At 61.2% G+C, this 110,568-nt stretch carries 102 protein-coding genes, 2 tRNA genes, 2 pseudogenes and 1 riboswitch (1 of these 107 running past the window's edge); of the genes and pseudogenes, 54 read left to right on the top strand and 52 right to left on the bottom strand.

Going from position 1 to position 110,568, the window contains the following annotated elements:
- Positions 1–93 precede the first annotated feature (93 nt).
- Genes ACLEJQ_RS01930 through ACLEJQ_RS01920 form a run of 3 tightly spaced genes read left to right on the top strand, consistent with a single transcriptional unit; the run spans position 94 to position 3,659 of the window.
- Positions 94–753, top strand: a complete 660-nt coding sequence (locus ACLEJQ_RS01930) for a paraquat-inducible protein A (RefSeq protein WP_440791625.1) — start codon at positions 94–96, stop codon at positions 751–753.
- Positions 740–1,363 (top strand): paraquat-inducible protein A, encoded by a 624-nt coding sequence (locus tag ACLEJQ_RS01925; RefSeq protein WP_440791623.1) that lies wholly within the window; start codon positions 740–742, stop codon positions 1,361–1,363. Before ACLEJQ_RS01930 ends, ACLEJQ_RS01925 begins: the two co-directional genes overlap by 14 nt.
- Positions 1,356–3,659, top strand: a complete 2,304-nt coding sequence (locus tag ACLEJQ_RS01920; RefSeq protein WP_440791621.1) for an MlaD family protein — start codon at positions 1,356–1,358, stop codon at positions 3,657–3,659. The genes ACLEJQ_RS01925 and ACLEJQ_RS01920 overlap by 8 nt, the downstream gene beginning before the upstream one ends.
- A gap of 164 nt (positions 3,660–3,823) precedes the next feature.
- On the opposite strand, the gene mksF is transcribed toward ACLEJQ_RS01920, so the two are convergent.
- From mksF to mksB, 3 genes are read right to left on the bottom strand one after another with little or no spacing between them, the layout of a single operon-like run.
- Positions 3,824–6,664 (bottom strand): Mks condensin complex protein MksF, encoded by a 2,841-nt coding sequence (gene mksF, locus ACLEJQ_RS01915; protein ID WP_440791619.1) that lies wholly within the window; start codon positions 6,662–6,664, stop codon positions 3,824–3,826.
- Positions 6,661–7,362 carry an Mks condensin complex protein MksE gene (gene mksE / locus ACLEJQ_RS01910; RefSeq protein ID WP_024778194.1) on the bottom strand — a complete coding sequence of 234 codons (702 nt, stop codon included), beginning with the start codon at positions 7,360–7,362 and terminating at the stop codon, positions 6,661–6,663. The genes mksF and mksE overlap by 4 nt, the downstream gene beginning before the upstream one ends.
- Positions 7,352–8,632, bottom strand: coding sequence for an Mks condensin complex protein MksB (gene mksB, locus ACLEJQ_RS01905; protein WP_440791617.1), 1,281 nt, complete (start codon positions 8,630–8,632; stop codon positions 7,352–7,354). The genes mksE and mksB overlap by 11 nt, the downstream gene beginning before the upstream one ends.
- Before the next feature lie 180 nt (positions 8,633–8,812).
- On the opposite strand from mksB, the gene ACLEJQ_RS01900 reads away from it, so the two are divergent.
- Together ACLEJQ_RS01900 and rimI are read left to right on the top strand one after the other, a co-directional pair.
- Positions 8,813–9,598, top strand: coding sequence for an energy transducer TonB (locus ACLEJQ_RS01900; RefSeq protein ID WP_440791615.1), 786 nt, complete (start codon positions 8,813–8,815; stop codon positions 9,596–9,598).
- Positions 9,591–10,043, top strand: a complete 453-nt coding sequence (gene rimI / locus ACLEJQ_RS01895; protein WP_440791613.1) for a ribosomal protein S18-alanine N-acetyltransferase — start codon at positions 9,591–9,593, stop codon at positions 10,041–10,043. The genes ACLEJQ_RS01900 and rimI overlap by 8 nt, the downstream gene beginning before the upstream one ends.
- A gap of 213 nt (positions 10,044–10,256) precedes the next feature.
- Here the strand turns inward: rimI and ACLEJQ_RS01890 are convergent, their stop codons facing one another.
- On the bottom strand, positions 10,257–10,661 hold the full coding sequence (locus tag ACLEJQ_RS01890; RefSeq protein WP_440791611.1) for a serine kinase/phosphatase: 405 nt from the start codon (positions 10,659–10,661) through the stop codon (positions 10,257–10,259).
- 132 nt (positions 10,662–10,793) lie between these two features.
- Between ACLEJQ_RS01890 and can the strand changes: the two genes are divergently transcribed.
- Positions 10,794–11,438, top strand: coding sequence for a carbonate dehydratase (gene can / locus ACLEJQ_RS01885; protein WP_042729252.1), 645 nt, complete (start codon positions 10,794–10,796; stop codon positions 11,436–11,438).
- A gap of 10 nt (positions 11,439–11,448) precedes the next feature.
- Here the strand turns inward: can and ACLEJQ_RS01880 are convergent, their stop codons facing one another.
- The 3 genes from ACLEJQ_RS01880 to ACLEJQ_RS01870 form a co-directional block, all read right to left on the bottom strand.
- Entirely contained in the window at positions 11,449–11,976 is a 528-nt protein-coding gene (locus tag ACLEJQ_RS01880; RefSeq protein ID WP_440791608.1) for an SET domain-containing protein-lysine N-methyltransferase, read from the bottom strand.
- A 175-nt stretch (positions 11,977–12,151) separates the two neighbouring features.
- Positions 12,152–13,312, bottom strand: a complete 1,161-nt coding sequence (locus ACLEJQ_RS01875) for a hypothetical protein (protein ID WP_440791606.1) — start codon at positions 13,310–13,312, stop codon at positions 12,152–12,154.
- A 113-nt stretch (positions 13,313–13,425) separates the two neighbouring features.
- A complete protein-coding gene (locus ACLEJQ_RS01870; RefSeq protein ID WP_440791604.1) occupies positions 13,426–14,844 on the bottom strand; it encodes a short-chain fatty acid transporter in 1,419 nt (472 codons plus the stop codon).
- A 213-nt stretch (positions 14,845–15,057) separates the two neighbouring features.
- On the opposite strand from ACLEJQ_RS01870, the pseudogene ACLEJQ_RS01865 reads away from it, so the two are divergent.
- From ACLEJQ_RS01865 to ACLEJQ_RS01850, 4 genes and pseudogenes are all read left to right on the top strand, one after another.
- A pseudogene (locus ACLEJQ_RS01865) lies at positions 15,058–15,840 on the top strand (PAS domain-containing protein); the annotation flags it as partial.
- Between the two features lie 108 nt (positions 15,841–15,948).
- The gene (locus ACLEJQ_RS01860) at positions 15,949–16,380 is read left to right on the top strand and encodes a methyl-accepting chemotaxis protein (protein WP_373685103.1); all 432 of its coding nucleotides are present in this window, start codon (positions 15,949–15,951) and stop codon (positions 16,378–16,380) included.
- A 92-nt stretch (positions 16,381–16,472) separates the two neighbouring features.
- The gene (locus tag ACLEJQ_RS01855) at positions 16,473–17,027 is read left to right on the top strand and encodes a DUF2975 domain-containing protein (protein ID WP_440791602.1); all 555 of its coding nucleotides are present in this window, start codon (positions 16,473–16,475) and stop codon (positions 17,025–17,027) included.
- Between the two features lie 7 nt (positions 17,028–17,034).
- A complete protein-coding gene (locus ACLEJQ_RS01850) occupies positions 17,035–17,268 on the top strand; it encodes a helix-turn-helix domain-containing protein (protein ID WP_245140415.1) in 234 nt (77 codons plus the stop codon).
- On the opposite strand, the gene ggt is transcribed toward ACLEJQ_RS01850, so the two are convergent.
- The 3 genes from ggt to ACLEJQ_RS01835 all read right to left on the bottom strand — a co-directional run bounded on the left by ggt (position 17,250) and on the right by ACLEJQ_RS01835 (position 22,908).
- On the bottom strand, positions 17,250–19,106 hold the full coding sequence (ggt, locus tag ACLEJQ_RS01845; RefSeq protein WP_440791648.1) for a gamma-glutamyltransferase: 1,857 nt from the start codon (positions 19,104–19,106) through the stop codon (positions 17,250–17,252). The genes ACLEJQ_RS01850 and ggt overlap by 19 nt on opposite strands.
- 140 nt (positions 19,107–19,246) lie before the next feature.
- Positions 19,247–21,682 (bottom strand): penicillin acylase family protein, encoded by a 2,436-nt coding sequence (locus tag ACLEJQ_RS01840; RefSeq protein ID WP_440791600.1) that lies wholly within the window; start codon positions 21,680–21,682, stop codon positions 19,247–19,249.
- Complete coding sequence (locus ACLEJQ_RS01835) at positions 21,679–22,908, bottom strand: cation:proton antiporter (protein WP_440791598.1); 1,230 nt, start codon at positions 22,906–22,908, stop codon at positions 21,679–21,681. The genes ACLEJQ_RS01840 and ACLEJQ_RS01835 overlap by 4 nt, the downstream gene beginning before the upstream one ends.
- A 223-nt stretch (positions 22,909–23,131) precedes the next feature.
- Here ACLEJQ_RS01835 and ACLEJQ_RS01830 point away from each other — a divergent pair, with 223 nt between their 5' ends.
- The 10 genes from ACLEJQ_RS01830 to ACLEJQ_RS01785 all read left to right on the top strand — a co-directional run bounded on the left by ACLEJQ_RS01830 (position 23,132) and on the right by ACLEJQ_RS01785 (position 31,848).
- Positions 23,132–23,440 (top strand): hypothetical protein, encoded by a 309-nt coding sequence (locus tag ACLEJQ_RS01830; protein WP_440791596.1) that lies wholly within the window; start codon positions 23,132–23,134, stop codon positions 23,438–23,440.
- Positions 23,441–23,466: 26 nt separating this feature from the next.
- Positions 23,467–24,351: a hypothetical protein gene (locus tag ACLEJQ_RS01825; protein WP_440791594.1), complete on the top strand. Its 885-nt coding sequence runs from the start codon at positions 23,467–23,469 to the stop codon at positions 24,349–24,351.
- 1 nt (position 24,352) lies between these two features.
- The gene (locus ACLEJQ_RS01820; protein ID WP_440791592.1) at positions 24,353–25,048 is read left to right on the top strand and encodes an SDR family NAD(P)-dependent oxidoreductase; all 696 of its coding nucleotides are present in this window, start codon (positions 24,353–24,355) and stop codon (positions 25,046–25,048) included.
- Entirely contained in the window at positions 25,045–26,412 is a 1,368-nt protein-coding gene (locus ACLEJQ_RS01815) for a long-chain fatty acid--CoA ligase (protein ID WP_440791590.1), read from the top strand. The genes ACLEJQ_RS01820 and ACLEJQ_RS01815 overlap by 4 nt, the downstream gene beginning before the upstream one ends.
- Positions 26,409–27,029, top strand: a complete 621-nt coding sequence (locus tag ACLEJQ_RS01810; RefSeq protein ID WP_440791589.1) for a hypothetical protein — start codon at positions 26,409–26,411, stop codon at positions 27,027–27,029. The genes ACLEJQ_RS01815 and ACLEJQ_RS01810 overlap by 4 nt, the downstream gene beginning before the upstream one ends.
- A gap of 15 nt (positions 27,030–27,044) precedes the next feature.
- Positions 27,045–28,757 (top strand): chloramphenicol-biosynthetic FADH2-dependent halogenase CmlS, encoded by a 1,713-nt coding sequence (cmlS, locus tag ACLEJQ_RS01805; protein ID WP_440791587.1) that lies wholly within the window; start codon positions 27,045–27,047, stop codon positions 28,755–28,757.
- Positions 28,747–29,304 carry an RBBP9/YdeN family alpha/beta hydrolase gene (locus tag ACLEJQ_RS01800; protein WP_440791585.1) on the top strand — a complete coding sequence of 186 codons (558 nt, stop codon included), beginning with the start codon at positions 28,747–28,749 and terminating at the stop codon, positions 29,302–29,304. The genes cmlS and ACLEJQ_RS01800 overlap by 11 nt, the downstream gene beginning before the upstream one ends.
- 201 nt (positions 29,305–29,505) lie before the next feature.
- Complete coding sequence (locus ACLEJQ_RS01795) at positions 29,506–30,771, top strand: hypothetical protein (protein ID WP_440791583.1); 1,266 nt, start codon at positions 29,506–29,508, stop codon at positions 30,769–30,771.
- Positions 30,772–30,781: 10 nt separating this feature from the next.
- Positions 30,782–31,153 carry a hypothetical protein gene (locus tag ACLEJQ_RS01790; RefSeq protein ID WP_440791581.1) on the top strand — a complete coding sequence of 124 codons (372 nt, stop codon included), beginning with the start codon at positions 30,782–30,784 and terminating at the stop codon, positions 31,151–31,153.
- Positions 31,150–31,848 carry a 4'-phosphopantetheinyl transferase family protein gene (locus ACLEJQ_RS01785; protein ID WP_440791579.1) on the top strand — a complete coding sequence of 233 codons (699 nt, stop codon included), beginning with the start codon at positions 31,150–31,152 and terminating at the stop codon, positions 31,846–31,848. Before ACLEJQ_RS01790 ends, ACLEJQ_RS01785 begins: the two co-directional genes overlap by 4 nt.
- Here the strand turns inward: ACLEJQ_RS01785 and ACLEJQ_RS01780 are convergent.
- From ACLEJQ_RS01780 to ACLEJQ_RS01770, 3 genes are read right to left on the bottom strand one after another with little or no spacing between them, the layout of a single operon-like run.
- Positions 31,835–32,563: a helix-turn-helix transcriptional regulator gene (locus ACLEJQ_RS01780; protein ID WP_440791577.1), complete on the bottom strand. Its 729-nt coding sequence runs from the start codon at positions 32,561–32,563 to the stop codon at positions 31,835–31,837. The two genes, ACLEJQ_RS01785 and ACLEJQ_RS01780, sit on opposite strands and share 14 nt — an antisense overlap.
- Positions 32,564–32,610: 47 nt before the next feature.
- Positions 32,611–33,537, bottom strand: coding sequence for a DMT family transporter (locus ACLEJQ_RS01775; protein ID WP_440791575.1), 927 nt, complete (start codon positions 33,535–33,537; stop codon positions 32,611–32,613).
- On the bottom strand, positions 33,537–33,893 hold the full coding sequence (locus tag ACLEJQ_RS01770; RefSeq protein ID WP_440791573.1) for a hypothetical protein: 357 nt from the start codon (positions 33,891–33,893) through the stop codon (positions 33,537–33,539). Before ACLEJQ_RS01770 ends, ACLEJQ_RS01775 begins: the two co-directional genes overlap by 1 nt.
- Before the next feature lie 111 nt (positions 33,894–34,004).
- Between ACLEJQ_RS01770 and ACLEJQ_RS01765 the strand changes: the two genes are divergently transcribed.
- Positions 34,005–34,919, top strand: coding sequence for a LysR substrate-binding domain-containing protein (locus ACLEJQ_RS01765; RefSeq protein ID WP_440791571.1), 915 nt, complete (start codon positions 34,005–34,007; stop codon positions 34,917–34,919).
- Positions 34,920–34,980: 61 nt separating this feature from the next.
- Here the strand turns inward: ACLEJQ_RS01765 and ACLEJQ_RS01760 are convergent.
- Positions 34,981–35,057, bottom strand: a tRNA-Met gene (locus ACLEJQ_RS01760).
- Between the two features lie 103 nt (positions 35,058–35,160).
- The gene (locus ACLEJQ_RS01755; protein ID WP_440791570.1) at positions 35,161–37,218 is read right to left on the bottom strand and encodes a methyl-accepting chemotaxis protein; all 2,058 of its coding nucleotides are present in this window, start codon (positions 37,216–37,218) and stop codon (positions 35,161–35,163) included.
- A 331-nt stretch (positions 37,219–37,549) separates the two neighbouring features.
- Here ACLEJQ_RS01755 and ACLEJQ_RS01750 point away from each other — a divergent pair, with 331 nt between their 5' ends.
- The 5 genes from ACLEJQ_RS01750 (at position 37,550) to ACLEJQ_RS01730 (ending at position 43,939) form a co-directional block, all read left to right on the top strand.
- On the top strand, positions 37,550–38,767 hold the full coding sequence (locus ACLEJQ_RS01750; protein ID WP_440791568.1) for an MFS transporter: 1,218 nt from the start codon (positions 37,550–37,552) through the stop codon (positions 38,765–38,767).
- 300 nt (positions 38,768–39,067) lie between these two features.
- Positions 39,068–40,627 (top strand): TerC family protein, encoded by a 1,560-nt coding sequence (locus ACLEJQ_RS01745; protein WP_440791566.1) that lies wholly within the window; start codon positions 39,068–39,070, stop codon positions 40,625–40,627.
- Between the two features lie 74 nt (positions 40,628–40,701).
- Positions 40,702–41,145, top strand: coding sequence for a DUF3592 domain-containing protein (locus ACLEJQ_RS01740; RefSeq protein ID WP_440791646.1), 444 nt, complete (start codon positions 40,702–40,704; stop codon positions 41,143–41,145).
- A gap of 3 nt (positions 41,146–41,148) precedes the next feature.
- Positions 41,149–41,736 carry a hypothetical protein gene (locus tag ACLEJQ_RS01735; RefSeq protein WP_440791564.1) on the top strand — a complete coding sequence of 196 codons (588 nt, stop codon included), beginning with the start codon at positions 41,149–41,151 and terminating at the stop codon, positions 41,734–41,736.
- 142 nt (positions 41,737–41,878) lie between these two features.
- Positions 41,879–43,939, top strand: a complete 2,061-nt coding sequence (locus ACLEJQ_RS01730; RefSeq protein WP_440791562.1) for a calcium-binding protein — start codon at positions 41,879–41,881, stop codon at positions 43,937–43,939.
- Positions 43,940–44,029: 90 nt separating this feature from the next.
- Here the strand turns inward: ACLEJQ_RS01730 and ychF are convergent, their stop codons facing one another.
- From ychF to ACLEJQ_RS01690, 8 genes are all read right to left on the bottom strand, one after another.
- The gene (gene ychF, locus ACLEJQ_RS01725) at positions 44,030–45,130 is read right to left on the bottom strand and encodes a redox-regulated ATPase YchF (protein ID WP_440791560.1); all 1,101 of its coding nucleotides are present in this window, start codon (positions 45,128–45,130) and stop codon (positions 44,030–44,032) included.
- A gap of 21 nt (positions 45,131–45,151) precedes the next feature.
- Positions 45,152–45,736, bottom strand: coding sequence for an aminoacyl-tRNA hydrolase (gene pth / locus ACLEJQ_RS01720; protein WP_003185374.1), 585 nt, complete (start codon positions 45,734–45,736; stop codon positions 45,152–45,154).
- A 164-nt stretch (positions 45,737–45,900) separates the two neighbouring features.
- On the bottom strand, positions 45,901–46,503 hold the full coding sequence (locus tag ACLEJQ_RS01715; RefSeq protein ID WP_440791558.1) for a 50S ribosomal protein L25/general stress protein Ctc: 603 nt from the start codon (positions 46,501–46,503) through the stop codon (positions 45,901–45,903).
- A gap of 139 nt (positions 46,504–46,642) precedes the next feature.
- Positions 46,643–47,584: a ribose-phosphate pyrophosphokinase gene (locus tag ACLEJQ_RS01710; protein WP_003171603.1), complete on the bottom strand. Its 942-nt coding sequence runs from the start codon at positions 47,582–47,584 to the stop codon at positions 46,643–46,645.
- 47 nt (positions 47,585–47,631) lie between these two features.
- Positions 47,632–47,706: transfer RNA gene (locus ACLEJQ_RS01705), tRNA-Gln, on the bottom strand.
- A 37-nt stretch (positions 47,707–47,743) separates the two neighbouring features.
- Positions 47,744–48,595 (bottom strand): 4-(cytidine 5'-diphospho)-2-C-methyl-D-erythritol kinase, encoded by an 852-nt coding sequence (gene ispE / locus ACLEJQ_RS01700; protein ID WP_440791556.1) that lies wholly within the window; start codon positions 48,593–48,595, stop codon positions 47,744–47,746.
- 1 nt (position 48,596) lies between these two features.
- Positions 48,597–49,214: a lipoprotein insertase outer membrane protein LolB gene (lolB, locus tag ACLEJQ_RS01695; protein WP_440791554.1), complete on the bottom strand. Its 618-nt coding sequence runs from the start codon at positions 49,212–49,214 to the stop codon at positions 48,597–48,599.
- A gap of 4 nt (positions 49,215–49,218) precedes the next feature.
- Entirely contained in the window at positions 49,219–50,943 is a 1,725-nt protein-coding gene (locus ACLEJQ_RS01690; RefSeq protein WP_440791552.1) for a tetratricopeptide repeat protein, read from the bottom strand.
- A gap of 172 nt (positions 50,944–51,115) precedes the next feature.
- Here ACLEJQ_RS01690 and hemA point away from each other — a divergent pair, with 172 nt between their 5' ends.
- From hemA to ACLEJQ_RS01660, 6 genes are all read left to right on the top strand, one after another.
- The gene (gene hemA, locus ACLEJQ_RS01685; RefSeq protein WP_440791550.1) at positions 51,116–52,405 is read left to right on the top strand and encodes a glutamyl-tRNA reductase; all 1,290 of its coding nucleotides are present in this window, start codon (positions 51,116–51,118) and stop codon (positions 52,403–52,405) included.
- The gene (prfA, locus tag ACLEJQ_RS01680) at positions 52,402–53,484 is read left to right on the top strand and encodes a peptide chain release factor 1 (protein ID WP_440791548.1); all 1,083 of its coding nucleotides are present in this window, start codon (positions 52,402–52,404) and stop codon (positions 53,482–53,484) included. Before hemA ends, prfA begins: the two co-directional genes overlap by 4 nt.
- Before the next feature lie 11 nt (positions 53,485–53,495).
- Positions 53,496–54,326, top strand: coding sequence for a peptide chain release factor N(5)-glutamine methyltransferase (prmC, locus tag ACLEJQ_RS01675; RefSeq protein WP_440791546.1), 831 nt, complete (start codon positions 53,496–53,498; stop codon positions 54,324–54,326).
- Positions 54,320–55,075 carry a molybdopterin-synthase adenylyltransferase MoeB gene (locus tag ACLEJQ_RS01670; RefSeq protein WP_440791544.1) on the top strand — a complete coding sequence of 252 codons (756 nt, stop codon included), beginning with the start codon at positions 54,320–54,322 and terminating at the stop codon, positions 55,073–55,075. The genes prmC and ACLEJQ_RS01670 overlap by 7 nt, the downstream gene beginning before the upstream one ends.
- Positions 55,068–55,859 carry a glutamate racemase gene (murI, locus tag ACLEJQ_RS01665; RefSeq protein WP_440791542.1) on the top strand — a complete coding sequence of 264 codons (792 nt, stop codon included), beginning with the start codon at positions 55,068–55,070 and terminating at the stop codon, positions 55,857–55,859. Before ACLEJQ_RS01670 ends, murI begins: the two co-directional genes overlap by 8 nt.
- 116 nt (positions 55,860–55,975) lie before the next feature.
- On the top strand, positions 55,976–56,494 hold the full coding sequence (locus tag ACLEJQ_RS01660) for an acyloxyacyl hydrolase (protein ID WP_440791540.1): 519 nt from the start codon (positions 55,976–55,978) through the stop codon (positions 56,492–56,494).
- A 187-nt stretch (positions 56,495–56,681) separates the two neighbouring features.
- Here ACLEJQ_RS01660 and ACLEJQ_RS01655 read toward each other — a convergent pair whose 3' ends face one another.
- The 6 genes from ACLEJQ_RS01655 to ACLEJQ_RS01630 all read right to left on the bottom strand — a co-directional run bounded on the left by ACLEJQ_RS01655 (position 56,682) and on the right by ACLEJQ_RS01630 (position 62,429).
- Positions 56,682–56,987: a YkgJ family cysteine cluster protein gene (locus ACLEJQ_RS01655; protein ID WP_440791539.1), complete on the bottom strand. Its 306-nt coding sequence runs from the start codon at positions 56,985–56,987 to the stop codon at positions 56,682–56,684.
- 28 nt (positions 56,988–57,015) lie between these two features.
- Positions 57,016–57,789 (bottom strand): SDR family NAD(P)-dependent oxidoreductase, encoded by a 774-nt coding sequence (locus tag ACLEJQ_RS01650; RefSeq protein ID WP_440791537.1) that lies wholly within the window; start codon positions 57,787–57,789, stop codon positions 57,016–57,018.
- A gap of 99 nt (positions 57,790–57,888) precedes the next feature.
- Positions 57,889–59,349, bottom strand: coding sequence for a deoxyribodipyrimidine photo-lyase (phrB, locus tag ACLEJQ_RS01645; RefSeq protein ID WP_440791644.1), 1,461 nt, complete (start codon positions 59,347–59,349; stop codon positions 57,889–57,891).
- Positions 59,350–59,360: 11 nt separating this feature from the next.
- A complete protein-coding gene (locus tag ACLEJQ_RS01640; RefSeq protein ID WP_440791535.1) occupies positions 59,361–60,299 on the bottom strand; it encodes a MerR family transcriptional regulator in 939 nt (312 codons plus the stop codon).
- Positions 60,299–61,258 carry a YbgA family protein gene (locus tag ACLEJQ_RS01635; protein ID WP_440791533.1) on the bottom strand — a complete coding sequence of 320 codons (960 nt, stop codon included), beginning with the start codon at positions 61,256–61,258 and terminating at the stop codon, positions 60,299–60,301. The genes ACLEJQ_RS01640 and ACLEJQ_RS01635 overlap by 1 nt, the downstream gene beginning before the upstream one ends.
- 184 nt (positions 61,259–61,442) lie before the next feature.
- A complete protein-coding gene (locus ACLEJQ_RS01630; protein ID WP_440791531.1) occupies positions 61,443–62,429 on the bottom strand; it encodes an NAD(P)/FAD-dependent oxidoreductase in 987 nt (328 codons plus the stop codon).
- 197 nt (positions 62,430–62,626) lie between these two features.
- On the opposite strand from ACLEJQ_RS01630, the gene ACLEJQ_RS01625 reads away from it, so the two are divergent.
- Entirely contained in the window at positions 62,627–63,526 is a 900-nt protein-coding gene (locus ACLEJQ_RS01625; RefSeq protein ID WP_440791530.1) for a TIGR01777 family oxidoreductase, read from the top strand.
- Positions 63,527–63,539: 13 nt separating this feature from the next.
- Complete coding sequence (gene hemH, locus ACLEJQ_RS01620) at positions 63,540–64,565, top strand: ferrochelatase (protein WP_440791528.1); 1,026 nt, start codon at positions 63,540–63,542, stop codon at positions 64,563–64,565.
- Positions 64,566–64,679: 114 nt separating this feature from the next.
- Here hemH and ACLEJQ_RS01615 read toward each other — a convergent pair whose 3' ends face one another.
- On the bottom strand, positions 64,680–65,954 hold the full coding sequence (locus ACLEJQ_RS01615; RefSeq protein WP_440791527.1) for a uracil-xanthine permease family protein: 1,275 nt from the start codon (positions 65,952–65,954) through the stop codon (positions 64,680–64,682).
- A gap of 2 nt (positions 65,955–65,956) precedes the next feature.
- Positions 65,957–66,595, bottom strand: a complete 639-nt coding sequence (gene upp, locus ACLEJQ_RS01610; RefSeq protein WP_440791525.1) for a uracil phosphoribosyltransferase — start codon at positions 66,593–66,595, stop codon at positions 65,957–65,959.
- 175 nt (positions 66,596–66,770) lie between these two features.
- Between upp and ACLEJQ_RS01605 the strand changes: the two genes are divergently transcribed.
- The gene (locus tag ACLEJQ_RS01605; RefSeq protein ID WP_440791523.1) at positions 66,771–67,328 is read left to right on the top strand and encodes a hypoxanthine-guanine phosphoribosyltransferase; all 558 of its coding nucleotides are present in this window, start codon (positions 66,771–66,773) and stop codon (positions 67,326–67,328) included.
- Positions 67,329–67,331: 3 nt separating this feature from the next.
- On the top strand, positions 67,332–67,805 hold the full coding sequence (locus ACLEJQ_RS01600) for a WbuC family cupin fold metalloprotein (RefSeq protein WP_440791521.1): 474 nt from the start codon (positions 67,332–67,334) through the stop codon (positions 67,803–67,805).
- Positions 67,806–67,944: 139 nt separating this feature from the next.
- Here the strand turns inward: ACLEJQ_RS01600 and dauA are convergent, their stop codons facing one another.
- Positions 67,945–69,684 carry a C4-dicarboxylic acid transporter DauA gene (gene dauA / locus ACLEJQ_RS01595; RefSeq protein WP_440791519.1) on the bottom strand — a complete coding sequence of 580 codons (1,740 nt, stop codon included), beginning with the start codon at positions 69,682–69,684 and terminating at the stop codon, positions 67,945–67,947.
- Positions 69,685–69,985: 301 nt separating this feature from the next.
- Between dauA and ACLEJQ_RS01590 the strand changes: the two genes are divergently transcribed.
- Positions 69,986–70,471: a hypothetical protein gene (locus tag ACLEJQ_RS01590; protein ID WP_440791517.1), complete on the top strand. Its 486-nt coding sequence runs from the start codon at positions 69,986–69,988 to the stop codon at positions 70,469–70,471.
- A 61-nt stretch (positions 70,472–70,532) separates the two neighbouring features.
- Entirely contained in the window at positions 70,533–70,820 is a 288-nt protein-coding gene (locus ACLEJQ_RS01585) for a PA4642 family protein (protein WP_440791516.1), read from the top strand.
- Between the two features lie 116 nt (positions 70,821–70,936).
- Here ACLEJQ_RS01585 and mqo read toward each other — a convergent pair whose 3' ends face one another.
- Entirely contained in the window at positions 70,937–72,445 is a 1,509-nt protein-coding gene (gene mqo, locus ACLEJQ_RS01580) for a malate dehydrogenase (quinone) (protein WP_440791514.1), read from the bottom strand.
- A 739-nt stretch (positions 72,446–73,184) separates the two neighbouring features.
- On the bottom strand, positions 73,185–73,418 hold the full coding sequence (locus ACLEJQ_RS01575) for a hypothetical protein (protein ID WP_245145002.1): 234 nt from the start codon (positions 73,416–73,418) through the stop codon (positions 73,185–73,187).
- A gap of 216 nt (positions 73,419–73,634) precedes the next feature.
- On the opposite strand from ACLEJQ_RS01575, the gene ACLEJQ_RS01570 reads away from it, so the two are divergent.
- Positions 73,635–74,219, top strand: coding sequence for a YajG family lipoprotein (locus tag ACLEJQ_RS01570; protein WP_440791512.1), 585 nt, complete (start codon positions 73,635–73,637; stop codon positions 74,217–74,219).
- A gap of 125 nt (positions 74,220–74,344) precedes the next feature.
- Here ACLEJQ_RS01570 and ACLEJQ_RS01565 read toward each other — a convergent pair whose 3' ends face one another.
- Positions 74,345–74,551 carry a hypothetical protein gene (locus ACLEJQ_RS01565; protein WP_440791510.1) on the bottom strand — a complete coding sequence of 69 codons (207 nt, stop codon included), beginning with the start codon at positions 74,549–74,551 and terminating at the stop codon, positions 74,345–74,347.
- Between the two features lie 363 nt (positions 74,552–74,914).
- On the opposite strand from ACLEJQ_RS01565, the gene ACLEJQ_RS01560 reads away from it, so the two are divergent.
- Entirely contained in the window at positions 74,915–75,196 is a 282-nt protein-coding gene (locus ACLEJQ_RS01560; protein ID WP_440791508.1) for a hypothetical protein, read from the top strand.
- A gap of 219 nt (positions 75,197–75,415) precedes the next feature.
- Here ACLEJQ_RS01560 and ACLEJQ_RS01555 read toward each other — a convergent pair whose 3' ends face one another.
- Positions 75,416–76,582: a 1-acyl-sn-glycerol-3-phosphate acyltransferase gene (locus ACLEJQ_RS01555; protein WP_440791506.1), complete on the bottom strand. Its 1,167-nt coding sequence runs from the start codon at positions 76,580–76,582 to the stop codon at positions 75,416–75,418.
- 139 nt (positions 76,583–76,721) lie between these two features.
- Between ACLEJQ_RS01555 and ACLEJQ_RS01550 the strand changes: the two genes are divergently transcribed.
- The 3 genes from ACLEJQ_RS01550 to ACLEJQ_RS01540 are packed head-to-tail and all read left to right on the top strand — an operon-like array spanning position 76,722 to position 77,835.
- Entirely contained in the window at positions 76,722–76,904 is a 183-nt protein-coding gene (locus ACLEJQ_RS01550) for a CPXCG motif-containing cysteine-rich protein (protein ID WP_440791504.1), read from the top strand.
- 11 nt (positions 76,905–76,915) lie between these two features.
- A complete protein-coding gene (locus ACLEJQ_RS01545; protein ID WP_440791502.1) occupies positions 76,916–77,176 on the top strand; it encodes a putative signal transducing protein in 261 nt (86 codons plus the stop codon).
- A 35-nt stretch (positions 77,177–77,211) separates the two neighbouring features.
- A complete protein-coding gene (locus ACLEJQ_RS01540; RefSeq protein ID WP_440791501.1) occupies positions 77,212–77,835 on the top strand; it encodes an SOS response-associated peptidase in 624 nt (207 codons plus the stop codon).
- Positions 77,836–78,107: 272 nt separating this feature from the next.
- Here the strand turns inward: ACLEJQ_RS01540 and ACLEJQ_RS01535 are convergent, their stop codons facing one another.
- Together ACLEJQ_RS01535 and ACLEJQ_RS01530 are read right to left on the bottom strand one after the other, a co-directional pair.
- Complete coding sequence (locus tag ACLEJQ_RS01535; RefSeq protein WP_440791642.1) at positions 78,108–78,851, bottom strand: methyl-accepting chemotaxis protein; 744 nt, start codon at positions 78,849–78,851, stop codon at positions 78,108–78,110.
- 114 nt (positions 78,852–78,965) lie between these two features.
- Positions 78,966–79,160: pseudogene (locus ACLEJQ_RS01530) on the bottom strand (HAMP domain-containing protein); the annotation flags it as partial.
- Between the two features lie 1,302 nt (positions 79,161–80,462).
- Between ACLEJQ_RS01530 and ACLEJQ_RS01525 the strand changes: the two are divergent.
- Positions 80,463–81,278, top strand: a complete 816-nt coding sequence (locus tag ACLEJQ_RS01525) for a M48 family metallopeptidase (RefSeq protein WP_440791499.1) — start codon at positions 80,463–80,465, stop codon at positions 81,276–81,278.
- Positions 81,279–81,400: 122 nt separating this feature from the next.
- On the opposite strand, the gene ACLEJQ_RS01520 is transcribed toward ACLEJQ_RS01525, so the two are convergent.
- From ACLEJQ_RS01520 to ACLEJQ_RS01510, 3 genes are all read right to left on the bottom strand, one after another.
- Positions 81,401–81,973 carry a TMEM165/GDT1 family protein gene (locus ACLEJQ_RS01520; protein ID WP_440791497.1) on the bottom strand — a complete coding sequence of 191 codons (573 nt, stop codon included), beginning with the start codon at positions 81,971–81,973 and terminating at the stop codon, positions 81,401–81,403.
- Between the two features lie 89 nt (positions 81,974–82,062).
- Positions 82,063–82,185: riboswitch (yybP-ykoY riboswitch) on the bottom strand.
- A 49-nt stretch (positions 82,186–82,234) separates the two neighbouring features.
- On the bottom strand, positions 82,235–83,233 hold the full coding sequence (locus tag ACLEJQ_RS01515) for a methyltransferase (RefSeq protein WP_440791495.1): 999 nt from the start codon (positions 83,231–83,233) through the stop codon (positions 82,235–82,237).
- A 33-nt stretch (positions 83,234–83,266) separates the two neighbouring features.
- Positions 83,267–84,232, bottom strand: coding sequence for a 2-hydroxyacid dehydrogenase (locus ACLEJQ_RS01510; RefSeq protein WP_440791493.1), 966 nt, complete (start codon positions 84,230–84,232; stop codon positions 83,267–83,269).
- Between the two features lie 243 nt (positions 84,233–84,475).
- On the opposite strand from ACLEJQ_RS01510, the gene ACLEJQ_RS01505 reads away from it, so the two are divergent.
- The 6 genes from ACLEJQ_RS01505 to ACLEJQ_RS01480 all read left to right on the top strand — a co-directional run bounded on the left by ACLEJQ_RS01505 (position 84,476) and on the right by ACLEJQ_RS01480 (position 94,314).
- Positions 84,476–85,105 carry a LysE family transporter gene (locus tag ACLEJQ_RS01505; RefSeq protein ID WP_440791491.1) on the top strand — a complete coding sequence of 210 codons (630 nt, stop codon included), beginning with the start codon at positions 84,476–84,478 and terminating at the stop codon, positions 85,103–85,105.
- Between the two features lie 150 nt (positions 85,106–85,255).
- Entirely contained in the window at positions 85,256–86,938 is a 1,683-nt protein-coding gene (locus ACLEJQ_RS01500; RefSeq protein ID WP_440791489.1) for a fatty acid--CoA ligase, read from the top strand.
- Between the two features lie 331 nt (positions 86,939–87,269).
- Positions 87,270–89,126: a DUF1302 domain-containing protein gene (locus ACLEJQ_RS01495; protein ID WP_440791487.1), complete on the top strand. Its 1,857-nt coding sequence runs from the start codon at positions 87,270–87,272 to the stop codon at positions 89,124–89,126.
- 25 nt (positions 89,127–89,151) lie between these two features.
- Positions 89,152–90,516, top strand: a complete 1,365-nt coding sequence (locus tag ACLEJQ_RS01490) for a DUF1329 domain-containing protein (protein WP_440791485.1) — start codon at positions 89,152–89,154, stop codon at positions 90,514–90,516.
- A gap of 371 nt (positions 90,517–90,887) precedes the next feature.
- Positions 90,888–93,623 carry a LuxR C-terminal-related transcriptional regulator gene (locus ACLEJQ_RS01485; RefSeq protein ID WP_440791484.1) on the top strand — a complete coding sequence of 912 codons (2,736 nt, stop codon included), beginning with the start codon at positions 90,888–90,890 and terminating at the stop codon, positions 93,621–93,623.
- 190 nt (positions 93,624–93,813) lie between these two features.
- Positions 93,814–94,314 carry a methylated-DNA--[protein]-cysteine S-methyltransferase gene (locus tag ACLEJQ_RS01480; RefSeq protein WP_440791482.1) on the top strand — a complete coding sequence of 167 codons (501 nt, stop codon included), beginning with the start codon at positions 93,814–93,816 and terminating at the stop codon, positions 94,312–94,314.
- Between the two features lie 160 nt (positions 94,315–94,474).
- Here the strand turns inward: ACLEJQ_RS01480 and ACLEJQ_RS01475 are convergent, their stop codons facing one another.
- From ACLEJQ_RS01475 to ACLEJQ_RS01465, 3 genes are all read right to left on the bottom strand, one after another.
- Complete coding sequence (locus ACLEJQ_RS01475) at positions 94,475–96,382, bottom strand: alkaline phosphatase D family protein (protein WP_440791481.1); 1,908 nt, start codon at positions 96,380–96,382, stop codon at positions 94,475–94,477.
- Between the two features lie 243 nt (positions 96,383–96,625).
- Positions 96,626–97,621, bottom strand: a complete 996-nt coding sequence (locus tag ACLEJQ_RS01470) for a TRAP transporter substrate-binding protein (RefSeq protein ID WP_440791479.1) — start codon at positions 97,619–97,621, stop codon at positions 96,626–96,628.
- 238 nt (positions 97,622–97,859) lie between these two features.
- Positions 97,860–98,276, bottom strand: a complete 417-nt coding sequence (locus tag ACLEJQ_RS01465) for a VOC family protein (RefSeq protein ID WP_440791478.1) — start codon at positions 98,274–98,276, stop codon at positions 97,860–97,862.
- A 235-nt stretch (positions 98,277–98,511) separates the two neighbouring features.
- Between ACLEJQ_RS01465 and ACLEJQ_RS01460 the strand changes: the two genes are divergently transcribed.
- Complete coding sequence (locus ACLEJQ_RS01460) at positions 98,512–98,769, top strand: hypothetical protein (protein WP_440791476.1); 258 nt, start codon at positions 98,512–98,514, stop codon at positions 98,767–98,769.
- 78 nt (positions 98,770–98,847) lie between these two features.
- Here the strand turns inward: ACLEJQ_RS01460 and ACLEJQ_RS01455 are convergent, their stop codons facing one another.
- Both ACLEJQ_RS01455 and ACLEJQ_RS01450 read right to left on the bottom strand, forming a co-directional pair.
- On the bottom strand, positions 98,848–100,350 hold the full coding sequence (locus ACLEJQ_RS01455) for a DUF6630 family protein (RefSeq protein WP_440791474.1): 1,503 nt from the start codon (positions 100,348–100,350) through the stop codon (positions 98,848–98,850).
- 182 nt (positions 100,351–100,532) lie between these two features.
- Positions 100,533–100,937, bottom strand: a complete 405-nt coding sequence (locus tag ACLEJQ_RS01450) for a DUF488 domain-containing protein (RefSeq protein ID WP_440791473.1) — start codon at positions 100,935–100,937, stop codon at positions 100,533–100,535.
- A gap of 199 nt (positions 100,938–101,136) precedes the next feature.
- Between ACLEJQ_RS01450 and ACLEJQ_RS01445 the strand changes: the two genes are divergently transcribed.
- From ACLEJQ_RS01445 to ACLEJQ_RS01435, 3 genes are read left to right on the top strand one after another with little or no spacing between them, the layout of a single operon-like run.
- On the top strand, positions 101,137–101,976 hold the full coding sequence (locus tag ACLEJQ_RS01445; RefSeq protein WP_440791471.1) for a response regulator transcription factor: 840 nt from the start codon (positions 101,137–101,139) through the stop codon (positions 101,974–101,976).
- Entirely contained in the window at positions 101,976–104,378 is a 2,403-nt protein-coding gene (locus ACLEJQ_RS01440) for a hybrid sensor histidine kinase/response regulator (protein WP_440791469.1), read from the top strand. Before ACLEJQ_RS01445 ends, ACLEJQ_RS01440 begins: the two co-directional genes overlap by 1 nt.
- 1 nt (position 104,379) lies before the next feature.
- Positions 104,380–106,734, top strand: coding sequence for a TonB-dependent receptor (locus tag ACLEJQ_RS01435; RefSeq protein WP_440791467.1), 2,355 nt, complete (start codon positions 104,380–104,382; stop codon positions 106,732–106,734).
- On the opposite strand, the gene ACLEJQ_RS01430 is transcribed toward ACLEJQ_RS01435, so the two are convergent.
- From ACLEJQ_RS01430 to ACLEJQ_RS01405, 6 genes are all read right to left on the bottom strand, one after another.
- The gene (locus ACLEJQ_RS01430; protein ID WP_440791465.1) at positions 106,718–107,803 is read right to left on the bottom strand and encodes a diguanylate cyclase domain-containing protein; all 1,086 of its coding nucleotides are present in this window, start codon (positions 107,801–107,803) and stop codon (positions 106,718–106,720) included. The genes ACLEJQ_RS01435 and ACLEJQ_RS01430 overlap by 17 nt on opposite strands.
- A gap of 275 nt (positions 107,804–108,078) precedes the next feature.
- Positions 108,079–108,333, bottom strand: coding sequence for a colicin E3-like toxin immunity protein (locus ACLEJQ_RS01425; RefSeq protein WP_440791463.1), 255 nt, complete (start codon positions 108,331–108,333; stop codon positions 108,079–108,081).
- Positions 108,334–108,420: 87 nt separating this feature from the next.
- Positions 108,421–108,675, bottom strand: a complete 255-nt coding sequence (locus ACLEJQ_RS01420) for a colicin E3-like toxin immunity protein (protein ID WP_440791461.1) — start codon at positions 108,673–108,675, stop codon at positions 108,421–108,423.
- Between the two features lie 7 nt (positions 108,676–108,682).
- A complete protein-coding gene (locus tag ACLEJQ_RS01415) occupies positions 108,683–109,909 on the bottom strand; it encodes a colicin E3/pyocin S6 family cytotoxin (RefSeq protein WP_440791459.1) in 1,227 nt (408 codons plus the stop codon).
- 172 nt (positions 109,910–110,081) lie between these two features.
- A complete protein-coding gene (locus ACLEJQ_RS01410) occupies positions 110,082–110,348 on the bottom strand; it encodes a Rho-binding antiterminator (RefSeq protein ID WP_440791457.1) in 267 nt (88 codons plus the stop codon).
- Positions 110,349–110,480: 132 nt separating this feature from the next.
- On the bottom strand, positions 110,481–110,568 hold the 3' end of the coding sequence (locus tag ACLEJQ_RS01405) for a dihydrodipicolinate synthase family protein (protein ID WP_440791456.1). It continues 800 nt past the right edge of the window; only the last 88 of its 888 coding nucleotides appear in the window; its start codon lies beyond the right edge, outside the window — the gene reads right to left on this strand; the stop codon is at positions 110,481–110,483.

Below are 110,568 nucleotides of genomic sequence, written 5' to 3'. Positions count from 1 at the left end.
CATAAAACATGCGAAAGCTCGTGACAAATTTGCACACTTATTTTCGAGCCGGAGCACTAGAATAGCCCCACCTTAGCTGAGCCAGAGCGCTATATGCCCGATCCGTCAGACGTTGATAGGTTGTCAGATCTGCCCCTGGACGATCTGGTGGCGTGTCATGAATGCGACCTATTGATGCGCAAGCCCCACCTGGCCCGCGGCGAGAAAGCCGAATGCCCTCGCTGTGGGTACGAGCTCTATGCCCATCGACACAACGTGGTCGACCGCAGTCTTGCCTTGGTTATTGCCGCTTTGTTGTTATACATACCGGCCAACTTTTTACCCATCATGCAACTCCATTTACTCGGACAGTCTTCCCAAGACACCGTGTGGAGCGGCGTGGTCGGTCTGTTCGACACCGGTATGCAAGGTGTGGCGGTCGTGGTTTTCCTATGCAGTATGGGCGTCCCGCTGCTCAAACTGCTTTGTCAGTTGGCTGTGCTGCTGACTATCCGCTTGGGCATCGGTCGTAGCTACGGTTTGTTGCTGTATCGCATTTATCACCATCTGAGAGACTGGGGCATGCTCGAGGTGTACTTCATGGGCGTGCTGGTGGCCATCGTCAAGTTGGCCGACATGGCTTCCATCACAATAGGTCTTGGCCTGCTCTGCTTCGTCAGTTTGCTGCTGATCCAGGTCTGGCTCGAAGTGGTGATGTCACCGCGTCAGATCTGGCAGGCGTTATCAGGAGAGGATGCCCATGAGGGCGATTGATGCAGGCATTCTGATCTGTACCGAATGCCATGAGCTGAATCGACAGGATCCCCAGCTCGACCGTCAGACCTGTACTCGCTGTGGCGCACGGATTCATCCCCGTCGCCCGAACAGCTTGATGCGGACCTGGGCGCTGTTGCTCACCGCCGCGATTCTGTATATCCCGGCCAACCTGCTGCCGATCATGACTATCAATTCGCTGGGCCAGGGCGCCCCGAGCACCATCATGGCCGGCGTCATCGAGTTGGTACACCACGGCATGATTCCTATCGCCGCCGTTGTGTTCATCGCCAGCATCCTGGTGCCCACCTTCAAGCTGGTGGGCATTGCCTTGTTGCTGTTCTCCGTGCAGCGGCACCAGCCGATGACGGCGCGTCAGCGCATCCTCATGTACCGTTTCATCGAGTTCATCGGTCGCTGGTCGATGCTGGATATTTTCGTGATTGCCATTCTTGTGGCCGTGGTGAATTTTGGCCGGCTCGCCAGTGTCGAAGCCGGGCTCGGTTCGATTGCTTTTGCCAGCGTAGTGATTTTGACGATGATTGCCGCAGTAACCTTTGATCCCCGACTGATTTGGGATAACACGGAGTCGGATAACGACCATGACTGATTTGCCTACCGCTAAAATCCGACCGGCTTCGAACTGGTCGGCCATCTGGGTCCTGCCGCTGATTGCCTTGATCATCGGCGGTTGGCTCGGCTGGCGGGCTTATAACGACACCGGAATAGAAATCAGTGTGCGCTTTGAAAGCGGCGAAGGCATTCAGGTCAACAAGACTGAAATCGTCTACAAGGGCATGACTGTCGGCAAGGTGAAGAACCTGACGCTCGATGACGAAGGTAACACCAAAGGGGTGATCGCCACCGTCGAGATGAACAAGGACGTCGAGCAGTACCTAAAGACCGGTACCCGTTTCTGGCTGGTCAAGCCGAGCGTTTCGTTGGCTGGGATCACCGGCCTGGAGACCCTGGTTTCGGGCAACTACGTGGCGATCAGCCCGGGGGAAGGGGAGTCGACCCGCAAGTTCAAGGCGCTGGCCGAGGAACCGCCGCTGTCGGACGCCAAGCCGGGATTGCACCTGACCATCAAGGCTGATCGCCTGGGGTCGTTGGACCGCGGCAGTCCGGTGTTCTACAAGCAGATCCAGGTCGGTCAGGTGAAAAGCTACACCCTGTCCGAGGACCAGAGCACGGTCGAGATCAAGGTCTTCATCGAACCGACCTACGCCAGCCTGGTGCGCAAACACACGCGCTTCTGGAATGCCAGCGGCATCAGCATCGACGCCAACCTGTCGGGCGTCAAAGTGCGCAGTGAATCGCTCGCCAGTATCGTGGCCGGTGGCATTGCGTTTGCCACGCCGGAGAGCCGCAAGGACAGCCCGCCGACGGACCCCAGCCTGCCGTTTCGTCTTTATGAAGACTTCGATGCAGCGGCTGCCGGCATCCGCGTGAAGGTCAAGCTCAGCGACTTCGAAGGCTTGCAGGCCGGTCGTACCCCGGTGATGTACAAAGGCATCCAGGTCGGTAGCCTGAAAACCCTCAAGGTCGACCCGGACCTGTCCAGTGCCACTGCCGAGCTGACGATGGACCCGCTCGCTGAGGACTATCTGGTGACAGGCACGCAGTTCTGGGTCGTCAAGCCATCGATTTCCCTGGCCGGCATCACCGGCCTGGAAGCCTTGGTCAAGGGCAACTACATCGCTGTGCGCCCGGGTGACAAGGGCAGTGCGCCGCAACGGGAATTCGAAGCCAGGGCCAAGGCGCCCCCGCTGGACCTGCGTTCCCCGGGGCTGCACCTGGTCCTGCTCACTGAAAACCTTGGATCGCTGGAAGTCGGCAGCCCGATTCTCTACAAGCAGGTCAAGGTCGGGTCGGTGCAAAGCTATCAGTTCTCTCGCAAGAAAAAACAGCTGATCATTGGCGTGCACATCGAGAAGGAATACGAAGGACTGGTGAATGGCTCGACACGCTTCTGGAATGCCAGTGGCATTACCCTGACGGGCGGCTTGACGGGCGGGATCCAGGTCAAGAGCGAATCCCTGCAGAGCCTGATGGCCGGCGGTATCGCCTTCGAAACGCCGGAGCCGAATGTGCCGCTGAAACGGCGCATTCCGAGGTTCCGCTTGTTCGAGGATCGCGAAGCTGCGCAACAGCGTGGCACCGTGGTGACGATCAAGGTCGACCGCGCCGACGGCTTGCGCAGCGGTACGCCGATCCGCTTCAAAGGGCTGGATGTGGGCAAGGTCGAGGATGTGGATCTGAGCGCCGACATGCAATCGGTACAGGTCACGGCACGTATCACCGAGGTGCCGGAGCGCATCGCCCGGGTCGGTTCGCAGTTCTGGGTGGTCAAGCCGGAATTGGGCCTGATGAAGACCTCCAATCTGGAGACCTTGGTCACGGGCCAGTACATTGAAGTGCAGCCTTCGGCGAAGAACCTCGGGCCGCAGAAAAATTTTGTGGCCCTGGACAATCCACCGCAGAGTACGGTACCTGAAGCCGGCCTGAGCCTGGTTCTGAGCGCGGCCCGCCGTGGTTCGTTGAAGATCGGCGTGCCAGTAACCTATCGTGAAATCACCGTGGGCAAGGTCACCGGCTATGAATTGGGCCAGACGGCGGACCGCGTGCTAATCCATATCCTGATCGAGCCCAAGTACGCACCATTGGTACGTAGCGGCACGCGATTCTGGAACAGCAGCGGTTTCGGCCTGGACTTCGGCCTGTTCAAGGGGGCGACGGTGCGGACCGAATCGCTTGAGACCTTGATCCAGGGCGGTATTGCGTTTGCGACGCCGGATGGCGAAAAGATGGGCAATCCGGCACGACCGGAACAGACGTTCCCGCTGTTCGATAAATTCGAGGATGAATGGCTGACCTGGGCGCCGAAGATCAAGATCGATAAGTAGCATTTGTGGCGAGGGAGCTTGCTCCCGCAGGGCGCGGAGCGGCCCTGAAGCCTACGATTGCTGCGCAGCCGAGCGGAAGCAAGCTCCCTCGCCACGAGTGATGTGTAATGAAAAAGGCCGCGATCCATCTGGATCGCGGCCTTTCTCATGCTCGGCTTTTCACCTTACACCGGGTCCAGCTCCGGTTCATCGGCCTGTACATTCACCGTGGCTTTCACCGCATCGTGACGACGGATGTATTTCCAGTCCGCTTCGTCGATGTAGATCCCGCTCGGACCGCTGCCGCCTTCCAGGTCGATGGCAACACTGGCGCAGACCTGCGGCTTGACGCTGGCGAGGATCGGCACGAAGCCCAGTTGCAAGCTGGTTTCCAGCAACGCGGCCTGATTCTTCTCGTCGATGTCCGCCGCTTCGTCCAGGTAGTACGGCAGACGCACGCGGCCGGCCTGTTCGCGGTCCATCAAGTGCAGCAACAGATACATGTTGGTCAGCGCCTTGATGGTCATGGTAGTGCCGTTGGATGCCGCGCCGTCGATGTCGGTGTGGATCACCGGCTGGCCGTTGACCTTGGTGATCTCGAACGCCAGTTCGAACAGGTCCTTGAGACCGAGCTGGTTGTGGTTCGCCGCCACCAGCCGCGCCAGGTATTCCTTGGCCTCTTCGTTCTTGTTGTCCTGCTCGGCGCTCTGGCTGAGGTCGAACACCGACAGGGTCTCGCCTTCCTCATACTGGCCGGCGCTGTGGATGATCTGGTCGATGTGCTTGAGCGCTTCCTTGTTCGGCGCCAGAACGATGCGGAAGCTCTGCAGGTTGGACACCTGGCGCTTGTTGATCTCGCGGTTGAACAACGCCAGTTGATGTTCGAGGCTATCGTAGTCGCTGCGGATGTTACGCAGCGTCCGGGCGATGTCGGTGACGGCCGCACGGCGTGCCTTGCCCAGGGTCAGGGCTTCGTCGGTCCGGTGGGCATAGGCGTTGATCAGCAGTTGCAGGCGCCGCTCCATATCGTCTTCGCTGTCGAACTTGGCCACGCCTTTGAGACGCACCTGGGCGTACAGCGCTTCGATCTGGCCGTCGATGCGCAACAGGCCTTGCCAGCTGTCCTGATAGTCGTTGAGCAGCGGCAACAGGTTGTCCATGGAGTCGTCGACCGGGTCCATGAACGGCGTGCCGAACGGCAGGTCCGCCGGCAACAGTTGGCGACGGCGCAGGGCATCGTCGAGGGTGCGCTGCTTGGCCTCCATGTCGGCGATCTGTCGGCCCACCAGCTGCAACTTGGCGGACAACTGCTGGACGCGCTCGGTGAAGGCGTCGCTGGAGCGCTTGAGTTCGTCCTGGGCCGCTTCCATCTGCGCCAGTTGCTCGAGCTTCTCGCCTTCCTCGGCGCTCAGGGTCTGGGTGCGACGGAAATCTTCGAGGGCTTTCTGCGCGTCCAGGACTTGCTGGTACAGCGCCTCGGTCTGGGTCTTGCTGGCAGCGCGATCGGCGGCCACGGCCTGCTGGGTCTTGAGCTGCTTGAGCTCTTTTTCCAGGCGTTCCTTCTGGTCTCGCAAGGCGGCGCGGTCAGCCAGGGCCTGCAGGGCGGGTGGTTCAATGTGAGACAGGTCGATGGACAGGCCAGGCACTTCGAAACGCTCGCCCTTGAAGCCGTCGAGGATCAGCTCCACCGATTTGACCCAGTCGCCGTTCTCGTCCAGCGCAATGCCATGCTCGCCCAGCGGCAGGCTGAACAGAGCGCTATTGAACAGGCGCATCAGACGCTCGACATCCTGCTGTGAGAACTCTTCCCGCAGGCGGGCGTAGCTGTTGTTGTCGGCGTGATCGAGTTGCTGCTTGACCGACTTCAGGCGCTTTTCCAGATCCCGCAGGCGCTCTTCCAGGTCTTCGGCGCTGAACTGCCGGGACTGGGCCAGGGCGCCGGCCAGTTCATCGTGGGCGTCCTTGGCGGCGAGCAACTGTTGCTCCAGGACCTTGACGTCATCCACCAGGGCGAAGCGGTGCTTGAGCACCGACAGCTCGCCGAGCCAGCGCTGGATGCCGGTGATTTCCCGCTCCAGGCGCATCAACTCCTGGGTGCCGCCACGCTGGTCGTTCTGCAGCGAATCCTGCTCATTGCGATAGTGTTCGGCCTGGATGGTCAGCTCTTCCTTGCGCGCACTGGCGTAGTCCGACCAGGTGCCCAGCAGCGAGTCGAGCAACGGCGACAGGCGGTGCAACTTACCGCGCAGGATATCGCGCTGCTTCACGCCATTGGCCAGCGCCTCCACCAGCGGACCGGCCGCGACCAGGGAGTTGTAGTCCTGCTCCATGCGTCGTACGTCGCGGAAAGCTTCTTCGCACGCGGCGATGTAGTCCACGCTGCCGGAACGCAGGCTGTGCTCGAAGGCATCGAGGAACAGTTGCTTGAGCTTTGCCGCGGTGATTTCGCGCATGTGCAGCAGGTTGATGAACAGCGCACGGAAGGTCTTGAGGCTTTGTTCGCTGGTGGAGCGCAGCGGGATCAGCGTCAGGTCCAGCGGGATCGAGGTGTGGCCACCCACCAGCAGGCGTCGCAGTTCATCGGGCTTGAGCTCATAGGCCTTGAGGCCTTCTCGCTCCAGGTTCGTGAACAATTCTTTCTGACGCAGGCAGGTGTCATCTTTCTGATAGTGCGCCAGATCCAGTTTGCCGGCGTAGGCAAAGAACTGGTGACCGAAACCACCGCCCGGGCCGCGACCGACCACGCCGATCACGTGCGGGCCGTGGGGCAGGGCGACTTCCACCAGGATATAACTGGTGTCCGAGGCAAAGTAGAACCGCCGGGACTGTTCCAGACTGTACTTGCCGAAGCTCATGTCCGACATGCGCGCCAGGATCGGGAACTGCAAGGCGTTGATCGACGCGGATTTACCGAGGTTGTTCGCGCCGTACACCGACAGCGGTTCTTCCAGCGGAAACAGGCCGAGGCTGTAGCCGGCAGTGTTCAAAAGGGCAAAGCGGCGGATGCCGTAGCGGTCCTTGCTCATGCGTCGGTCTCCTGTTCTTCGGCAATGGCGCGGGCCAGTGCGTCTTCTTCGCTTTCGTCTTCAAACGGCGCCAGGTCGAGCGGATCGTCGGTTTGCAGCAGCTTCTCGTCGCTGTCTTCATCGATCAGTACCGGTGCCGGCAACGGCAGCACGCTGTGCACGCTGGCCGCCAGGTCGCGGTCCTGCTGGACCGACAGGCAGACGTCGAGGAAGCGGTGCATCGGCGGCAGGAAGCGGTACACGCCGTTGTCTTCGCTGGCGAAGCCCAGTTGGGTCATGCGGCGCATGATTTTTTCTTCCAGCTCTTCCTGGGTCTGTACTTCGGCCTGGATGAACAGGTCGCGGTACTTTTCGAGCAGCGACGGCAGTTCGTCACGGCCCAGGCTGCCACCGTCAAGCACGGCGATCGGGTCGCGGCCCTGGTCGGCCAGATGTTCGACGAGGATGAAGGTGAACAGGGCCAGGCGCTGGGCGGTCTTGTTCACCGCGGCGGCGGCCAGGTCCGGTACGAAATAGTAGAAGCCACGGGTATCGCACACCAGCTCGAAGCCCAGGGCCTTGAACAGCGTGCGGTACTGATCCTGGAAGTTCGACAGTTGCGCGTACAGCTCCGGGTCGCGGCGGCTGACGTGGTAGCCCTTGAACAGCTCGCGAAAGATCGGCGCCAGCTGGGACAGTTCGGATAGATCAAGATGCATTTGGGATGCTCGCAGAATCCTCGGCGGCGCTGTCGCGGGCCGAGAGCAGGGCGAAGGAGCGCAGGCTGACCTGATGCTCGTGTGTGTGGTAGTCGCGGCGCTCCAGACGCTCGCGCTTGAAGCGTTTTTCCCGCGACAGGCGCGAGAACCAGTACAGCAATTCGTCGGTCGCGCCGTCCGGCTCCTGTTCCAGCAGCCAGGTCATCAGGTCCGGCATCGGCAGCGCGTCTTCGCAACGCTCGACCATCTCGCGCACGGTGCGCGGCGCCCGTGGGGCATCGCCGCCCTTGTGGGTTTTGTGGGACTTGGGGAAGCGTGCCGGTTTCGGTTCGAAACGGGCCAGGGCGTAGACATAGGCCTCGACCTGACTGGCGCTGCCCAGGAACGTGCTCTGTGGGCGGGTGAACAGTGGCATGGCGGCTTGCGGCACGGCATCGATGCCTTTGCGGCGGATCGCCGCCAACGCCAGGGCGGCGCCACGGGTCACGGCGTTATGGCGGCGCGCTTCTTCACGCAGCGGCAGCAGCAGTTCACGGGCATGGCGCAGGGTGAGCTGGGCGCTGGTCTGCATTTCCAGGATGCGGGCGTGAGTGCGCAGCAGCATGTCATCGTCGACGAGATGACCCAGGCGCTGCTGTTCGGTGAGCATGCGCAACAGCACGTTTTCGACCTTGCGCACGCCTTGCTCGAATGCACCGTCGGCGTTCACCAGCTGGATCATCGGTTCGACATATTCGTCCCAGGTCGCCAGGACCTCGGCGTAGCGTTGACGCAGGGGGATCTGCCGATCACTGGTCTTGGCCCGTTCAGCCACGGCCACCAACGCCTGCTCGTCATTGGCGAGCTTCTTGAGCACGTCCCGCACGCGCATGTCCAGCAGGCGCAACTGACGGGCGAGGTCGTTGCCGTCGCGCACGTCGAAGGCGTCCTGGATATAGCCGGCCAGGCGCTCCAGGTGACGCAGGTAGGCTTCGATCTCCAGGCACAGGCCCAGGCGGTGTTCGCGGCGCAGGTAGGCGAGGAAGTCATGGATCTGGGCATTGAGTTCGAAGCGGTTCGGGCTTTTCGCCACCGGCACGAGGATGTCCAGGCGGATCCACACGTCCAGCAGGTTGGTGATGTCCTGAGGCGTGCTGTCCAGTTGTTGGGCGGCCAATTGTGAACGCAATTCGTTGAGGCTCAGGGTGCCTTGGTCGAAGTGCTCGCACAAAGGTTCCAGCAATGCCCAGTGTTCAGCGAGGGCGCGCAAGACGCGCTTGGGTTCGATCATCGCAATGGCCGTCGGGTTGCAATTAAAAGCGGCGATTGTACTGCATCGGACCGCTTGCGATTCACCCCCGAGACGGACTGTCGTCGCGTATCGATCAACTATCGGCTAGACAGGGCAGCGGTTCGCGTCGAAGGGCGGTAGAATCCCTGCCACTTTCAGTTATCCACAAGTGGCCGACCCTTGCTTATCGAGTCCCGTCGCCGCGCCTATCTGACCGCCATGCAGGTGGTCAACTGGCTGCCGCGCACCGAATTGCCGTTCGCCGCCCCGTCGCGGCCCGAGTTGCTGGTGACACCCGAGCCGGTGGAGGCCGTCCCGACTCCGGCTGTACCGCTGGCCCGGACCGTCGCCGAGCCGTCGGCGCCTGTGCCCGAGCGGCCGAAAATCGAAGTGCCGCGGCCAAGCCTGGCCTCGACCCGGACCAACGCCAAACCGGTGGAAGAGGCCGAGCCGGCACCGGCTCCGGTCAAGGTCGCCCACGTCCCGCCGCCGCGTTTCGCCCTGCAACTGCTGCGCGCCGGGCGTTGCCTGCTGTTGGTGGAACTGCCCACTGGCGAGCCGTTCCAGAGCCGCGATCCAGCCTATCTGTTGCTCAAGGACATGCTGCGCGCCGCCGGCCTGCCGGACAGCCCGCAGATCGTCGGCGAGCCGGTGCGTTGGCCGCTGTTGTCCCGTGGCACGATGGACCAGGGGCCGGAGGCGGCACGGGATTTCGTCCAGGGTTTTGTCTCGGCGCGGCTCGAAGACGAGCCCTGTGTCTGCCTGTGGCTGATCGGCCTGCCGGCGGTGAAGTTCGCCGGCGAGGCGGATGCCGAAGCGTTCAATCGCGAACTACAAATCGAAGGCCTGGGCTCGGCCTGGGCGCTGCCGGGCCTGGAACTGTTAATGGAAACGCCACAGCACAAGGCTGAAGTCTGGCAAGCCATGCGCCGGCTGATGGCGCGTTGGAAAGAATCGAATGAGTGACGCTGTATCGTTCCGCCCGATGACCGAGGCGGACCTCGACGCTGTGCTGAAGATCGAATACGCGGCCTATAGCCATCCCTGGACCCGAGGGATCTTTCTCGACGGGCTGGGCAAGTACCAGATCTGGCTGATGTTCGAAGGCCAGCAGCAAGTGGGCCATGGCGTGGTGCAGATCATCCTTGATGAAGCGCACCTGCTCAACATCACCGTCAAGCCGGAAAACCAGGGCCGTGGCCTGGGATTGCGCCTGCTGGAGCACCTGATGTCGATTGCCGCCAAGGCCGAGGCCCGGGAATGCTTCCTGGAAGTGCGTGACAGTAACCGCACCGCGTTCCGCCTGTATGAGCGCTACGGCTTCAATGAGATCGGCCGGCGGCGCGATTACTACCCGGCGGTGGGGGGGCGCGAAGATGCGGTGGTGATGGTCTGCACTTTAGTGGACTGATCCGGGACCTGTGCCGGCTGAGCCGACGCCATCGCGAGCAGGCCCGCTCCCATGGTGGTTCATGGGCGCCCACGATTCCACTGCCCACCACAACCCTCTGTGGGAGCGAGCTTGCTCGCGAAAGCGGTGGGTCAGTTTGCATCTCTGCAACAGCTGACGCCGCCTTCGCGAACAAGCCCGCTCCCACAAAGGATTTGCTGTGAGTGCCGGTATCTAGCGCTTGCCGTCCAACGGATCGATATCTGCCATCTCGGCCTCGTCCAGCCCGTCACCCCCACCGATATCGTCTTCATCGACAATACTCAGGTCCCAATCGGCCTGTCCGTCATCGCCGGCCTCGTGAGCATCCCGGGCGCCGTCGTCGCGGATCAGGGTTTCCGGGCTCAGGTCATCGTCGGTCGGTTGCCGATCATCCATGGACGCGCCGGTCAGGCCTGCTTCGCGGACCCGTTCAGGGGGCATCAGTTGCTCGCGTTCGTCTTCCGGGAGTTCGTCACCGATTTTCGCACTCGGTTGGTCGTCGTCGAACTCCAACTCATGCATCGAGCCCATGCGGTCCTCGTTGTCGTCGATGGGTTCCGGCTGCGTGGCATCGAAGGGACGTCGTGAATCATTCATGGTAATTCCTCTGACTGTGGACCTTACTGGGTGGACCCGCAGCGCTGCCAGGAATTCCAACGACGTCATCGAAGTGACCTCGGCAGAAGGTCCGTTGTCAAAGTTGCGCACTATTCTCGAGGGCTAGACAGCATGAACGAGTTACAAGATCTGATTGATAACAACGCGCGCTGGGCCGATGCGATCAAGCAGGAGGATCCTGACTTCTTCGCCAAGCTGGCTCGCCAGCAAACCCCGGAATACCTATGGATCGGCTGTTCCGATGCGCGAGTACCGGCCAACGAGATCGTTGGCATGCTGCCGGGCGACCTGTTCGTGCACCGTAACGTGGCGAACGTGGTGTTGCACACGGACCTCAACTGCCTGTCGGTGATCCAGTACGCCGTGGACGTGCTCAAGGTCAAGCACATCCTGGTGACCGGTCACTATGGTTGCGGTGGCGTACGTGCGTCGATGCAGGACCGTCAGTTGGGCCTGATCGACGGCTGGCTGCGCTCGATCCGCGACCTGTACTACGAACACCGCGAGACACTGGCGCAACTGCCGACCGAAGAGGAGCGCGTCGACCGCCTCTGTGAACTCAACGTGATTCAGCAGGTGGCCAATGTCGGCCATACCAGCATCGTCCAGAATGCCTGGCATCGCGGCCAGAAATTGTCGATCCATGGCTGCATCTATGGCATCAAGGACGGACGCTGGAAAAGCCTGGACACGACGATCAGCGGTTTCGAGCAATTGCCGCCGCAGTATCGGTTACGTCCGGTCGGTGCTCCCTGAGTCTGGTTGATCAGTCGCGGTGACACCGATGGCGCCAGTGCCGCAGGAATTTCATGCCCTGTTCATTGGGCGGTTCGTCATAGCCGGTGATCCAGCCATGACAGTTGGATGAGCCGCATCGGCAAGCGAACTGCCGGTATAACTTCTGTTCGGTACTGGCGTAATCCATCGTCAGACAATCGCCTTTGTGGATGTGGGTCAGTGCCCACATCCACAGTTCGCTCATGTCCAGGAACACGTTCGGGTTGCAAGAGTGGCGAAGCAATCCGGCGAAGCGCGGGTCGTACATGTGGATGTCCGGCAGGACCTGTACGGTATGCGAGCGTCGTCGGCTCAGCAGCAGACCGGAGACCCGGCACATCCGCTCCATGGCGGCGAATTTTTTCAAGGCAACGATTCCGACGCAGCGCCCGTTGGCTGCACGCAATATTTCGAAATCGTGGACAGACGGATAACCCAGGCGAGTGCTGAGTTGTGTTTCCGGATAGATGCAGTCCGGGTCCAGTGAGCTGGTTGTATCGGTCACATAAGCGGTCATGACGGTCCCTGTCGGTGCTGGACACTCGACTTGCTGGCGTTGGCGTCCTGCCAACGTGGGTGATTGACCCTTTTAGCTTCGTCCAAGTCGAGCGCGCCATCTACTGTCAACTCTGACAGGCGCCGAAAGCGTTTTCCCGCGTGAGCATAGGCTTACGCGGGAGCGCCCCACAGGGTCAGATCGCTTCGGCAGGCAGCGGCATCGGTACTTTCAACTGAGGAAGTTGCGACTTGATCGCCGATGTTTCGCACTTTTTCGCCGCGTCAGCCGGGGAAAGGTTGCGAATCGACGTGTAGAACAGCTCGCAGGTCTGTTCCTTTTGCGTGACTTGCCATGTCTGGGTGCACTGGTTCAACAGGGCGCTCGGATCAGTGCCCGGCTTGCTGCCCATGCCCGCCTGCCAGCAGGCGGCGCTCAAGTCCTGGCCCATGACTTTCAAGCCGGCGGCATCGGCCTTGGCTTCGTCACCGTCGTAGTTGGTCTTGTCCGCTGCGTACCAGATATAACTCGGGTGGTTCGAACCCAGCACCGGAACCTTGACGCCACCGGCCGGTGTGACGGTCGCCAGGCCGAGCACGCCGATAGTCTGGCCATACTGGGTCTTGATCCAGTTGCGCACCGGTGCTCCGAACGCCACCATCGGCAAGGCGGCCCCGCTGGCGTTCTGGGTGACCTGCTTGACCATGGTGGTCTGGTAATCGTTGAAGTAATCGTAGAGCCCTTCCAGCGTCTGGCCGGCATTGGATGGGGCAGCGATCGGGGCGATGTCGATGATGGTCTGGTAGGCCGGTGTCTGGTCGGCGGCAATTCCGTTGGCGGTCAGCAGCGTGGCCCAGCGGTCCGTGGTGGCCGATTCAAGATAGTCCTGGGCTTGAGTCAAGGAGTAGTCCGGCGGGAAATGCAGCAGCTCGACGCTCTTGCGGTTTTCCAAGGCCATGCCCAAGGGCAGGAACAGGTACCAGTTGTAGGACCATTTCTTGTCGCTGTTGATTTTCGTCGCACCGTTGTACGCCAGGTCTCCGGCATCGAGCAGTGCGGTCAACGGTTGGCCATAGCTTTTGGGCACACCGCTGATGCTGGCGTAGACGATATTGTTGTCGGTCTTGACGCTGACCTTGGCTGCGCCGTAGCCGTCGCGCTGCACGCTTTGGGTCAGGTAATGCTCGACGGTCTGTTCCAGGGTCCAGTCGCGATAGCAGATGACATTGCAATTATTGGGATAGGCGAAGAGGCGGGTAACGCGTTCGGTGCTGCCCAGTTGTACATCAATGTCGGCGGCGTGGGCGGCGGCACTGAAGGCCAGCGCGGCAAAAGACATTACGGCGAGTTTGGACATGCTCAGTTCCTTTTCAGCGTGTGGCCCCCTCGAAACAGGGGTGTATCCATACTGAAACAGTCTGAGCCGAAGAAAAAGTGGGCCGACGGAAATATCGGCCCTTTTTTATGGCTTTATGGCATCACGGGCGGCAAATAGCTCAAGGTCGTTCCCAGCGCCCACAGCAGCGCCAGGACCAAGGGCGTGTGCACCAACAGCTGCACGAAGGAAAAGCCGATCAGATCCCTGGCTTTGAGCCCCAGTACACCCAGCAGCGGCAGCATATAGAACGGATTGATCAGGTTCGGCAGCGCCTCGGCAGCGTTATAGATCTGCACGGCCCAGCCCAGGTGATAGTTGAGGTCATTGGCGACCTGCATGACATAGGGCGCCTCGATGATCCACTTGCCGCCGCCGGAAGGAATGAAGAAACCCAGCACCGCCGAATAGATACCCATCAACAAGGCGTAGGTGTCATGGGATGCGATCTGTACGAAAAAGGTCGAGATATGGTGCGCCAGCGTCTGCGTGTCGCTGCCCTTGACCGTGGTCAGCAGCGCGGCGATCGAGCCGTACAGTGGGAACTGGATCAATACGCCAGTGGTGGTCGGTACGGCTCGGGCCACGGCATCCAGAAAGCTGCGCGGGCGCCAGTGCAGCAGCGCACCGAGCATCAGGAACAGGAAGTTATAGGTATTGAGCCCTGAAATGGCGCTGATCGCAGGCTTGGTCGAGAACTCATGGATCAGCCAGCCGGCGGCCAGCAACACCAGGGCGATGGTCAGCAGTGGGCTGTGTTCCAGCCATTCACCCGGACGGGTGCGCGGTTGCAGCGCCGGCATGCTGAAACTGGGATCGATCCCGCAGGCTGTCGCGTCCCGGGCGCTGTTCGGCCCTGGTGCAGTGGCATAGGCGATGATCACGGAGATTACGATCAGGGCCAGCAGCATGACCCCCGACTGCCAGAGAAAAATGGTCTGTGTGAAAGGAATGACACCGGTGATCGACAGGATCGACGGCGGCAGGCTCGCCGGGTTGGCCTGCAATTGCGCCGCCGACGAGGACAACCCCAAGGCCCACACCGCGCCCAGGCCCAGGTAGGCAGCGGCGCCGGCGGCACGATAATCCATTTTCAGGTCGGTACGCCGGGCGAGGGCGCGCACCAGCAAACCGCCGAACACCAGTGACAGACCCCAATTGAGCAATGACGCGACCATGGAAATCAGCGCCACCCAAGCCACTGCGCTGCGACCATTGCCTGGAATGTGCGCCAAGCGATCGATCAGCTTGACCGCTGGTGGCGAACTGGCGACGACGTAGCCGCCGATCACCACGAAGGCCATTTGCATGGTGAACGGAATCAGGCTCCAGAAACCATCGCCGAACGCCATCGCGGCCGCCGTCGGCGTTGCGCCGATCAGTTGGGTCGCCACGGCGACCACCAGCACTGCCAGCGCGGCGAAGACCCAGGAGTCGGGAAACCACCGCTCTGCAAAGCTGGAGCAGCGCAAGGCGAAGCGGGCGGAACGGCTGTCTTCAATGTCGGGGGTCACGGCAATTACCTCGTTTTTATGATTATGGGTATGGATGACGGCGCGGCTTCGGCGATCTCGCCCACGATAGGGCAATCCCAATGACCCTGGTAGTGGATCGAGGTTCGAACGCTCATCGGATTATTTCCCGCCGGACCCACCGCGCACTTAAGAAACAATCGACCGGGCCGATGGCAAGGGAACAGCCACTTACTACTCTCCTGCTGTCGGAGCATGTCCATGTTCAATACTCGCTTGAAGCAGGAGCTTTTGGCTCTTCGCCAGGAACTGTCGAGCCTCGTACAAGTAAAAGAAAGCCTGGACCGCGAAATGCTCGGTCTGACATTGGACGCCGATGGGCGGGTGCAGTCGGTCAACCAGAATTTCCTCGACGAAATGCACTACAAGAGTCAGGACTTGATTGGCCGGTCAGTCGAGGAACTGGTGCCTGCGTACCTGAGAACCAACGAATTCCAGCAACGTTTCAAAACCGCACTGACGCGCGGCGAGCATTTTTCCGGGGCCGTGCGCTTGATGCGCGGCAACGGCCAGGAGGCCTGGCTACGTTCGATCCTTCAGCCGGTGCGCAACGCCGACGGGCGCATTCGCTATTTCTCGATGTACTCCAACGACCTGACCCGCACGATCGAGAATTCCCGCGAGCACGAAAATCTCATTGGCGCCCTGGTGCGTTCGACGGCGGTCATCGAGTTCGACCTGGCCGGGCACGTACTGACGGCCAATGATCGCTTCCTCAATGCGATGGGCTACAGCCTGGCGCAGATCAAGGGCAAGCATCACCGTATGTTTTGCGAGCCCGAAGAGTACAACAGCGCGGCTTACCAACACTTCTGGAAGTGCCTGAACAGCGGCGAGTTCGTCGCTGGGCGCTTCAAGCGAATCGACAGCAACGGTCGTGAAGTGTGGCTGGAGGCATCCTACAACCCGGTACTCGATGCCAACGAGCGGCTATATAAAGTGGTGAAGTTCGCCACCAACATCACCGACCAGGTCAACCAGGAAAAAGCCGTTGCCGAAGCGGCCAACATTGCTTACAGCACCTCGATACACACGGATAACAGCGCCCAGCGCGGAACCACGGTGGTCACCCAGGCAGTGGATGTCATGCGCGACCTCGCCCGGCATATGCAGACCGCCGGCGAAGGCATCGAGGCGCTGAACGAGCAATCGCTGGTCATCGGCACCATCGTCAAGACCATCAGCGGCATTGCCGAGCAGACCAACCTGCTGGCGCTCAACGCCGCCATCGAAGCCGCCCGGGCCGGTGAGCAGGGGCGCGGCTTTGCGGTGGTCGCCGATGAAGTCCGGCAACTGGCGTCGCGTACCAGCCAGGCGACGGATGAAATCGTCGGTGTGGTCCGCCAGAACCAGGACATGGCCCGCAACGCCGTGGCCCTGATGACTGACGGCCAGCACCAGGCTGAACAGGGCCTTGCCCTGGCTGCCGAGGCGGGAACGGTGATCGTGGAGATTCAGGACGGCGCGAAAAAAGTTGTGGATGCGGTGAGTCAGTTTGCCAATCAACTGTCGACTTGAGTCGGCTGTTATTGTCTTTTACATATTAATTATTGTTTTGCGATAATTTCAGGCCTATGTTTTGCGCTCCTATCGTTCTGTTGGAGCCTCACATGGGCACGAATCGTCTCGCTTTGTACAGCCAGCGCATGGCTGCCGTAACGCTTGTTCTCATCGTCGCGATGATGGGCATCAACGCAGCCGCCTGGCTCTTTCCCGGGTTTGCATCAGAGTACGGCCTGGGCTTTTCGCTGACCGAGCGCCAGCTGTCGAGCCTGGCCGATGGGGCCCTGCGCCTGGCGGGTTGGCAGAGCCTGGGCGCGATCCTTCTCACCAGTATCCCGTTGCTTGCGCTGGCGGTCGGGCTGGCCAATTTGCGACAGTTGTTCAACCGCTATGCCCGGGGCCAGTATTTCTCCAGCGAGGCAGCGGTCTACCTGGGACGGACGGGCCATACCGTCGCGCTGTGGGTATTGCTGGATTTCCTGTGCGAGCCGCTGCTCAGCGTGCTGGTGACAATCAACGAGCCGGTGGGCCAGCGATTGATTACCCTCAGCGTCACCGCGCCGTCCTTCGTCGCTTTGTTTCTCGCCGCCTGCATCGCGATCATTGCCCGGATACTGTCCCAGGCCAGTGAAGTGGATTCAGAAAACCGGACCTTTGTTTGAGATACCCATGCCTATCGTGATTCAACTTGATGTGATGCTGGCGACGCGCAAGGTCAAGTCCAAGGACCTTGCCGCCGCCATCGGCATTACCGAAGCCAACCTTTCGCTGTTGAAGCAGGGCAAGGTCAAGGGCATTCGGCTGGCGACCCTCGAAGCCATTTGCAGCTACCTGCAATGCCAGCCTGCGGACCTGCTGGTTTACCAGCCCCAGGGCGAGCCGGATCAATCGCCCAGCGCTTGACCTTCACGCCGTGGGTCGGCCCCGCCGGCCAGTGAGGGTTTGCCTTGCGCGTCACGCACCCGGACGATTGCCTGGGTGCCGCTGGTCATATCGATCTCGCTCACGGCGTGGCCTTTATCTTTGAGCGCCTGGATCAGCGTCGGGCTGAACTGCCCTTGTTCCAGCTCGGTGGGGCCGTTGCGGCTGCCGAAGTTGGGGAGATTGATGGCGGTTTGCGGGTCAAGGTTCCAGTCGAGCAGACCGATCACCGACTTGGCGACGTATTCGATGATTTGCGAACCACCCGGTGAACCGACCGTCGCCAGCAGTTCGCCGCTTTGGCGATCGAAGATCAGGGTCGGCGCCATGGACGAACGCGGGCGCTTGCCGGGCTCTACGCGGTTGGCGACTTTTTGCCCGTTCTCTTCGGGAATGAAGGAGAAGTCGGTCAGCTGGTTGTTGAGCATGAAGCCCAGGACCATCAAGTGCGAACCAAATGCCGACTCTACGGTGGTGGTCATGGACACGGCACCGCCCAGGTCATCCACGGCCACCACTTGCGAGGTGGAGATGCGCAACGGCGAACGGTCCGGCGCATAAGCCACTTGCACACCCGGCGGCGTGCCCGGCTTGGCGACGCCCATGCTGCGCGGGCCGATCAGGGCGGCGCGGCTGGCCAGGTAACCGGCGTCGACCAGGCCTTTGACCGGGACGGGGACATAATCCGAGTCGGCGACGTATTGGGCGCGGTCGGCGTAGGCCAGGCGCTCGGCCTCGGCGATCAGGTGCACCGCTTCGGGCGCGGGTTCGAGGCCGGCGGGTTTATCGGTCTTGAGTGGCTTCAAGGGCGCGAGGGCCGCATGGCTGTCGCGCTGTTCCAGGCTTTGCAGTGTGCCGAGGATCTGCGCCACGGCGATCCCGCCCGAAGAGGGAGGCGCCATGCCGCAGACCTGCCAGCGCTTGTAGTCGGTGCATAGCGGCGCGCGCTCCCGAGCGCTGTAGCTCTTGAGGTCGCTCAATGAAAGGCTGCCCGGGTTGGCATGCCCTTGCACCTTGGCGACGATCTCCTCGGCCACCGGTCCGTGGTACAACGCATCGGCGCCCTCTTTGGCGATCCGTTTGAGCACGCCGGCCAATGCGGGGTTCTTCAGCAGCGTGCCGACTGCTTTAGCGCTGCCATCGCTGTTAAGGAAATAGGCCGCCATGTCCGGCGAGCCCGGCAGGGACGGATCGGCGGCGATCATCGAATGCAGTCGGGGTGAGATCGCGAATCCCTGTTCGGCCAGCGTAATGGCCGGCTCGAACAGCGTCGCCCATTTGAGACGGCCGTGTTTGCGATGAGCCAGTTCCAGGGCGCGCATGACGCCCGGTGTTCCCACTGAACGACCGCCAATCTGTGCAGCAGTAAAGGGCATGGGTTTGCCATCCGCTTGCAGGAACAGCTTCTCGGTGGCTCCGGCCGGCGCGGTTTCGCGGCCGTCGTAAGTGCGCACCGCCTTGCCATCCCACAGCACGATGAACGCGCCGCCACCGATGCCGGATGATTGCGGCTCCACCAGCGTCAGCACGGCTTGCATCGCAATCGCCGCATCAATGGCCGAGCCGCCGCGCCGCAACATCTCCCGCCCGGCTTCGGCTGCCAGTGGGTTGGCTGCGGCAGCCATGTGTCGGGAGGCATGTTGGGTTTGCAGGTCGGTGCGATAGCCGGAAGCGATTTCCGGGGCGATAGGCAACGTGGGGATGACGGTGGAAGATGACGGTGTCTTACAGGCGGCGAGTGTCAGGGCGACAGCCAGCAGTGAAACGACTGACAGGCGATGAAGATTCGGTTTGAGGTCTGTAGGCACGTGTCGCTCCATCCGTGGCGGGGAATATAGCAGCCGACTGTAACGATGGGAGGGGTAGGGCGCAAACCGGAAGCCGAATTGTTCACGCGCCAGTCGGGTCCCGAGGGCGAGACAGCGCATGCCACGCCAACGTGCGGCGTGGCATGCAGAGCCTAAGGCGCAGGCGCCAACGTCAGGATACCTTGGGTGTGCCGGGCCACGTCCGCCGATGAAAGGTGCAAGGCCTGGTATTCGCCGCGTATGAAGGGCAGAACCTGATCCTCATAGTGGCTGTTGAACGGAACGCCGCTCTGGCCCACTGGGAGTATGCCGAGCGCTTTGTCCGGCGTGGCCAGATCGATGACCCGTCGCGTCGAGGGACCGTAGGTCACCGACCAGGGCGCCGGACTCAGCGGTGCGGAGAAATTGTTCGGCACTTCGTGGCTCCCGGGGGCCGGGTAAGGGCCAGCGTTGAGCAGCGGCGCCAACCATTTCTGACTACCAAGCGGATGCGCCTGCGTCAGTTGATGCACGTTGCCCCATTTCCACTGCGTCGGGTCATCACCCAGCGTGGCCCGCAGATGGGCGATGCTGGTGTTCCAGGCGCGTACGACCACGTCGGCCCGTGTCTGCACATCCGGTTGTGTCCTGTCCTTCCACCAGGGCGAGTCCTCGTCGGCGACCAGACGCGGCAACGCAGCGTCCATTACGCGGGTGCTCAGCAGGTTCTGGAACATCACATCGCCCAGCTCATCGTGCAGGGCGCCATAGCTCAGGTCATAGAGAAACTGGGTGAACAGCGTGGCATCGATCGAGTCCAGCGGGTAGTCGCCCTGCCACTGCGCAAGCCCCTCCAGCCACTGGCGCTGACGCGGATCGGCAATCGCCGCACGCAGGATCGGCAGCACCGGTTGCAACACACGTTGGGCATAGTCGGTCTGGGTGTCGAGTTGCAGTCGGGTGCTTTTTTCGATGTTCCACTGATCGTCCCGGCCCAGTTGTCGGGTCAGGCGTCGACCTCGGTCGGGCAGGTTGTAATAACCCGGTATCGCCATGCCATCTGGCGAGACGGGCTGGGCGTTGGCGGAGACGATGTAGCCACTGGCCGGATTTTCTTCATGGGGGTTGGCGCTGAACGGGTAGTAGCCGTCTTTATCGGCCTCGCCGCTGCTGCCGTCGAGAATGAAATCCGCGGTGACCTGGGACGGGCGCCTGGGCAATCGCGCAGCGGCCCACCAGGCGATGTCGCCTTGGGCATTGGCGTACACCACGTTGAGTCCCGGAGCCTTGATCAATGACGCAGCCGTGCGAGCCTTGTCCAGCGTGTCAGCGCGGTTGAGCTGATAAAAGGCGTCCACCACCGGGTTGTCGCCGTCCAGGTATGACCACCAGAGAGCGATGGGCCGGCCAGGGGCATTGTCGCCCAGCGCATCATTGATGATCGGGCCGTGGGGGGAACGGCGCAGGCGCAGCATCACCGGTTCGGCACCACGCACCTCGATACGCTGCTGTTCTTCCTCCAGGGCGACCCAACGGCCCTGATACCAGACTTCATCGGGGTTGTCGGGATTGGTGGTTTCGCCAATCAAGTCGATGTCATCGTTCTGGAACATGGTAAGGGTCCAGGCGAAGTCGTTGTTGTGCCCCAGCAGGGCGAACGGCACGAGGCTTTCGTAATCGCCGTAGAGTTCGAAACCGGGGGCGTTGAGGTGGGCTTCGTACCAAACCGAAGGTACGGAAAAACGGATATGCGGGTCGCCGGCCAACAGCGGCTTGCCGCTTTGCGAGCGCCGGCCCGAGACGACCCAGGCGTTGCTGCCCTCCATTTGCGGCAGTCCGGAATGGTTCACCGCCTGTTCGCTGAGCTGCGCCAGGGCCGCCAACGATTGCCAGTCGGTGGCGGTCAGTGCCTGGTTGCCAAGGGCGCCTTCGGGATCCCAACTGCGATCGAAAATGGCCAGGTAGGGCGCACCCAGCGTGTCCCTGACGTAAGTCAGCAGGGGTTCGGTACGAAACGCAGCCGCGAAGCTGTAGGCCATGTAGCCGACTACGCTGTAGACGTCCTGGGCGGTGAATGGCCTCTTCTCAATACCGAGCAGGTCGAACTCCACAGGGCGTGGATTTTCCATCTGATAAGCGTTGATACCGTCCAGGTACGCCTGCAACGCCTGCCAGGTCGCGCTCTGATGATCGGCGTGCGCCACCTGCCAGTCGGCCTGTTCACGGATACGCAGGGTGCGGAACAGTTTGTCGGTGGGCAACAACTTGCTGCCCAGCACCGCAGCCAATTCACCGCGGGCCAGGCGCCGGAGCATTTCCATCTGGAACAGCCGGTCCTGGGCATGTACGTAGCCCAAGGCGCGGTATGCGTCGGGCTCGTTGCCGGCAGTGATATGCGGTACGCCACGCTCATCGAACCGCACCTCGACGGGCGACTGTAGTCCAGGCAGGCTGGCCAGTCCTTGTCGCTGCGGCTGCTTGCCATAGAGATAGAGGACGATCACGACGGCACCGATCAGCAGCGCCGCCGCAACGAAGACGCCGATGCGCTTGAGCTTGCGTGCTTTCGCAACGGGCGCGAGGGGTCGGGGGATGTTGAGGGCAGTCATTGCACGCCCAGCCTTTGGCGAGCGTGACGCAACCGTTGCAGCAGGTTGAGCAGGGGACCGGTCATGACCGTGGTCACGACGGTCATGATGACAAAAAGGGTAAAGAGTTCTTTGCCGATAATGCCCAGGTCCAGGCCGATTTTCAGTACCACCAGTTCCATAAGGCCCCTGGCGTTCATCAATACACCGACGTCCATCGCGACCGGTGTCGAATAACCGGCGACGCGGGCACCCAATGCACCGCCCAACAGTTTGCCGACGATCGCCACCAGCAACACCAGGCCTAGCAGGCTTACACCGACGGTCGAAAACGTCGCCGCGGTGGTGTTGAGCCCGGCGAGGGCGAAGAAGCTGGGCATCAGCACGATGACCGCGATGTGCTCCACTCGCTCGACCAGCATGTTCAGCAGCCGTTGGTCTCGCGGCAGGCACGCGCCGAACAGAAAAGCACCGAACACTGCATGCACTTGCAGCCATTCGGTGATGCTGCCGTACATCAGCGCGCCGCACAGAAGTACCGCGAGCAACGTCAAGGTACGCCTGCCCTCAAGGTGGGCTATCCAGCGCCTCAATAAGGGACGCACGCACCAGAATGAGGCACAGCACAAGGCGACCAGGCCACACAAGCGCAAAGCCAACTCCTGCCATTGGCGGTCCAGTTGCAGACTCATCGCGGTGATCGCCAGCAACACCCAGGCGCAGACATCACTCACGGCGGCAGCCATCAGCGAGAGCGCACCGACCTCACTGTCGAGCATCCGTCGCTCCTTCAGAATGCGTGCCAGGACCGGGAACGCGGTGACCGAAAACAGCGTGGCAATGAACAGGTTGAAGCCCAGGCGGGGGGCGCCGGCAGGTGCGAAGGTATCGTAGAGAAGAGGGGCGATCGCAATGCCCAGAATGAAGGGCAGGGCAATGCTGCAACCGGCGATCAGCAGCACTTTGCCGTGGGCGTAGGGAGCGTGCTGTTCAGGCATCCGGAACTCGGCTCCGACGACGAACATGAACAGCAGAATGCCAAGGTCGCTGAGTACCTTTAATTGTGTAACAGCGTCGCCCTTAAATAGTGCATGGTGGAAGTCGGGAAAGAAAAAACCAAGTACCAAAGGGCCCAATACAAACCCGGCGATCATCTCGCCAACCACTTCTGGTTGCCCTAGTCGTTTTAGAAAGGCACCCGCAACCTTGGCCGTTAATATTATAAAAACGATTTGCAAGAAGAGCATGGGGATACCTGTCCGGAGAGTTGAGGAAACGCCGCCACCGGGCTCTATATAGCGTGCTGGCAGATAGGCAACGGATGTTAGCGGAGCGTGCAGGGATAAAAAAACTACCAGATCTGGTAGTTTTTTTTGATGAGATGAACCTGTTAGATTTTCCTCGCTTCGTTGTTGTGCGGCTTGTTAGTCGTGCCCGACTCATGTTTTCCGATAATTCAGAAGGTCGATTATGAAAGACGCGATATTTACGATCATTCATCAAGCCCTGATTGAAGTTAATGCCACGCGTAAAGAAAAGATCGATTTGCAAAATATCGATACGTTGGCACTTTACGGTACTACTGGGGTGTTTGATTCCATGCAACTGGTCAGCTTTCTGGCTGCGGTGGAAGAAGGGTTGGACGACGAGCTGGATATTGAGATTTCGTTGACGTCGGAAAAAGCGGTGTCACAGACCGTCAGCCCGTTCAGCAGCGTTGCCTGCCTGATTGATTTCATTGTCGCCGAGCAGCAGGTTCCTCAACTGGCCTCTGCCTGAATGAACGCCACGCAGGGAGCATTGACGTGAACGTGACGGTTCGTAAAGCACTCAGCAGTGACATGTATCCGGTGTGCAAGCTGTTGCGCGAGTCCACCTTGAACTCCAACTGGATAGGCGTAAACGTGCGCAAGCGCATGTTTGCCGATATCTGGTCCGGGGGGGAGGATTACTTCGGCTATGTGATGCTCGATGACGACGTGGTGGTGGGTTTTCTCGGTTTGCTGTTTACCACCCAGCCCTGTAACGGGCAGCAGCGCTTCTGCGAACTGCACAGTTGGTACGTGCAGGCCGAGTACCGCAAGGAAAGCCTGAAACTCCTGTTGCCGGTACTGTCGATGCGCAAAGTCACGCTGCTCAACTATACGCCCACGCCCGACGTGTATGAGATCAGCAAGAAGTTCGGGTTTATCGACCTGGAAACCGAGCTGTTGCTGATGTATCCCGTTCCCAATCCGCTGAAGATGCGTCGGCGCTATCGCCTGGAAACCGATGTCCATCGGGTCGTGGGCTGGCTGAATGAGCAGGAAAGTGTGGTCTTTCGGGACCACGCCGGGCTTGAGTGCCGGCATTTGATGATCGTCGATACGCTGACAGGCGAGTCCTGCTACCTGATTGTCAAGCGCATGACCCGGCGCTGGTTCGAGCCGATCGGTCGGGTGCTGTTCATCGGCAACCCGCAGTTGTTTGCACGCAGTCTCGACAGTTGGCGATTGTCCTTGTGCCTGCAAATGCGCGTTCAGTGCCTGGTGAGTAATGCGGCGGAACTGGCAGGGTATCCCCTGAGCGGTGTGCGATTGATCAAGCGCGAAGTCCCGTCATTGGTAAAACCTGCTTCGGGCAGTTCGGCAAGTGCATCGATAAAACCGTTGTACAGCCTGCCGTTACTCATCGGATATAAGTTGCATTGATATGATTATATTGTTGACGGGCACCCGCAAAGGCGTCGGTAAAGAAGCGGCGTTGTATTTTCTTGAACAGGGCCACGTAGTCATCGGTTGCAGTCGCGGTGCAGGTTCGATTGAGCATGAGCGCTACACGCACTTTTGCCTGGATTTGAATGACGCCAGTGCAGTCAGGAAAATGATCAAGCATATTCGCTTGAATCATGCGCAACTGGATGTGCTCATCAATAACGCCGGTGAAGCGAATATGGCTCCTTTTCAATTGACGCCTGCCGAGACGGTCCAGGGTTTATTTGCAAGTAACGTATTCGGCTTGATGAATGTTACCCGCGAAGCCGTCAAGTTAATGCAGAAGAACGAGCACCCCGGGGTCATTGTGAATATATCTACCGTGGCGACCCACTGGGCCATTCCAGGCCAATCGATATATGCCGCCAGCAAAGCCGCCGTCGAACAGCTGACCCGAACGTTAAGCAAGGAACTTTCGGTTTTTGGCATTCGCATCAATAACCTGGTGTTACCGCTGTACCGAAGCTCTTTGACCCGCACACTTCCTCAAGAGATCAGACAGAAGATGATCGAGCGCCAGACGATAGCCAGGCCCTGTGTGTTTGCCGACCTGATCGGCCCCTTGAAGTTTCTTGTCTCCAGCCAATCGGCTTTTGTGACGGGTGAAACCCTCAGCCTGGGAGGTGTGCAATGAGTCGTGATGCCTTACTGGCAACGCTGGCCGAACCGGGGCAGCGCACGGCGCTGTTGCACGGCGAGCAGCAGTGCACTTACAACGATTTGCATGCCAGGGTGCAGCAGTGCCTGGCCTGGCTGATCGACCATGGCGTCAAACCGGGGGATGCGGTCATCCTCAATGGTGATTACAGCGTCTCTGCCGTCGCTGCGCTGCTGGCCTTGTACCTGAACCGCAATATTGTGGCGCCGCTGGTCGATCTCAGTGAGCGTGCCCTGCAGACCCTACAAGGTGCCGCGCGGTGTCAGCATCGGATCGAGATCGTCGACGATGGCTGGGTGCATCACCCGCTGGCGCAACCGGTCGTCGACGAAAGCCCTGAATACTACAACGCGTTGCGGGAGAGGGGCCGCGCAGGCCTGGTGTTGCTGAGCAGCGGCAGTACCGGCGCGCCCAAGGCGATCCTGCATGACCTGGATGACCTGATCGACACCAAGATGGGCAAGGAGCGCAAGAAGCCTCTTTCGATCCTGATGTTCCTGTTGTTCGACCACATCGGCGGCTTGAACTCCTTGCTCAACACACTGGTGGTGGGCGGTTGCGCGGTGATGCCGATCGATCGGGCCCCCGAATCGATCTGTGCGTTGGTCGCCCGGCATGGGGTGAAGGTGCTGCCCGTCAGCCCTACCTTTCTCAACCTGATCCTGATGGGACGCCATCACGAGCAGCATGATCTGTCCTCGGTACGGCTGATCACCTATGGCACCGAGAGCATGCAGCAAAGCCTGCTCAAACGGGTCCAGCAGGCGTTTCCCAAGGCCAAGATGCTGCAGACCTTCGGCACCAGTGAAACGGGCATCAGCGCCACGGTCAGCCAGTCCTCGGGCAGCACCTTTTTCAAGCTGGCCGATGCGAACACTCAGTACCGCATTATCGATGGCGAGTTGCAGCTCAAGACCCGCAGCCAGTTTGTCGGCTATCTGAACCAGGACACCGATAACGTCACCGAAGATGGCTGGTTCCGTACCGGTGACCTGGTGGAGCAGAACGAAGAGGGTTATCTGCGGATCCAGGGACGGCAAAAGGAGCTGATCAACGTCGGAGGGCTCAAGGTGCTTCCCACCGAAATCGAAGACGTGATGCTGCGCAGCTCGCTGATCGACGATTGTGTGGTGTACGGCGTGCCGAATGCGATCACCGGCCAGGCTGTACACATGGATGTCATGGCCACCGGCGTGGAGAGCAAGAAAGCCCTCAAACAGCATGTGCTGGAGCACCTGGGCAGTTGTCTGGAGGCCTACAAATTGCCCGTCAAAGTCAACAAGGTCGACGAAATCGCCTTTTCCAATCGGTTCAAGAAAACCCGGGCGGTGCTGTCATGAGCGATATCGTAATCCTCGGCGCTGGGCGTTTCGCCCTGGAACTGGCGACCTACCTGCAAGATATCGAGCCGTCGGCAGTGGTGCGTCACCTGATCGTGCCGGATGAGGCCGGGGGCGATGCTGCCCCCGCCGCGCCATGGCCCGCCCAGGGCCTGGACCCGCGTTATCGCTACGTTCTGGGCGTGGCCGATGTTGCCCTGCGCCAGCAGTTGATCGACACGTACTTCAGCGATGACCGCTTGTTGGCGCCCAATTTCATTCACCCCAGCGTCCGTCACCGGTTGGACCTGCGCGCCAGCCGCGGCAATGTCATCGCCGCCGACTGCCATATCGGTGTCAACACCCGGATCGGCTCCTGGAACATGATCAATTACCACTGCAGCGTGGGCCACCACTCACAGTTGGGCGACAACAACTTCCTGTCACCGCATTTCAATGCCGGTAACAGCGTGACCCTCGGTAATCGCTGCTTCATCGGGCTCAGTACCGTGGTCACGCCCCAGACGGTGATTGAAGACGATGTAACGATCCAGGCCGGTTGCACCCTCAGCGAGTGCATCCCGGCGCATTCGCACTGCACATCCACGGCCCGCCAGAAAATCCTTCAACTGGTCTAAAGGAGTAGTACCCGCATGAACAAGTCTGCACACGTCATTATCATGGGCGGTGGTCCAGCTGGCAGCATTGCAGCGTTGACCTTGCAAAAACTTGGACACCAGGTGACGGTGTTCGAAAAAGAGAAGTTCCCGCGTTATCGCGTAGGCGAGTCCTTCTTGCCTGGGACATTGTCGATCCTGCACCGCCTCGGGTTGAGCGACAAGATTGCGCAGGCCGGCTACGTGCTCAAGCCCTCGGCCACCTTTCTGTGGGGCAAGACCGAAGCGCCGTGGACCTTCTCCTTCACCACGCCCAAGACCGAGGACTGGGTATTCGACCACGCCATTCAGGTTTTGCGCTCGGACTTTGACCAGATGCTGCTCGACACCTGCCGTGAGCGCGGCGTGCGCGTGTTCGAGGAGGCCGCCGTCATCGATGTGGATACCGAGCAGGCCGACAAAGTCAGCGTGATGGTACGGCACAAGGACGAGACCAGCGAATTCACGGCCGACTACCTGATCGACGCCTCGGGCAGCAACAGCCCGCTGGTGCGCAAGCTGGATCTGCGTGAGTACGACGAATTCTACAAAAGCGTGGCCTTGTGGTCGTACTTCAAGACCCCGGATCCGTTCAAGAACGACCTCAATGGCACCACGTTTTCGATTACCTTCGAGGATGGCTGGATCTGGATGATCCCGCTCAAGGACGGTGTCTACAGCGTTGGTACCATTGTCGACCAGAGCAAGCTGGCCGATATCAAGGCCATGGGACTCAATGCTTTCTATGACAAGACCCTGGCCAAGAGCGAGCGAGCCTTGTCGATCCTCAACGGTGTGGAACGTTGCGAGGATGTGAAGCTGGTGCGCGACTGGTCCTACGAAACCAAATATTTTTCCCGTAACCGCTTTTTCCTGTGTGGCGATTCGGCCTGCTTCACCGACCCATTGTTCTCCCAAGGTGTGCACCTGGCCTCGCAGTCGGCGGTCAGCGCCGCCAGCAGCATTGACTACCTGATGCAGCACCCGGAGCAGAACGAGAAGGTGCACGCCTGGTACAACCGCAGCTACAGCGAGACCTACAACCAGTACCACGAGTTTCTGGCGTCCTTCTACACGTTTGCCTCCTTCACTGAGCCGGAATCCGAGTTCTGGACCAAGCGTCGGATCAGCGAGTCGGCCGACGAACGTTTGAAGCGCAAGGAATGGTTCGAGCAATTGGTCAACGGGGAAAAGCAGAACCGCCCGCAGATCGGCGACTTCAAGGACCGCGCCTCCACCATGATCGCCATCGGCCGGCACCAGCGTAATGAATTGACCGACGAGTTCATGGATGCCGAGCTGAACCCGGCTCGCGTGCGCTGGATCTCCGACCTGACCAAGCAACTGAACCGCATCGTCAGCTTCAGCTGGCTGGGCGACCGGGTCGAGACTGCCGATTACTTCAAGATCGAGCCGCTGAGCTTCAAGCTGAGTCTCAAGCGGATCCTGTCCAACGGGGCCGGCAAGGACATGACCAAGTACACCGTGAGCGAAGCCCTGGTGCAGCTGTTCAAGGACCTCAACGAACAGCAATTCGGCTACAAGGAGTTGATGGTGCGCCTCAACGAAGTGGGGGAGGTGAACTCTTCGCAGTTCGTGATCCGGTTGATGGAGGCCGGTTTGCTCGATGGATTCGACAAACATGGGCAACGAGTGCTGGTGCAGGATCGCCTGCGTTTCGATGGGGTAGGTGTCGAATATGAAGTTTGACGAGGGGTTCAGTTGGCTGTTCCTGGCGGGCGTCGGCAACTCCGGCGACAACCACTGGCAGCGGCATTGGGAGACCGAGCATCCCGATTCATTGTGGCTGGAGCACCGTGACTGGGATAACCCGGACTGCGAGGAGTGGGTCGCGGATTTGCAGGCGCTATTGTCCGGCCAGCAGCGCCCGGTGGTCGTGGTCGCCCATAGCCTGGGGTGCCTGTTGCTCCTGGAGTGGGCGGCGCGACATCGATCGGATCGGGTGCGCGGGGCGTTCCTGGTCGCGGTGCCGGACCCCAATGGTCAGCAGTTCCCGGAGCAGGCCCGCGGCTTCCGACCGGCCGACCAACTGAGCGTCGACTTTCCGGTCACGGTGATCACCAGCCAGAACGATCCCTACGGGGACCTTGATTACGTTCAACGCAGCGCCCGCCAGCTGGGTTGCGGCTGCACCAACCTGGGCGAGCTGGGCCACATCAATGGGAAGTCGCAGTTGGGGTACTGGGATCAGGGCTACAACCTCCTGCAATCCTTTGCCCGGTCACTGAGTCACTGAGTCACGATCGCACACAGGCTGCCCACGGCGGCCTGTGCTTCTTAAAGCCATCAGGACGATGCTATGTCAGCTAATGCCGTGTCTGTGCTGCCGGGCAATGAGCTTGGAGCCGCATTATCGCCATTGATTCGAGGGGTTGCGCAGGGGCAGTGCCACCGTATTCCGGTGCACGCGCGATTTGAAGGGCACAGTGTGCCGGCCATGTTGGCGGTCCAGGACGAGGCCCATTGCGTGCTTGAACTGCCGGCCGGCGTCTACAGCACCAACCCCGAGCCTTTCACCGTGGCACTGTGTTTCGAGCAGTGCCTGCATCGTCCGCAGGTGCCGGTGAACATGCACGGTCGGTGGTCTGGCAATGACCGATCCTGCCTGGAACTGGTGAGTTGCGGCGCCAGGCCCGCGTACCTCAACGAGCGCGATCGCGCCGACGCGTCACTCAGGGCTGCGGCGCGAAGCCCTGTGCTGTTCAATCGTCGCCTGACCGTACAGTTGCATTACCTCAGCCCACTCAACGGCGTATTCGAGGTGCTGGACCGAGATGTAGTGATCGTGCCGGGCATGGATCTGGAGCTGCAGTTCAACTGCCCGTGGAGTGGCCCGGCCATGGTGCGGGTGCAGGTCCTGAGACGTTACGCGGACCAGGGCCGCTTCCTCTGTCATTTCCGGATGCTGGACAAAGCCTCGAGCACTGCCGCAGCGTTGATGCTGCTGTGCCAGCGTCGGCACTTTTCCTTCGACAGCCTGCCTGTGGCGCTCCGCAAGAGTCCGGCCATCGGTCGCCTGATCCATGTCGCGATTATCGAAGGGACCGGCGCCATGGACGACCTGCTGACGTGCCGCCTGGCTGCCAACCGCCACTACGGTCGGCTGGAGGACGTGCAGGATCCGCGAGTCTTGTGGGATGAATGGGACCCTTTCGCCATTCAGGTCAGCGCGCGGCTGGGCAACAAATGTGTGGGGGCGGGGCGTGTAGTCGTCAACAGCGGCCATCGTGAACGCTGCGAGATCGAAATGTCGACGCCCTTGCCGCAATGGCTGTGGACGGCGGGCTTTGTCGAGATGTCCCGGGTCGCCATTCTGCCCGAGTACGCCGGGCACCACGTGATGCTGGCGCTGCTGCGCGAGCTGGGCAGGATTACCCTGCATTTGCAGAGTCGGTACATCGTGCTGGACGCCATCGATATCCTGGTGCCGATCTACACGCGATTAGGGGCGCAATGCCTGCCGATCAGCAAGAAACATCCGTACAGCGGGGAAACCGTGCGTGTGATGTATTTCGACGTCGGCCGTCTTCTGAGCAGTCTCGACTGGCACCTGCCCCAGTGGCTGTATGTGTTCGGGCCGACCATCGGGCACAGCGTGCATCGCCGGCACATTACCCGGCTCGCCGCTCAATATCAGGTGTCGGCTGCGGGGATACGAGTCAAGCGGGGGATTGCGCGTGCGCTCAAGAAACTCATGGGTTGATCCCTCGGTCGTGAGGCTTGTCAGCTCCACCGCGTCGGCCACCCTGTATGCCGGTTGGGTGGCATTCTGCGCCCGTCAGTTGCCCTGGACGGCCATGGCGCAATCGGCCCTGGCGCAGTGGTTGCTCAGTTTCGCGGCGACTTTTGCGTTCTCGGCATTTATCAGCCGCCGGATCGGCAACAGTCCGCGCCAGGCTGTTGCGGTGCGAGTGGCCGCGTGCGCAATGTCGATCTACGCAGCTGTGCTATTGAGCGTACACATGATGATCGGCACGCCGAACCCGTTGCTGACCCTGCTCCCGGTGTTGGGCCTGGCGGGAGCCTACGCCTTGTTCTACGCCCGGTTACAGGTCCGCCACAATGCGCGTGCGCAATCGGCATGAGCGCGCTGCAGTTGGTTGCCTTCCCGGTCCATGCGCAGGCGGATGCCGCTTGGCATGCCCTGCTTGACGAGCAGCAGAGGCGACACGCCGCGATCTTGGGCGAGCGTCAGCGAGTTCGTTACATCAACGCACGCATTGCCCTGCGCCTGACGGTGGCCGGGCTTGTGCAGTGCGACCCGCGACGAGTGGTAATCGAACAACAGGCATCGGGACAATTGCGCATCTGCACCCAGCCACCGTTATTCGCCAGTGTGACGTATGCACAGCAGCTGGGCCTGTTGGCCCTGGGGTCGTCCCGTCTGGGTCTGGATTACGAGGACGGTACCGCCCCGGTCTTCTGGTGCAGTGCGGTGCGTCGATATTTTTGTGAGAGTGAGCGTCGCTGGCTCCAGAGTCGCGATGAAAGTACGCGGGAAGCGGACTTTGTGTGGTTGTGGACCCGGCGCGAGAGTCTGCTCAAATACCGGGGCAGCGGGATACGGGGTGATACGCGGTGCTTATGTCGCCCTGGAGATGCCGCGCCTTCCCAGCGCAGTTTCAATCTGGCCGGAGGGGTAGGGACACTCACCGGTGAGGTGCTCACAGCCGATCTGTCACCTTCACGGATGGCCCTGTGCGGTGAGTGGTCGCCGGAACTCGATTTCAGCTGGCGCCAGGCGCCAGTCCGGATGCCTTGCTGCGTCAGATCTGAATGAGCTGCATCGACAGCGCCTGGACAACGGCAGCGCTGCGTGTCGTCACGCTGAACTTTCGTCGGATGTTCTTGAAGTGATAATCCACGTTGGCTTCCGAACAGCAGCAGATATTCGAGATCTCCCAACTGGTCTTGCCAAAGGCACCCCAGCGCAGTATTTCCTTTTCACGCTGGGTCAACTTGACCTGGGTGGCGGGCGCTGGCGGAACCATCAGGGTCAAGGCGGCTTGAAGAGCTGCGTCCCTGAGTATCGATAGCGTACCCATATGGTGTCTGATCGTCGCTTGCGCCTGATCAGCGTCATGTGCCTGGAGGTTGAGGCCCAATGTGCCGAACTGACCTTGCGGGCCGTGCAGGGCGAAGGTGACGCCATGTTCCAGCCCGTGCGCGACGGCCAGCGCCCGCAGGCTGTGTTGCTGCGGTGAGCTATACAGCCGCTCGGTCCAGACGATGGGCGTGACGTTATGCATGCAGTGCAGCATCACCGGGTCGATCCTGACGTAGCCTGCCTGTTCGTAAGCCTCATGCCAGGCTTGTGGGTAATTGCCGATGACCAACTCGTTGCGCTCCGGTACGTTCCTGCCTGGCTTGAGGCGCAGCTCATAACGGTCAAAGCCCAACTGCAGGATCGGTTCTTTCAAGCGATCGAACAGTTCGCTGCTGGTCGAGATGCGGGGGCCGTCCAGAAGGGGCTCAAGCGCTTGCGATACCATCATTCATTTCCTTTTCAATGATTGCCGGCTCAAGCATCGCAGGATGCGGATCAACGGTTCATCAGCCAGATCGAAGCCGCGACCAACAGACCTCCAATGCATTGCCAGACGGAGAGTTGGATATCCAGTACGACCCAGGACAGCAGCACCGCGAACATCGGCGCCAGGAACAGCCAGCCGCTGATGCTGGTGGCGTCCGCTCGTTTCAGCGCGACGAACCACAGCCCGAACGAGCCGGTCGAGGCCGGTATGGCCAGCCAGGCAAACCAGCCCCACTGCTGAATCGAGAGGTGGTCGGGCCAGTGCTCGCCGGCCACGAGGGCGCAGGCGAGCGCCCCCAGGGCACCGATTAACAGTTGCCAGAAACTCAAGGTCCACGTCCCGACCGGCACCGGGTTGCGCTTGATGATCAGCGTCGCGGCGGCCCAGCTGACGGCAGCGCCCAAGCCCAGGGTGACGCCAATCCAGGCGCCAGGCTGTGGGTCTTTTGCAAAGTCAGCGCCAATGGCCAGCGCTACCCCGATCAAGCCTGTAACAAGGCCCGACAGGCGGTTGGCCTTGAGCGGCTGTGCGAAGAACAGCCGGTTACCCACCGCGACCCACACGGGGTTGGTGAAAAGCAGGATCGCGGCGGTGGAGGCCGAGACGGTGCGCATTGCCAGGAACAGCAGGCTCATCACAGCCGTGGTCTGGGTGAGGCCGATGATGGCCATCACCAGCACCTGGCGTGCGTCCAAGTGGCGCGGGAGCAGGTTGGCACGCCAGGAACCGCCCTGCATCAACACCAGCGGCAGGGTTGCCAGCGCGGCCAGGAAGAACCGCCAGCCCACCAGCATCAATGGATCGAATCCCTGATCGAGCAATATCTTGCCCGACACGAAACTTGAGCCCATCAAAAACGTGGACGCCAGGATCGTGACAGCGAAACCCACTCGGCCAGGGGCGGCGGTTGCCTCCCCTGCGGCAGACAGGGCCATCAGTAGATTTCAATCCGCAGCGGCTGGACCCGGCTCGGCAACAGCGGTGCGATGCACCTTTGGCCCAAGCGCCTGATGGTTTCCTGCCGTGCCGGCGCCAAGGCAAGCTGCAGCACCCCGGTGCCGTCGATCAGCGCTTTGCCGGCGCTCAGCCTGAGGGTCTGGCTCTGCTCCAGGAATATGTCGCGACCTTCCCAGCTCACCCAATGACTGCCGCTCAGGGCGTGAGCAATGATGTCCTGGCGCAAGTGCAACGACATCAGCTCGGTCGGGCGAAGATAGATGTAAACCCAGTCCGGCTCGCCGTCGGATGCCCCCCGGGCATCGGCACTGAAAGAGACCGTTAACGTACGCACTCTGGTCATCCTTCTGAAAAATCCATTGGAAATACATCTGTGCTTACATTAAAGGGCTGATTTCTGTAAAAACATCAGTAATTTCTTGGAGTAATGGTTAGCGGGGCTTACATGTCGGTGATCCCTCCCCTCAGTTGTCTGCGCAGTTTCGAAGCCGTCAGCCGCTTGTCCAGCGTCACCCTGGCGGCGACGGAGCTGCACGTCACTCACTCGGCGGTCAGCCAGCAGCTCAAGGTGCTGGAAGAAATGCTGGGTGTGACACTGTTCGTGCGCGAAGGGCGTACCTTGCGCATCACTGAAGACGGTCGGTTGTACTCGTTGCAGGTGCGTGAGTCGTTGAAAAACATCGCCGATGCGACTCGCCAGGTCAAAGCGCAGCCCAAGGCTTCGGAGCTGGTGGTGGCGGTCATGCCTTCCTTCGGCTTCTCCTGGCTGTTGCCGCGCATCGGTCGATTCCAGGCGCGTTACCCGCACATCACGGTGCGTCTGCAGGCCAGTCTCACCGTGACCAACCTGGCGCAGGAGGCGGTGGACGTCAGCGTGCGTATGGGGCGGGGCGATTGGGAACAGGTGCAAAAACAGCTGTTGTTTCACGATGAAATGATCGTTGTCTCTTCCCCGGGCTTCAATGGCGGACAGTTACCGCAAACGCCGGCGCAGATTGTCGCCAGCCCGATCATTTTCACCATGGACTCCTGGCAGCCCTGGTGCGAGGCGGCGGGGCTGGACACCGAAGTTACGCGCAAGGGGCTGTGCAGCAACGATTCGAATCTGGTGCTGGAGGCCGTGCGACTCAAGCAGGGGGTCGCGCTGGTGCGTCGCAGCCTGGTGCACGACGCGATCGGGCGTGGTGAACTGGTGCAACTGAGCAAATATGCGGTGCCCTATGCCTACCCGTATTGGCTGGTGCTGCCGGATCGCGAGCGCGTCGAGGCCAAGCGGCAGCAGTTTGCCGACTGGCTGGGGGAAGAGGTCGAATCGTATCTGCGAGAGCTCAGCCAGGTATGTCGACTGCCTGGCTGCTGAGGAGACCTTTTTCCGGGGCATAAAAAAACGGCTTATCTTTCGATAAGCCGTTTTTGGTACTTGGTGGCTACACAGGGACTTGAACCCCGGACCCCAGCATTATGAATGCTATGCTCTAACCAACTGAGCTATGTAGCCAAGTGGCGCGCATTATTCGCTGGTAGCGAAGATGTGTCAAGCGCAAAGCTGAAATATTTCTCTGCGCTTTCAACCGCTTATCCATCCTCGCTGCAAATACCTGTCAGCCGAGTTGAAATCTCCCCGTGTTGGCACTCAGGGCCTGGCTTCCCTGGCTCAGGGTGTCCGCCGCCAGGTTCACGGCCCGGGCGCCATCGAGCAGGCGCATGGCCGCCTGATCGACCTGCTGGATATTGCCGCTGACCTCATCGGCGGTGCTGGCCTGTTCGTCCACCGCCGTGGCAATTTGCGCCAGGGTGTCGGTCACGCTTTGCACGGCGGTGGCGATTTCACCCAGGCGCTCACCCAGGCCGGTGACGGCCTGGGCGTCGGTCTGGGCCTGGCCGCAGGCGGCTTCCATCAGGCTGACCGCTTCGGTCACGGTGGCGCGCAGGCTGTCGACGGTGCTGGCAATCTGTTGGGTGGAGGATTGGGTGCGTTGCGACAGGCTGCGTACCTCATCGGCCACTACGGCGAAACCCCGGCCCTGTTCCCCGGCGCGCGCCGCTTCGATGGCGGCGTTGAGGGCCAGCAGGTTGGTCTGCTCGGCCACGCCACGAATGGTGTCGACCACCAGTTGGATCTGTTGCCCCTGCTCGCTGACCCGGCCCAATGCGGCAGCGGTCTCGTTGAGCCGCTGGTTGAGTTGCTGGATGCTCGCCGTGGTGCGCTGGCTGTCACGGCTGCTGTCGGCGGCGATGCGGCGGGTCTGCTGGGCGCTGTCGGCGGCCTGTTCACAGCTTTTCGCGACGCCCTGGGAAGTGGCGGCCAGTTGGGTCGCGGCGGCCGCGATCTGGCTGATCTGCATCTGTTGGGCCTCGACTTCGCCCAAGGCGCCGCTGGAATGGGTATTGAGGGTGCGCACGGCATCACTCAACTGCAATGTCTCGTGATCCACCCCCAGCAGGCTGTTGCGCAGTTGCACCACGGCAACGTTGAGAGCGGTGCTGATGCCGGCCAGTTCGTCGCGTCCTTGTACCGGCACTTGCAGGCTCAGGTTGCCGTCACGCAGGGCCTCGGCCAGCAGCGTGATGCCGCTGGCGCTGCGGCGGATCGAGGCTTGCAGGCAGACGAACAGGTAAAGCGCCGCCAGCACCAGGCAGCCCAGCACGGTGGCGACCAAGGTGAACTGGCGAATCGCTGTGGCGTGGTAGTGATCCAACCGAGTGTCCAGCGCCACCAGTGACTGCTGCCGCAGCGTCGCCAAATCGCCCAGCAAGGCGTCCATGTGTTTCTCGAAGGCGTCCGGCTTGAGGGTGATCGAGCCACCGAACACACCGTCATCCAGCACTTTCAGGCCGGCGTCCAGATGCTTGAGGCTGCCTTGGTACTGTTCCGCCCACGTCCGCAATTCGCTGGGAAGGCGCGTTTCCAGCAACGCTCCGGTCTTGATCAGTTGATCCCGGGCATCGCCGATACGGCTGCGCAGGTCCCGCAATTGCAGGCGGCTCTGCAAGGTGAATTGGCCTGATACCACAGAGGCCTGGCCGACGCTGGCCAGGCGACCGACCCGTTCGATCAGGTCCGGCGTCTGCTGGGTCGCAATCTGGGTCAGCAAATAGGTTTCAAGCCAGGAGGCCAGGGTCAGGCGATTATCCATGACCATTTGCTCGCGCAGGGCTTGCAAGGCGCTGAGGGCGGCGGTGAATCGGTCATAGCCGTCAGGCCACCAGCCCACGGCACCCAGGCTTTTGGAGTCCAGGCCGTTGAGGCTGGTTTGCAGGGCCTGATAGCGGGCGAGGGTGTCGGCTTCGGCACCTTCGGCTTGCAAGGTCGTTCCCAAGTCATTGGCGGCCTGGTTGAGCGACGGTTGCACTGCGTCGAACGCGGCCATCGCAGCCAGGGTGGCCGGCGTGGGTTGCCGATTGGTTTCCGTGGCACGCCAGCGGGCGGCGCGGTCGCGCTGGGCGGTGAGCAGGTTGTCGAGATTGTCCAGGGCCAGCAACTGGCGCACGCCGGCGCGTTCTCCGGAAATCAGGTTGAGTTTTTCGCGGTAATCCTGGCCGATGAGCCACAGGCTGCCCATCAATGGCAGGATGAACAGCAAAAACAGCAGTTGGAACTTACGAGCGAAGCCGAAACGTCCCAGCCATCTGATTCCGGGTGATAGAAAAGCCTGCATGCCCATACTCCCCCGAACATCCGTGCACTGTTTTGGTGCCTTTTTGCACCAGTGTCGAAACGGATGTCCTTTTAAAAGGCCTCGAAAGTTCGTCCACATCGGCGCGGTAGGCCAGCTCTGTAGCGAAACTTCCCATTCTCGGTCCCCTTTGTAAGGGGCCGCGTTATAACGGATTTACAAGGCAAGATTCAGACCATGGCGTTGCGCTATCACCGTGGTTTCCGACAATTTCGGTGGTCGATAGCAAGCTAAGGGGATAGCCTTGTTGCACCGAAAAATGGCACATTGACGCACCTGCCGCGCGCACCCATCCGTCGTATGGAAACTCCCCATGGCTATCAGCAATACCCAGGCCGAAGCACCGCCCATTTCTGCCGCCGCCCAAAGCAACCCGCTGGTGATGCGAATCATCGGCGCCGTGGCGCTGGCGCACCTGATCAATGACCTGATCCAGGCCGTGCTGCCTTCGATCTACCCGATGCTCAAGGACAGCTACGGCCTGACCTTCACCCAGGTGGGCCTGATCACACTGACGTTCCAGCTGACGGCTTCTCTGTTGCAGCCCTGGGTCGGTTATCACACGGACCGGCATCCCAAGCCCTGGTTGTTGCCGTCCGGCACGGTGTGTACGTTGATCGGTATTGTGATGATGTCCATGGTCGGCAACTTCGCATTGATCCTGCTGGCGGCGGCGCTGATCGGCATCGGCTCGTCGACGTTCCATCCGGAAGCCTCGCGGGTGGCGCGACTGGCCTCGGGCGGTCGTTACGGGCTGGCGCAATCGACGTTCCAGGTCGGCGGTAACGCCGGCTCAGCCTTCGGCCCGCTGCTAGCCGCGGCGATCATCATTCCCTACGGCCAGGGCAACGTGGCCTGGTTCGGATTGTTCGCCCTGTTTGCGCTATTCGTGCTCTATCGCATCAGCCGTTGGTACGCCAACCATCTGAACCTGTTCAAGCTCAAGCAAGGCCAGGCGGCGACCCACGGTTTGTCCAAGGGCCGGGTGCTGGGTGCCTTGGTGGTGCTGGGGCTGCTGGTGTTCTCCAAGTACTTCTACATGGCCAGTTTCACCAGCTATTTCACCTTTTACCTGATCGAGAAATTCGACCTGTCGGTGGCCTCGTCCCAGTTGCATCTGTTCCTGTTCCTCGGCGCAGTGGCGGCGGGCACGTTCTTCGGTGGCCCGATCGGCGACCGTATCGGACGTAAGGCGGTGATCTGGTTCTCGATCCTGGGCGTGGCGCCCTTCACCTTGATCCTGCCCCATGTCGACCTGCTGTGGACCAGCATTCTCAGCGTCGTGATCGGCTTCATCCTAGCCTCGGCATTCTCGGCCATCGTCGTATATGCCCAGGAACTGGTGCCGGGCAATGTCGGCATGATCGCCGGGGTGTTCTTTGGGCTGATGTTCGGTTTCGGCGGGATCGGTGCCGCGTTGCTCGGCCACCTGGCAGACATTCGTGGCATCGAATACGTGTATTGGTTGTGCTCGTTCCTGCCATTGTTCGGGGTACTGGCGATTTTCCTGCCGCGGACTAAAAAAGCCTGAACCGGGCAGCAGCCGAAGACTGAGCGCAATGACCTCAGAAGTAACCGGGGCTGCTTCGCAGCCCAACGGGGCGGTACGACGTTTTGTTGAATTCCCTCGCCACGGTTTTTGCAGTGGGGGAGGTTCTGTCAGATCCGGTAATACTTCGCTTCGTATGACATGGCCTGAAACGTTGTAGGATTTTTTCCCCAATTACGTTCAGGCCCTTATGAGCACTCTCCAGGAACCTCCCAGTCGCTGTTTCCCATCCTCACCTCGCGCTAACCCCGCGATGACCTTGCAAGGGAGCCACTGACTCCCATGGAATGGATCGTCGACCCCACGGCATGGCTTGGCCTGCTGACCCTCATCGTGCTGGAGCTGGTGCTCGGCATCGACAACCTCGTCTTTATCGCCATCCTGGCGGACAAGCTGCCACCCGAGCAGCGCGACCGTGCCCGTGTCATCGGCCTGTCCCTTGCGCTGTTGATGCGCCTCGGCCTGCTGGCGAGCATTTCTTGGATGGTGACGCTGACCGCGCCGTTGTTCGAGGTCTTCGACAAGACATTCTCGGGCCGCGACCTGATCATGCTGTTCGGGGGTGTGTTCCTGTTGTTCAAGGCCACCATGGAACTGCATGAACGCCTCGAAGGGCATGTGGCGCAACGTTCAGGCAACGCGACCTATGCGCTGTTCTGGCCGATCGTGGCGCAGATCGTGGTGCTCGATGCAGTGTTCTCCCTGGACGCGGTGATCACCGCCGTGGGCATGGTGGAGCATCTGTCGGTGATGATGATCGCGGTGATCTTCTCCATCGGCCTGATGATCGTCGCGAGCAAACCTTTGACCAAATTCGTCAACGGGCACCCGACCGTGATCATGCTGTGCCTGGGTTTCTTGATGATGATTGGCTTCAGCCTCACGGCCGAGGGTCTGGGGTTCCACATTCCCAAAGGCTACCTCTACGCCGCGATCGGCTTCTCGATCCTGATCGAGCTGTTCAATCAACTGGCCCGTTCGCGACGCAAGAAGAGCCTGCAAGGTCAACGCCCGATGCGTGAGCGCACCGCCCATGCGGTCCTGCGTCTGCTGGGAGGGCAGAAACTGGACGCCGAAGAAGTCGGTGAGGAAATCGCCGACATGCTGGCGGGTGATGAAGTCGAGCAGGTCTTCGATCGGCGGGAGCGGGTCATGATCAGCGGCGTGCTGCAGTTGGCGGAGCGCCCGATACGCAGTGTGATGACCCCGCGTGCCGAAATCGACCACATCGACCTGGCCAACTCGGCGCAGGAAATCCGCACGAAGCTGATGCATTCGTCGTACTCAAGGCTGCCGCTGATCCGCGACGGACGGGTGGATGAGCCCTTGGGGTTCGTCCATAAGAAAGAGCTGTACAAAGAGTTGTTGGCCGGCAACGAGCCCAACCTGGAAGTCATGGCCCGTCAAGCCATCAGCCTGCTGGACAGTTTCACGATCCTCAACGCACTGGAGCAGATGCGCAAAGCGTCGACTCACATTGCGTTCGTGGTCAACGAATTCGGTGACTTCATCGGTCTTCTCACCATGACTGACATCCTGGAGTCCATCGCCGGTGAGTTACCGGATGCCAGTGAAATAGAGGGCCCCAATATCGTCGCCGAGGAGGACGGCTTCCTGGTCAGCGGCGCGCTGAACCTCAGCCTGGTGCGTGAGCACACCGGGTTCCAGGCGAAAGCGACTGAGGACTACCAGACGCTCGCCGGGCTGGTCATGAGTTTGCTCGACCGGCTGCCGGTGAAGGGCGACCAACTGACGTGGCAGGAATGGAGCCTGACGGTGATGGCGGTCGAAGAGCGTCGCGTGACGCGAGTGCTGTTGCGCCAGCCTTCTTCCGCGAGGTGACCTACCGGGGATGCGATCTGCCGAGGTTTCTTGGTATTCTCGCATCCCTTTTCATGGACGAAGCCGAACACATCATGGCTAACGACACCCCATCCCCCATTGGCAAGATCCTGCTGGGCCTGCTTTTCGCGTTGATTGGTCTTGGCCTGCTGGCCATCGCCGCCAATCTGATCCTCGAGCGTCGGGATTTCCTCGCCCACGCACAAACCGCCGATGGCATCGTCAGCCGATTGAATGCTGGCGGTTCGCATCCTGAAATTGCCTTTACCACCGGCGCCGGCGAGAAAATCTCTTATCCCCAGGGTGGCCTGATATTCGGCTACCAGCAGGGGCAGTCAGTCCTCGTTCATTACTTGCCGGAGCAGCCGGCCGGCAGCGCGGTCATCGATGACTCAGGTGCGTTATGGGGGCCGTCCGGGTTGCTGGGGGCGCTGGGTCTCTTGTTCGCCTTTGCAGGTCTGGCATCAATCATCCGCCAGCGCGGCCGCGGTGCGGTTCAATCACATAAAGGACTTTGAATCATGAGTTACAACATTCCGATCCCGGTCAATGAAAGCCGCTGGCAGTACCAGACCGCCAGCGGTGGCGGCCTGACCGTAGCCGTGGTGGCGGGCAGTGGCGGTTCGATTATCCTCCGCTCGCCGGAGGGCAAGGACGTCAGCTACCGTTATGGCGGTGTCGGCGTAGGAGCCGGATTCGGTGCGCGGCTGCCGCGTTTCGGTAAGGTCAATATCCAGATCAAGGGCAAGAGCGTGGGCGGGGCCGGCGCGGCCGAGGCTTTCCCCAGCTTCGGCAAAGTGTTTGTCAGCGACGCGCTGGCCAGCCGTGACCTGACCGAAGACGATATCACCGGCCCGTGCATGTACACCGAAGTGGGAGGAGGCCTGGTGGTGGGCGGTTCGGCGACCGCGCTGTTATTCGGGCTCGATCCGAAGCTGCTGGCGTTGTCGGTGGCCTTGAACGCCAGCGCGGTGACTTCGATCATTGCTGCCAACACGGTCAACCGGCAACTGCTGCAATCGGCCAAGGGTGCGGTGGTGATGGCCGGCATGAATGCCGGCGTGCAGGCCGGTGGTGGCGCGGCGATTTACATGGGCTATCTGTTCTAGGACACACAACACCCAAAAGGGGCATCGCTCAGGATCGAGCACGCCCTTGGTCGAGCGCAGCCGGTGGGAACGATGGGAAGGCGAGCAAGTCCCAATTGCTCTACTGGAGCGACGGTTCCAGTGCCCCTTAAAGGACTATCCCATGGCAAACACCGATAGCACGACGGCAAGTACCCACACCGTAAGAACTGGCCCGGGCACTGTCCAGGTCGACCTTACCGGCCAGTTCGACGCCAACCAGAGCATCATTATCCAGCCGGACGGCAAGATCCTAGTCGGCGGCTATACCGAGTACCTCGCGTGGGGTTACCCCGGGGCGCCCGGCGAGGAGAGCTACGGCTACGAACAGAACCATTCGGTCATCCGCCTGAACGCGGACGGTACGCTGGACACCGGCTTTCATGAAGGTGGTGTCGACATTGTCCCTGCCGCGATCGCCCCGGCGTCGCGCTACGAGCTGACTGCGGTGCAATCCGATGGCAAGGTGCTTGTCGCCGTCGCCCTGAACACCGGCATACAGGTGGAGCGCTACAACAGCGACGGGACGCGCGATAGTGCCTTCGGTCAAAACGGCGTGGTGACGGTCGACATCAACCACAGTTTCAAGGACATCGACCTGACGGCCAATACCGATGGCACCTTCCAGATCAGCGCCCGCGGGTTTGACCAGGCTACAGTGACCCGCATCGATCATGACGGCACGCTGGTCGAAGGCTTTGGCGACAAAGGCATGCTGACGGTCAACATTCCCGCAGACGAACACTACAACGGAGCGATTTCCACGGCGGTGCACGCAGATGGAAGCGTCGTGGTTGGCGCTGCTTACAATGCTGCCGGCTTGGGTGATCCAACGTACGCCCTGCAGCGCTTCGGCCCCGATGGTCAGCTCGATACCCGGTTTGGTGATGACGGTGTCCTCTACCTGAACCCTGCCATGGGTTTCGGCGAAGGCTCGGTGATCACCCTGCAAGCTGACGGCAAGATCATCGTCATGGGCCATGGCGAAGACGCGCGGGTGACTGTCGCCCGGCTTAACGCTGACGGCTCCTTCGATACCACCTTCGGCTCCAAGGGTACGGTGAACTTCGAAGCCGATACGCCGGTGGCCTTGACGGTGCAGGGAGATGGCAAGATCCTGGCGGCCGGCACGAACAGCGGTGATTTCAGCATCATCCGTTTTAACGCTGATGGCACTGTCGATACCGGCTTCGGCAGCCAGGACGGCAAGCTCCATGTGGACGGTTACGCCGGCGAAGAGATCTTGCAGGGCAGCGATGCCAACGAAGTGATCCGCGGCCTGGCGGGGGACGATGTGCTCCAAGGCAACGGCGGGCGCGACCTTTTGCAAGGGGGCGCAGGCGCGGACATCTTCCGTTTCGGTGAACTGAGCGACAGTTTCCGCACTGCGACGCAAGGCAACAGCGACCGGATCCTGGATTTCGACGCCGCCCGCGACCGCATTGACCTGATTGGCCTGGGCTTCACTGGCATTGGCAACGGCCATGACGGCACCTTGGCGGTCCAGGCCAGCGCTGACGGCACGCGCACTTACCTCAAGAGCTACGACGCCGATGCCTCGGGGCAACGCTTTGAACTGGCCTTGGACGGCAACCTGGTGGGGCAATTGAACGACACCAATCTGGTGTTCACCGCGCCTACCGTCGAAGGTACGTCCGCCAGCGATACGCTGACCGGCTCTGCATTGTCGGAAATCATCCACGGTCTGGACGGCAATGACCGTATCAATGGCGGTGCCGGCGCGGATGTCATCATTGGCGGACGGGGCGCTGACCGCCTTAACGGTGGAGACAGGTCCGACATTTCGTTGTGGACAGATAATCGGCAGAATGCCGATGTGTTCCGCTACACCTCTACCGAGGACAGCTACCGGACGGACAGCCATAGCTCCGTCGACCTTATCGAAGGCTTCACGGTCGACGACAAGATCGATGTATCGGCCCTGGGCTATACCGGCCTTGGCGATGGGACGAGCACGACGTTGAAGATGGTCTACAACCAGGCGCTGGACCGCACCTATCTGACGGATGTGGAAGCAGACGCCCAAGGTCATTGGTTCCAGATTGCACTGGCCGGGGACTGGCGGGAAAGCCTGGATAACGACAACCTGATCGTGGCACCCGACGCCGGGGTAGGGCTGATCGGGGTGGTGCCGGAGGTCGATCCAGGGCATCTGTTGGGCTGATGCAGGCTTGGCTCTCCCACATGGGGCGATGCTGATGCTTCGCTCACAAAAAAGCCGCGAATCAACGCGGCTTTTTTAATGCCAGCTACATCAGACGTTAAAGCGGAAGTGCATCACGTCGCCATCCTTGACGATGTATTCCTTGCCTTCCAGACGCCATTTGCCGGCTTCCTTGGCACCGGCTTCACCCTTGTACTGGATGAAGTCGGCGTAGGCGATGACTTCGGCGCGGATGAAGCCTTTCTCGAAGTCGGTGTGGATCACCCCGGCCGCTTGTGGGGCGGTGGCGCCGACGCGGACGGTCCAGGCGCGGACTTCTTCAACACCGGCGGTGAAGTAAGTCTGCAGGTTGAGCATCTCGTAACCGGCGCGGATCACGCGGTTCAGGCCAGGTTCTTCCAGGCCCAGGGCCTCCAGGAACATGTCCTTCTCTTCACCGTCATCCAGCTCGGCGATTTCCGCTTCGATCTTGTTGCACACCGGAACCACCACGGCGCCTTCTTCTTCGGCGATGGCCTTGACCACGTCCAGGTGCGGGTTGTTCTCGAAGCCGTCTTCAGCGACGTTGGCAATGTACATGACCGGCTTGGTGGTCAGCAGGTGGAAGCCCTTGATCACCAGCTTCTCTTCGGTGCTCATGTTCTTCATCAGGCTGCGCGCCGGCTTGCCTTCGGTGAAGTGCGCGATCAGCTGTTCCAGCAAACCCTTCTGGACGACCGCGTCCTTGTCGCCACCCTTGGCGTTGCGGGCAACTTTCTGCAGTTGTTTTTCGCAGCTGTCGAGGTCGGCGAAGATCAGTTCCAGGTCGATGATCTCGATGTCGCGTTTCGGGTCGACGCTGTTGGAGACGTGAATCACGTTTTCGTCTTCAAAGCAGCGCACCACGTGGGCGATGGCATCGGTCTCGCGGATGTTGGCGAGGAACTTGTTGCCCAGGCCTTCGCCTTTCGAGGCGCCGGCCACCAGGCCCGCGATGTCGACGAATTCCATGGTGGTCGGCAGGATGCGCTTGGGATTGACGATGGCGGCCAGGGCATCCAGGCGTGCATCCGGCATTGGCACGATACCGCTGTTCGGTTCGATGGTGCAGAAGGGGAAGTTCTCGGCCGCGATACCGGATTTGGTCAGGGCGTTGAACAGGGTGGACTTGCCGACGTTAGGCAGGCCGACGATGCCGCAATTGAATCCCATGGTGTTTCCCCTCGGTAAGAGTCAGGCCTTCTGGCTGTGCAGGTTTTTCATCGCGCGGTTCCATTCACCGGCGAGGATATCCGGCAGCACGCCGAGGGCAAAGTCGATGCTGGCATCGAGTTTTTCCTGTTCGGCGCGAGGCGCACGACCCAGGACAAAATTTGACACCATGCTGGCGACGCCCGGGTGGCCGATGCCGAGCCGCAGGCGGTGGAATGTATTCTGATTACCCAGTTGCGCAATGATGTCGCGCAACCCGTTGTGACCGCCATGGCCGCCGCCCTGCTTGAGCTTGGCAACGCCCGGAGGCAGGTCGAGTTCGTCGTGGGCCACCAGGATTTCTTCAGGCTTGATGCGGAAGAAACCGGCCAATGCCGCCACGGCCTGGCCGCTGCGGTTCATGTAGGTGGTGGGAATCAACAGGCGAACATCCTGACCTTGATGCGAGAAGCGTCCGGTCAGGCCGAAATATTTGCGATCGGCCGCCAGGCTGACGCCTTGTGCGTGCGCGATGCGCTCAACAAAAAGGGCCCCTGCGTTATGCCGGGTCTGTTCGTATTCAGCGCCTGGATTTCCCAAGCCAACGATCAGTTTGATGGCAGTCACGATAGGGGCCCTTCCTGGAGTGTGGATAACAAGGTCGCGTCAGTCGGTTTGGCGACAGTGGACGAAATGGCGGATCTACCGTTAAGTAAACTTCGCGTTCTCGCCCGCTGTCTCGCTACGTTCCAGTCCGCGATGTTTCCGGTCACTCCGGCGACAGAGTGAAATTACTCTGCAGCGCCTTCTTCGGTAGCTTCTGGAGCAACACGTGGAGCGTGGACGTTGGCAACAGCCTTGTCATCACCGTGCGCCAGGGCAACGAACTCAACGCCTTTAGGAGCCTTGAGGTCGGACAGGTGAACGATGGTGCCGATTTCGGCGTCAGCCAGGTCGACTTCGATGAACTCAGGCAGGTCTTTCGGCAGGCAGGAAACTTCCAGCTCGGAAGTCACGTGCGAGATTTCGCCGCCTTTCTTGATCGGAGCAGCTTCGTTGATGAAGTGCACTGGAACGGTAGCGGTCAGTTTCTGGCCAGCCACGACGCGGATGAAGTCGGCGTGCATGATGAACTGCTTGGCCGGGTGACGCTGCATCGCTTTAACGATGACGTTTTGCTTCTTGCCATCGACGTTCAGCTCGATTACGTGGCTGAAGGCAGCCTCGTCTTCGAACAGCTTGGCCACTTCTTTGGCCAGCATGGTGATGGACTCAGGGGCCTTGTCGCCACCGTATACAACGGCAGGAACCTGGCTGGCGAGACGACGCAGGCGGCGGCTCGCACCTTTCCCCAGGTCGGTACGCGCTTGGGCGTTCAGAACGAAATCAGTCATTTTGTATCTCCAAAATAGCCATCCCGGGTGACGTCTGCGACCGACGTCAAAGCGGTATGGGCAAAAAAGCCCCGCCCCAACATGAGTGTTGGGGCGGGGCGCTTTTCGTCAGCGGGTTGTCATCGAAAGGGCAGGGCCCTTAACGGAACATCGCGCTGATCGATTCTTCATTGCTGATGCGGCGGACCGCTTCGGCAACCACCGGTGCGATATCCAGTTGACGGATACGCGCACAGGCTTGTGCTGCTGCGGACAGCGGGATGGTGTTAGTGACCACCAGCTCGTCCAGCACGGAATTTTCAATGTTCTCGATCGCCCGACCCGACAGCACAGGGTGTGTGCAGTAGGCAAAGACCTTGGCAGCGCCGTGCTCTTTCAGGGCCTTGGCCGCGTGGCACAGGGTGCCGGCGGTATCGACCATGTCATCGACCAGGATACAGGTACGCCCTTCGACGTCGCCGATGATGTGCATCACTTCGGAGTGATTGGCTTTTTCACGACGCTTGTCGATGATGCCCAGATCCACGCCCAGGGATTTGGCCACTGCGCGTGCACGCACGACTCCGCCAATGTCCGGGGACACGATCATCAGGTTTTCGAAGCGCTGATCTTCAATGTCATCCACCAGGACCGGGGAGCCGTAGATGTTGTCCACGGGAATATCGAAGAAGCCCTGGATCTGGTCCGCGTGCAGGTCAACCGTGAGGACACGGTCGATGCCAACGACGGTGAGCATGTCAGCCACGACTTTCGCGCTGATGGCCACACGTGCGGAACGCGGACGGCGATCCTGGCGGGCATAACCAAAGTAAGGAATTACAGCAGTGATACGAGTAGCCGAGGAACGACGGAAGGCATCAGCCATCACGACGAGTTCCATCAGGTTGTCGTTGGTCGGAGCGCAAGTCGGCTGAATAATGAAGACGTCTTTACCGCGGACGTTTTCATTGATCTCGGCAGTGATTTCGCCGTCGGAGAACTTACCGACAGAAATGTCACCGAGAGGGATATGCAGCTGACGTACGACACGCCGAGCCAGATCGGGGTTAGCGTTCCCCGTAAAGACCATCATCTTGGACACGCGCAGTACCTGAAGGCTGAGGGTATACCTGGATGAGTATAGGAAAATGGCAGGGGCGGCTGGATTCGAACCAACGCATGGCAGGATCAAAACCTGCTGCCTTACCGCTTGGCGACGCCCCTGTATCTGTTGCTGCGAGTGCCCAGCACTCGATTCCGTTTAGAGCAGGTCTTGCAGCTTGCGATGCAACATCGAAACGTTGCTTCCCTTTGCTACAAACCCTGTAAGGGTCTCTGTCAGAAGGGCCGAGACTTTATCAGCTTCAGCTTTGCTTGGGAAGCCCCCAAACACACAACTTCCAGTTCCGGTGAGTTTTGCTTCGGTAAATTTACCTAACAAATTCAAAGCGTTACGAACATCTGGGTAACGCCTCGCTACCACCGGTAAGCAGTCATTTCGACTGTTTCCCTTGGGAACGGGGCGCACTTTAATGGGAGGAGAGTTACGTGTCAACAGTGGATCTGAAAAAATTTCTGCTGTACTTACAGAGACTTGCGGCACCAGTACCAGGTACCAGGGTTCTTCGGGCTCGACTGGCGTGAGTTTTTCCCCGACGCCCTCGGCGAAAGCCGCGTGGCCACGCACGAAAACCGGCACATCGGCGCCCAGGGTCAGGCCCAGGTCGGCCAGGCGATCCACGTCCCAATCCAGCTGCCACAAGTGGTTGAGCCCCAGCAGCGTGGTCGCCGCATTCGAGCTGCCGCCGCCGATGCCACCGCCCATGGGCAGGATTTTTTCGATCCAGATATCGACGCCCTGCGCGCATCCGGATTGTTCCTGGAGTTTTCTAGCGGCCCTCACGATCAGGTTGCTGTCGTGGGGCACACCTTCGAATTCGGTGTGCAGCCGAATCACTCCATCGTCGCGCACGGCAAAGGTGATCTCGTCGCCGTAATCCAGGAACTGGAAAATCGTCTGCAACTCGTGATAACCATCCGGACGACGCCCGAGGATGTGCAACATCAGGTTGAGCTTGGCCGGGGAGGGCAGGGTCAGGCGTGGCGCGGTCATGTCATTGCCCCAGCTTGCGCGGCTGCCATTGCTTGATCACCAGCGTGACATCGAGGTTGCTGCCATGCAGCTTGATGCGTTCGGGCAGCCAATAGCCGTTCTGTTGGGCGTAGCTCAAGTATTCGATCTGCCAGTCATCCTGTTCCAGGTTGGACAGGCGGCTGTCGCCGTCCAGGGTCAAGCGACTCTTGCTGTCCGGGGCCGGCAGCCCGCGAACCCACCAGGTCAGATGAGAGACAGGCAACTTCCAGCCCAGTTGCTCTTCCAGCAGGGCTTCAGGCGAGGGAGCGTCGTAACGACCCTGGTTGGCAACTTCCAGTGAGACCTGGCCCGGACGACCGGTCAACCTCGCCGCGCCGCGCCCCAGCGGGCCGGACAGGCGAATGTCGTAGTAGTCCTGGCGTTGCAGCCAGAACAGCGTGCCGCTGCCCGAGTCCTTCGGTGCGCGGATACCGATCTTGCCGTCGATCTGCCAGCCGTCGAGGCCGCTCAATTGTTCCTTGTGTTCACGCCACTGGGCCGGGTTGCCATGGCCCTGGACGGATTCACGGGCGCCGAAGCCCGCGCAACCGGCGAGCAGGGCAATGAAGCTGAAAACGATGAAATGGCGCAAAAACATAAGCTTAAAGGGTCTCTGATCCGGTCAGGCGTTTGATGGTGCCGCGCAAAATCGGGCTGTCGGGCTGGTCCTTGAGGAATTTGCTCCAGATCTGCCGGGCCTCGCGCTGCTTGCCGTTGGCCCACAGCACTTCGCCCAGGTGAGCGGCGACTTCCTGGTCGGGAAAACGCTCCAGGGCCTGGCGCAACAGGCGCTCGGCTTCATCGAGGTTGCCCAGGCGGAAATTCACCCAGCCGAGGCTGTCGAGCACCGCCGGGTCTTCCGGATTGATCTGGTGGGCCTGTTCGATCAGCACCTTGGCTTCGTCGTAGCGGGTGGTGCGATCCGACAGGGTGTAGCCCAACGCGTTGAGGGCCATGGCATTGTCCGGATCGCGCTGGATGATCAGGCGCAGGTCTTTTTCCATCTGCGCCAGGTCATTGCGTTTTTCCGCCTGCATGGCCCGGGTGTACAGCAGGTTCAGATCGTCCGGATACTGTTTCAAGGCTTGTTGCAGGACATTCCAGGCCTTGTCGCCCTGATTGTTGGCCGACAGGGTCTCGGCTTCGATCAGGTACAGCTGGATGCCGTAGTCCGGCTGGGCATCGCGCTGCACGGCGAGGCGGCTCTGGGCTTCGGCGGCCTTGCCATTGCCGATCAGGATATCGGCCTGGCGCAACTGGGCCGGCAGATAGTCATTGCCCGGGCCGACCTGGGCGTACTCGATCAATGCGCTCTCGGGGTCGTTGCGTTCTTCGGCGATGCGGCCAAGGTTCAGGTGGGCCGAGTCGACGTGGCTGTCCCGGGCGATCAGGTCTTCCAGGTAGCCCTTGGCCTCGTCCCAGGCCTTGGCTTCCAGGCAGACCAATGCCAGGGAATAGCGCAACTCGTCGTCTTCGGGGTATTGCTGGACCAGGCTGGAGAACTCCACCTTGGCGTCGTCCATGCGGTTGTTTTCCACCAGCATGCGGGCGTAGGTGAGGCGCAGGCGCTTGTCATCCGGGTATTTCCTGATGCTTTTTTCCAACAGTGGCAACGCTTCGTCGCCACGGTCCAGGCCTTGCAGCAGACGGGCGCGCAACAGGATCGGCGCCACTTCGCCGGCTTCCGGCGGGTTGTCCTCCAGCAGCCTGAGGGCGCCTTTGCTGTCACCGTCCTGTTGCAACAGCAGGGCCTTGCCGAAAATCAGCTGGCCGTTGTTCGGGTGGCGCTGCAACAGGCGGTCGAAGCTTTTCATCAGGCCGTTGCGGGTTTCCTGGTCGGTGTCGGCGGCCGACAGCGCGAGGAAGTCGAAATGGGTGTCGCCCTTGCCCAGCAGGACTTTCTCCATATACATCATGGAATCGTCGTAGCGCCCGGCCCGCGCCAGTTGTATGGCCGCGGCGCGCTGCGCTTCGAGGTCGTCCGGGGCATTCTTCGCCCAGATCAGCGCCGTATCCAGCGCGGGCTGGTCGGCGCCCAGATACTCGGCGATGCGAAATGCCCGCTCGGAAATGCCCGGATCCTGAGTATTGATGGCCTGGGTCACGTAGTTGTCCAGCGCGATGTCGAAGCGGTTGCGCTGGCCCGCCAGCTCGGCGCTCAACAGGCTGAAAATGGTTTCTTCACTGAACGAGCCGTAGACCTTGGGCTTTTCAGGCGCCGGGGTGCTGTCTTCGACCGGCGGCGTACCGTCCGTCGAAACGGGGGCCATGGACTGGCAGCCGCTGAGCAAGGCTAAAGCGAGGAGCAACGCGGAAGATCTATTCATATAGGAAGAGGACGACTAACCTGCGGTCGGATCATCATGACACAAGCCTTGGGTCAAACATAACCGCCCCGTCGATTTACGCGATTGGCCGGCGCGATAGAGATCGGGTGGTTGTTCTGGATTCTGCGAAGTAGGACAATTGCCGGCTTCACGTCACCATCAGCGACCTTGAATGGCCTTCCTTGCACTTGGTATCAACCACAAGACTGCTTCAGTAGATGTCCGCGAGCGCGTGGCCTTTACGCCTGAGCAGCTGGTGGAGGCCCTGCAGCAGCTCTGCCGACTCACCGACAGCCGCGAAGCCGCGATCCTCTCCACCTGCAATCGCAGCGAGCTTTATATAGAACAGGATCACGTTTCGGCCGAGTCGGTGCTGCGCTGGCTGGCCGATTACCACAATCTGAGCCTGCAAGAGCTGCGGGCCAGTGCTTATGTGCACGAGGACGATGCGGCCGTTCGTCACATGATGCGCGTCGCCTCGGGGCTCGACTCGCTGGTGCTGGGCGAGCCGCAGATCCTCGGCCAGATGAAGTCGGCCTACGCCGTGGCCCGCGAGGCGGGCACCGTCGGCCCGTTGCTGGGGCGGCTGTTCCAGGCCACCTTCAATGCCGCCAAGCAGGTGCGCACCGACACGGCCATCGGCGAGAACCCGGTGTCCGTGGCATTCGCCGCCGTCAGCCTGGCGAAACAGATTTTCAGCGACCTGCAACGCAGCCAGGCGCTGCTGATCGGCGCCGGCGAGACCATCACCCTGGTCGCCCGCCATCTTCACGACCTGGGGGTCAAACGCATCGTGGTCGCCAACCGGACCCTGGAACGGGCCAGCACCCTTGCCGAACAGTTCGGTGCCCATGCGGTGCTGCTGGCGGACATTCCGGCGGAGCTGGTGCACAGCGACATCGTCATCAGTTCCACCGCCAGCCAGTTGCCGATCCTGGGCAAGGGCGCGGTGGAAAGCGCCTTGAAACTGCGCAAGCACAAGCCGATCTTCATGGTAGACATCGCTGTTCCCCGGGATATCGAGCCGGAAGTCGGCGAACTGGATGATGTCTATCTCTACAGTGTCGACGACCTGCACGAAGTGGTCGCCGAGAACCTCAAGAGCCGGCAAGGCGCGGCCCAGGCGGCCGAAGAGATGGTCAACGTCGGCGCCGAGGATTTCATGGTGCGCCTGCGTGAGCTGGCGGCGGTGGATGTGCTCAAGGCCTATCGTCAGCAAAGCGAACGCCTGCGCGACGAGGAGTTGCAAAAGGCCCAGCGCCTGCTGGCCAACGGCGGCAACGCCGAGGAGGTGCTGGTGCAACTGGCTCGCGGGTTGACCAACAAATTGCTCCACGCCCCCAGCGTCCAGCTCAAGAAACTGACCGCCGAAGGCCGCCTCGATGCGCTGGCCATGGCCCAGGAACTCTTTGCCCTCGGTGAGGGTTCACCGGATAGTTTTTCGGATAAAAAACCGCAATGAAAGCGTCACTGCTCAATAAACTGGATGTTCTCCAGGACCGTTTCGAAGAACTGACCGCCTTGCTCGGCGATGGCGAGGTCATTTCCGACCAGAACAAATTCCGCACCTATTCCAAGGAATATGCGGAAGTCGAGCCGATTGTCGCCACCTATAAACAGTTGCTCAAAGTGCAGACTGATCTTGAAGGTGCTCAGGCGCTGCTCAAGGACAGCGACCCGGACCTGCGGGAAATGGCGGTAGAAGAAGTTCGCGAAGCCAAGGAGCAGTTGGTCGAGCTGGAGAGCAACCTGCAACGCATGCTGCTGCCCAAGGACCCGAACGACGGGCGCAACGTGTTCCTCGAAATCCGTGCCGGCACCGGCGGCGACGAAGCGGCGATTTTCTCCGGCGACCTGTTCCGCATGTATTCACGCTACGCCGAGCGGCGTGGCTGGCGCGTGGAAATCCTTTCGGAGAACGAAGGCGAACACGGGGGTTATAAAGAGGTGATTGCCCGGGTCGAGGGCGACAACGTCTACGGCAAGCTGAAGTTCGAGTCCGGCGCGCACCGGGTACAACGGGTGCCGGCTACCGAGTCCCAGGGGCGTATCCACACCTCGGCCTGCACCGTGGCGGTGTTACCCGAGCCAGATGAGCAGGAAGCCATCGAGATCAATCCGGCGGACTTGCGCATCGATACCTACCGTTCCTCCGGCGCGGGCGGCCAGCACGTCAACAAGACCGACTCGGCGATCCGCATCACTCACTTGCCTTCTGGCATCGTGGTGGAGTGCCAGGAAGAACGTTCCCAGCACAAGAACCGGGCGCGGGCCATGGCCTGGTTGTCGGCCAAGCTCAACGACCAGCAGACCAGCGCCGCCGCCAACGCCATTGCCAGTGAGCGCAAGCTGCTGGTGGGCTCGGGCGACCGTTCCGAGCGGATCCGCACCTACAACTTTGCCCAGGGCCGGGTTACCGACCACCGCGTCAACCTGACCCTGTATTCGCTCGATGAGATTCTTGCCGGCGGTGTCGAAGCGGTCATCGAGCCGTTGCTGGCCGAATACCAGGCCGACCAGTTGGCTGCGATCGGCGAGTAAGAGGTGAATCCATGACCATCATCGCCAGTTTGCTCCGCGCCGCCGAGCTGCCGGATTCGCCCACTGCTCGCCTGGACGCCGAACTGTTGCTGGCGGCTGCGCTGGGCAAGTCCCGCAGCTTCCTGCACACCTGGCCCGAGCGCATCGTGCCGAGCGAAGCTGCCTTGCTGTTTTCCGAATACCTGCGGCGTCGACGTTCCGGCGAGCCGGTGGCCTACATCCTGGGGCAGCAGGGCTTCTGGAAACTCGACCTGGAAGTGGCGCCCCACACGTTGATCCCGCGTCCCGACACCGAGCTGCTGGTGGAAACCGCGCTGGCCTTGCTACCCGCCACGCCGGCCCGGGTCCTGGACCTGGGCACCGGCAGCGGCGCGATTGCCCTGGCGCTGGCCAGCGAGCGACCGGCCTGGAAGGTCACCGCGGTGGACCGCGTGCTGGAGGCGGTGGCCCTGGCCGAACGCAATCGCCAACGCCTGGACCTGCGCAATGTCACTGTCTTGAGCAGCCATTGGTTCAGTGCACTGGACGGCGAGCGCTTCGAGTTGATCATCAGCAATCCGCCCTACATCGCCGCCACGGATCCGCATCTGGCCGAGGGTGACGTGCGCTTCGAGCCGGCCAGTGCGCTGGTGGCGGGGCAGGATGGCCTGGATGACCTGCGCGAGATCATTGCCCAGGCACCGGCGCACCTCGCACCGGGAGGCTGGCTGATGCTCGAACATGGCTACGATCAGGCCGAGGCGGTGCGTGACTTGCTTCGCGCCCAAGGGATGATGGAAGTCCACAGTCGCCAGGACCTGGGCGGTCATGAGCGCATCAGCCTGGGGTGCCTGCCGTGCTGAACGATCAGGAGCTGTTGCGTTATAGCCGGCAGATTCTGTTGCAACACGTCGACATCGACGGCCAGTTGCGCCTCAAGCAGGGCCGCGTGCTGATCGTCGGCCTGGGCGGCCTCGGCGCCCCGGTGGCCTTGTATCTGGCGGCGGCTGGCGTCGGCGAGTTGCACCTGGCGGATTTCGACACGGTCGACCTGACCAACCTGCAACGCCAGATCATCCATGACACCGACAGCGTCGGCCTGAGCAAGGTCGATTCGGCGATCCGTCGCCTGACGGCCATCAACCCTGAGGTGCGGCTGGTGCCTCATCCAGCGGCCATGGACGAAGACAGCCTGGCCGCCGCGGTGGCGGTCGTGGATGTGGTGCTGGACTGCTCCGACAATTTCTCGACCCGCGAGGCAGTGAACGCAGCGTGTGTATCGGCAGGCAAACCGCTGGTCAGTGGCGCGGCGATTCGTCTGGAGGGGCAGTTATCGGTGTTCGATCCGCGCCGTGCCGAGAGTCCCTGTTATCACTGCCTCTATGGCCACGGCAGCGAAGCCGAGCTGACCTGTAGCGAAGCGGGTGTGCTTGGGCCGCTGGTGGGACTGGTGGGGAGTCTGCAAGCACTGGAGGCGTTGAAGCTGCTGGCCGGTTTCGGTGAGCCGCTGGTGGGGCGTCTGTTATTGATCGATGCCTTGGGCACACGCTTCCGGGAACTGCGAGTCAAGCGTGACCCAGGTTGCAGCGTGTGTGGTGGTGCGCATGAGTGAAGCGCCGGTCGGAGTGCTTGACTCGGGTGTCGGCGGGCTCTCGGTGTTGGGAGAGATCCGTCAATTGTTGCCCAATGAGTCGTTGCTGTACGTCGCGGACTGTGGGCATATTCCCTACGGCGAGAAAACCCCGGAGTTCATCCGACAGCGCTGTGCGATCATTGCTGACTTTCTCCTGAGGCAGGGCGCCAAGGCCCTGGTGGTCGCGTGCAATACCGCGACGGTTGCCGCCGTGGCCGATCTGCGGCGCGACTTTCCCGACTGGCCCATCGTCGGCATGGAGCCAGCGGTCAAGCCGGCGGCAGCCGCCACCCGCAGCGGCATCGTCGGCGTCCTCGCCACCACCGGCACCTTGCAGAGCGCCAAGTTCGCCGCCTTGCTCGACCGCTTCGCCACTGACGTGCGGGTCATCACCCAGCCGTGTCCTGGTCTGGTGGAACTGATCGAAACCGGGGACCTGCACAGTGCGGCCCTGCGCCAACTGTTGCAGCACTACGTCGAGCCCCTGCTGGCAGCCGGCTGCGACACGTTGATCCTGGGCTGTACTCATTACCCATTTCTCAAGCCGTTGCTCAAGCAGATGATCCCTGAACACATCAGTTTGATCGATACCGGCGCTGCCGTGGCCCGGCAACTTCAGCGTCTGTTGGCCGAACGTGGGGTGCTGGCTGAAGGGCCGGCCAGCGAAACTCGATTCTGGAGCAGCGCGGATCCAGAATATTTAGGAAAAATCCTACCAATGCTATGGCATTCGTCTGGCAGTGTGCGAAGCTTCGATCTGTAGGCAAAATGTGAAAATTACGTAAAACGGGCTGAACTTCTGCTTAAACGCAGATTTCTATAGCTCAGTCTGTTGTAACGAAAAACTAACTAAAGTCTGTACGGAAAAGGATGTTTCTAATGAAGCGCTTATTCTGCTTTGCCGCATTTGCGGCTGCATTGCTGGGGCACACTTACACCGCACAGGCGGCGGGCGTGGAATTCGGGGTCGGCCAGACCAGTGACTCGACCATGACCTATCGCTTGGGTATGCAGTTCGATTGGGACAAGAGTTGGTTGCAGAGCGACGTGGGTCGCTTGACCGGCTACTGGAGCGGGGCCTACACCTATTGGGATGGCGATGACAAAGCCAGCAACCACAGCCTGTCGTTCTCGCCAGTGTTTGTGTATGAGTTTGCCGGTCAGAACATCAAGCCTTACGTCGAAGCCGGTATCGGCGTCGCGTTGTTTGCCAATACCGAAGTGGAAAGCAACAAGCTTGGCACGGCGTTCCAGTTCGAAGACCGCATCGGTTTGGGCCTGCGCTTCAATGGCGGACATGAAGTGGGTATTCGCGCTACGCACTATTCCAACGCCGGCATCAAGTCGACCAACGACGGTGTAGAAAGCTTCGCGCTGCACTACACAATGCCGCTGTAATACCCAGACCTGTGGGAGCGAGGCTGCTCGCGAAAGCGGTGGGTCAGTCACCTCGATGCTGGCTGACCCACCGCCATCGCGAGCAGGCTCGCTCCCACATTGGTTTTTGGTGAACACCGGATCTGCGTCTACCGCAGCCTGTGGGAGCGAGCCTGCTCGCGATGGCGGTGGTTCGGTAGACGGTGATTCAGCGATACGCCGTCGTGATTCCCCGGCGTTCTTCGATGCATTCCGCTGCACCCATTTCGAATTCGCGGCAAATCAGCGGGCGGTTCTCGTAGATCGTGCATCTCATGCTGTCGCGGTCCAAGGCCGCGCACCATCCGTCATCTAGCCGCCGCATCACTTCCCCACCCCAGTCATCGGTGTCGATAAAGCGCTGTGGAACGCCGGTGTCGGTGATCAACATCACTTCCAACTGGCAGCAACACGCCGCGCACGTCGAGCAACTGACGGCGGGGGCGCTGATTTCCTGGACAGGGATGGTTTTCATGGCGCGCAGTGTAAGGCAGTTGCGCGGCTCAGCGTCGTCCCTTGATCGGGTCGTCGTTTTTCGTCTGGCAAGCGTTGGTATCCGCCGGCAGGTGCTCGACCGATGAAGAGAGAGGCCAGAGAGCGGTCATGGACATGACGGGCAAGGCCAATTCATGGGGGCGCTCCAACAAATGCTCGAGAATGTGCCGTGCCGCTTCGTCAGGTGTCCACCGGACCGGAGCCGAAAAACAATCCTCATGGCCTGCGGGTGGCTTGTCATACCCCGGATGAACCATTGTCACATCGATGCCCTGAATGGCGAGGTCGGCGCGAGCCTTTTCGAACAGATAACGCATCCCGCCGCCATTCGTTTCGGTGGCCGTCGGTGGCAGATACGTCGCCGGGCTGGCAATGCCCACCAGATGCGGTGCGGTACCGCTGCGCAAAAGAGGCTCGGCGACTTCAATGCAATAACTGGCGACGAGCAGGTTGCTGCGCAGCAGATGCTCGATAAACGTGTGATCAGTCGTTTGCCCGCCGATGTACTCAGCCGTTCCGGCGTTGATGATCAGGGTGTCCAGGGATCCCCAGTCCCGGGCGATCCGCTCGCCAAGTTCACGCACGGTCTGGCTGTCGGTCAAGTTGCCCGGCAGCGTCAGCACTTGTCCCGGATAGCGTAACGACAGGGCTTCATTCGATTGGACACTGCCAGAACTGACTGCCAGGTGCGCGCCCGTTTCCAGCAGCGCTTCAGCCAGCGACGCACCGATCCCGTTGCCGGCACCGGTGAGCCAATATCGCCGTGGCTGCTTCGAATCCATTGGGTACTCCTATCGATCGCGGCGGCGCTTCGATGCGCTGCGTGTATTAGTACGACTATATGGCCGGCTGAATAATTACGTATCCCAGCAGCGGCGATTTCATGTTCGCTGCTCGTCCGACATTTGCAGTGTCGCGTCCTGCCGCGCCGGCAGGTTCCTGAACGCAGAAAGCGCCCGAGCGCGGGATTGGGCCAGATCGACGATGGGCGGTGGGTAATCCGCCGCGCCAAACAAACTGCCCTGACGATTTGGGTTATGGACTTGTTGCTTATCCAGATCGTTCAACTCGGGTAGCCAATGTCTGATGAACCGGCCTTCTCGATCAAACTTTTCCGACTGACTCAGTGGATTGAATATCCGAAACCACGGCGATGCGTCCGTGCCGGTGGAGGCGCTCCATTGCCAGCCGCCGTTATTGGCCGCCAGGTCGCCGTCGATCAAGTGTTGCATGAAGAAACGCTCGCCCTCGCGCCAGTCGATCAGCAGGTTCTTGGTCAGGAACATCGCCACTACCATCCGCAGACGGTTATGCATCCACCCGGTTTCCAACAGTTGACGCATGGCCGCGTCGATAATCGGCAGCCCGGTGCGTGCCTGTTTCCAGGCCGCCAGTTCTTCAGGGGCGTTGCGCCACGGCAGCGCCTCGGTTTCCGGGCGGAATGCACGGCGGCGCGACACGCGTGGAAAGCCCACCAGAATATGTTTATAGAACTCACGCCAGAGCAATTCATTGATCCAGGTCACTGTTCCGACGTTTCCGCTCTCGAATTCTCCCTGGTTGGCTTGCAGCGCCGCATGCAGGCACTGGCGCGGCGAGACAACGCCGGTCGCCAGATATGCCGACAGTTGGCTGGTACCAGGCTTGGCCGGAAAATCCCGTTCGCTCTGGTAATAATCGATGTGTTGGTCGACAAACGTCTCCAGGCGCCGTCGGGCTTCGGTCTCGCCAGCGGGCCATAGGGCGCGCAGCGCTTGGCTAGGAGGCGCAAAGCCGTCGATTTGCGTGGGCACCGGATCGCTGGCGATGCCCACAGGTGCCTGTCGAACCGGCGACGGGACCAGGCCTGGTAAGGAAAGATGCAGACGGCTGTAGCAGACCTTGCGAAATTGGCTGAACACTTGGAAATAAGTGCCGGTCCTGGTCAGGATCGTGCCGGGCTTGAATAGTAACTGGTCAAGGTAACTGTGGAACGCAATCCCGTGGTCGGCCAGCGTACGAGCCACTTCGGTATCGCGACGGCTCTCGTTCACCCCGTACTCTTCATTGACATGTACCGCGTCGACATTAAGTTCGCGGCACAGCGTCAGCAGCACTTGCGGCGCCTGGCTCCACTGCGCCGCGTCGCGGATCAGCAACGGAATATTCAGCTCATCCAGTGCCGCGCTCAACGTCGCGAGGTTGCGCAACCAGAAATCAATCTTGCACGGCGCGTCGTCATGGGTCCGCCACTGGGCCGGGCTCGTCAAGTACACCGCGACACAGGGTCCCCGCGCAGCGGCTGCTGCCAGGGCGGTGTTGTCGTGCACGCGCAAGTCACTGCGCAGCCAGACCAGTTGCAGACTGTTTTCCATCAAATGATTTCTCTACGACTCAGCTCGCGATGAGCGGATAACGGATCTTCGGCCCAGGACACGTCAATCATCGAAACACCCGTGGATAACCTGGCTTGATGAATCGACGCGGCCGGGCCGGCGATGACGATCGGGCAGTCGATTGCGCCCAGTAGCTTGGGCAGTTGGGACAGATTGATCGCGTTGCTGGCATACAGCACCACGCCGCGGGCGTTCAGGCGTTCCACCGCCAGGGCCAGTTCGCCCGGCGGAATCGGCGCGTCGAACACTTCCACCGGGCAATCGGCGCTGCTGGCCAGCCACGCGGTGAGCCACAGCTGCGGTTCCAGGCCAACGTCCGAATGATTGATCAACAGCAGCGGCGCGCCGCGCAGTTGACGATTGTTGTGATAGATCCGACTGCCGAATTTGCTGCGCAGCCAGGAGTACAGGAAAACCCGCTCCAGTTGTGCACCGAACTGTCCTTGCCAGCGCACCTGCAGCTGGCCGAGGAGGGGCAGCAGCAACTGCTCGCACACGGTCCACGGCGGGTAAAGCGCCATCGCCTGGTTGACCAGTTCATCGACCTGACGCTCGGCCAGTTGCGTCACCGCCAGCACCAGGGCGTGGCGCTGACGCTGCCAGTCGTCTTCAAGAGGCTCGGCCAGCGGTTGCGCCGTATCGAGCAACGGCTTGATCTTGCTCACGGCCATTCCGCGGTTGATCCACGTCAGGATGCTCTGGATCCGTTGCACGTGTTCGGCATTGAACAGCCGATGACCCTTGGGCGTACGGTGCGGCACGATCAAGCCGTACCGGCGTTCCCAGGCCCGCAGCGTGATGGCATTGACCCCGGTCTGCCGAGCGACCTCGCGAATCGGCAGCCAGCCTTGTTCCAGGGCCTTGGCAAAGTCGGCGCCCAGGTCTTCACTGGCGCTGGAATCGGTTTCGCGTTTCATCAGATGGCGTTTCGCAGGCTGAGGTTTTCCGGATGCGGTTGCAGATAGACCTGTTGCGCCAGATACGGATCGGGGTGCAGGCGCAGGTGATGCTTGAGCAACGTCAGCGGTACCACCAGCGGCACGATGCCCTGTCGATATTGCCCGATCAGGTGCTGCACCTCCTGCTTGTCCTCGCTGCCGATGGCGCGTTTCAGATACCCGCTCAGGTGTTGCAAGACATTGGTGTGGGTGCGCCGGGTTGCACACTTTTTCAGTGCTGCCATCAGTGCGCTGAAATAACGCGGGCCCAGGTCGTTGGGATCGGCCTTGCCCATGTCGCCTAGCATGGCTCCCAGGACTTTGTATTGCACCGGGTTGTGGGCCATCAGCAGATATTTGTAGCGCGAGTGGAAGTCGATCAGGTCACGGCGGGTCAGTCCCTTGCGGCGCAAGGGTTGCCAGGCGGCGTAGACGAACACCCGGGTCAGGAAGTTCTCCCGCAGCACCGGATCGTTGAGGCGACCGTCTTCCTCCACCGGCAAGTCAGGGTGGCGTTCACAAAATGCCTGGGCGTAGATGCCGCGGCCGCCGCCGTCCTGTGGCGCGCCGTTGGGGTGGTAGACCTTGACCCGCTCCAGGCCGCAGGACGGGGACTTTTGCATGAAGATGTAGCCGCAGATGTCATCCAGTTCGCCCGCCATCTGCACGCCGTAATCGGCCAGTGGCTGCGTTACGTCGAGGGTACGATCCACCGTGCCGACTGCCGCGGGATTATCGGGATCGCCCACCAGGCGGATCGGCTCCCTGGGAATGCCCAGGCCAATGGCAACCTCAGGACATACCGGCACGAAATCAAAGTAATCCACCAGGGTGCGGCTACACAGTTGCGATTGCTTGTGCCCGCCGTTGAAGCGAACTTCAGCGCCCATCAGGCAAGCGCTGATAGCGATTCTGGGTTTGGCGGCGTCGTTGGGCATGGGCGACCTCTGATGGGTTAATCTTGTACAGAAATAAATTCATGTACAATATTTTCATCATAGACACGAAGTCGTACAAGTCAACCGGTTTGTACAAGAGCTCGCGGGCATCGCGTCGCGATTCTGCTTGCGGATGGAGCTGCTGCCTTCTTCGACAGCAGCGAATGGCGCAGGGTGACGCGATTTACTGCAAGCTTGCATGTAAGCGGCGGGCAGCCTCCTGGCCACTGAGCCATGCGCCTTCGACCCGGCCGGACAGGCACCAGTCGCCGCACACGTACAAGCCCAGGTCGGCATCGGCCAGGGCGCCCCACTCATGGCTGCCGGCCGGGCGGGCGTAGAGCCAGCGATGAGCCACGCTGAAGCTGGGGGCGGGCATCGCACTGTGCAGCAGCTCGGCGAAGGCGCCGTGCAAGTGTTCGATCACGGCCTCCTTGGGCAAGTCGATGTTCTGTCGGCTCCAGTCGCTGGTAGCGTGCAGCACCCAGGTGTCGAGCTTGCTGTCGCGTCCCGGTTTGCTACGGTTGAGCGCCAGCCAGTCGAGCGGGCTGTCCTGCACGAAGCAGCCTTCCATAGGCGTATCCAGAGGCTTCTCGAATGCCAGGGCGACGGCCCAGGTGGGGTCCATTTTTACCCCGGCGGCCACGCCGGCCAGCTTCGGCACGGCCGCGAGCAATGCGGTAGCCTGTGGCGCCGGCGTGGCGATCACTACCTGGCCGAAGGGACCATGGGTGAAACCTTCGGCGTCCTGCAGGTGCCAATGTTCCTGGCCGCGATACACCTCGGTGATCCGGCAGGAAAACTGCACCTGCAACTTGCCGAGCAGGGCGCGGGTGATGGCGCTCATGCGTGGCGTGCCGACCCAGCGGGTCTGCTCGTCCGGCGATGGGCTCAGTTGGCCGCCCTGGAAGTTGTACAGTTGCGGGCTCCATTCCGCGGCCCAGCCGTTGGCTTGCCAGCGTTGGACTTCGGTGACGAAGCGCCGGTCGCGGGCCGTGAAATACTGTGCACCCATATCCAGCGCGCCGGCGTCGCTACGCTTGCTGGACATGCGTCCGCCGCTGCCATGGCTTTTGTCGAAAAGTTGAACGGTGTGCCCGGCCTCCGTCAGGGCCTGGGCGGCTGAGAGTCCGGCGATGCCGGTGCCGATGATTGCGATAGGTACAGTCATGAGGGCCTCGTTTACCTTTCTGTACAGACTACGCCGTCGTTTAAACCTGTACAAATCTGGTTTTTGGTATAAGTTTTACCGTTCGCGCTTGGACAGGTTGTCCTATTGTTTAATCACAGACCCTGTCTGATACGAAAAATCCCTGCTTATAAAAATAGACTAGTGGGCCGGGTAAAACGCGATAGGAGAAACAACTCATGCATATCTTGCTGACCGGCGGTACTGGTTTGATCGGACGTCAGCTCTGCCGGCTCTGGTTGGGGCAGGGCCACCGTCTGACGGTATGGAGTCGTCGGCCGGCCGAGGTGGCGCAAATCTGCGGAGCGCAGGTGCGGGCCGTCGCCAAGCTTGACGATATTGTCGAGCCGGTGGATGCGGTGATCAACCTGGCCGGCGCGCCGATTGGCGACCGCCCATGGACTCACAAGCGCAAGATGCTGTTGTGGAGCAGTCGCGTCACCCTGACCGAAGTATTGCTGGCGTGGCTGGAGCGCTGCGAGCAGAAACCGCAGGTCCTGATCTCCGGCTCGGCGGTGGGTTGGTATGGCGACGGTGGCGAGCGTGAGCTGACCGAAGCATCGGGTCCGGTCAGCGAGGATTTCGCCAGTCAGTTGTGCATCGCCTGGGAAGAAACCGCGCAGCGGGCCGAGGCCATGGGCGTGCGGGTGGTGCTGGTGCGCACCGGCCTGGTCCTGTCCGCCGAGGGCGGTATTTTGTCGCGCCTGTTGCCGCCCTTCAAAATGGCGCTGGGCGGGCGTATCGGCAATGGTCGGCAGTGGATGCCGTGGGTTCACATCGACGATCAAATCGCCCTGATTGATTTTCTTCTGCTCCGCGATGAGGCCAGCGGTCCCTATAATGCCTGCGCGCCGAACCCGGTGCGCAATCGCGATTTCGCCAAGGCCCTGGGGCGCGTGTTGCATCGGCCGGCGGTGCTGCCGATGCCGGAGCTGGCGTTGAAGGTCGCGCTGGGGGAAATGTCACTGTTGTTGCTGGGCGGCCAGCGCGCCACCCCGGCCCGATTGCAGGCGGCGGGTTTTACCTTCCGCTTCACTGATTTACCTGCGGCTCTGGACGACTTGTCCAGCCGCTTCTGAAATAGGACGTTGCATGACCGATCACGCATTGCTTCTGGTAAACCTGGGTTCGCCTGCTTCCACCTCGGTGCCCGATGTGCGCCGCTACCTCAACCAATTCCTGATGGATCCTTATGTCATCGACCTGCCGTGGCCGGTGCGGCGGTTGTTGGTGTCGCTGATCCTGATCAAGCGTCCCGAGCAGTCGGCTCACGCCTACGCCTCGATCTGGTGGAAGGAGGGCTCACCGCTGGTGGTGCTCAGTCGTCGCTTGCAACAGGCCATGACCGCGCAATGGACCCGGGGCCCGGTAGAGTTGGCGATGCGCTACGGCGAGCCATCGATCGAGTCGGCCCTGGTGCGCCTGGCGAACCAGGGCCACAAGACGATCACCCTGGCGCCGTTGTATCCGCAGTTCGCCGACAGTACCGTCACCACGGTCATTGAAGAAGCTCGGCGCGTGGCGCGGGAGAAGAAGCTCGATGTGCAGTTCTCGATCCTCCAGCCGTTCTACGATCAGCCGGAATACCTCGACGCTCTAGTGGCCAGCGCCAAGCCATATCTGGTCCAGGACTACGATCATCTGTTGCTCAGTTTCCATGGGCTGCCGGAGCGGCACCTGACCAAGCTCGACCCGACGGGATTCCATTGCTTCAAGGATGCCGACTGCTGCAAGAACGCACCGCCGGAAGTCATGGCGACCTGTTACCGTGCCCAGTGCATTCGTACCGCCGAGTTGTTTGCCCAGCGCATGGGGCTCAAGGACGGGCACTGGTCGGTGTCGTTTCAGTCCCGCCTGGGCCGCGCCAAGTGGATCGAGCCCTATACCGAAGCGCGCCTGGATGAACTGGGTAAAAGCGGTGTGAAGAAAGTCCTGGTGATGTGCCCGGCGTTCGTGGCGGACTGCATCGAAACCCTGGAAGAGATCGGTGATCGTGGTCGCGAGCAGTTTCTGGCGGCGGGTGGCGAGGAGCTGGTGCTGGTGCCGTGCCTCAATGATCAGCCGCAGTGGGCCGAGGCGTTGAGCCGGTTGTGTGAGCGGGCGCCGATTGCTTTGTAATACAAAACTGTGGCGAGGGAGCTTGCTCCCGCTGGACTGCGAAGCAGCCCCATTAGATGGGCGCTTCGCACCCAAGCGGGAGCAAGCTCCCTCGCCACAATAGAACAGGCTGATTTATAGCAGCGGCTCATCCGCCTTCTTCTGCTTCCAACCGTCATTGCCCGGCAGGATCAGGTTCAGCGCAATCGCCACCACCGCACACAGGGCGATGCCCTTGAGGCCGAAGTCGTCCGGGCCGGTACCGGTGCCGACCAGCACACCGCCGATGCCGAACACCAGCGTCACCGAGACGATCACCAGGTTACGCGCCTCGCCCAGGTCGATCTTGTGGCGGATCAGGGTGTTCATGCCCACCGCCGCAATCGAACCGAACAACAGGCACAGGATCCCGCCCATCACCGGCACCGGGATACTTTGCAGCAGTGCGCCGAACTTGCCGATGAACGCCAGGGCGATGGCGAAGATCGATGCCCAGGTCATGATTTTCGGGTTGTAGTTCTTGGTCAGCATTACCGCGCCGGTGACTTCGGCATAGGTGGTATTGGGCGGGCCGCCGAACAGGCCGGCTGCGGTGGTGGCGATGCCGTCACCGAACAGGGTGCGATGCAGGCCGGGTTTTTTCAGGTAGTCGCGACCGGTCACGCTGCCCACGGCAATCACTCCACCGATGTGCTCGATGGCCGGCGCCAGCGCCACGGGCACGATGAACAGGATCGCCTGCCAGTTGAATTCCGGCGCGGTGAAGTTCGGCAGGGCGAACCATGGAGCGGCGGCGATTTTCGCGGTGTCCACCACGCCGAAGAAGAACGCCATGGCGAAGCCGACCAGCACGCCGGAAATGATCGGCACCAGGCGGAAAATCCCTTTGCCGAACACCGCGACGATCAGGGTGGTGAGCAGGGCCGGCATGGAGATCATCATTGCGGTCTGATAATGAATCAGCTCAGTGCCGTCACCGGCCTTGCCCATCGCCATGTTCGCGGCAATCGGCGCCATCGCCAGGCCGATGGAAATGATCACCGGGCCGATGACCACAGGCGGCAGCAGCCGGTCGATGAACCCGGTGCCCTTGATCTTCACCGCCAGGCCCAAGAAGGTGTAGACGAAACCGGCCGCCATCACGCCACCCATGGTCGCTGCCAGGCCGAACTGGCCCTTGGCGAGAATGATGGGGGTAATGAACGCAAAGCTCGACGCCAGGAACACCGGCACCTGACGGCCGGTAACGATTTGGAACAGGATCGTGCCCAGGCCCGCCGTGAACAGTGCGACGTTCGGGTCCAGGCCAGTGATCAACGGCATCAGCACCAGGGCGCCGAAGGCCACGAACAACATCTGTGCGCCTGACAGCACCTGGCGCCAGAGCGGATCGTTGAACTCATCCTGCATGCTCAGGCGTCCTTCTGCTTGGTGCCGAAGATCTTGTCGCCGGCATCGCCCAGGCCCGGGATGATGTAGCCGTGTTCGTTGAGTTTCTGATCGATGGACGCCGTGTAGATGGTCACGTCGGGGTGAGCGTCTTCCACGGCCTTGATGCCTTCGGGCGCCGCCACCAGCACCATGGCGCGGATGTCCCGGCAACCGGCTTTTTTCAGCAGGTCGATGGTGGCGACCATGGAGCTGCCCGTGGCAAGCATCGGGTCGATGATCATTGCCAGGCGCTCGTCGATTTCCGGAACGAGTTTTTCCAGGTACGTGTGCGCTTGCAGCGTTTCTTCATTGCGCGCCACGCCCACGGCGCTGACCTTGGCACCGGGGATCAGGCTGAGCACGCCTTCGAGCATGCCGATACCGGCGCGCAGGATCGGCACCACGGTGATTTTCTTGCCGGCGATTTTCTCGACCTGGACCGCACCGGCCCAACCGTCGATTTCATAGGATTCGAGCGGCAGGTCCTTGGTGGCTTCGTAGGTGAGCAGGGCACCGACTTCCTGGGCGAGCTCGCGGAAATTCTTCGTGCTGATGTCGGCGCGGCGCATCAGGCCGAGTTTGTGTCTGATCAGCGGATGGCGGATCTCGAGGATGGGCATGGGGCTGGCTCCGGCGGCGGGCAAAAAAACCGGCCTAGATTAATCTATCCGAGAGTGTTGTCCTATAGACAATACAGAACGTTAGTCCACAAACGCTTGATCTGGCCGGTCGGGATGCGTACCTTTGCCCGCTTTTCCGAACCTGCCCATCCTCAACCGCCCTTTGGAGAGCGCCATGTCCGCTGATCTCGAGCATATCCGTCAAATCATGCGCGAGGCTGACTGCCTGTACAGCGAAGCCGAAGTCGAAGCGGCCATCGCCCGTGTCGGTGCGCAAATCAACGAGCAGTTGGCCGAGGCCAACCCGGTGGTGTTCTGTGTGATGAACGGCGGACTGATTTTCTCCGGCAAGCTTCTGACCTACCTGAATTTCCCGCTGGAAGCGTCCTACCTGCACGCCACTCGTTATCGCAACGAGACCAGCGGCGGCGACCTGTTCTGGAAAGCCAAGCCGGAAGTCTCGTTCATCGACCGCGACGTGTTGATCATCGACGATATCCTCGATGAAGGTCACACCCTGGGCGCGATCATCGACTTCTGCAGACACGCCGGCGCCCGTGCCGTGCACACCGCCGTGTTGATCGACAAGGACCACGACCGCAAGGCCCGTCCCGACCTGAAGGCCGATTTCGTGGGCCTGCCGTGTGTCGACCGCTACATCTTCGGCTATGGCATGGACTACAAGGGCTACTGGCGCAACGCCAACGGTATTTTTGCCGTCAAAGGAATGTAATCCATGATCCGGCCAAGCTTTCTGGACCAGGCGCTGTTCGAAGAGTTGGCCGGCAAAGCCGCGGCCAATCCTCGCGGGCGACAGCATCACAACTTTCACCAGATGGATGAGCCCTGCCACCGCATGGCGGTTGGCTTGCAGCCTTCGACTTACATCCCGCCGCACCGCCACCTGAGCGCTGACAAGGCTGAGACCTTGCTGGTGCTCAGGGGCCGGCTGGGGGTGTTGGTGTTTGACGAAGACGGTGCGGTGGTGGACAAGCGTATCCTGCAGGCCGGCGGCGATTGCCTCGGCATCGACTTGCCCGCTGGTGTGTACCACGGCCTGGTGGTATTGCAGGCCGACAGCATGATGTTCGAATGCAAGGCCGGGCCGTATCGTCCCGTGGGCGAAGGCGAACTGGCCCATTGGGCACCTCGCGAAGGCGAGCCGGGCGTGGCTGAGTACCAGGCCTGGATGCGCGCGCAGTTCGACTGAGTACGGCTTGGAAGGGCTACGCAGTCCCGTGGCGAGGGAGCTTGCTCCCGCTTGGGTGCGTAGCACCCACCTGCAATTGGGGCTGCTGTGCCCGAGGCGTCGGACTGTCCCAGCGGGAGCAAGCTCCCTCGCCACGGGTTCAGGCAAGCCTTGAGCGGGTGGTGCCAGCCGCCAACCACTGCTCACTCTTGACCCGTGCCTGCTCCAGCGTCTGTACATACGCCAGTTGGCGTTGCTCACGATGGATGCCGGCGCGGCGCAGTTTCAGGCGTACCCGCGGGGCGGTTGCCACCAGGATCAGGCCGATGCCCTGCTTGCGGTAATCCTTGAGGATGTTTTCAAACGCGGCCAGCGCGGTCATGTCGAGCATCGGCACTGCGCTCATTTCCACCACGACCACCCGCACGCCAGGATCGAAGCGGCGCAGCACGTCCAGGGCCTTTTCGGCTGCGCCAAAGAACAGTGGGCCGCGGATGCCATAGCAGCGCACGTGTTCGGGCATCTGCTGCAGGGCCTGGTGGAACTGACGTGGCAGTTCCGCACTGTCGGTCAATTCACTCATGCGCTTGATGAACAACCCGGCGGCCAGCAGCAGGCCGACGGCAACTGCCAGCACCATGTCGAACAGCACCGTCAGGCTCAGGCAGGTCAGCAACACCAGCACATCACTGCGCGGGGCGATGCGCAGCGTGTGCAGCACATGTCCGGCTTCGCTCATGTTCCAGGCGACCATCACCAGCAGCGCCGCCAATGCTGCCATGGGCAAGTAGCTGAACAGCGGCGCCAGCAGCACCATCGCCAGCAGTACCACGAGGCTGTGGATAATCGCCGCCAACGGTGACGACGCACCGCTGCGTACGTTGGTGGCGCTGCGGGCGATGGCGGCGGTGGCGGTGATCCCGCCGAACAGCGGCGCAACCAGGTTGCCCAGGCCCTGACCGATCAACTCGGCATTGGGATCGTGCTTGCTGCCGGTCATGCCGTCGGCCACCACGGCGCACAGCAGCGATTCGATGGCGCCGAGCATGGCAATGGCGAATGCGGGCGCCATCAACTGCCGGATCAGGTCATAGGACAGCGTCAACGGACGAGCTTGGCCGTCCGGCAGATTCCACGGCCAATCAAAACGGGGCAGGAACGGCGGTATGCCCGGATGCGCCACGCCGTCGAGCAGGTAACTGAAGCGTTCGCCCAATGTCGCGACCGGCCAGCCACCGCGCTCCAGCGCCAGCCCCAGGAGTGCGCCGACCAGCAGGGCCACCAGATGGCCGGGCACCCTCGGCACCCAGCGCGGCCAGGCAATCAACACCGCCAGGCAGCTGGCTCCGATGAGGCCGTCGCCCAGGCGTGCGCCGGGCAGCGCCACGATCAACTCGCCCAGCTGCTCGATGTAGTGCCGGGCCTGGCCGGCGGTGCTCAGGCCCAGCAGATCCTTGAGTTGCAAGGTGGCAATGACCACGCCGATCCCGGCGGTGAAACCCAGGATGACCGGATAGGGGATGTACTGAATCAACCGTCCGGCGCGCATCACCCCGAGGGCGATCAGGATCAGCCCGGCGAGCATCGTGCACAGCAGCAGGCCACCCAGGCCATATTGCTGAGTGATGGGCAGCAGGATCACCACGAACGCCGCCGTCGGCCCACTTACGTTGAAGCGCGAACCGCCGGTCAGGGCAATCAGCGGTGCGGCCACCAGCACCGTGTACAAACCGTGTTGCGGCGGTACGCCGACGGCGATCGCCAGGGCCATGGCCAAGGGAATCGCGATAATGCCCACGGTCAGCCCGGCCACCAGGTCGCCCCGCAGGCGCGCAAGGGTGTAACCGGCACGCCAGCTCTGGCGCCACGCGGCAAATAATGGTGGGGCGGAGAAGGACATAGGCACTCCACACAAAGGTTTGGGCAGACGTTTTTGTAGCGAGGGAGCTTGCTCCCGCTGGGTGCGAAGCGCCCCAAAATGGCCTGATGCAATCCTCCAGACTGAACGCATCAGGCGTTTTACAACGGCTGCGCCGCCGAGCGGGAGCAAGCTCCCTCGCCACAAAGACATCACCAGTTGTTTCCGCCGGGATGGCCATCTGAGTATGCCGCCCTCGTAGCCCCGAAGTATTGATCCGGGCCGATTATTTTTACTGCCCCCGCTCATGCTAGAGTGCCCGGCCAAGACCCTGGAGCCTGTCATGCGTGTATCGATCCGCCGCTGCGCCGCCTTGCTGTTGCTATCGAGCTTGACCCTGGCGGCCGGAGCCGCGCCGATGCACAGCCAGTTCCTGCCGCCCGATGACCTGACGGTGCGCCAGGAGCAGCCTGAACAGCAGCAACTGCTACAAGTGACCGAGTATTCGGTGGTGCTGGGCAATCAGCGTCAGTCCAATCAGCAACCGATACCGGTCACATCACCGTTGTTGGTGCGTCTGAAGGGCAAGGCGCTGAACAAAGGCGCCACCCTCAACCAGGTGATCCTCAACTTTGATGGTGAAAGCAAAAGCCTGAAGAAGCCAATGTTCGATGAAGCGAGCAAGACCCTGACCCTGTCTTATCCACAGGCCCAGTACCGGGTGGTTATCGATCTGTTGCGCAATAACACGGTCTATGTGCAGTTCCTGACCTACGCCAACGGCCATATCTGGGCCGACCTGCACACCGGTGCCGAACGCCCGCGTTGAGCCGCGACGTCTGGCAGGGGTAAACTGCCCGCCCCGTGAATTGTGCAAGCTGGAGCCGGCAATGCGTAAAGACAAGAAACAAGTGATTGGCGATGAGATTGGCGACGAGCAGATCAAGCTGTTCCTCAATTTCGAACCGGTCGATGCCACGTCGCCGTCGCTGCACAAATTGATCAAGGGTTACCGTGGCCTGCGAGTCGACGATTTCGAGCGGTTCCTGACGTTCTTCGTCGAGGCCGGCTACGATCTCAATGGCAAGGATGAAAAAGGTAACGATTTTGTCGCGTTGATCCAGGACCAGCGCAATGCCGAGGAATACATCGAGTTGTTCAACAAGGCGCGTGGCTGATTGGTCATGGGCCTGCTTCGCAGGCCAGCGGGAGCAAGCTCCCTCGCCACGAAAGCGCCACCCATAAAAAACGCCCCGCTCTCATGGAGAACGGGGCGTTTTTTCATACGAGCCAATCAAGCGTAGCTTTGGGTTTCGCTGCTTTCTTCAACCAGTTCCAGCGCGACGTTGTTCTGGGCGTTGATCTTGCGATACAGCGCCGCGTCGGTTTCCAGGACTTTCTCCCGGGCCGGGAAGATTTCCGCGAGCTTGGTCGCCCACTCACCCTTGGCTTTTTCCGGGAAGCAGCGTTCGATCAGTTCCAGCATGATCGATACGGTGACCGAAGCGCCAGGCGACGCGCCGAGCAGGGCGGCGAGGCTGCCGTCCTTGGCCGCCACCAGTTCGGTACCGAACTGCAGGACGCCACCTTTCTTCGGGTCTTTCTTGATGATCTGCACCCGTTGGCCGGCCACTTCCAGACGCCAGTCCTCGGCTTTCGCCTCGGGGTAGAAGCGACGCAGGGATTCCAGGCGCTGCTCCATGGACTGCATCACTTCGCTGATCAGGTATTTGGTCAGGTCCATGTTGTCCCGGGCCACGGCCAGCATCGGGCCGATGTTGCCGGCGCGTACCGACAACGGCAGGTCCATGATCGAACCGTGCTTGAGAAACTTGGTGGTGAAACCGGCGTAGGGCCCGAACAGCAGGGACTTCTTGCCATCGACCACGCGGGTGTCCAGGTGCGGCACCGACATGGGTGGCGAGCCCACGGCGGCCTGGCTGTAGACCTTGGCCTGGTGATGCTTGACCACGTCCGGGTTGTCGCAACGCAGCCACTGGCCGCTGACCGGGAAGCCGCCGAAGCCCTTGCTTTCCTCGATGCCTGAGGCCTGGAGCAACGGCAGCGCTGCACCGCCAGCGCCCAGGAAAACGAATTTGGCGTCGACTTCGCGGCTGTTGCCGGAGTTCACGTCCTTGATGCTTACGGTCCAGCCATTGCTGTTGCGCTTGAGGCCGGTGACGCGCTTGCAGTATTTGACCTGGGTATCCGGGGCGCTGGTCAGGTGCTTGAGCAACTGGTTGGTCAGGGCGCCGAAGTTGACGTCGGTGCCGTTCATGACCCGGGTCGCGGCGATGACTTCATCGGCGGGCCGGCCAGGCATCATCAGCGGCATCCACTCGGCCATCTTGCCTTTGTCTTCGGTGTACTCCATGTCGGCGAAGGCGTGGTGCTGTTTCAGCAGCTCGAAGCGCTTCTTGAGGAACGACACGCCTTTTTCGCCCTGCACGAAACTCAGGTGCGGTACCGGGGCGATGAAGGACTTGGAGGAGCCGAACGTGCCTTTTTTAGTCAGGTACGTCCAGAACTGCTTCGACACCTCGAACTGGGTGTTGATGTGCACGGCTTTCTTGATGTCGATACTGCCATCGGCGGCCTGGGGCGTGTAGTTGAGCTCACACAGCCCGGCGTGGCCGGTGCCGGCGTTATTCCAGGGGTTGGAACTCTCCGCGGCACCGGAATCCATCAGCTCGACGACTTCCAGCGAGATCGCGGGGTCGAGTTCCTTGAGCAGTACGGCCAGGGTGGCACTCATGATGCCGGCCCCTACCAGAACTACATCGACTGCTTCGTTATGCGCCATTTAACGCGTCTCCAAAATCTGCAGCACCAAATTGTCGGCATAGCGGCCAGGAATGGCAGGGCAGGTCGGTTGTGCCCCAGGTATCCATGGCCAGGATCGCCATGTCCGAATCTTCGCAATTTTTTCGCAACTACTGCGGATGCATGCAGCCTGGCCTCAAGCGTCCTATGAACTCACTTAAGCGCCGGGCGGGCAATTCGACTTATGGCCGAGACATCCGTTCGTGCAACCAAATCCGTAGCGGACAGGCTTCAGGCGCCGGTTCTTGAGCGATGGCCGGTCCTGTGTCGTTGGGCTGTTACAGACGCTGATGGTGCTTGTTCAGACGCAAAACTCTTCATTTGCTCGCCACACTCTTGTGAAGTTGTGAAAACCCGTTTTTTTCACGCTCTTTTGAAGACGTGAACCTCAAAAAAGGGCTGTCCCAGCCTGGCACCGCGCCCGGTTTGGTTTGCCCCCATGTAATACATGACAGGCAAAACGGGCAGACAGCTCAGTGACCGAGCGTAATGACAGCTCTGCAGATTCGCGAGAAGGGATGATTTGCCTGAGAACAGCAAGCGCGCCAGCTTCACTCGATCTGTGTGGGCGGCTCTCTGTGGGCGTTGCGGGGTGCCAATACCAGCGCATCGGCGATGTTGCGAGGCCCGATCAGGAGACGTCCTTATAATCGGGGGGAGATTGTATCGAAGAAACGCAGGGAAATGGTCGTGTTTAATGACTTTTATTAGCCGTCCGGTCAGATGGTCAACAGTTGCCGGTTGCGTGAGCGGGCGCGAAGCGGTTGCACGCGAGCGCTGGCGGGCAATGGCTGGTGCAGCCAGTTGAGGCGGATCTCTTCGATTTCCACCCAGCCCTCGCCCATCGGCTGCAGGCTGCACTGCTTGAAGGCCTGGCAGCGGCCATTGCCGTCCAACAGGGCGAAGCTGCGATGATGCGGGCGCGGGGTGAACAGGGAAATAAGAAAGCGCATGATCGAATACCGGGTCAGGAGGCTTGTGAAAGAGCCTGACAGCGGGCGATGACATGCCGGTGTAAGGCGCGTGACAATGGGGTGACAGATGGGGATAGGAACCGGCCCGCGCGGGTTTTGTCAGACTTTTCAGTATTCATCCCGCGGTGCTGGTTCCCCGCGATGGCCCACCGCTATACTGCCGGCCTGTTTGTGCCCGATTCTGGAGAGAAGAGCATGTTGCAACGCCTGTTGTTCGGTTTGATCGCTGTGACCAGTCTGGCCCTCGTCGGCTGCGCCCACAGTCCGCAACAACTTAACCCGGAGCCCAAGCTCAATGCCCAGCTGGCGCCTGTAGGTCGTGGCCAGCCGGTGGTGGTGCGCGTGGTGGACGGTCGTCCTTCGCCGACCCTCGGTACCCGTGGCGGCTTGTACCCGGAAACCAGCGTGATCACCGTGCAAGGCGCGCAGATCCTGCCGAAATTGCAGGCTCAGGCCGAAGCGGCGGTACGCCTGCTGGGCTTCACCCCAACCGCCAACGCCCTGAACGCACCACAACTGACCGTGACCCTGGCCGAGCTCAAGTATCAGTCGCCCAAGGAAGGCATGTACGTGACCGAAGCCACCATCGGCGCGACCTTCCGTTCCGACGTGCAGAACGCCAACCGCCGCTACAGCGGTCGCTACGGCGCTTCGCTGGACCAGCGCTTCGGCATGGCGCCGAACCAGGACACCAACACCAAGCTGGTGAGCGACGTGTTGAGTGATGCTCTGACCCGGTTGTTCAAAGACCCGACCATTGGGCAGGTATTGGCTGAGTAAGCTTTCAACTCATTCAGGCAGTACACCCCTGTGGGAGCGAGCCTGCTCGCGATAGCGGTTTGTCAGTCACATTGATGTTGAATGTGCCGCCGCATTCGCGAGCAGGCTCGCTCCCACATTGGTTTTCAGGCCGCCTGTGAATAAAACTCCAACACACTGATCCCGGTCAGCAGGTCGGCCTCTGGCAAATCGGCATGTTGATGCCCGCCGAGGGCGCAGTAGACCAGCCAGTGCTGATCCTGGACATTGAAGGACAGGCTGCCGACAAGGTTCTGTTGTTCCTCGCTCGGGCTGATGAGATAGAGACGATCCTGGTTTTCGGCGTGCAGCATGATGGGGTCCGTGCAGGTTTTGACGGGCGACAGAGTGGCCTGCTCAGATGACGAAATCGTGACGGATGGATTTACTCCGGCTTGATTGGCGCTTTGTGGCGAGGGAGCTTGCTCCCGCTGGGCTGCGCAGCAGCCCCCGACTAGCGTCTCGGCGTGTCAGGTTAATCGTGCAAGCTTTTTTGGGACTGCTTCGCAGTCCAGCGGGAGCAAGCTCCCTCGCCACGAAGTCGCCAGGCCATTACCTCAGCTGATCGTTGTTGGTCGGAAAAAACGGTGCAGGGCGGCAGGCTTTCGGTAGAATCCGCGCCCTGTTCGTAGGCCATGGGCGTGTCTGTCCTGTCCGTTTATCGCTTGAGGTTCGTGATGTCGCTGCATCTGTTTTCGTTGTTCGCTGCCCACCCCGCCAAACTGATCAACCTGCTCGCGTTGCTGTTTGCCTGCCCGGGCGGCTGGGTACTGCACGCGACGCGTCGCCGTGAACAACGGGCGCGAGCCTGCCTGCAAGCACGCAGTGGCAATGGCGAGGAGCGTTTCGAAGCACTGCTGGACCTGGCCACCCAGCGGATGAACCGGTTCTTCTATCGGTTCGGCTTTGGCTGCCTGGCGCTGGCGTTGCTGGTGTCGTGGATCAGCACACAGTTCTGACTGCGTAGCCGTGGCGAGGGGGGCTTGCAGGACAAGCGAGGGTCGCCAGGCAAAGGTGCTTTTGTGGCGAGGGAGCTTGCTCCCGCTGGGCTGCGAAGCAGCCCCCTTGAACGGTCAACCCAAGGCTCTGACTAACCGCAAGCCTGTTTGCGATTGCTGCGCAATCGAGCGGAAGCAAGCTCCCTCGCCACAGGGAATCCGTGTCCTCAGACCTGCCGCTTAAAGCGCCAACCCCGCCTTGACCCGATACTGATTACGCACCGGCGTCGCATACTGCAACACCAGGAACGGCCGGTGTTCCGGTGGGCAGGCGTCCAGGCGGCGTTGCCATTCCTGCTCGGCCTTGGCCAGTTCCTCGGCGCCAAACACCTCGGCGGCCGTGGGCACTTGCAATTGCGGGTCGGCGTCGGCCCATTGGGCGTAGGCCAGGTAGTGCACCGGGAACAACCGGTAGCCACCGAGAATCTGCCGGTCCATCTCCATGGCCAGTTGCTTGGTATCTTCGAACACTTCGGTGATCGGCGCGGCGAAGTTCACGTGGACCCGGCCCTTGTAGCCGGTGATGCCCTTGGCGATGCTCACGTCATCCTCGCCCGGCGCCTTGGTGTAGCTGCCGGTGGTGGCGCGGATGTACAGCTCGCGGGCCTTGGCCTGGTCGCAGGGATCGTACTCGTAACTGATGGACACCGGCGTCAGGTTCAGCGACCGGATGACCTCGCCGAACGGCTCGTCCTTGCGACTCATGTGGAACATCTTGAGGATTGCCGATTCGGTCCGGTCGTCACCGTCCTTGGCCCGACCCTCGGCCTGGGCGATCCAGATCGAGGCGCAATCGTTGCGGATCGAGTGGTTGATGTACGCCGACAGCAGCTGGTACGCCGCCAGTTTTTCCCGCCGCCCGGTGAGGGAGCGGTGCACGATGAAGCTCTTGTTCAGGCGCATCAGGTCGCTGACGAACGGCTTTTGCAGCAGGTTGTCGCCAATGGCAATGCGCGGTGTCGGCAGGCCGGCGTGGTATACGGCATAGTTGACGAACGCCGGGTCCATCACGATGTCGCGGTGGTTGGCGATGAACAGGTACGCACTGCCGGACTTGAATTGTTCCACCCCGGTGTAGGTCACACCGTCGGTGGCGCGCTCGATGGTGTGGTCGACGTAGAACTCCACTTTGTCCTGCAAAGTGGCGACCGACGTCACGCCGGCGAACTCACGCCGCAATCTTTGCGCTATAAGAGGTTTGAGCATCCAGCCGAGGGCCCCGGCCAGGCGCGGGAAGCGGAAGTGGGTGAGGATATCTAGAAACGCCTTGTCGCCGAGCAGCCGGGCCAGCACCGCTGGGACTTCGCTGTCGTCGTAAGGTCGGATGGCATCGAATTCGCCCATCATGCTCTCTTGTTGGAAACGGCTAGGGTAAGTAAAGGTTCGATCAAAAAAAGCCAGGGCCTGGTCTGGAAGATAAGCCAGATGAAAATAGCCCTGCAAATAGACCGGCGATTATACGCACAAGTCACCTGGGAGACCCGTGATGCTGGAAACCGCTGTGTACGATTGTCCTTATTGTGGTGAAGCAGTTGAGACCAGTGTGGACCTGTCCGGTGGCGACCAGACCTATATCGAGGATTGCCAGGTGTGTTGTCGACCGATTACGTTCGTCCTGCAGGTCGATGGTCAAGAGTGGTATCTGGAGGTCTACAGCGAGAATGACTGAAGGGGACGTCCATGCGGCGCATCTATGAGCTGGAAAACCTGATGGAAGGCGAACTGCTGCAAGGCATGCTCGCCAGCGAAGGCATCACGGCGCATCTGGTGGGTCGCGACCTGGTGGGCGGCGTTGGTGAATTGCCCATGCAAGGCCTGTTGGGGCTGGCGGTGGAGGACGACCAGGCGCAATACGCCCGGGAGCTCATCGCCGCTTACAATGCCGCGCTGCCGCTGCCCGGCGATGAACCGGACAGTTACCCCGGTACGCTGGTCTGCTAGGCTGGCGGTCGTTCGATCAAGAGTCGTGTTGCCCCATGTGTGGACGTTATGCCCTGTTTCGCTGGAACCCCGCTTTCGCGGCCTTGCCCGGCTTTCCTGCCGACCAGAAGGCCCAATGGAATATTTCGCCCAACGATTCGGTGCTGATGCTGCGTGCCGACGCCGAGGGCCGGCGTGAGCTAGCCCGGGCTCGCTGGGGGCTGACGCCGCCGTGGCTGACCGACCTTTCCCGCACGCCGGCCCATGCCCGGGCCGAAACCGTGGCCGAGCAGCCGATGTTCCGCGAAGCCTTGCGCCTGCGTCGCTGCCTGCTGCCGGCCAACGGCTTCTACGAGTGGCGCGGCGGCGCGCGCAAGCGTCCGTTCTGGCTGACGCCAGGGGAAGGGGCGTCGCTGTTTTTCGCGGCCATCTGGGAAGCCTACCCGGTGCAGGAACAGGTCTGGCTGAGCACCGCCGTCATCACCCAGCCCGCAGCGGGCCAGCGCCGCCCATTGATCCTGGACGAAGAAGGCCAGCGCCTGTGGCTCGACCCCGAAACGCCGCTGCATGCCCTGCAAGGACTGCTGGCCAGCGAACCGCTGCCACTGCGCGAGCGAGTGCTGGCCAACCTGATCAACGACCCGAAACTCAATGGGCCGGAGTGCCTGACCCCGGCTTGAGTGTGCGGTGCTTGGGCCGGCCTCATCGTCGGATCGCCGCCCGGAGCCGGCTCGCTCCCAGTGAATTGCGGATGTTCACCATCTCTGCGCCCGTCCCGAAAACTTTGTGGGAGCGAGCTTGCTCGCGATGGCGGTGGTTCAGTTGGCAGAGATGGTGGTTTTGCCATTGCTATCGCGAGCAAGCTCGCTCCCACATGGATGCTGTGGCAGAGAGTCGGTGTTCACCACCAACTCTCTGTGGGAGCGAGCCTGCTCGCGATAGGGACCTCGGATCAAACCCTGAACTGATTGATCAACCGCCGCTGCTGTTCCGCCAGTTTGGTCAGCCCGGCGCTGGCGGCGCTGGATTCGTCGGCGCCGCTGGCGACTTCGTTCGCCACCTGGCCGATGTTGATCACGTTGCGGTTGATGTCGTCGGCCACGGCGCTTTGCTCTTCGGCGGCACTGGCGATCTGGGTGTTCATGTCGTTGATCACCGAGACGGCCTGGGTAATGGTCTCCAGCGCCTGGGCCGCTTTCGCCGCGTGCTGCACGCTTTCATCGGTGCGGTGCTGGCTGTCTTCCATGACCCGCACCACGTCCCGCGTGCCCTGTTGCAGTTGCTGGATCATCGACTGGATTTCCTCCGTAGCCTGCTGAGTCTTCTGCGCCAGGTTGCGCACTTCATCGGCTACCACCGCAAACCCTCGACCCTGTTCGCCGGCTCGGGCCGCCTCGATGGCCGCGTTCAGCGCCAGCAGGTTGGTCTGTTCGGCAATCCCGCGGATGGCCGTCAGAATCGCATTGATGTTTTCGCTGTCCTTGGCCAGGTTCTGTACCACACCCACGGCCCGGCCGATTTCCTCGGCCAGGGCACCGATGGACATGGAGGTGTCCTGCACGATCTGCATGCCCTGACTGGCGGCCTGATCGGCATGACTGGCGGCTTGGGCGGCCTGGGTCGCGTTGCGTGCAACGTCCTGGGCGGTGGCGGTCATTTCCTGCACGGCGGTGGCGACCTGATCGATCTCCGACATCTGCTTGTGCACGCCCTGGTTGGTGCGGATCGCGATGTCGGCGGTGTGTTCCGACGAATCGCTGACGCTCTGCACCGACGTCACCACCTGGCTGATCATGCCCTGCAACTTGCTCAGGAAGGTGTTGAAGCCCCGGGCAATCGCGCCCAGCTCATCGGCGCGGTCACTCACCAGGCGCCGGGTCAGATCGCCTTCGCCCTGAGCGATGTCATCGAGCATCGCCACCATTTGCTTGAGCGGTCGGGCGATGCCGTGGCCCACCAGCCAGATCACCAGCAGGCCGATAGCGGCAATCGCCAGGCCGACCATGGCCATGCCGAAGATGTCGGTTTCGCGTTGTTCGTTGAGGTCTTTCTGCAAGGCTTGCAGGTCGGCCATTACCGCGTTCAGCGGCAATTGCAGCATCAGTGTCCAGCGTGCGCTGGTTTCGCCGATGCCGAACGGCATGTACACCTCGATATGGCCGTGCTCTTCATCGATGGTGTAACGCACTTCACCTGAGCCGAGTCTGCCCAGGTTGTCCAGTTCGCTGGCATCGAGCAGGTCGCTGGCCTTTTCCCCCAGTTTGCTCGGATCCTTGGTGAACGCCACGAACCGGTTATTACTGGACAGCAGGGCCATTTCCCCGGCGCCGTCGTACAGCTTGGCGTCGGCGGCAACGAGCATGTCTTGAATGAAGTTCACCGACAGGTCGGCACCGACGATGCCCTGGAACTTGCCATCGATCATGATCGGTTCGATGAACGAGGCGAGCATGGTCATGGTGGCGCCGACGCGGTAGGGCGCCGGGTCGATCACGCAGGCTTTCCTGCTGTCCTGGGAGCACAGATAGTACTCACTGGCGCGGATCCCGGTGGACAGCAGTTTCTGGTCGGCCACGTCGGCGAGTTTTTCCAGGCCCAGGGTGCCATCCTGATTACGAAACCACCACGGCAGGAAGCGCCCGTTGGTTTCCATGCCCGCCACCGGACTGTTCACGTAACTGGCATCGTCGTGGTCGATGGCGTTCGGTTCCCAGGCGATGTAGGCGCCGAGCACTTTCGGATTGCGTACCACGGTTTCGCGCAGCAGGCTGATCATCTGCTCGCGAGGCATCTTGAGTTGCGGATTGCCGTCCGTGCCATTCATGCCCATCAGCGCGTTGGTAGTGGCAAGACCCTTGGCAAGCTGCAGCGGGGCTTCCAATTCCCGTTGGATCTGGCTGGCCTGGGTGCGCGCCAAGGCGCTGAGGCGTTGCTCGATGAGTTGTTCGAACTGCGCCTTGGTGCGCTGCTGCACCATCTCCTGGGTGCGGGCGCCGGCGAACAGCGCATAGAGCACCAGGGCACCGACCACGCTGAGGACGATGGCACCGGCCAGGGCGGCGACGGAAAACTGGATCGATCTGAATTTCATATTGGCTCCGGACGCGGGAATGACGTCTGAAGCTTGTATCGGCGTCTTTGAGCAGCGACATGAGGCGCTGTTCGTCGGATGACTGTTTTGGAACCACGGGTGTCGCAAATGAACTGTGTGGGATCTGTCTGAAAAACCTGTAGTTGAGAAGTGTGTATCTGGCGCCGATACAAAACCGCGCATAGGATACGCCCACGTTTCCAGGGAGCTTCTTATATGAACAAGACTTTGATGGTGAGTGCTCTGAGTGCGGCTTTGCTGCTCGCCGGTTGCCAGTCGGTCAATACCACCAGCGGCGGAGCCGTGGGCGTGGAGCGCAAGCAGTACATGTTCAGCATGTTGTCGACCGATGAGGTCAACCAGATGTACGCCCAGTCCTACCAGAAGACCGTGGGCGAGGCGAGCACCCAGGGCGTGCTGGACAAGACCAGCAGCGAGGCCAAGCGGGTCCAGGCCATCGCTGACCGACTGATTGCCCAGGCACCGGTGTTCCGTCCTGATTCGGCGCAGTGGAACTGGGAAGTGAACCTGATCAAGAGCGACGAGCTCAACGCCAATTGCGGCCCTGGCGGCAAGATCATTTTCTACACCGGGCTAATCGATTCGCTGAAGCTGACCGATGATGAGATCGCGGCAGTCATGGGCCACGAAATCGCCCACGCGCTGCGTGAACACGGGCGCGAAGCGATGTCCAAGGCCTACGGCATCGAGATGGCCAAGCAGGGCGCCGGTGCCTTGTTCGGATTGGGCCAGGACAGCCTGGCGCTGGCCGACACCGTCGCCAACTATGGCATGACCTTGCCCAACAGCCGTGGCAACGAGAACGAGGCCGACCTGATCGGCCTGGAACTGGCTGCCCGCGCCGGCTACAACCCGAACGCCGCGATCACCTTGTGGAACAAGATGAGCAAGGCTTCCGAAGGCGCCCCGCCGGAATTCATGAGCACCCACCCGTCGTCGACCAGCCGGATCGCTTCGTTGCAAGCGGCGATTCCCAAGGTGATGCCGCTTTACCAGCAGGCCAAGAAGTAGGGCCAGGCTGGGCTGGCAGCTACAAGATGCAAGCTGCAAGCTACAAGCTGCAAGCTGCAAGCTACAAGCTAAGCAGAGCTGCTTTTTGCTTTCCCTTGCAGCTCGTAGCTTGCAGCTCATAGCTAGGCGCCAAGCGCCTTGTACACCGCAACGATCGCCAGGACGAAGAAGGCCGAGGCGGCCAGGCGGCGGATCAGGGTCAGGGGCAGTTTCTCGGCGGCGAAATTGCCCGCCAGGACCACCGGCACGTTGGCAATCAACATGCCCACGGTGGTGCCGATGATCACCAGCCACAGTTCCGGGTACTGCGCGGCAAGCATCACCGTGGCGATCTGGGTCTTGTCACCGATTTCCGCCAGGAAAAACGCAATCAGCGTGGTCAGGAACGGCCCGAACCTGCGCGCAGGGTTGGCTTCGTCATCATCCAGTTTGTCCGGGACCAGGGTCCACAGCGCCGTGGCGGCGAAGCTCGCGGCCAGGATCCAGTGCAACACGGCGTCCGAGAAAATACTGCCGACCCACGCCCCGACCGCCCCGGCGGCTGCATGGTTGGCAAGGGTCGCCGCGACGATGCCGGCAACGATCGGCCAAGGCTTGCGAAAACGCGCCGCCAGGACGAGCGCAAGCAATTGCGTCTTGTCGCCGATTTCGGCCAGCGCAACGATGGCGGTAGGTACGAGGAGAGAATCCAACATCAGGGGTTCCTAAAGGGGGCGGGTCGACACGGCTATGACACGTACAGCCTCCCCGCCCCGGGTAAGGTGTACGTGTCATAGGTCTTGTCAAACCCAGCGACCATCTGCGTGGACGCTTGGGCCGCATACGCCATGGTCTGCTGACCAAGTGTGTTGACGTATGCCGGGCGAGCATGGCGCTCGCGGGAGACTACTCCCCTAGGACGGAGCGGATTCTGCCTAGGCAAATCCTATTGGGCAAGTGCTGGTGGCTGAAAAAATTCAGCCGCGCTTGGCCCGGTAGATGCGAAAGCCCTGGCCTTCGGCCTTGATCGCGCAGATGCCCAGGTGCTCTTCGATCAGCGGTTGATACTTGAGGAAGCTGTTGGCAACCAGGCGAAGTTCGCCGCCGTTTTTCAGATGTTTGGCCGCTTTTCTCAGCAGATTCTCTGTGGCGTGGTAATCGGTGTGGACGCCGACATGGAACGGCGGGTTGCTCAGGATCGCGCTCAAGCCCATCGGTGCGGCGTCGATCCCGTCACCGGTCAGCACTTCGGCTTCCAGGCCATTGGCGGCCAGGGTCATGCGGCTGCTGGCGGCGGCGAAGGCATCCACGTCCAGCAGCGTGACAGTGTTGTGCGGATAGCGCCGCTTGACTGCGGCCCCCAGCACGCCGGCGCCGCAGCCGAAGTCCAGCAAATGGCCGCTGGGCAGTTTATCCAGGTGCTCCAGCAACAGTGCGCTGCCGCGATCCAGGCGACCGTGGCTGAACACCCCGGGCAGGCTGATGACTTTCAGCGGGCCTTCGGCCAGGGGTAGTTCGTAAGTCTGGGCCAGGCTTTCGAGCGTCTTGACTTCTGGCGCTTCGGCAACGGTGACTTGCCACAGCTGGCAGTGCCGGGCGCTGTCGAGCTTGCGTGGCTTGCCGAACGGGTTGAGCTGCTTGGACGCGCCCTCGATGCCGCTGCGTTTCTCACCCACCAGGTACACCTCGCGACCGGCCAGGCGTACGGCCACGGCATTGAGAATGTAGTCGGTGAGGTCCTTGGCCTTGGGCAAGAACACCACGGCGGTGTCGAAAGTGCGTTCAGGGACATTCACGCCAAAATGGCTGCGCTCGGGGAAGCGGGCGTCCAGTGCGGCCTGGTCACCCGCGTGCCAGCACCAGCCATGGGCGTCGGGCAGGCGGCCGAGCAGGTCGTCGGCGGGCAGGCCGGCCAGCAGGACCGAGCCCTGGAATAACTCGGCCTGACGAAGCAGTACTTCACTGCGCGGATCCATGGTCTGCTCCTTGAAAAAAAGTGCGGCAGTTTATCAACTGACGACCCGTCGTGCTGTACCGCTGAAAAAGGCCTGGGCGTTTTCGCTCATCTGGCCGACGATCCGCTGCCGCGCCTCGCGGCTGCCCCAGGCGTTGTGGGGCGTGACGATCAGCCGGGGAATATCGGTCGCCAGCAGTGGGTTGCCCTGGACCGGTGGTTCCACGCTCAGCACGTCGGTGGCCGCGCCGCCCAGGTGACCGTTGCGCAGGGCATCGGCCAGGGCCTGTTCGTCGATCAGGCCGCCGCGTGCGGTGTTGACCACGAAGGCGCCGGGTTTGAGCGATGCCAACTGCCGGGCGCCGATGAAGTTACGGGTGTGTTCGTTGAGCGGACAGTGCAAGGTCAAGGCATCGACCTGCGGCAACAGTTCATCCAGCGGCAAACGGTCGGGGCGCGCCGGGCGCCCTGGAATCTGTCCCAGCAGCACGCGCATGCCGAAGGCCTCGGCCAGGCGCCCGACGGCGCTGCCCAATTCGCCATGGCCCAGCAGCCCAAGGGTCTTGCCCTCCAATTCGACGATCGGATAGTCCAACAGGCAGAACTGCGAGGCCCGCTGCCAGCGACCTTCCCCTACAGCTTTTTGATAATCGCCCACGCGGGTCGCCAGGTTCAGCAACAGCATGAGGGTGTGCTGGGCCACGGATGGCGTGCCGTAGCCCTGGCAATTGCACACCGTGATACCGTGGCGGCGGGCAGCCTCCAGATCGACATTGTTGGTGCCGGTGGCGCTGATCAGGATCAGCTTGAGGTCTGGACTGGCGGCTAGGGCATTGGCATCGATCACGGCTTTGTTGGTGATCGCCACGGTAGCGCCCTTGAGCCGCTCGATCACTTGCTCCGGCGTGGTCCGGGCAAACAATTGCAGCTCTGAGAAGCAGGCGCGCAGCGGGCCTAGATCCAGGTCGCCGAGGTCCAGGGAAGGGTGGTCAAGGAAAACGGCGCGGGCGGTGTTCGTCATCAGCTGTACCTGTTCGATCAAGACTTGAAGGCGTAATGTGGCGAGCCTATCAGATGAACTGTGGCTGCGGCCTGGCTCGATGTCGGGCTTATGAAGGACCCTGTGGCGAGGGAGCTTGCTCCCGCTGGCCTGCGAAGCAGGCCTCGTCATAGGGCAAGCACCTGCTGCGCAGTCGAGCGGGAGCAAGCTCCCTCGCCACGGTAGTCATGGTAGTCATTTAGCAGAACCGCCAAGGAGCCCCCCATGTACCTCGCCGAATTCCTCACCGTCGCCCTGATCCACCTGCTGGCGGTCGCCAGTCCCGGGCCGGACTTTGCCGTGGTGGTGCGCGAGAGCGTGACCCATGGCCGGCGTGCCGGGACCTGGACGGCGCTGGGCGTGGGCACGGCGATTTTCCTGCACGTGGGTTATTCGCTGCTGGGCATCGGCTTGATCGTGTCGCAATCGATCGTGCTGTTCAACGCGCTCAAGTGGGCCGCCGCCGCGTACCTGCTGTACATCGGCTTCAAGGCCTTGCGCGCGCAGCCGGCCAAGGCCGCCGCGGACGATCTGCACAAGGAAACCGGCGAGCGTACCGCACGAGGTGCGTTCACTGCGGGCTTCGTCACCAACGGTTTGAATCCCAAGGCCACGCTGTTTTTCCTGTCGCTGTTCACCGTGGTGATCAACCCGCACACGCCCCTGGCCGTCCAGGCCGGCTACGGGGTGTACCTGGCGGTCGCAACGGCGGCCTGGTTCTGCCTGGTGGCGATGCTGTTCAGCCAACAGCGGGTGCGTGCCGGCTTCGCCCGCATGGGCCACTGGTTCGATCGGACCATGGGCGCCGTGCTCGTCGCCATCGGCGTCAAGCTGGCGTTCACCGAGATGCACTGACTGGCGCAGTCCTCCGTAAGCTGCAGAAAAGATGGCTCGAAGCCAGTACTTACGCACGGATCAAATCATTCCTTTGGCTGATTTGATCCGTGCGTAAGCGCTCTAAAGTGCCTCGCATGCCAAGAACGTGCAGCCAGAAAAGGGACCCCTATGTTGCAGACTCGCGTTATTACTCCAGCCGAAGGCGCTTATCGATATCCGTTGCTGATCAAGCGGCTGCTGATGTCCGGCACGCGTTACGAGAAAACCCGCGAGATCATCTACCGTGACCAGTTGCGCTACAGCTACCCGACGCTGATCGAGCGGGTCGCACGGCTGGCCAACGTGTTGACCGAGGCCGGGGTCAAGGCCGGCGATACCGTGGCGGTGATGGACTGGGACAGCCATCGCTACCTGGAATGCATGTTCGCGATCCCGATGATCGGCGCGGTGATCCACACCATCAACGTGCGCCTGTCACCGGAACAGATCGTCTATACCATGAACCACGCCGACGACCGCTTCGTGCTGGTCAACAGCGAGTTCGTCGGTCTGTACCAGGCGATTGCCGGGCACCTGACCTCGGTGCAGAAGACCTTGTTGCTGACCGACCTGCCGGAAAAGACTGCCGAGTTGCCGAACCTGGTGGGCGAGTACGAACAGTTGCTGGCCGCTGCCCCTCCGACCTACGACTTCCAGGATTTCGACGAAAACTCCGTCGCCACCACGTTCTACACCACCGGCACCACGGGCAATCCCAAGGGTGTGTATTTCACCCATCGGCAGCTGGTGCTGCACACCATGGGCGTGGCGACGATCATGGGGGCCGTCGACAGCGTGCGGCTGTTGGGCACCAACGACGTGTACATGCCGATCACGCCGATGTTCCATGTCCATGCCTGGGGCCTGCCCTACGTGGCGACCATGCTCGGGCTCAAGCAGGTCTATCCCGGCCGTTACGATCCTGAATTCCTGATCCAGCTGTGGCGCAAGGAGAAGGTCACCTTTTCCCACTGCGTGCCGACGATCCTGCAAATGGTCCTCAACGCCAAAGGCGCCCAGGGCACCGACTTCGGTGGCTGGAAAATCGTCATCGGTGGCAGCGCCCTGAATCGCAGCCTGTACGACGCAGCCAAGGAACGGGGCATCCAGCTCACCGCCGCCTATGGCATGTCCGAGACCGGGCCGCTGGTGTCCTGCGCCCACCTCAACGAGGAGTTGATGGCCGGCAGCGAAGACGAGCGCACCACTTATCGGATCAAGGCCGGCGTGCCGGGGCCCCTGGTGGAGGCGGCGATTGTCGACAGCGAGGGACGTTTCCTTCCGGCCGACGGCGAGACCCAGGGCGAACTGGTGTTGCGTGCGCCTTGGCTCACCGAGGGTTACTACAACGAACCGCAGAAAGGCACCGAGCTGTGGGCCGGCGGCTGGCTGCACACCGGTGACGTCGCCACGCTGGATGGCATGGGATTCATCGATATCCGTGATCGCATCAAGGACGTGATCAAGACCGGCGGCGAATGGATCTCTTCCCTCGACCTGGAAGACCTCATCAGTCGTCACGCGGCGGTACGCGAAGTAGCAGTGGTCGGCATCCCCGATCCGCAGTGGGGCGAGCGGCCGTTTGCCTTGCTGGTGGTGCGCGAAGGGCACCAGATCGGGGCGCGTGAGCTCAAGGAACACCTCAAGCCGTTCGTCGAGCTGGGGCACCTGAGCAAGTGGGCGATCCCGAGCCAGATCGCCCTTGTTACCGAAATTCCCAAGACCAGCGTCGGCAAGCTCGACAAGAAGCGCATCCGCGTTGACATCACCGAATGGCAGAGCAATAACAGCGCCTTCCTGTCCACGCTTTAAGCTGTTCTTGCGTGCCTGAAAGGGCACGCAAACCCCACCAAGCAAGCGCTTGCCTTGTCAAACCACGAATTTCAGCCATCCTTGCCGTGCCGACACCTGTCGGCCTGGCGAAAGGACTGTTCCAGAGTGGTCGAGGGCTGCAAATCACACTTTAGAGGGATCAAGCCGTACTACCTGCTGGCTATAGTCCGCTCACGGATCTCCAGGAACGGGGCGCACGCACGAAAGGGCGATGCGACTTCCGCGGATGTCGGGACGCTGCCGCTCCCAGCCGTCGAAGTGTTCCTGGAATATTCACTGCCATAACAATAATGCACATGGAGTAGCGTCGATGACCTCAGCAACCACGTTCTGGCGCCGGGCAAAATTGCCTCTGGCGGTCAGTCTCGCCTCTTCGCTCGCCGGGCCTGCATTCGGCGTCAGTTTCAATATCGGTGAAATCGAAGCCCAGTTCGACTCGTCCCTGTCGGTCGGCGCGAGCTGGTCCACGGCCAAGCCCAACAGAGACCTGATCGGTGTCAACAATGGCGGCAAGGGCCTGTCCCAGACCTCCGATGATGGTCACTTGAACTTCAAGCGCGGGGAAACCTTCTCGAAGATCTTCAAGGGCATCCACGACCTGGAACTGAAATACGGCGATACCGGCGTGTTCGTGCGTGGCAAGTACTGGTACGACTTTGAACTCAAGGACGAAAACCGCCTGTACAAGGACATCAGCGACAGCAACCGCAAGGAAGGCGCCAAGTCTTCCGGCGGGCAGATTCTCGATGCATTCGTCTACCACAACTACGCCATTGCCGATCAGCCGGGTTCGGTTCGCCTGGGCAAGCAGGTGGTCAGTTGGGGTGAAAGCACCTTCATCCAGGGCGGCATCAACTCCATCAACCCGGTCGACGTGTCCGCGTTCCGTCGCCCTGGCGCCGAGATCAAGGAAGGCCTGATCCCGGTCAACATGTTCTATGTGTCCCAGAGCCTGACCGATAACCTGTCGGCCGAGGCGTTCTACCAGATTGAATGGGATCAGACCGTTGTCGATAACTGCGGCACGTTCTTCTCCCAGCCGGATGTGATTGCCGATGGGTGTAACAATAACCTTCGGGTGCTGAACAAGCGTTCGACCATCCCGCTTCCGGGCGTGATCTTGCCAATACTGGAAGGCCAGGGCGTCAATATCAATGAGGAAGGCGTACTGGTACGTCGCGGCGCGGACCGCGACGCCCGCGACGGCGGCCAGTGGGGCGCATCGTTGAAATACATGTTCGAGCCGCTGGACACCGAGTTCGGTGCCTACTTCATGAACTATCACAGCCGTGCGCCGATTTTCAGCGCCCAGGGCGCTGCGCAGCAGTTCTACACGGCTGGGCCTATTGCCGCGTTGCGTCCGTTGATCGTGGCGGGTAACTCCAACTATTTCGTCGAGTATCCGGAAGACATCCGCCTCTATGGCCTGAGCTTCTCCACGACGCTGCCCACCGGCACGGCGTGGAGCGGTGAACTCAGCTATCGCCCGAATGCACCGGTGCAACTGAGCACCACGGACATTCTCTTCGCCGGTGTGACACCACTTCCCGGATTTGGCGATGCGTCAGTGCTCCAAGGCACGCCGGGCCAGGATCTGCACGGCTATCGTCGTAAAGAGATCACGCAGTTCCAAACCACCTTCACCCACTTCCTGGATCAGGTCATGGGCGCCAGCCGCCTGACCCTGGTGGGTGAAGTCGGGGTGACCCACGTCGGTGGGCTGGAAAGCAGATCCGACGCGCGCTATGGCCGTGACCCGGTGTTCGGTCCCGGCGAGTTGCCCAATGGCTTCTGTACTTCGCTCAACACCTCGACCGCCTCCGGCGGTGGTCAGACTCTCGGCAACGTGAACAGCAACTGCGACAACGATGGCTTCACCACCGCCACGTCCTGGGGCTATCGCGCTCGCGCCATCTGGGAATACCCGGACGTCTTCGCCGGGGTGAACCTCAAGCCCAACGTGGCCTGGTCTCACGACGTCAAAGGCTACTCGCCAGGCCCTGGCGGCAACTTCGAGGAAGGCCGCAAAGCCGTCAGCCTCGGGCTGGATGCCGAATACCAGAACACTTACAACGCCAGCCTGGCCTACACCAACTTCTTTGGTGGTGACTACAGCACCGTGGATGATCGCGATTTCCTGGCGCTCAGCGTCGGCGTGACTTTCTAAGCACCGTATTTCAGGACGACACACTATGAAAATAACAAAGAGTCTGTTGCAGGTCGGCGTACTGGGAGTCTCCCTGCTGGCCGCCAGCGTCATGGCCGCGGTGCCTGCCGCAGAAGCCGACAAACTGGGCAAGACCCTGACACCGATGGGCGCCGAGATGGCCGGTAACGCCGATGGTTCGATCTCGGCCTGGAAACCCATGGCCAAGAACGCCGGGTCCGTGGACAGCAAGGGCTTCCTTGCCGATCCGTACGCCAGTGAAAAACCGCTGTTCACCATCACCGCGCAGAACGTCGAGCAGTACAAGGACAAACTCGCGCCGGGCCAGTACGCGATGTTCAAGCGCTACCCGGAAACCTTCAAGATGCCGGTCTACCCGACCCATCGTGGCGCCACCGTGCCGGACGAGGTGTATGCCTCCATCAAGAAGAACGCGGTCAACACCAAGCTGGTGTCCGGCGGCAACGGCCTGGAAAACTTCGAGACGGCCATTCCGTTCCCGATCCCCCAGAGCGGCGTGGAAGTGATCTGGAACCACATCACCCGCTATCGCGGCGGCAGCGTGACGCGCCTGGTGACCCAGGCCACGCCTCAGCCCAATGGTTCGTACAGCCTGGTGTACTTCCGCGACCAGTTCGTGTTCCGCGACAAGATGAAGGATTTCGATCCGGCCAACCCTGGCAACATCCTGTTCTACTTCAAGCAGCAAGTCACCGCGCCGGCGCGCCTGGCCGGTGGCGTACTGCTGGTGCACGAGACCCTCGACCAAGTGAAGGAGCCGCGTTCGGCCTGGGTCTACAACGCCGGCCAGCGCCGTGTGCGCCGGGCGCCGCAAGTGTCCTATGACGGACCGGGTACCGCCGCCGACGGCCTGCGTACCTCCGACAACCTGGACATGTACAACGGTGCGCCGGACCGCTACGACTGGAAGCTGGAAGGCAAGAAAGAACTGTACATCGCCGCCAACAGCTACAAGATCGACTCGCCGCAACTCAAGTACGCCGACATCCTCAAGGCCGGCCACATCAACCAGGACCTGACCCGCTACGAGCTGCGTCGCGTCTGGCATGTGACCGCGACGCTGAAGGAAGGCCAGCGCCACATCTACGCCAAGCGTGACTTCTTCATCGACGAGGACACCTGGCAAGCGGCGGTGATCGACCATTACGACGGTCGCGGCCAACTGTGGCGCGTCGCCGAGGCCCATGCCGAGAACTACTACGACAAGCAAGTGCCGTGGTATGCCCTGGAAACCCTCTACGACCTGCAGTCCGGCCGCTACCTGGCCCTGGGCATGAAGAACGAAGAAAAATCGGCCTACGACTTCGGTTTCACCGCCAGCACCGCCGACTTCACCCCGAACGCACTGCGTCAGGATGGCATCCGCTAAACCGCTTTACCCCGAGGCCGCATCCTCGAATAAACGCCCCGACTGGTTCGGGGCGTTTATTTTTCCCTGCACGCACCGCCCACTGTGGCGAGGGAGCTTGCTCCCGCTGGGTTGCAACGCAACCCCAATCAGCGACCCCGTTATACCTGATGCAGCGCGATCTCGGTTCTCAGGGCTGCTGCGCCCGAACGCGGACCGGCCCAGCCGGAGCAAGCTCCCTCGCCACGAAAAGCGGTCCCGGCGTTCTTCAAAGAAGAATCAGCCTGTCGTCTTTTTGTAGCCATTTGTAGCACTCCCTTCAATACCTCCTCGTTTACCGCTAGTCTGCGGACATCTGCTACGCCGCCATTCGCATTTCAAAAGAGCCGGCCATGACTGATTTGTCCTCACTTCCGGATACAGCCCGCGCAGCCATCGCGGCACAGGACGGGCGCTTTTATCGCCCGCCCTTGCCTGACGGCCATGTACTACGGCCGCGGTTGTGCGAGCGACTGAGGGCAGGGCTCGGCGGAAGGTTGCTGTTGGTGAGTGCGCCGGCGGGGTTCGGCAAAAGCTCTCTGGCGGTGGAGTTTTGCCAGAGCCTGCCGGCGCGTTGGCAAAGCCTCTGGCTGGGCCTCAGCGCCCGGGACAACGATCCGGGGCGCTTCCTCGAACGGTTGTTGGAAGGGCTTCAGGCGTTCTTTCCAGAACTGGGGCGTCGGGCGCTGGGGCTGTTGAAAATGCGCCAGCGGCATCAACCCTTTGCTTTTGAAGAATGGCTCGACGGCCTGCTGGATGAACTGTCGAGTCACTTGTCGCCCCGTGATCCTCTGCTGCTGGTGCTCGACGATTATCATCTGGCCCAGAGCCCGGTGCTGGATCGCTGCCTGCAATTTTTTCTCAATCACCTGCCCGAGGGGTTGTTGCTGCTGGTCACCAGCCGCCAGCGTCCGGACTGGCACCTGGCACGCCTGCGCCTGTCGCGGCAGCTGCTGGAGCTCAATGAGCAAGACCTGCGTCTGACCCATGACGAGGCCCTGACGCTGCTGCAGCACCACAGCAGTTCGTTGCGCGGCGAGGCCATGGAAAGCCTCATCCAGCGCAGCGAAGGCTGGGTCGCGGGGTTGCGCTTCTGGCTGCTGGCTGCCTCCGAAGCCGGTACAGAAGGCTTGCTGCCCCAGGCCTTGCACGGCGGGGAAGGGCTGATCCGTGATTACCTGCTCGAGGAAGTCATCGACTGCCTGCCGGCCGACGTGCAAGCGTTTCTCTATGACACCGCGCCCCAGGATCGCTTTTGCAGCGAACTGTGCGACGCCGTGCGCGAAGCCCATGACAGCGCCGAGATCCTGGCTTATCTGGCGGCTCACCAGGTGTTTCTGGTGCCGCTGGACGAGCACGGCCACTGGTATCGCTACCACCACCTGTTCTCTGATCTATTGCGCAGTCGTCCCAGCGCACCGGCCATGGTCCCGGTCGCGACCTTGCATTTGCGGGCCTGTCGCTGGTTCAATGCCCAGGGCCTGATCGATGAAGCCGTGGAGCAGGCGCTGCGGGCCGGGCATCTGGATGTGGCGGCGAACCTGGTGCAAAACCTTTCGGAAGAACAGCTACTGGCCGAGCAGAACGTCGGCATGTTGTTGCGCTGGAAAATGGACTTGCCCGACAGCTTGCTCATCAGCACCCCGCGGCTGATCGTGTTGTATAGCTGGGCGCTGGGGCTGGCCTGCCAGCTGGACGCCGCCGAAGAACTTGCCGCCCACTTGAGTCGATTCCTGCCGGCGCCTTCGGCTACCGCGCAGAAGTCCATGCTCGCCCAATGGCTGGCACTGAGCGGGATCGTCGCCCGTGGCCGTGGCAATCGCGAGGCCACCGTGCGCTATTGCACCGAAGCCCTGGAGAGCCTGCCACAGAAGCGCTACGGCCAGCGGCTGATGTGCCTCTCGACACTGTCTAACCTGGCAATTGCCGACGGCGATCTGTGGCGTGCCCGCAACTTGAACCGCGATTCCCTGGAACTGGCGCAACGGGTGGGCAATCCGCTGTTCGAAGCCTTGGCGCATTATGATCGTGCCCGGGTCTTACAGGCGCGGGGCGAGATCCTGCGGGCGCTGGATGAAGTGCAGCAAGGCCTGCAACGGCTGCACAAGCTGTCGCCCCAGCGCCTGTACGCGGTGCGGGCGCGGTTGATTCTCTACGAAGGTTTCCTGTTGACCTTGCGCATGCAGCACCATGCCGGATTGGCGCGGTTGCAGGCGGGCCTCACCGAAGCCCGCGCCTGTCGCGACATCAGCGTGCTGATCGGCCACTGCGTGATCGCCCGTATCGAAGGCTACAGCGGCGAATTCGCCCGGGCCTTTGCCGAGCTGGCCGAAGCCGAGCGGCTGATGCACATCTGGGATGTTCCGCCGATCTATTATCTGGCGATGATCACCCTGGTCAAATGTGAACTCTGGCTCGCCCAGGGCCGCACCGACCTGGCCGAAGCCTGGCTGGCGCGCTTGGGCCAGACCTACACCGGCGAACGGGCTGCGGCACCGCCCGAGTTCCATCCGCAATTGCCATTGCATGTGGAGCTGCAACAGGCCGTGCTCGAATCGATCCGGGGCCAGCCGATGCTTGCCGAGGGACGGCTCAACGCCTTGCTCGAACACGGCCAGCAGACCGGACGGCAGATGCTCAGCGTGATGGCGTTGAACCAGAAAGTCGCGCTGCTGCTGGGCGTCGGGCGCGAAGCCGAAGCCCGCCGTACCTTGATCCAGGCTTTCGAAGCGGCTGCTGGTGGAGTGTTGCAACCTTTCGAGTGGCTGTTGGGCGAGCAGCGTGAGTGGCTGCGCGAACAATTGCTACAAGCCCCGCCCAGCCAGTTGCGCGAAGATCTGCTTGAGCGCTTGCCTTCTGTGCTGGCGCAACCTTGCGAGCCATCGGTGCCTGTCGAAACCCTCAGCAGCCGCGAACGGGCGGTGTTGCAGTTGATTGCCCAAGGGTGTTCGAACCAGGAGATCAGCGAGCAGCTGTTTATCTCGCTGCACACCGTCAAGACCCACGCCAGCCACATCAATAGCAAGCTGGGTGTGGAGCGCCGTACCCAGGCGGTGGCGCGGGCGAAGGCGCTGGGGTTGTTGGGTTGACGATGGTTTCTGACCCAGCGAGGCCCTTGGGGCGAGGGAGCTCGCTCCCGCTGGGTTGCGCAGCAACCCCATGACGGCGAACATGTGCGCCTGATACATCGCGTCGTCAGGCTTTGGGGGCGCTGCGCACCCCAGCGGGAGCAAGCTCCCTCGCCACAAAAGCCAGGCAAGTCAGCAGAGGAATGAGCCCTTGCTACCCCAATACAAAACCATCCAATCCCCCGTTGGCCAGTTGATCCTCGTCGCCCGGGATACTCGGCTGGCGGCCATTCTCTGGGAAAACGAGCGGCTCAATCGGGTACGCCTGGGGCCTCTGGAGGAAGACAACCAGCATCCGGTGCTCCTGGAAACCGAACGTCAGCTACTGGAGTATTTTGCCGGGCAGCGCAGCCGTTTCGAACTGGAGCTGGACTTCGCCGGCACTGATTTCCAGGTTCGGGTCTGGCAGGCACTGCTGACCATCCCCTTCGGCCAGACCCGCAGCTACCGCGACATCGCCATCCAGATCGGCCAACCGACAGCGGTTCGTGCGGTTGGCGCCGCCAATGGGCGCAACCCGATTTCGATCATCGCTCCTTGCCACCGCGTCATTGGCACCTCCGGCAGCCTCACCGGTTTCGCCGGCGGCCTCGCGGCCAAGCAATACCTACTGAGCCTCGAAGGGCAACAGACCCTGCAATTGGCCTTCTGACCCAAGCCCCGGTGGGAGCGAGTGGCCGCCGATATCACGCCATGCACTGGTCCCCTGTGGGAGCGAGCCTGCTCGCGACAGCGGTGTGTCAGCTCGCAGGGATGTTGGATGTGCCGCCTTATCGCGAGCAGGCTCGCTCCCACAAGTGCGCGGTGATTTTTCAGGGTTGGGATGGTTTGGGCGGCAACATCCGCGTCGCTGGTTTGCCGTCGGCGTTGTGTTGATAGATCTGCGCCGGTTGGCCTTGTTCGTTGAAGAACACCTGGCCAATCCCCGCGCTGTTCCACAGGCGTTCGCCGGCTTCGGCGTGTTCCGGGGTGTGGGGGATGATGCGCATGCTGCGGCGTTTGGTGAACCAGTTCAATGGCGAGCGCGGGGAATAGAGCCAGCGGTTGAGGCGGTCGAACCATTCCAGCAATGCTGGCGGGAATTCGTTCTTGATGCCGCTGCTGGTGATCTGCCAGAGGCGCGGGCCGCCCTTGCGGTGTGGGATCAGCACTTCATAGACGAAGGAATAATGCACATCCCCTGACAGCACCACGTAATTACCCGGTGTCCGCGAGTGTCGGAAAATGTTCAGGATGACCTGGGCCGCGCCGCGATGGGCCATCCAATTCTCCGCATCCACCAGCAGGGGATAGCCGCACCAGCTGAACGCGCGCTGCACGGTCTCGATCAGCTTCACCCCGAAGATCGGCGCCGGCGAAACGATGATCGCCGACGGATGATCCAACAATTGCTGCTGCAGTTCGCTCAGGGCTTCCCAATCCAGCAGGCCGGAAGGTTGCTTGAGGTTGTTCTCGCTGCGCCAGCGGCGGGTGCGGGTGTCGAGCACCACCAGGGCCGGGCTGCTTGGCAGCACGTAATGCCACTGCTGAAACCCCAGCAGCGAGTCGATCAGTTGGTCTTGCGGTGCGCTGTCGAGGTAGCGATCCCGGGCCGTTTCGCTCAATGCCCGGGTTTGCTCGATCACGCCAATGAAGGCGTCCGGGTTGTTGCCCCAGCCTTGGCAAAGCATGTAGGCAATCAGGGCGTTGCCAATGATGCGCTTGGAGAATGGATGGCCGTAGGCCGTTTCCTCCCACTGGGCGGACAAATTCCAGTCATCGGTGATGTCGTGATCGTCAAAGATCATCAGGCACGACAGATGAGCAAATACCCGCGCCACGCCGCTCAGACCGGTCTTGAACGCGTCGATGCGTTGTTGTTCCAGGTCGTAGCGCTGGCGTCGCTCGGCGGTCAATTCCGGCGGCTGCACATCAATCAGCGTCCACGGTACCGGCGACCACACCAGCAGGTACATTGCCATGCCTTCGGCGAACGTCACCAGGTGATTGTCGGCGCTGCTGCTGGTGAAAATCGGCTTACGCGCACCGCCGAAAAATCGCTCGCGCAGGGTTTCGTTGCTCTCAAGTGCCGGTAGCAAATCGGCGCGATGGTAGTAGCTGGCCGGGTGCTGGTACAGCCTGGCGCTGTCTTCCACCACCGCGCCGTCCAAACGTTCTTCGAACAGACCCAGGCGTTCGATCAACGCATGGATTGCCCGCAACATGGGGCCTGCGACATCGTCGGCATACACTTGGTCGCCGCTCATCATCAGCAGTGCCGGTCGTTGTTCCGGGACCTGAGCCAGCAGCCGGTCGACGCAGAGCAGGCCGTCATTGGCCGGGTAATGGGGTTTGCGGCAAGAACCGTGGACCAGTTGTTCGATGCGCGAATGCAGCATGAAGCTGGGGTGCTGCGTCTCTTTGTACAACAGATGCGGCGCCCAGTCGGCGATGGGCGCAGCGTCCACTCGCAGGTCGTAGCCGATCGTCACATCCCGGGGCAAGGGTGTGTCGAGTTGCACATCGATCAGATGCACAAATGCCTGCTGCCCCACCGGCACCACGGTGCAGCGCGTCGTATCCAGCACAATGTCGCCCACACCTTCGATCCACAGCGTCAGCGCCAACGGCCGCGTGCCCACCAGCCACATCACCAGTCGCGCAGGTTCCAGGCGCCGCAACAACGGGCCGACCAGGACAGGGGGCAGGGCAGGGGTGGTGTCGGGTGTGGACGGCAGCATTTGCGGGTAAAGCTCTGTTCAGGAGGAGGCGGGGATCATAGCGCAATGAGCTTTGTCGCTGGGGGTCGGGAAGACTCGCTTTTGTGGCGAGGGAGCTTGCTCCCGCTGGGGTGCGAAGCACCCCAGAAGAACGCGATGCTACGATGCGTCAGGTTAAGCCTCGGGACTGCTACGCCCGAACGCGGACCGGCCCAGCGGGAGCAAGGTTGTATTCCTGCCGTTGATTCAATGCCATCCGCTCAATCACTGGGTGGTGTTGGACGCCTCGGCAGCCTTGATCAGGTCCGGTCCGATCGCCTGTTCAAACTTCGCCCATACCGGCTTCATCTTGTCGCGCCAGGCGTTGCGCTCTTCAGGTGTGAGTTCGATGATTTCAGTGGTCTTGGCATCCAGGACCCGTTGCCGGTCCTTCTGGTTCAAGCGCAGCGCTTCATTGTTCGCATGGGCAGTGGACTCGACCACGATTTTTTCCAGCTCGGTGCGGATGTCCGGCGGCAGGCCGTTCCAGAAGTCCGAGGTGGTGATCAGCATGTAGTCGAGGATGCCGTGGTTGGTCTCGGTGACGTATTTCTGCACTTCATGGAGCTTCTGGTCGTAAAAGTTCGAATAAGGATTCTCCGTACCGTTGACTACACCGGTTCGCAGGGCCTGGTACACCACCGAGAAATTCATTGGTTGCGCCTTGGCCCCCACGGCGTTGAACTGCTGCTCCAGCACCGCGGACGCTTGGATTCGAAAGTTCAAGCCGTGGGCGTCCTCGGGTTTGCGCAGGGGCCGGTTGGCTGATAACTGCTTCATGCCGTTGTGCCAATAAGCCAGGCCGGTGATGTTCTTGCTCTCCATGGACTTGAGCAGCTTCTGCCCTTCGGGCCCCTGCTGGAAACGGTCCACTGCGCCAATGTCATCAAACAGGAACGGCAGGTCGAACAACTGGACCGTCCTGGTGTATTGGTCGAACTTGGCCAGCGACCGCGCGATGATCTGCACATCTCCCAGCAACAACGCTTCCATCTCCTTGTCATCGCTATACAGGGTCGAGTTCGGATACACCTCGACCTTCACGCGTCCTGGCAGTCGTTCTTCCACCAGCTTCTTGAACATCAGCGCACCCTGGCCCTTGGGCGTCTGTTCACCGACCACGTGGGAGAACTTGATGACAATCGGCTCAGCCGCCAGGGCACTGCCCAGTGCACTCAAGGCCAGCAGGCAGGCGAACGTTTTGCACAGGTATCTAAGCATCGCGGGGTCCTTTTTCATCCTTGTCGAGCGCGCGGGTGTTTCACCGGCGATACAGCAGCAAGTCTAGGAGAGAAACCCCGTGTCCATTGTTTTTGTGTCCGCCACCCATCCCCATTGTGGGAGCGAGCCTGCTCGCGATGGCGGTGGCACACCCAACATCACCGATCCAGGCAGACCGCTATCGCGAGCAGGCTCGCTCCCACAGGGGCTTCTTTTTGCAGGGCCGGCCAAGTAGCGTTCAGGCCTCCACCGTCGGGCCCTTCAACTCGATCTGGTTACCATCCGGATCGAAACAATAGATCGACCAGCCATTACCCTGTGCGCCATATCGCATCTGTGCTTTCTCGGCACTCAGGCCGTTCGACGCCAGGTGAGCCAGGATGGCTTGTTCATCAAACGGTTCAACGCGCAGGCAGAAGTGGTCGACATTGCGCCCCTGCCCACCGGCTGCCGGTCCGCCCTGGCGGCCCAGCGGCCCTTCGACAGCCACCAGGTCAATCATCGACGCGCCGGTGCCGAGGTGGATCATGCCTAGGTCATCCCGCCGTTTCTTCAGCTCGCAGCCGAGTACCGAGGTGTAGAACGCCAGGCTGCGCTCGATGTCTTTCACCCGCAGAACAATGTGGTCAATCTGTTGGATGGAGAAGTTACGCATACAGGCCTCCTGTCTTCATGCCGCCAGCGCCAGAGGGGGCTTCAATTAACCGATAGCGCGGATGTGTCATGTCGCGTGTCATGGTGCCCATTCCCACCAGGTGTTATAGCCGAAAGTTTCCAACAACTGTCAACTCTGACAGGCGTCGTGACATCCACCTTGCCCTATGCTCGGCCAGGCCGGGACCAGATCGACAGGTAGCTCTGCTGACGACTGCAATTCGAGCAGCTGACCCATGATATTTATAGATGGCGAGTTAGGTGAGATTGAAGAGCGTGTACTGATCGTACTGGAAAGATTCGTGCGACTCGATGCGCTGGGCGCTCCTGCACCTGTCTTGCACGATGGGCGCTGGAGGTACTTCGGCGTGGACGATTTTTATAAGGCAATCGAAGAGGAGTTTGAAATCGAAATTCCGGATTTCGACAGGCAGGATATATCTACCGGGCAAGCGCTAGCCGCTTATTTATATGCCCGCAAGCATTGCAACTGAGCTTCGCCTCGGACTCACTGGATCAACCGATCACCCACGGCGCCCCCCCACCATGAAAAATTTCCGGCAGCAGGTCCCTCATTCGAAATTCAGGATCTCAGTGCCCTTGCCTTCGACCATCTCCCCAAACCCCGGCAACCGCGCCACAAACTCGGTCTCGAACGCCAGGTAACGATCCTGCGCCGGCAGGTAACGGATCTGCGGCTTGATCCGGGCGATGTCCTTGCTCGACAGCTTCAGCACTTCATGGCTGTGCTGATTCCAGAACCACGCCAGGGTATGGGCGCCGAAGGTGTGGGTCTGGTAATTCCACACCCACCAATCGCCATGCCCGCGGGCGACGTGGAGCTGGCCGTGGAAGGTGCGCATGGTGATCACTTGCTTGGGTTGGGTGACGAGCAGGCGGGTGTCCTGGCGCACCTCGCTGCCGAAGCCGTCGAGCAGGGCCTTGGTCGTGGCGCCGGTGACGAAGTTGAAGCGCCAGGCCAGCAGTACGGTTTCCCGAAAGCCCGGATGCTCCAGGTTCTGGCGCCCGTCTTCACTGAACAACAGGACCTCATCGCCCCCCAGGTACGCGCTGGAGGCCCTGAGCTTGAAACCGTCCACCGGTAACGGCTTGGCAACCACAGTCTGGTGCGGTGGGTCCATGGACCAGATCCAGCACAGCGTGCCGTTGTCCTGCATGAAGAGCAAACGGCGCGGACCGATGGGCAGCAGCGTCAGGTCGGACGGGTGCTCGAAAATGACTTCACTGGAATCCGCGGTGATCCGCCAGATCCGAGTTTTATGCTCTGGTTGGTAGATGACCTGGCGCTCGAAGACTTCCCCGTCCACCACCACGCAGGGCTGGTCGAACTCAGGCCACTGCATCTGCGCCGGGCCGAACGCCTGGATCTCATCGCCCTGACGCCGTTCGTAGCGATAGCGGTCATCGCAACTGTAGGCCCCGGATTTGACTCGTCGTCGCCACAGGCTTCCCTCGGGGTTGGCGTCGACCAGCGCCAGGTCCGCGCCGTCCACGCCATCGGTGCGCTGTTCGAGCATGTCCTGTTCAGCGGGCGGCCACTGGTTGTAGTCGATCAGGAAGCACAGCCACTGTTCGTCATCCTGCTCGGTTATCGCGGCCCAGCCGTTGCGGTAGTTCAATTCATGCACATAGGTGGGGCCAGGATAGTCATGGACGTCCTGTAGCCAATTGAGTTTTTTGCGTTTGGACTTGGCCGGCTTTCGCTCGGTGGCGGCAGGCTTCGCCGGCTCGAACAACAGCGCCGTGTACCCGCTGCCCTGCGTCTGCCAATACCGGGCGAACGCCTCGCGCTGATCGAGCGGAACGATTACCGGCCGATAATCATCGCCGCCGGCATCCAGGTTCCACAGATCGAAACCGTCCCGCGCCAACACGGCCGCCAGTGCCTGGAAACAGACCTCGGGCATTTCATTGGATAGCTCATCCAGCAACGCCTCGAACGCCGCGCCGCTGAACGCCCCGAGGCCGGGGTAGTAATGCTGCAACAACCCAAGCAAGTCAGCGCCTGGCGTCTTCCAATCGATATGGACCAACGGATCGAACTTCGACTGCATGACGCGTGCCTTCCCTGTGATTTCCCAAGCTGCGCCATCTTAGCCGCACAGCAGAAAAATTTTCGCCAGTCACGTCACAACAAACACCACCCACTTCAGGCGAACACTGAACCCGTGGCGAGGGAGCTTGCTCCCGCTGGGCCGGTCCGCGTTCGGGCGAAGCAGCCCCAACCGACCCCACCTCACATCTGCGAAAACCCTGACAAATAACAAACCGGCGAACTCCCCTCCGCCCGCTTCTCCACCTCATCCTCCAACCACTGCGCCAACACCACGGCATTATTCTCAACAGTCGATCCGGCCGCATAAACCAGCGTCAGATTCCCATCCCGAGCCACATCCACCAGCCGCCACCAGAGCTCAGGCCGCGCCGCCAGCTCCCGCTGATAAGCCGCCCTGAACGCGTCGAAGGAAACCGCCCCCGCCTTGAACGCCTTGCGCAATTCATGGGAAGGCGCCACTTCCGGCAGCCACTCAGTTATCACCAACGCGTCCTTGCGACAGTTACGCGGCCACAAGCGGTCAACCAGGATACGGACGCCATCCTCGGCGCCAGCGGCTTCATAGGCGCGTTTGCACTGGATCATCAAGGCCTGCCATTCGTAAGGGACCGCTTGAGTCTAGGTCGATAGTGCACGGTCGACCAGGGTCGATCCGGTGTCTTCAAGTCTTCGCATGACCTGCCGCTATGGGTATAACGATTAATACCGATCCACCGACGAGCTTTGCGATACCTTTGCTTTCGGGCGATGACTTGGCAGCGGACACGATAAGAGAACGTAGCGAATGGACGACGGACGATACGAAGGGCGGGAAGCCGTGGCGGCAGGCGCAACGGCGTTGTCCGGCCCGCAGCCGCATATTCTGCTTATCGACGATGTGCCGGAGGATATCCGCGCCACGCTCGTCCTGCTCAAGACGCAACCCTGGCGCATCTCCCTGGCCAGCGATGCCCACCAAGGTTATCAGCGCGCCCTGGCGTTGCGTCCGGATCTGATCGTGCTGGATGTGCACATGCCGCACATGGACGGTTTCAGCCTCTGCCGTTTGCTGCGCGAGGCGCCCGCGACCCGACACACGCCGATCCTATTTCTGTCCTCGGCCAATAGCACCTTCGAGCGTCTGGAAGGGCTGTCCGTGGGCGGCGTCGATTACATCCCCAAATCCTGCGCGCCGGAGGAAGTGCTGGCGCGTATCAGGATCCACCTGCAATTGACTTGGCGCACACTGCCAGCCAGCCAGGACAACACAGCCCAACCGGAGCCGGAAGGCGACGAGATCGTGTTGCGCGCTGCGATGCGATTGATTGAAAACCAGCTCGACGAGACACCCTCCTTGGCGCAACTGGCGCACAAGGTCGGCACCCACGAAAAACGCCTGTCGCGGATATTTCGCGAGCACCTGGGCCTGACCGTTTTCGCCTACATCCGCGATGCCCGGTTGCGACGCGGCCAGGCCTTGCTGGCCGACAGCGCCATGAGCGTGCAAGACGTCGCCGAGCTGATCGGCTTTCGCAACGCCTGCAACTTCACCACCGCTTTTCGCCAACGAATCGGCATGACACCCAGCCAGTTTCGCCAGCAGACCTTGGGTGTTGCCGATGCAGAGTCGGCCGGGCGCGCCTGATGCGGCTGCTACAGGTTCTGTTATTGGCGATGGCATTGCTGCCTGCGAGCCTGTTACGGGCAGCGCCTGTGGATATCTGCCAGTCTGAGCAACTGGACTTGATGCCAGCGGTGCAGATTATCGAAGACATCCCGGCAACGTTGAGCGTGGAAGCGGTCGCTCAGTTGCCCGACACGCGATTCACCCCAGCCACCGAAGAATGGCCGGCCCAAGGCTATAGCCGCTCGGCCTTCTGGTTGAAACTGCAACTTTCCAACCCAAGCGATGCGGCCTGTTCGCGTCTGTTGGTGATCGGTGCGCCGCGCCTGGAAGACCTGCGCGTCTATCGATACACCGACGGCCGCTGGCGTGAAGCCCATGCCGGCGGCGCCCATCCCTTGGCCGAATGGCCCCAGCCGCCAGCGCGTCAGCCGGCGTTCCCGGTTACTCTGGCGGCAGGGCAGAGCAGCACTTTGTTCGTACGCGTGACGAGCAGCTTCCAGATGTTGGTGGAGCCGCAGCTGTGGTCGGAGCCGACCTTGCTGCGGGCGCAGCAGCAGACTTACCTGAGCGACGGGCTCACCCTGGGCATTGTTCTGCTGGTCGTGCCGTTCGGGCTGATCGTCGGCGGGATCCTGCGCTCGCGTTTGCTGACCGTGAATGCGGGCGCGGTTCTGAGCTATATCCTGCTGACCTGCCTGGTGAACGGCTACCTGATCTATTGGCCTGCGGCACTCGGCTGGACGCGAGAGCTGCTGGCCTGCGCGAGCGTGATGTCCTTCATCCTGTTCCTTGCCTACATGCGCGTGTTGCTACAGGTTGCCCGGCTGCCCAAGGTCATCGGCTGGAGCTATTGGCTGCCGCTGTTGGGATGCGCCGTCGGCCGGTTCTGGTGGTTGCAGGTCGATCCGGTCCAGGGTGCGCGGTTTATCCAGTTATCGCTCCTGAGTTTCTACGCCGTGCTGCTCGCTACGTTGTTCATGGCCTGGCGCAAACGGCTGAGCTACAACTGGATGGCCTGGCTGGTGCCGGGGTTGTTGCTGGGGCAATTGCTGATGCGCTATTTCTTCCCGCAGGAGCAATTGCCCTGGCAGTCGCCGCAAAGCAAACACAGCCTATCCTCGACCCTTCCGGGCGTGGCGCTGCTGGTGTGCACCTTGATCATGGAGGTCAACCGCAGTCGCCAGCGGGAAAGGCAGGCGCTGTCCACCCTCGACCAACAACGCCAGGCCGAGCACGAGCGCCTGGAGAGCACCGTCACGCTGCGCACGGCGCAGTTGCGTGAATCCCTGGCGGCCCGCAGTGCGCTGATGGCCCGCATCAGCCACGACCTGCGCTCGCCCCTGGTGCGCATTATCGACTATGCGCGGCTGTTGCAGGGGGCGCCGAACCGCGACTATCAGGCCACCATCGAGCGCAATGCCCGCCAGCAACTGGAATTGATCGACGAGATGCTCGAATTCTCCCGTGGCGAGCTGGAGCAAATGCAATTGGGCCTCGCGCCGGGTTATTTGTACGGATTTCTCAAGGAGATCGCCGAGGAGGCCGGTTTCCTCGCCGCACGGCAGGGCAACACGTTTGAATCCTCTGTGGCCGATGACCTGCCGGCGCTGGTGGAAGCCGATTTCAAACGCCTGCGGCAGATCCTCATGAACCTGTTGGCGAACGCGGCGAAGTTCACCCGAGACGGGCAGATCCGCTTTGAAGTGAGCGGTACCTCTGGGGACAGTCCTGAGACCGTCGAACTGTGCTTCAGCGTCGTCGACACTGGCATCGGCATCGATCCGCAAGAATTCGAACGGCTGCTGCAACCATTCCAGCGTGGGCGCAATGCGCAACGCTACGAAGGCAGCGGGCTGGGATTGTCGATCGTCACGCAGCTGCTGGAGCGCATGGGCAGTCACCTGGAACCACAAGCCACCGAGCAGGGCGGCAGCCGCTTCAGTTTTCGGCTGCAACTCAAATGCGCCCAGGAACACGACTTGGAAAACGGCATCGTCGACAATCATGCCGCGCCGCTTGATGGGCAGGGCAAGCACGTGCTGCTGGTGGACGATGTCGAGCAGAACAGCGAATGGCTTTACGACCTGCTGGCCGGCTATGGCTTTGACGTAAGCATCGCGGTCAACGGTGAAGAGGCCTTGGCCTGCCTGGCAGAGCAGCCGGTCGACCTGTTGATCAGCGACCAGATGATGCCCGGCATGGGCGGCTGGGAACTGCTGCGCCAGGTGCGCGAGGGCTGGGGCGATCTGCCGGTGATGCTCTATTCGGCATTACCGGCGCGCCGGCCACAGGAATATCCGCAGCACCTGACATTCGACGCCGTGTTGCTCAAGCCCGCCGACAGCCACGAGCTGCTGGCCTGGGTCAAGACGCTGATTTGCCCGGACCCGGTGCATCGTCCGATGGCGCGGGAGCACTAGCATGCGCGCTTCGGGACACCGGCTGCTGTTGCTTGGCGGCCTCTCGGCACTGCCTTGGGCGTCGGTCGGTGCCGAGCAAGCGCCGGCGCCCAGCGCCATCGTCCTCGATGCCACCACGGTGACCGCCCGACGCCGCGAGGAAGATCCGCAACAGGTGCCGATCCCGATCAACGTCCTCTACGGCGAGCAACTGGACGAGGCCGGTTTGCATACGTTGCGAGACATCCAGCAACGCGTGCCCGGGCTGGTGGTGTCCGGGCATGACGCCCGCTATGCCGGCTTCGGCCTGCGCGGCTTCGGCGCGACCGCCTACAACGATGGCCTGGAAGGCAGTGTCGGCACCTACGTCGATGGCGTTTACCAGGCGCGCCAAGGCATGGCCTTCACCGAGTTGATGGACATCGAACGCATCGAAGTGCTGCGCGGGCCTCAGGGCACTTTGTTCGGCAAGAACACCACTGCCGGCGCGCTGAACATCGTCACCCGCGCACCGACGTTCCAGCCCGAGGCCGGCCTAGAGGCCAGCTACGGCGAGCGCGGTCTGCGTGAGTATCGCGGGACGATTTCCGGGGCACTGCGCGACGACGTCCTGGCCGGACGGCTGAATGTCTTCGACCGCTCAGAGGATGGGCAAGTGGAAAATCTTGAAGACGGCTCCCGACTCGGTGACGCCGACAGCCAAGGCCTGCGCGGGCAGCTGCTGTGGACCCCGAATACGGATTTCAGTGCGCGATTGATCGCTGACCATGCTCGGCAGAACGAAGCCGGCAACGTCTTGCTGGTCAATCACTACAGCCAGCAAACCCGCAAGCGCGCTCAGTTCCTCGGCTATCCACTGACGCAGCCTGATCCGTACCAACGCGAGATCCGCGTCGACGCACCGGGGCGTCCGCAAACCTTGCAGAACGGTGTCTCGTTGGAATTGAACTGGGACCTGAACCAGGCGCTGCGCTTGACCAGCATCGCCGCCTATCGCGACTGGGACTACCGCGCCACTCGCGACGCAGACAGCACGGCGCTGTCGGTCGCCCAGTCCGAGACCGAGCTGGGGCACCGGCAGTTCAGCCAGGAATGGCGGCTGTCCGGCACGGCCGGCTCATCCATCGATTATGTCGTCGGGCTCTACTATCTGCGTCAGCAACTGGATCGGGACATCGACGTCCAATTCGGTAACGACGCTGCGGCCTGGTTCGTCGGCGATCAGTTGCAGCAACTGCAAAAACTCTACGGCATCACCTTCACCGACCCCAGGCAAGTGCCGGCGCAATTATTGGACGGCGCCCGGCAACACTACGACGGCCAGCAGAAGGGCGACAGCCGGGCGATTTTCGGTCAGCTTTCCTGGCGCCCGGTCGACCCGCTGGAGCTGACCGGCGGCCTGCGCTACAGCCAGGAGCGCAAGGACGGCTGGGTCTCGCGCGACGTCAGTAACCTTGCGCCGCTGGACGGTTTGCCTCCGATCTTCCAGGCCGGTGGACACGTGCTGCGCGACATCGCTCTCGGCGGTGGCTATTACCGCGAGGATTCGATTGAAGAACACAACCTCTCCAGCCTGCTTAGCGCCAGCTATCGCTTCAGCGAGACGGTGATGGGCTACGTCAGCTGGTCGCGGGGCTACAAGGCCGGCGGCATCAACTTCGACGTGGTCGGTCCGTTTGCTGCGCCCACCTTCGAGCCGGAGCGTGCCACGTCGTTGGAACTGGGCCTGAAGACACGCTTCTGGGATGAGCGTGCGATGCTCGACCTCGCCGTCTACCAGACTGACGTCGATAACTACCAGGCACTCACTTACAGCCCGCCGACCTCGATGTTTGCGCCACCGCTGCGGGATAACCTGATCAACGTCGGCAAGGTCCGCCTGCGCGGGATCGAATTGGATTCAGCCTGGCAACTTTCTTCGCGGCTCACCGGGCGCCTCGGCCTGGCCTGGAGCGATGCGCGCTATCGCAGCTTCTCCAACGCACCCTGCCCGCCGGAGACCGGCCAATGGACCTGCGACCTCAGCGGCGAGCGCCTCTACAACGCCCCGCAATGGAACCTCAGCAGCGGCCTGGACCACACCCATCCGCTGGCGAACGGGTTAGAGGTGTACAGCGGCGTCGACTACAGCTTCAGGACCGGTTACTACGGCACCCTCGAAGGCGGCGAAGGCAGCTATCAACCGAGCTACGGCCTCACCAACCTGCGCCTGGGCCTGCGCAGCCAGGACCATGGCTGGGAGGTGGAAGGTTGGGTGCGCAACGCCTTCGACCGGCACTACATCACCGCCGTTTACTCATTGTTGGGCGCTGGCGACTACGGCGTGATGACTGGCAGCGAAAGAACCCTCGGCACCACCCTCAGGCTTCGTTATTAAGCGAAATAAAACGCGTCGGACAGAACGCCAGGCGATTACCGCCAGCCTTTTTCGACAGGTACATGGCCTTGTCCGCCTTGCTGATCAGCCCATCGATTTCCTCACCGTGCTCGGGATAAAACGCCACCCCGATACTCGCGGCAATCTCCACCGTCTGCGCGCCAATCAGGATCGGTGCATTGGCCGCTTGCAGCATGCGCTTGAGCAACGGCTCGCACTCCTCCACTTCCTGCAAACCCACCAGCGCGGCCACGAACTCATCGCCACCGAGCCGCGCCAGTGTGTCGCGCTCACGCAGCGTCGCATTGATCCGCGTCGCGACAATCTGCAACACCCGATCCCCCCAGTCATGGCCGTAACTGTCGTTGAGCGCCTTGAACCCATCGAGGTCAATAAACGCGATGGCGACTTTCTGCTGATGGATACGCGCCGTGCCCAATGCCTGACGCATCCGCTCGGCCAACAGCAGCCGATTGGGCAGTTGTGTCAGCGCATCAAAACGAGCATCGCGTTCCAGCAACTGAAGCCGTTGCTTCATCTGCGTCATGTCGCTGAACAACACCACGTAATGCTGAACATTGCCGTGACGGTCGTGCACCGCACTGATGCTGATGCGCGACGTCATCTCCCGGCCATCCTTGTGGCTGCTCTGGATTTCACCGGACCAATGGCCATGGAAATCCAGCGCATTCCTCATAGGCCCATAAAAAGCCGCGAGCCGCCGCACCATGCGATGGGAATTCAAATCCCGGCCCACCACCTCGTCCTGCCCGTAACCGGTAAGCCGCGTAAACGCCTCGTTCGCGCTGATGACCCGACCGTAAGCGTCCACCAGAACAACCCCCTCCCGCGCATGACTGAACACCGTCGCCGCCAACTCCGGGCAAACCCCGCTACCGCGTCGCTCTAGCGCGTCCACGTCACAGGTGGCCGGCAGCGTCCTGGAATCAAAGCCCTGCTGCGCCAGGTAACCTGCCAGGAACGAAAAAAACCGGTGCAGGTGGGTCAGCGCATTTGTTGCAAGCCTGGAATCGAAGCAATAGCTACGGATGAAGGTGCGTAGGTTCATTTGGGTTTATGTGAGGCTGGCGGGTAAGGGGAATGCAAGCGAAGGGGGATTATCGCTGGGCGAATTCGGCAGGGGCTTTGCTGGAGCGGATGGGAGCTTTGCGGGAGGGGATGGAGGGAAAAGATTTTTGCTGGCGGGGGATGAGCGCGCTAGCCGGGGCTACCCTAAAGCTTCAGGAAAAACACAACCCCGTGGCGAGGGAGCTTGCTCCCGCTGGGCTGCGCAGCAGCCCCACATCGCAAAAGCGAAAAATGGATTAAATGATTAGGTCAGTTTCACCACTTGGTTCGGTGTCGAAATGCAATCTGATAGTCGAATTTTTCTGGATCGATTGGATGATCAAAGAAGGGCTGGAGTATAGGTATCCATCGAGCAAGCACATCAAAGCCTCCGTCATATATTTCTGGTTCGCTTTCCAGATCCAGCTCAGAGATTATCGACAAGTCATCCTCCATGTCCTTCGAATACTCTTTGCCTCCAGCCAGTTCGGTTTTTTTGTCGTACCAATCCAATCTAAGCTTCAAACCCATTGAAGTCCGCACAAATACTTTTTAATGCTGCTGTCTTTGTTTTTTAGACGCAGGGAAGGGGGCATACATTGGGTGTATGTAGTGTGTCTACCAACTGTCTCGATAATCGAACGAGACCTGATAGATGTAGGTGGTCCAGTCAATTGAATGCTTAAAGTAAGGTTGGAGGGTTTTTATCCATTCCTGGGGAACGTTGAAGCCTCCGTTGTTGATGTTGTTTTCGAATGGAATCCCCAGGGCTTCAATGACAGAACCGTCCTCGCCCAAATCGTTTGAGTGTTCCTCTCCTTCGTAGAATTCGGTTTTTTTGTTAAACCATTCGAGTCTAAGTTTGAGTCCCATTTCATCCTCACAAGTATTTTTTGATATTACGATTTTTTTTGGGGCCGTCTGTCTGCTCGCCAGTAATATGGTCGAATGCGCCTAAATGGCTTCCATCACTTGAACGATAGGCTTCCAATTCGCCATGTGAAGAATCCCATTCATAAATTGTTCTGCCTTTAGAATCAAACCAGCGATGCCGAAGGCCTCCACCTCCTTGCACGGGTGTCTTTTTTACGCCTGTTTTCAATCCAGGAAAGCCAACAATTTCGTGGGTTTTTGGGGCAGGATGGTAGTCGTGGCCGGTCTCGGCCAAGCCCTTTCGGCGAACACTCAAAACCACATAAACCGGCCGAACCCCCGAATCCGCCGGAAACACCAGAATAAAATCCCAGTACTCCGGCGGATAAATCGGGTCGACGATGATGCTGTCAGCCATCGGTGTCGGCGGATAAATCCATACGGGCGGCGCCTGGGGCGCGGCCTCCAGGGCAGGGATGCCAAGGGTGTCGGAAGGATCGGTGGCCGGCGTCCAGATCAGTTCGACGCCATCACCCAGATCGGCAATGAACTGGTCGGCTCGCGGAGTGAACTGCACAACGTCGACCATCTCCCAGCCGGGGTTCTGCCCGGTGTAGAAACCGTAACCCTTGAGACTGCCATCGGCCTCCTGCTCGATGCTCAGGCGCATGCGGCTGCGGGCCTGCTTGAGGTGACGTAGCTGATCCTCGCTGTAGAGCGCGCTGTCACCCAGGCTGGAGGGCCAGAGCAGGGCAACGATCCCCGTCAGCAGAGCTGCGCCAACGGTGCCGCTGGCAGCGGCAGCCGTAGACGTTGCCGAACCACCCAGCGCAAACCTGCCCAACGTAACGGGAACGGTGTTCGCGCCGATCCGCTTGAGGGGCACCGCGCCGGACGGGTCGGCACTGCGCCCGCCGAGCCACATGAGTTCGCCATACTGCTTGATCAGATCCGCCGGGACATAGCCGTTGGGGTTGGCGTAATCGATGATGCCGTTGGGGAGCTTGCAGCTCTTGGCAAACACGCATCCGGTTACCTCGGGTAGCGGTTTGTTATCCACCTTGGCCCAGCGCGCTTGTTCATAGGCAGCTTGCCGGGCGAGCATGGACTCATAGTCCCGCTGTCGAGTTTCGCGCTCGGCCAGTTCACTGGCGGTCATGTCCCTGTACGTGACGTGATGCCCATCGCCGGCGGGTGGGTTTCGGACCTGGGGGATGTCTTGTTTGCGTGTCACAGCGTTGTGAGTCTCGTCCGATAAAGGCAAGGACAGACGCTAACGCGGGAGCTCAAGAGAAGGTTGTAGGAGGTTTCCTGGAATGGCTGGTCCGTTTTCGCTAAATGCAGGACGGGACGGAGAGTGAAGGCCCTAAGTACCCACCACTGGGTTTATTGATTGACGGGCCTCGTCATCCTTCGGCTAGCACAACGCGGCCAAACCTGGCGTTCCTATCTTGCGGTGTAATCGCCAACAACCGATCGAGGCGGATCTCCTGACGACCATCAGCGCTCTGCACTTCAAGAAACTCTTCTCGCGTAGGAGAAGTGCGCGTGGTGATTGCACGGACTGTCAGACGTCGGCCATCAGTCAGCTCGATGTCTAGCGCATAGCCGTATAGGCAGGCAATTTCCAGGTAATCATGCAGGTCGCAATTCAAGGGTTTGTAGGTATCCATTTCATGCCTCGCAACGGTACAGCCTGGGAGTGGGAGTCGCCCTGCCGGGCGACGGCTTCGACGGTTCGGACAGGAGGCATCCATGTAGCCTCCTGTCCGACCGCGAGGGGAGCGTGCAGCGCTCTGCTTGGATCAGAGCAATTGTTTCAACATAGTCGTCAGTTGGCTGTTTCGCGCCGCATCAAGCGGAAACACCGGTAGGCGCGGATCGCCGACCTCC

The sequence above is a fragment of the Pseudomonas sp. SMV71 genome (genome assembly GCF_052042015.1).
Classification (GTDB): Bacteria; Pseudomonadota; Gammaproteobacteria; order Pseudomonadales; family Pseudomonadaceae; genus Aquipseudomonas.
This window is presented reverse-complemented; position numbering and strand designations above follow the sequence as displayed.

Bases quoted from the DNA above. Each gene is read 5' to 3' on its own strand.
- ACLEJQ_RS01465 (WP_440791478.1), bottom strand. From the start codon at position 98,276: ATGCGTAACTTCTCCATCCAACAGATTGACCACATTGTTCTGCGGGTG.
- ispE (WP_440791556.1), bottom strand. From the start codon at position 48,595: ATGACCGCGCCACGCCTGACCCTGCCCTCCCCGGCCAAGCTCAACCTG.
- ACLEJQ_RS01585 (WP_440791516.1), top strand. From the start codon at position 70,533: ATGCGTAAAGACAAGAAACAAGTGATTGGCGATGAGATTGGCGACGAG.
- ACLEJQ_RS01755 (WP_440791570.1), bottom strand. From the start codon at position 37,218: ATGCAGGCTTTTCTATCACCCGGAATCAGATGGCTGGGACGTTTCGGC.
- ACLEJQ_RS01485 (WP_440791484.1), top strand. From the start codon at position 90,888: ATGACTGATTTGTCCTCACTTCCGGATACAGCCCGCGCAGCCATCGCG.
- ACLEJQ_RS01410 (WP_440791457.1), bottom strand. From the start codon at position 110,348: ATGGATACCTACAAACCCTTGAATTGCGACCTGCATGATTACCTGGAA.
- ACLEJQ_RS01880 (WP_440791608.1), bottom strand. From the start codon at position 11,976: ATGACCGCTTATGTGACCGATACAACCAGCTCACTGGACCCGGACTGC.
- ACLEJQ_RS01460 (WP_440791476.1), top strand. From the start codon at position 98,512: ATGATATTTATAGATGGCGAGTTAGGTGAGATTGAAGAGCGTGTACTG.
- ACLEJQ_RS01505 (WP_440791491.1), top strand. From the start codon at position 84,476: ATGTACCTCGCCGAATTCCTCACCGTCGCCCTGATCCACCTGCTGGCG.
- ACLEJQ_RS01740 (WP_440791646.1), top strand. From the start codon at position 40,702: ATGGCTAACGACACCCCATCCCCCATTGGCAAGATCCTGCTGGGCCTG.
- ACLEJQ_RS01510 (WP_440791493.1), bottom strand. From the start codon at position 84,232: ATGACGAACACCGCCCGCGCCGTTTTCCTTGACCACCCTTCCCTGGAC.
- ACLEJQ_RS01500 (WP_440791489.1), top strand. From the start codon at position 85,256: ATGTTGCAGACTCGCGTTATTACTCCAGCCGAAGGCGCTTATCGATAT.
- ACLEJQ_RS01660 (WP_440791540.1), top strand. From the start codon at position 55,976: ATGAAGCGCTTATTCTGCTTTGCCGCATTTGCGGCTGCATTGCTGGGG.
- ACLEJQ_RS01745 (WP_440791566.1), top strand. From the start codon at position 39,068: ATGGAATGGATCGTCGACCCCACGGCATGGCTTGGCCTGCTGACCCTC.
- ACLEJQ_RS01600 (WP_440791521.1), top strand. From the start codon at position 67,332: ATGATCCGGCCAAGCTTTCTGGACCAGGCGCTGTTCGAAGAGTTGGCC.
- hemA (WP_440791550.1), top strand. From the start codon at position 51,116: ATGGCCTTCCTTGCACTTGGTATCAACCACAAGACTGCTTCAGTAGAT.
- ACLEJQ_RS01425 (WP_440791463.1), bottom strand. From the start codon at position 108,333: ATGGGTTTGAAGCTTAGATTGGATTGGTACGACAAAAAAACCGAACTG.
- ACLEJQ_RS01570 (WP_440791512.1), top strand. From the start codon at position 73,635: ATGTTGCAACGCCTGTTGTTCGGTTTGATCGCTGTGACCAGTCTGGCC.
- ACLEJQ_RS01785 (WP_440791579.1), top strand. From the start codon at position 31,150: ATGAGCGCGCTGCAGTTGGTTGCCTTCCCGGTCCATGCGCAGGCGGAT.
- rimI (WP_440791613.1), top strand. From the start codon at position 9,591: ATGAGTGACGCTGTATCGTTCCGCCCGATGACCGAGGCGGACCTCGAC.
- upp (WP_440791525.1), bottom strand. From the start codon at position 66,595: ATGCCCATCCTCGAGATCCGCCATCCGCTGATCAGACACAAACTCGGC.
- ACLEJQ_RS01575 (WP_245145002.1), bottom strand. From the start codon at position 73,418: ATGCGCTTTCTTATTTCCCTGTTCACCCCGCGCCCGCATCATCGCAGC.
- ACLEJQ_RS01615 (WP_440791527.1), bottom strand. From the start codon at position 65,954: ATGCAGGATGAGTTCAACGATCCGCTCTGGCGCCAGGTGCTGTCAGGC.
- prmC (WP_440791546.1), top strand. From the start codon at position 53,496: ATGACCATCATCGCCAGTTTGCTCCGCGCCGCCGAGCTGCCGGATTCG.
- ACLEJQ_RS01545 (WP_440791502.1), top strand. From the start codon at position 76,916: ATGCGGCGCATCTATGAGCTGGAAAACCTGATGGAAGGCGAACTGCTG.
- ACLEJQ_RS01525 (WP_440791499.1), top strand. From the start codon at position 80,463: ATGAACAAGACTTTGATGGTGAGTGCTCTGAGTGCGGCTTTGCTGCTC.
- murI (WP_440791542.1), top strand. From the start codon at position 55,068: ATGAGTGAAGCGCCGGTCGGAGTGCTTGACTCGGGTGTCGGCGGGCTC.
- ychF (WP_440791560.1), bottom strand. From the start codon at position 45,130: ATGGGATTCAATTGCGGCATCGTCGGCCTGCCTAACGTCGGCAAGTCC.
- ACLEJQ_RS01560 (WP_440791508.1), top strand. From the start codon at position 74,915: ATGTCGCTGCATCTGTTTTCGTTGTTCGCTGCCCACCCCGCCAAACTG.
- ACLEJQ_RS01490 (WP_440791485.1), top strand. From the start codon at position 89,152: ATGAAAATAACAAAGAGTCTGTTGCAGGTCGGCGTACTGGGAGTCTCC.
- ACLEJQ_RS01450 (WP_440791473.1), bottom strand. From the start codon at position 100,937: ATGATCCAGTGCAAACGCGCCTATGAAGCCGCTGGCGCCGAGGATGGC.
- ACLEJQ_RS01435 (WP_440791467.1), top strand. From the start codon at position 104,380: ATGCGCGCTTCGGGACACCGGCTGCTGTTGCTTGGCGGCCTCTCGGCA.
- ACLEJQ_RS01605 (WP_440791523.1), top strand. From the start codon at position 66,771: ATGTCCGCTGATCTCGAGCATATCCGTCAAATCATGCGCGAGGCTGAC.
- ACLEJQ_RS01750 (WP_440791568.1), top strand. From the start codon at position 37,550: ATGGCTATCAGCAATACCCAGGCCGAAGCACCGCCCATTTCTGCCGCC.
- ACLEJQ_RS01890 (WP_440791611.1), bottom strand. From the start codon at position 10,661: ATGAATGATTCACGACGTCCCTTCGATGCCACGCAGCCGGAACCCATC.
- ACLEJQ_RS01535 (WP_440791642.1), bottom strand. From the start codon at position 78,851: ATGTCGGAGATCGATCAGGTCGCCACCGCCGTGCAGGAAATGACCGCC.
- ACLEJQ_RS01590 (WP_440791517.1), top strand. From the start codon at position 69,986: ATGCGTGTATCGATCCGCCGCTGCGCCGCCTTGCTGTTGCTATCGAGC.
- ACLEJQ_RS01775 (WP_440791575.1), bottom strand. From the start codon at position 33,537: ATGGCCCTGTCTGCCGCAGGGGAGGCAACCGCCGCCCCTGGCCGAGTG.
- ACLEJQ_RS01445 (WP_440791471.1), top strand. From the start codon at position 101,137: ATGGACGACGGACGATACGAAGGGCGGGAAGCCGTGGCGGCAGGCGCA.
- dauA (WP_440791519.1), bottom strand. From the start codon at position 69,684: ATGTCCTTCTCCGCCCCACCATTATTTGCCGCGTGGCGCCAGAGCTGG.
- ACLEJQ_RS01795 (WP_440791583.1), top strand. From the start codon at position 29,506: ATGTTGGCGGTCCAGGACGAGGCCCATTGCGTGCTTGAACTGCCGGCC.
- ACLEJQ_RS01840 (WP_440791600.1), bottom strand. From the start codon at position 21,682: ATGACTGCCCTCAACATCCCCCGACCCCTCGCGCCCGTTGCGAAAGCA.
- prfA (WP_440791548.1), top strand. From the start codon at position 52,402: ATGAAAGCGTCACTGCTCAATAAACTGGATGTTCTCCAGGACCGTTTC.
- ACLEJQ_RS01925 (WP_440791623.1), top strand. From the start codon at position 740: ATGAGGGCGATTGATGCAGGCATTCTGATCTGTACCGAATGCCATGAG.
- ACLEJQ_RS01640 (WP_440791535.1), bottom strand. From the start codon at position 60,299: ATGAAACGCGAAACCGATTCCAGCGCCAGTGAAGACCTGGGCGCCGAC.
- ACLEJQ_RS01540 (WP_440791501.1), top strand. From the start codon at position 77,212: ATGTGTGGACGTTATGCCCTGTTTCGCTGGAACCCCGCTTTCGCGGCC.
- cmlS (WP_440791587.1), top strand. From the start codon at position 27,045: ATGAACAAGTCTGCACACGTCATTATCATGGGCGGTGGTCCAGCTGGC.
- can (WP_042729252.1), top strand. From the start codon at position 10,794: ATGAACGAGTTACAAGATCTGATTGATAACAACGCGCGCTGGGCCGAT.
- ACLEJQ_RS01920 (WP_440791621.1), top strand. From the start codon at position 1,356: ATGACTGATTTGCCTACCGCTAAAATCCGACCGGCTTCGAACTGGTCG.
- ACLEJQ_RS01495 (WP_440791487.1), top strand. From the start codon at position 87,270: ATGACCTCAGCAACCACGTTCTGGCGCCGGGCAAAATTGCCTCTGGCG.
- ACLEJQ_RS01635 (WP_440791533.1), bottom strand. From the start codon at position 61,258: ATGCCCAACGACGCCGCCAAACCCAGAATCGCTATCAGCGCTTGCCTG.
- ACLEJQ_RS01930 (WP_440791625.1), top strand. From the start codon at position 94: ATGCCCGATCCGTCAGACGTTGATAGGTTGTCAGATCTGCCCCTGGAC.
- ACLEJQ_RS01455 (WP_440791474.1), bottom strand. From the start codon at position 100,350: ATGCAGTCGAAGTTCGATCCGTTGGTCCATATCGATTGGAAGACGCCA.
- ACLEJQ_RS01440 (WP_440791469.1), top strand. From the start codon at position 101,976: ATGCGGCTGCTACAGGTTCTGTTATTGGCGATGGCATTGCTGCCTGCG.
- ACLEJQ_RS01655 (WP_440791539.1), bottom strand. From the start codon at position 56,987: ATGAAAACCATCCCTGTCCAGGAAATCAGCGCCCCCGCCGTCAGTTGC.
- ACLEJQ_RS01690 (WP_440791552.1), bottom strand. From the start codon at position 50,943: ATGAATAGATCTTCCGCGTTGCTCCTCGCTTTAGCCTTGCTCAGCGGC.
- mqo (WP_440791514.1), bottom strand. From the start codon at position 72,445: ATGGCGCATAACGAAGCAGTCGATGTAGTTCTGGTAGGGGCCGGCATC.
- ACLEJQ_RS01730 (WP_440791562.1), top strand. From the start codon at position 41,879: ATGGCAAACACCGATAGCACGACGGCAAGTACCCACACCGTAAGAACT.
- ACLEJQ_RS01555 (WP_440791506.1), bottom strand. From the start codon at position 76,582: ATGATGGGCGAATTCGATGCCATCCGACCTTACGACGACAGCGAAGTC.
- ACLEJQ_RS01835 (WP_440791598.1), bottom strand. From the start codon at position 22,908: ATGCTCTTCTTGCAAATCGTTTTTATAATATTAACGGCCAAGGTTGCG.
- ACLEJQ_RS01550 (WP_440791504.1), top strand. From the start codon at position 76,722: ATGCTGGAAACCGCTGTGTACGATTGTCCTTATTGTGGTGAAGCAGTT.
- ACLEJQ_RS01625 (WP_440791530.1), top strand. From the start codon at position 62,627: ATGCATATCTTGCTGACCGGCGGTACTGGTTTGATCGGACGTCAGCTC.
- ACLEJQ_RS01820 (WP_440791592.1), top strand. From the start codon at position 24,353: ATGATTATATTGTTGACGGGCACCCGCAAAGGCGTCGGTAAAGAAGCG.
- ACLEJQ_RS01715 (WP_440791558.1), bottom strand. From the start codon at position 46,503: ATGACTGATTTCGTTCTGAACGCCCAAGCGCGTACCGACCTGGGGAAA.
- ACLEJQ_RS01855 (WP_440791602.1), top strand. From the start codon at position 16,473: ATGGGCACGAATCGTCTCGCTTTGTACAGCCAGCGCATGGCTGCCGTA.
- ACLEJQ_RS01565 (WP_440791510.1), bottom strand. From the start codon at position 74,551: ATGCTGCACGCCGAAAACCAGGATCGTCTCTATCTCATCAGCCCGAGC.
- ACLEJQ_RS01515 (WP_440791495.1), bottom strand. From the start codon at position 83,233: ATGGATCCGCGCAGTGAAGTACTGCTTCGTCAGGCCGAGTTATTCCAG.
- ACLEJQ_RS01780 (WP_440791577.1), bottom strand. From the start codon at position 32,563: ATGATGGTATCGCAAGCGCTTGAGCCCCTTCTGGACGGCCCCCGCATC.
- ACLEJQ_RS01420 (WP_440791461.1), bottom strand. From the start codon at position 108,675: ATGGGACTCAAACTTAGACTCGAATGGTTTAACAAAAAAACCGAATTC.
- lolB (WP_440791554.1), bottom strand. From the start codon at position 49,214: ATGTTTTTGCGCCATTTCATCGTTTTCAGCTTCATTGCCCTGCTCGCC.
- ACLEJQ_RS01850 (WP_245140415.1), top strand. From the start codon at position 17,035: ATGCCTATCGTGATTCAACTTGATGTGATGCTGGCGACGCGCAAGGTC.
- ACLEJQ_RS01735 (WP_440791564.1), top strand. From the start codon at position 41,149: ATGAGTTACAACATTCCGATCCCGGTCAATGAAAGCCGCTGGCAGTAC.
- ACLEJQ_RS01630 (WP_440791531.1), bottom strand. From the start codon at position 62,429: ATGACTGTACCTATCGCAATCATCGGCACCGGCATCGCCGGACTCTCA.
- ACLEJQ_RS01830 (WP_440791596.1), top strand. From the start codon at position 23,132: ATGAAAGACGCGATATTTACGATCATTCATCAAGCCCTGATTGAAGTT.
- ACLEJQ_RS01765 (WP_440791571.1), top strand. From the start codon at position 34,005: ATGTCGGTGATCCCTCCCCTCAGTTGTCTGCGCAGTTTCGAAGCCGTC.
- mksB (WP_440791617.1), bottom strand. From the start codon at position 8,632: ATGATCGAACCCAAGCGCGTCTTGCGCGCCCTCGCTGAACACTGGGCA.
- ACLEJQ_RS01800 (WP_440791585.1), top strand. From the start codon at position 28,747: ATGAAGTTTGACGAGGGGTTCAGTTGGCTGTTCCTGGCGGGCGTCGGC.
- hemH (WP_440791528.1), top strand. From the start codon at position 63,540: ATGACCGATCACGCATTGCTTCTGGTAAACCTGGGTTCGCCTGCTTCC.
- ACLEJQ_RS01430 (WP_440791465.1), bottom strand. From the start codon at position 107,803: ATGAACCTACGCACCTTCATCCGTAGCTATTGCTTCGATTCCAGGCTT.
- mksF (WP_440791619.1), bottom strand. From the start codon at position 6,664: ATGAGCAAGGACCGCTACGGCATCCGCCGCTTTGCCCTTTTGAACACT.
- ACLEJQ_RS01650 (WP_440791537.1), bottom strand. From the start codon at position 57,789: ATGGATTCGAAGCAGCCACGGCGATATTGGCTCACCGGTGCCGGCAAC.
- ACLEJQ_RS01470 (WP_440791479.1), bottom strand. From the start codon at position 97,621: ATGCTTAGATACCTGTGCAAAACGTTCGCCTGCCTGCTGGCCTTGAGT.
- ACLEJQ_RS01815 (WP_440791590.1), top strand. From the start codon at position 25,045: ATGAGTCGTGATGCCTTACTGGCAACGCTGGCCGAACCGGGGCAGCGC.
- ACLEJQ_RS01810 (WP_440791589.1), top strand. From the start codon at position 26,409: ATGAGCGATATCGTAATCCTCGGCGCTGGGCGTTTCGCCCTGGAACTG.
- ACLEJQ_RS01860 (WP_373685103.1), top strand. From the start codon at position 15,949: ATGCGCGACCTCGCCCGGCATATGCAGACCGCCGGCGAAGGCATCGAG.
- ACLEJQ_RS01520 (WP_440791497.1), bottom strand. From the start codon at position 81,973: ATGTTGGATTCTCTCCTCGTACCTACCGCCATCGTTGCGCTGGCCGAA.
- ggt (WP_440791648.1), bottom strand. From the start codon at position 19,106: ATGGAGCGACACGTGCCTACAGACCTCAAACCGAATCTTCATCGCCTG.
- ACLEJQ_RS01475 (WP_440791481.1), bottom strand. From the start codon at position 96,382: ATGCTGCCGTCCACACCCGACACCACCCCTGCCCTGCCCCCTGTCCTG.
- ACLEJQ_RS01875 (WP_440791606.1), bottom strand. From the start codon at position 13,312: ATGTCCAAACTCGCCGTAATGTCTTTTGCCGCGCTGGCCTTCAGTGCC.
- mksE (WP_024778194.1), bottom strand. From the start codon at position 7,362: ATGCATCTTGATCTATCCGAACTGTCCCAGCTGGCGCCGATCTTTCGC.